The sequence below is a fragment of the Bradyrhizobium australafricanum genome (genome assembly GCF_020329495.1).
Classification (GTDB): Bacteria; Pseudomonadota; Alphaproteobacteria; order Rhizobiales; family Xanthobacteraceae; genus Bradyrhizobium; species Bradyrhizobium australafricanum.
This window is the reverse complement of the sequence record NZ_JAGKJL010000003.1, coordinates 56,775-169,005: the sequence shown is the minus strand read 5'-3', so window position 1 is coordinate 169,005 and position 112,231 is coordinate 56,775. Positions and strand designations below refer to the sequence as shown.

105 protein-coding genes, 3 tRNA genes, 3 pseudogenes and 1 riboswitch (1 of these 112 running past the window's edge) are annotated in these 112,231 nt (G+C 64.8%); of the genes and pseudogenes, 62 read left to right on the top strand and 49 right to left on the bottom strand.

The genetic code is table 11. The annotated features are described in order from the left end of the window. Positions 1-318: 318 nt before the first annotated feature. Positions 319-1,497 (top strand): DNA topoisomerase IB, encoded by a 1,179-nt coding sequence (locus J6525_RS04285; protein WP_092087762.1) that lies wholly within the window; start codon positions 319-321, stop codon positions 1,495-1,497. Between the two features lie 178 nt (positions 1,498-1,675). Here the strand turns inward: J6525_RS04285 and J6525_RS04280 are convergent, their stop codons facing one another. The 4 genes from J6525_RS04280 to tsaD form a co-directional block, all read right to left on the bottom strand. Then, positions 1,676-2,089, bottom strand: coding sequence for an EVE domain-containing protein (locus J6525_RS04280; RefSeq protein WP_225642306.1), 414 nt, complete (start codon positions 2,087-2,089; stop codon positions 1,676-1,678). 167 nt (positions 2,090-2,256) lie between these two features. Further along, entirely contained in the window at positions 2,257-3,369 is a 1,113-nt protein-coding gene (locus tag J6525_RS04275; RefSeq protein WP_225642305.1) for an alpha/beta hydrolase, read from the bottom strand. A 117-nt stretch (positions 3,370-3,486) separates the two neighbouring features. Next, positions 3,487-4,464 (bottom strand): NAD(P)H-dependent glycerol-3-phosphate dehydrogenase, encoded by a 978-nt coding sequence (locus J6525_RS04270; RefSeq protein WP_225642303.1) that lies wholly within the window; start codon positions 4,462-4,464, stop codon positions 3,487-3,489. A 188-nt stretch (positions 4,465-4,652) separates the two neighbouring features. Further along, complete coding sequence (tsaD, locus tag J6525_RS04265) at positions 4,653-5,726, bottom strand: tRNA (adenosine(37)-N6)-threonylcarbamoyltransferase complex transferase subunit TsaD (RefSeq protein ID WP_225642585.1); 1,074 nt, start codon at positions 5,724-5,726, stop codon at positions 4,653-4,655. 174 nt (positions 5,727-5,900) lie between these two features. On the opposite strand from tsaD, the gene J6525_RS04260 reads away from it, so the two are divergent. The 5 genes from J6525_RS04260 (at position 5,901) to J6525_RS04240 (ending at position 12,300) form a co-directional block, all read left to right on the top strand. Continuing rightward, positions 5,901-6,641 (top strand): uroporphyrinogen-III synthase, encoded by a 741-nt coding sequence (locus tag J6525_RS04260; protein ID WP_028337397.1) that lies wholly within the window; start codon positions 5,901-5,903, stop codon positions 6,639-6,641. Between the two features lie 112 nt (positions 6,642-6,753). Further along, positions 6,754-8,025 carry a COG4223 family protein gene (locus tag J6525_RS04255; RefSeq protein ID WP_225642301.1) on the top strand — a complete coding sequence of 424 codons (1,272 nt, stop codon included), beginning with the start codon at positions 6,754-6,756 and terminating at the stop codon, positions 8,023-8,025. 20 nt (positions 8,026-8,045) lie between these two features. After that, positions 8,046-9,824 carry a heme biosynthesis protein HemY gene (locus J6525_RS04250; protein WP_225642299.1) on the top strand — a complete coding sequence of 593 codons (1,779 nt, stop codon included), beginning with the start codon at positions 8,046-8,048 and terminating at the stop codon, positions 9,822-9,824. 108 nt (positions 9,825-9,932) lie between these two features. Further along, a tRNA-Thr gene (locus J6525_RS04245) sits at positions 9,933-10,008 on the top strand. Between the two features lie 303 nt (positions 10,009-10,311). Next, complete coding sequence (locus tag J6525_RS04240; RefSeq protein ID WP_225642297.1) at positions 10,312-12,300, top strand: DUF4062 domain-containing protein; 1,989 nt, start codon at positions 10,312-10,314, stop codon at positions 12,298-12,300. A 124-nt stretch (positions 12,301-12,424) separates the two neighbouring features. Here J6525_RS04240 and J6525_RS04235 read toward each other — a convergent pair whose 3' ends face one another. Together J6525_RS04235 and J6525_RS04230 are read right to left on the bottom strand one after the other, a co-directional pair. Further along, positions 12,425-13,450: a hypothetical protein gene (locus tag J6525_RS04235; protein WP_225642295.1), complete on the bottom strand. Its 1,026-nt coding sequence runs from the start codon at positions 13,448-13,450 to the stop codon at positions 12,425-12,427. 623 nt (positions 13,451-14,073) lie between these two features. Further along, complete coding sequence (locus J6525_RS04230; protein ID WP_225642293.1) at positions 14,074-15,132, bottom strand: polysaccharide deacetylase family protein; 1,059 nt, start codon at positions 15,130-15,132, stop codon at positions 14,074-14,076. Positions 15,133-15,444: 312 nt separating this feature from the next. On the opposite strand from J6525_RS04230, the gene J6525_RS04225 reads away from it, so the two are divergent. Further along, positions 15,445-15,660, top strand: coding sequence for a cysteine rich repeat-containing protein (locus J6525_RS04225; protein WP_168858072.1), 216 nt, complete (start codon positions 15,445-15,447; stop codon positions 15,658-15,660). Between the two features lie 137 nt (positions 15,661-15,797). Here J6525_RS04225 and J6525_RS04220 read toward each other — a convergent pair whose 3' ends face one another. Beyond that, positions 15,798-17,477, bottom strand: coding sequence for an MFS transporter (locus J6525_RS04220; RefSeq protein ID WP_092087790.1), 1,680 nt, complete (start codon positions 17,475-17,477; stop codon positions 15,798-15,800). Positions 17,478-17,649: 172 nt separating this feature from the next. Here J6525_RS04220 and J6525_RS04215 point away from each other — a divergent pair, with 172 nt between their 5' ends. From J6525_RS04215 to J6525_RS04185, 7 genes are all read left to right on the top strand, one after another. Beyond that, on the top strand, positions 17,650-19,041 hold the full coding sequence (locus J6525_RS04215; RefSeq protein ID WP_225642291.1) for a hydrolase: 1,392 nt from the start codon (positions 17,650-17,652) through the stop codon (positions 19,039-19,041). 84 nt (positions 19,042-19,125) lie between these two features. Further along, on the top strand, positions 19,126-20,511 hold the full coding sequence (locus J6525_RS04210) for a cytochrome P450 (protein WP_225642289.1): 1,386 nt from the start codon (positions 19,126-19,128) through the stop codon (positions 20,509-20,511). A 41-nt stretch (positions 20,512-20,552) separates the two neighbouring features. Next, positions 20,553-21,962, top strand: a complete 1,410-nt coding sequence (locus tag J6525_RS04205) for an adenylate/guanylate cyclase domain-containing protein (protein ID WP_225642287.1) — start codon at positions 20,553-20,555, stop codon at positions 21,960-21,962. A gap of 175 nt (positions 21,963-22,137) precedes the next feature. Continuing rightward, positions 22,138-22,641: a tellurite resistance TerB family protein gene (locus J6525_RS04200; protein ID WP_016847256.1), complete on the top strand. Its 504-nt coding sequence runs from the start codon at positions 22,138-22,140 to the stop codon at positions 22,639-22,641. A gap of 226 nt (positions 22,642-22,867) precedes the next feature. Then, positions 22,868-23,647, top strand: a complete 780-nt coding sequence (locus J6525_RS04195; RefSeq protein WP_225642285.1) for an SDR family NAD(P)-dependent oxidoreductase — start codon at positions 22,868-22,870, stop codon at positions 23,645-23,647. Between the two features lie 143 nt (positions 23,648-23,790). Next, on the top strand, positions 23,791-24,600 hold the full coding sequence (locus tag J6525_RS04190; RefSeq protein ID WP_225642283.1) for a glutamine amidotransferase: 810 nt from the start codon (positions 23,791-23,793) through the stop codon (positions 24,598-24,600). Positions 24,601-24,716: 116 nt separating this feature from the next. After that, positions 24,717-25,526, top strand: a complete 810-nt coding sequence (locus J6525_RS04185; RefSeq protein WP_225642281.1) for an enoyl-CoA hydratase — start codon at positions 24,717-24,719, stop codon at positions 25,524-25,526. 111 nt (positions 25,527-25,637) lie between these two features. Here J6525_RS04185 and J6525_RS04180 read toward each other — a convergent pair. Next, a tRNA-Ala gene (locus J6525_RS04180) sits at positions 25,638-25,713 on the bottom strand. 297 nt (positions 25,714-26,010) lie between these two features. On the opposite strand from J6525_RS04180, the gene J6525_RS04175 reads away from it, so the two are divergent. The 3 genes from J6525_RS04175 to folD are packed head-to-tail and all read left to right on the top strand — an operon-like array spanning position 26,011 to position 27,544. After that, on the top strand, positions 26,011-26,301 hold the full coding sequence (locus tag J6525_RS04175; protein ID WP_016847252.1) for a YggT family protein: 291 nt from the start codon (positions 26,011-26,013) through the stop codon (positions 26,299-26,301). 21 nt (positions 26,302-26,322) lie between these two features. Next, positions 26,323-26,658, top strand: coding sequence for a DUF167 domain-containing protein (locus tag J6525_RS04170; protein ID WP_225642279.1), 336 nt, complete (start codon positions 26,323-26,325; stop codon positions 26,656-26,658). 1 nt (position 26,659) lies between these two features. After that, entirely contained in the window at positions 26,660-27,544 is an 885-nt protein-coding gene (gene folD, locus J6525_RS04165; protein ID WP_225642277.1) for a bifunctional methylenetetrahydrofolate dehydrogenase/methenyltetrahydrofolate cyclohydrolase FolD, read from the top strand. A gap of 155 nt (positions 27,545-27,699) precedes the next feature. Here folD and ppa read toward each other — a convergent pair whose 3' ends face one another. Together ppa and J6525_RS04155 are read right to left on the bottom strand one after the other, a co-directional pair. Next, entirely contained in the window at positions 27,700-28,230 is a 531-nt protein-coding gene (gene ppa / locus J6525_RS04160; protein WP_028337382.1) for an inorganic diphosphatase, read from the bottom strand. A 165-nt stretch (positions 28,231-28,395) separates the two neighbouring features. Continuing rightward, positions 28,396-28,905, bottom strand: coding sequence for a GNAT family N-acetyltransferase (locus J6525_RS04155; RefSeq protein ID WP_016847248.1), 510 nt, complete (start codon positions 28,903-28,905; stop codon positions 28,396-28,398). A gap of 374 nt (positions 28,906-29,279) precedes the next feature. Here J6525_RS04155 and J6525_RS04150 point away from each other — a divergent pair, with 374 nt between their 5' ends. The 4 genes from J6525_RS04150 to J6525_RS04135 all read left to right on the top strand — a co-directional run bounded on the left by J6525_RS04150 (position 29,280) and on the right by J6525_RS04135 (position 32,303). After that, on the top strand, positions 29,280-29,747 hold the full coding sequence (locus J6525_RS04150) for a DUF2269 family protein (RefSeq protein ID WP_225642275.1): 468 nt from the start codon (positions 29,280-29,282) through the stop codon (positions 29,745-29,747). Between the two features lie 125 nt (positions 29,748-29,872). Beyond that, a complete protein-coding gene (locus J6525_RS04145; protein WP_225642273.1) occupies positions 29,873-31,201 on the top strand; it encodes an SDR family oxidoreductase in 1,329 nt (442 codons plus the stop codon). A gap of 58 nt (positions 31,202-31,259) precedes the next feature. Beyond that, positions 31,260-31,667, top strand: a complete 408-nt coding sequence (locus J6525_RS04140; RefSeq protein ID WP_092087810.1) for a thiol-disulfide oxidoreductase DCC family protein — start codon at positions 31,260-31,262, stop codon at positions 31,665-31,667. 54 nt (positions 31,668-31,721) lie between these two features. Then, positions 31,722-32,303 (top strand): hypothetical protein, encoded by a 582-nt coding sequence (locus J6525_RS04135; RefSeq protein ID WP_225642271.1) that lies wholly within the window; start codon positions 31,722-31,724, stop codon positions 32,301-32,303. Positions 32,304-32,315: 12 nt separating this feature from the next. Here the strand turns inward: J6525_RS04135 and J6525_RS04130 are convergent, their stop codons facing one another. The 7 genes from J6525_RS04130 to J6525_RS04100 all read right to left on the bottom strand — a co-directional run bounded on the left by J6525_RS04130 (position 32,316) and on the right by J6525_RS04100 (position 38,793). Further along, on the bottom strand, positions 32,316-33,557 hold the full coding sequence (locus tag J6525_RS04130) for a flavin monoamine oxidase family protein (protein WP_225642269.1): 1,242 nt from the start codon (positions 33,555-33,557) through the stop codon (positions 32,316-32,318). Positions 33,558-33,737: 180 nt separating this feature from the next. Then, complete coding sequence (gene typA, locus J6525_RS04125; RefSeq protein ID WP_016847242.1) at positions 33,738-35,564, bottom strand: translational GTPase TypA; 1,827 nt, start codon at positions 35,562-35,564, stop codon at positions 33,738-33,740. 276 nt (positions 35,565-35,840) lie between these two features. Beyond that, entirely contained in the window at positions 35,841-36,002 is a 162-nt protein-coding gene (locus J6525_RS04120; RefSeq protein WP_225642267.1) for a hypothetical protein, read from the bottom strand. A 97-nt stretch (positions 36,003-36,099) separates the two neighbouring features. Further along, entirely contained in the window at positions 36,100-36,351 is a 252-nt protein-coding gene (locus tag J6525_RS04115; protein WP_225642266.1) for a hypothetical protein, read from the bottom strand. A gap of 18 nt (positions 36,352-36,369) precedes the next feature. Further along, positions 36,370-36,651 (bottom strand): hypothetical protein, encoded by a 282-nt coding sequence (locus J6525_RS04110; protein ID WP_225642264.1) that lies wholly within the window; start codon positions 36,649-36,651, stop codon positions 36,370-36,372. Beyond that, positions 36,648-38,093, bottom strand: coding sequence for a radical SAM protein (locus J6525_RS04105; RefSeq protein WP_225642262.1), 1,446 nt, complete (start codon positions 38,091-38,093; stop codon positions 36,648-36,650). Before J6525_RS04105 ends, J6525_RS04110 begins: the two co-directional genes overlap by 4 nt. Beyond that, a complete protein-coding gene (locus J6525_RS04100) occupies positions 38,074-38,793 on the bottom strand; it encodes a prolipoprotein diacylglyceryl transferase (RefSeq protein ID WP_225642260.1) in 720 nt (239 codons plus the stop codon). Before J6525_RS04100 ends, J6525_RS04105 begins: the two co-directional genes overlap by 20 nt. 303 nt (positions 38,794-39,096) lie before the next feature. Here J6525_RS04100 and J6525_RS04095 point away from each other — a divergent pair, with 303 nt between their 5' ends. From J6525_RS04095 to J6525_RS04080, 4 genes are all read left to right on the top strand, one after another. Then, positions 39,097-40,476 carry a hypothetical protein gene (locus J6525_RS04095; RefSeq protein ID WP_225642258.1) on the top strand — a complete coding sequence of 460 codons (1,380 nt, stop codon included), beginning with the start codon at positions 39,097-39,099 and terminating at the stop codon, positions 40,474-40,476. A gap of 266 nt (positions 40,477-40,742) precedes the next feature. Continuing rightward, positions 40,743-41,201: a hypothetical protein gene (locus J6525_RS04090; RefSeq protein ID WP_225163137.1), complete on the top strand. Its 459-nt coding sequence runs from the start codon at positions 40,743-40,745 to the stop codon at positions 41,199-41,201. A 146-nt stretch (positions 41,202-41,347) separates the two neighbouring features. Then, a complete protein-coding gene (locus tag J6525_RS04085; RefSeq protein WP_225642256.1) occupies positions 41,348-43,087 on the top strand; it encodes a type I secretion system permease/ATPase in 1,740 nt (579 codons plus the stop codon). Continuing rightward, positions 43,084-44,556 (top strand): HlyD family type I secretion periplasmic adaptor subunit, encoded by a 1,473-nt coding sequence (locus J6525_RS04080; protein ID WP_225642254.1) that lies wholly within the window; start codon positions 43,084-43,086, stop codon positions 44,554-44,556. Before J6525_RS04085 ends, J6525_RS04080 begins: the two co-directional genes overlap by 4 nt. A 15-nt stretch (positions 44,557-44,571) precedes the next feature. Here the strand turns inward: J6525_RS04080 and J6525_RS04075 are convergent, their stop codons facing one another. The 3 genes from J6525_RS04075 to J6525_RS04065 form a co-directional block, all read right to left on the bottom strand. Then, positions 44,572-45,342, bottom strand: a complete 771-nt coding sequence (locus J6525_RS04075; protein WP_225163134.1) for a response regulator transcription factor — start codon at positions 45,340-45,342, stop codon at positions 44,572-44,574. A 206-nt stretch (positions 45,343-45,548) separates the two neighbouring features. After that, positions 45,549-46,133, bottom strand: a complete 585-nt coding sequence (locus tag J6525_RS04070) for a hypothetical protein (protein WP_225642252.1) — start codon at positions 46,131-46,133, stop codon at positions 45,549-45,551. A gap of 199 nt (positions 46,134-46,332) precedes the next feature. Continuing rightward, positions 46,333-47,097 carry a Crp/Fnr family transcriptional regulator gene (locus tag J6525_RS04065; RefSeq protein ID WP_225642250.1) on the bottom strand — a complete coding sequence of 255 codons (765 nt, stop codon included), beginning with the start codon at positions 47,095-47,097 and terminating at the stop codon, positions 46,333-46,335. 201 nt (positions 47,098-47,298) lie between these two features. Between J6525_RS04065 and J6525_RS04060 the strand changes: the two genes are divergently transcribed. Together J6525_RS04060 and J6525_RS04055 are read left to right on the top strand one after the other, a co-directional pair. Beyond that, entirely contained in the window at positions 47,299-47,673 is a 375-nt protein-coding gene (locus tag J6525_RS04060) for a response regulator (RefSeq protein ID WP_225642248.1), read from the top strand. Between the two features lie 92 nt (positions 47,674-47,765). Next, on the top strand, positions 47,766-48,887 hold the full coding sequence (locus J6525_RS04055) for a hypothetical protein (RefSeq protein WP_225642246.1): 1,122 nt from the start codon (positions 47,766-47,768) through the stop codon (positions 48,885-48,887). 22 nt (positions 48,888-48,909) lie between these two features. On the opposite strand, the gene J6525_RS04050 is transcribed toward J6525_RS04055, so the two are convergent. The 3 genes from J6525_RS04050 to J6525_RS04040 all read right to left on the bottom strand — a co-directional run bounded on the left by J6525_RS04050 (position 48,910) and on the right by J6525_RS04040 (position 53,364). Then, entirely contained in the window at positions 48,910-49,671 is a 762-nt protein-coding gene (locus J6525_RS04050) for an N-acetylmuramoyl-L-alanine amidase family protein (protein WP_376708433.1), read from the bottom strand. A gap of 546 nt (positions 49,672-50,217) precedes the next feature. Then, positions 50,218-51,780 carry an alkaline phosphatase D family protein gene (locus J6525_RS04045; RefSeq protein ID WP_225642244.1) on the bottom strand — a complete coding sequence of 521 codons (1,563 nt, stop codon included), beginning with the start codon at positions 51,778-51,780 and terminating at the stop codon, positions 50,218-50,220. A 180-nt stretch (positions 51,781-51,960) separates the two neighbouring features. After that, positions 51,961-53,364, bottom strand: a complete 1,404-nt coding sequence (locus J6525_RS04040) for a TAXI family TRAP transporter solute-binding subunit (RefSeq protein ID WP_225163128.1) — start codon at positions 53,362-53,364, stop codon at positions 51,961-51,963. A 211-nt stretch (positions 53,365-53,575) separates the two neighbouring features. On the opposite strand from J6525_RS04040, the gene J6525_RS04035 reads away from it, so the two are divergent. Continuing rightward, on the top strand, positions 53,576-53,881 hold the full coding sequence (locus J6525_RS04035; RefSeq protein ID WP_092087879.1) for a 4a-hydroxytetrahydrobiopterin dehydratase: 306 nt from the start codon (positions 53,576-53,578) through the stop codon (positions 53,879-53,881). Positions 53,882-53,972: 91 nt separating this feature from the next. Continuing rightward, positions 53,973-54,350: a YkvA family protein gene (locus tag J6525_RS04030; protein WP_225642242.1), complete on the top strand. Its 378-nt coding sequence runs from the start codon at positions 53,973-53,975 to the stop codon at positions 54,348-54,350. 353 nt (positions 54,351-54,703) lie between these two features. Here the strand turns inward: J6525_RS04030 and J6525_RS04025 are convergent, their stop codons facing one another. Next, positions 54,704-55,684: an NADPH:quinone oxidoreductase family protein gene (locus J6525_RS04025; RefSeq protein WP_225642240.1), complete on the bottom strand. Its 981-nt coding sequence runs from the start codon at positions 55,682-55,684 to the stop codon at positions 54,704-54,706. 105 nt (positions 55,685-55,789) lie between these two features. Here J6525_RS04025 and J6525_RS04020 point away from each other — a divergent pair, with 105 nt between their 5' ends. From J6525_RS04020 to argG, 7 genes are all read left to right on the top strand, one after another. Then, positions 55,790-56,626: an SDR family oxidoreductase gene (locus J6525_RS04020; protein WP_092087846.1), complete on the top strand. Its 837-nt coding sequence runs from the start codon at positions 55,790-55,792 to the stop codon at positions 56,624-56,626. 153 nt (positions 56,627-56,779) lie between these two features. Continuing rightward, positions 56,780-57,373, top strand: a complete 594-nt coding sequence (locus J6525_RS04015) for an invasion associated locus B family protein (RefSeq protein ID WP_050383624.1) — start codon at positions 56,780-56,782, stop codon at positions 57,371-57,373. Positions 57,374-57,498: 125 nt separating this feature from the next. Continuing rightward, the gene (rlmN, locus tag J6525_RS04010; RefSeq protein ID WP_225642238.1) at positions 57,499-58,713 is read left to right on the top strand and encodes a dual-specificity RNA methyltransferase RlmN; all 1,215 of its coding nucleotides are present in this window, start codon (positions 57,499-57,501) and stop codon (positions 58,711-58,713) included. A gap of 150 nt (positions 58,714-58,863) precedes the next feature. Then, entirely contained in the window at positions 58,864-59,349 is a 486-nt protein-coding gene (locus J6525_RS04005; RefSeq protein WP_225642236.1) for a hypothetical protein, read from the top strand. Between the two features lie 19 nt (positions 59,350-59,368). Further along, complete coding sequence (locus J6525_RS04000) at positions 59,369-59,671, top strand: hypothetical protein (protein WP_156436599.1); 303 nt, start codon at positions 59,369-59,371, stop codon at positions 59,669-59,671. Between the two features lie 37 nt (positions 59,672-59,708). Beyond that, positions 59,709-60,503 carry a phosphatase PAP2 family protein gene (locus tag J6525_RS03995; RefSeq protein WP_225642234.1) on the top strand — a complete coding sequence of 265 codons (795 nt, stop codon included), beginning with the start codon at positions 59,709-59,711 and terminating at the stop codon, positions 60,501-60,503. A 79-nt stretch (positions 60,504-60,582) separates the two neighbouring features. Further along, on the top strand, positions 60,583-61,923 hold the full coding sequence (argG, locus tag J6525_RS03990; protein ID WP_225642232.1) for an argininosuccinate synthase: 1,341 nt from the start codon (positions 60,583-60,585) through the stop codon (positions 61,921-61,923). A gap of 168 nt (positions 61,924-62,091) precedes the next feature. On the opposite strand, the gene J6525_RS03985 is transcribed toward argG, so the two are convergent. Next, a complete protein-coding gene (locus J6525_RS03985; RefSeq protein ID WP_225642230.1) occupies positions 62,092-62,679 on the bottom strand; it encodes a TetR/AcrR family transcriptional regulator in 588 nt (195 codons plus the stop codon). A 96-nt stretch (positions 62,680-62,775) separates the two neighbouring features. On the opposite strand from J6525_RS03985, the gene J6525_RS03980 reads away from it, so the two are divergent. Both J6525_RS03980 and J6525_RS03975 read left to right on the top strand, forming a co-directional pair. Then, positions 62,776-63,141: a nuclear transport factor 2 family protein gene (locus tag J6525_RS03980; protein WP_225642228.1), complete on the top strand. Its 366-nt coding sequence runs from the start codon at positions 62,776-62,778 to the stop codon at positions 63,139-63,141. Between the two features lie 111 nt (positions 63,142-63,252). Then, positions 63,253-65,010 (top strand): annotated as a pseudogene (locus J6525_RS03975) (alkaline phosphatase). Between the two features lie 183 nt (positions 65,011-65,193). Here J6525_RS03975 and J6525_RS03970 read toward each other — a convergent pair. The 7 genes and pseudogenes from J6525_RS03970 to J6525_RS03940 form a co-directional block, all read right to left on the bottom strand. Beyond that, entirely contained in the window at positions 65,194-67,497 is a 2,304-nt protein-coding gene (locus tag J6525_RS03970) for an OmpA family protein (protein ID WP_225642226.1), read from the bottom strand. Positions 67,498-67,727: 230 nt separating this feature from the next. Further along, the gene (locus tag J6525_RS03965; RefSeq protein ID WP_225163158.1) at positions 67,728-67,961 is read right to left on the bottom strand and encodes a hypothetical protein; all 234 of its coding nucleotides are present in this window, start codon (positions 67,959-67,961) and stop codon (positions 67,728-67,730) included. A gap of 109 nt (positions 67,962-68,070) precedes the next feature. Next, positions 68,071-68,457 (bottom strand): VOC family protein, encoded by a 387-nt coding sequence (locus J6525_RS03960; RefSeq protein WP_057021286.1) that lies wholly within the window; start codon positions 68,455-68,457, stop codon positions 68,071-68,073. 438 nt (positions 68,458-68,895) lie between these two features. Beyond that, the gene (locus J6525_RS03955; RefSeq protein ID WP_225642224.1) at positions 68,896-69,753 is read right to left on the bottom strand and encodes an FkbM family methyltransferase; all 858 of its coding nucleotides are present in this window, start codon (positions 69,751-69,753) and stop codon (positions 68,896-68,898) included. A gap of 30 nt (positions 69,754-69,783) precedes the next feature. Then, the gene (locus J6525_RS03950; RefSeq protein WP_225642222.1) at positions 69,784-71,835 is read right to left on the bottom strand and encodes an ABC transporter ATP-binding protein/permease; all 2,052 of its coding nucleotides are present in this window, start codon (positions 71,833-71,835) and stop codon (positions 69,784-69,786) included. Positions 71,836-72,006: 171 nt separating this feature from the next. After that, a pseudogene (locus tag J6525_RS03945) lies at positions 72,007-73,039 on the bottom strand (integrase core domain-containing protein). A 210-nt stretch (positions 73,040-73,249) separates the two neighbouring features. Beyond that, positions 73,250-74,443, bottom strand: coding sequence for an O-succinylhomoserine sulfhydrylase (locus J6525_RS03940; protein WP_225642220.1), 1,194 nt, complete (start codon positions 74,441-74,443; stop codon positions 73,250-73,252). 76 nt (positions 74,444-74,519) lie between these two features. Then, positions 74,520-74,599: riboswitch (SAM riboswitch) on the bottom strand. Between the two features lie 134 nt (positions 74,600-74,733). Here J6525_RS03940 and J6525_RS03935 point away from each other — a divergent pair. From J6525_RS03935 to J6525_RS03925, 3 genes and pseudogenes are all read left to right on the top strand, one after another. Then, the gene (locus tag J6525_RS03935) at positions 74,734-75,840 is read left to right on the top strand and encodes a 2'-deoxycytidine 5'-triphosphate deaminase (protein WP_028339061.1); all 1,107 of its coding nucleotides are present in this window, start codon (positions 74,734-74,736) and stop codon (positions 75,838-75,840) included. Between the two features lie 163 nt (positions 75,841-76,003). Next, positions 76,004-77,048 (top strand): annotated as a pseudogene (locus tag J6525_RS03930) (hypothetical protein). Positions 77,049-77,177: 129 nt separating this feature from the next. Next, positions 77,178-78,620, top strand: coding sequence for an MATE family efflux transporter (locus J6525_RS03925; RefSeq protein ID WP_225642218.1), 1,443 nt, complete (start codon positions 77,178-77,180; stop codon positions 78,618-78,620). A 287-nt stretch (positions 78,621-78,907) separates the two neighbouring features. Here J6525_RS03925 and J6525_RS03920 read toward each other — a convergent pair whose 3' ends face one another. From J6525_RS03920 to J6525_RS03905, 4 genes are all read right to left on the bottom strand, one after another. Continuing rightward, positions 78,908-79,318: an SRPBCC family protein gene (locus J6525_RS03920; RefSeq protein ID WP_225642216.1), complete on the bottom strand. Its 411-nt coding sequence runs from the start codon at positions 79,316-79,318 to the stop codon at positions 78,908-78,910. A 129-nt stretch (positions 79,319-79,447) separates the two neighbouring features. Further along, on the bottom strand, positions 79,448-79,807 hold the full coding sequence (locus J6525_RS03915) for a VOC family protein (RefSeq protein ID WP_168857618.1): 360 nt from the start codon (positions 79,805-79,807) through the stop codon (positions 79,448-79,450). 56 nt (positions 79,808-79,863) lie between these two features. Further along, a complete protein-coding gene (locus tag J6525_RS03910; protein WP_225642214.1) occupies positions 79,864-80,703 on the bottom strand; it encodes a helix-turn-helix domain-containing protein in 840 nt (279 codons plus the stop codon). A 9-nt stretch (positions 80,704-80,712) separates the two neighbouring features. Beyond that, a complete protein-coding gene (locus tag J6525_RS03905) occupies positions 80,713-81,291 on the bottom strand; it encodes a methylated-DNA--[protein]-cysteine S-methyltransferase (protein ID WP_225642205.1) in 579 nt (192 codons plus the stop codon). Positions 81,292-81,369: 78 nt separating this feature from the next. Here J6525_RS03905 and J6525_RS03900 point away from each other — a divergent pair, with 78 nt between their 5' ends. The 4 genes from J6525_RS03900 (at position 81,370) to J6525_RS03885 (ending at position 83,717) form a co-directional block, all read left to right on the top strand. Continuing rightward, positions 81,370-82,998: a glycosyltransferase family protein gene (locus tag J6525_RS03900; RefSeq protein ID WP_225642203.1), complete on the top strand. Its 1,629-nt coding sequence runs from the start codon at positions 81,370-81,372 to the stop codon at positions 82,996-82,998. A 108-nt stretch (positions 82,999-83,106) separates the two neighbouring features. After that, positions 83,107-83,180: transfer RNA gene (locus J6525_RS03895), tRNA-Gly, on the top strand. Positions 83,181-83,250: 70 nt separating this feature from the next. Further along, positions 83,251-83,502 (top strand): DUF3551 domain-containing protein, encoded by a 252-nt coding sequence (locus J6525_RS03890; RefSeq protein ID WP_225642202.1) that lies wholly within the window; start codon positions 83,251-83,253, stop codon positions 83,500-83,502. 41 nt (positions 83,503-83,543) lie between these two features. After that, positions 83,544-83,717: a hypothetical protein gene (locus J6525_RS03885; RefSeq protein ID WP_225642200.1), complete on the top strand. Its 174-nt coding sequence runs from the start codon at positions 83,544-83,546 to the stop codon at positions 83,715-83,717. Positions 83,718-84,073: 356 nt separating this feature from the next. Here J6525_RS03885 and J6525_RS03880 read toward each other — a convergent pair whose 3' ends face one another. Then, positions 84,074-85,093, bottom strand: coding sequence for an LLM class flavin-dependent oxidoreductase (locus J6525_RS03880; protein ID WP_225642198.1), 1,020 nt, complete (start codon positions 85,091-85,093; stop codon positions 84,074-84,076). A 232-nt stretch (positions 85,094-85,325) separates the two neighbouring features. On the opposite strand from J6525_RS03880, the gene J6525_RS03875 reads away from it, so the two are divergent. From J6525_RS03875 to J6525_RS03865, 3 genes are all read left to right on the top strand, one after another. Next, positions 85,326-86,492, top strand: a complete 1,167-nt coding sequence (locus J6525_RS03875) for an NADH:flavin oxidoreductase/NADH oxidase (protein WP_225642196.1) — start codon at positions 85,326-85,328, stop codon at positions 86,490-86,492. Positions 86,493-86,528: 36 nt separating this feature from the next. Then, positions 86,529-87,458: a dihydrodipicolinate synthase family protein gene (locus J6525_RS03870; RefSeq protein WP_225642194.1), complete on the top strand. Its 930-nt coding sequence runs from the start codon at positions 86,529-86,531 to the stop codon at positions 87,456-87,458. 278 nt (positions 87,459-87,736) lie between these two features. Then, positions 87,737-88,066, top strand: coding sequence for a hypothetical protein (locus tag J6525_RS03865; protein WP_225642192.1), 330 nt, complete (start codon positions 87,737-87,739; stop codon positions 88,064-88,066). Between the two features lie 16 nt (positions 88,067-88,082). On the opposite strand, the gene J6525_RS03860 is transcribed toward J6525_RS03865, so the two are convergent. From J6525_RS03860 to J6525_RS03830, 7 genes are all read right to left on the bottom strand, one after another. Further along, a complete protein-coding gene (locus J6525_RS03860) occupies positions 88,083-89,252 on the bottom strand; it encodes a cytochrome P450 (RefSeq protein WP_225642190.1) in 1,170 nt (389 codons plus the stop codon). Between the two features lie 109 nt (positions 89,253-89,361). After that, positions 89,362-90,159 carry a helix-turn-helix transcriptional regulator gene (locus tag J6525_RS03855; protein ID WP_225642181.1) on the bottom strand — a complete coding sequence of 266 codons (798 nt, stop codon included), beginning with the start codon at positions 90,157-90,159 and terminating at the stop codon, positions 89,362-89,364. Positions 90,160-90,322: 163 nt separating this feature from the next. Next, positions 90,323-90,685, bottom strand: a complete 363-nt coding sequence (locus tag J6525_RS03850) for a nuclear transport factor 2 family protein (protein ID WP_076832433.1) — start codon at positions 90,683-90,685, stop codon at positions 90,323-90,325. 91 nt (positions 90,686-90,776) lie between these two features. Next, the gene (locus tag J6525_RS03845) at positions 90,777-91,097 is read right to left on the bottom strand and encodes a cupredoxin domain-containing protein (protein WP_225160936.1); all 321 of its coding nucleotides are present in this window, start codon (positions 91,095-91,097) and stop codon (positions 90,777-90,779) included. Between the two features lie 11 nt (positions 91,098-91,108). Beyond that, positions 91,109-91,630, bottom strand: a complete 522-nt coding sequence (locus J6525_RS03840; RefSeq protein ID WP_057016034.1) for a DUF4142 domain-containing protein — start codon at positions 91,628-91,630, stop codon at positions 91,109-91,111. Between the two features lie 95 nt (positions 91,631-91,725). After that, positions 91,726-92,415, bottom strand: coding sequence for an RNA polymerase sigma factor (locus J6525_RS03835; protein WP_225642179.1), 690 nt, complete (start codon positions 92,413-92,415; stop codon positions 91,726-91,728). Between the two features lie 95 nt (positions 92,416-92,510). Beyond that, the gene (locus J6525_RS03830) at positions 92,511-93,419 is read right to left on the bottom strand and encodes a LysR family transcriptional regulator (protein WP_168857630.1); all 909 of its coding nucleotides are present in this window, start codon (positions 93,417-93,419) and stop codon (positions 92,511-92,513) included. Positions 93,420-93,526: 107 nt separating this feature from the next. On the opposite strand from J6525_RS03830, the gene J6525_RS03825 reads away from it, so the two are divergent. Beyond that, positions 93,527-94,591 carry an aromatic ring-hydroxylating dioxygenase subunit alpha gene (locus J6525_RS03825; RefSeq protein WP_225642178.1) on the top strand — a complete coding sequence of 355 codons (1,065 nt, stop codon included), beginning with the start codon at positions 93,527-93,529 and terminating at the stop codon, positions 94,589-94,591. Positions 94,592-95,032: 441 nt separating this feature from the next. Next, positions 95,033-96,028, top strand: coding sequence for an alpha/beta fold hydrolase (locus J6525_RS03820; RefSeq protein ID WP_225642583.1), 996 nt, complete (start codon positions 95,033-95,035; stop codon positions 96,026-96,028). Positions 96,029-96,104: 76 nt separating this feature from the next. Here J6525_RS03820 and J6525_RS03815 read toward each other — a convergent pair whose 3' ends face one another. Continuing rightward, positions 96,105-96,455, bottom strand: a complete 351-nt coding sequence (locus J6525_RS03815; RefSeq protein ID WP_092085429.1) for a RidA family protein — start codon at positions 96,453-96,455, stop codon at positions 96,105-96,107. A gap of 447 nt (positions 96,456-96,902) precedes the next feature. Between J6525_RS03815 and J6525_RS03810 the strand changes: the two genes are divergently transcribed. The 3 genes from J6525_RS03810 to J6525_RS03800 all read left to right on the top strand — a co-directional run bounded on the left by J6525_RS03810 (position 96,903) and on the right by J6525_RS03800 (position 100,153). Continuing rightward, positions 96,903-97,781 carry a DUF427 domain-containing protein gene (locus J6525_RS03810; RefSeq protein WP_225642177.1) on the top strand — a complete coding sequence of 293 codons (879 nt, stop codon included), beginning with the start codon at positions 96,903-96,905 and terminating at the stop codon, positions 97,779-97,781. Between the two features lie 35 nt (positions 97,782-97,816). Beyond that, the gene (locus J6525_RS03805; protein WP_225642175.1) at positions 97,817-99,580 is read left to right on the top strand and encodes an MOSC and FAD-binding oxidoreductase domain-containing protein; all 1,764 of its coding nucleotides are present in this window, start codon (positions 97,817-97,819) and stop codon (positions 99,578-99,580) included. A gap of 117 nt (positions 99,581-99,697) precedes the next feature. After that, entirely contained in the window at positions 99,698-100,153 is a 456-nt protein-coding gene (locus J6525_RS03800; RefSeq protein ID WP_225642166.1) for a VOC family protein, read from the top strand. A gap of 135 nt (positions 100,154-100,288) precedes the next feature. On the opposite strand, the gene J6525_RS03795 is transcribed toward J6525_RS03800, so the two are convergent. Further along, positions 100,289-101,770, bottom strand: coding sequence for a CDGSH iron-sulfur domain-containing protein (locus J6525_RS03795; RefSeq protein ID WP_225642164.1), 1,482 nt, complete (start codon positions 101,768-101,770; stop codon positions 100,289-100,291). 105 nt (positions 101,771-101,875) lie between these two features. On the opposite strand from J6525_RS03795, the gene J6525_RS03790 reads away from it, so the two are divergent. Further along, positions 101,876-102,223, top strand: a complete 348-nt coding sequence (locus tag J6525_RS03790) for a winged helix-turn-helix transcriptional regulator (RefSeq protein ID WP_225642162.1) — start codon at positions 101,876-101,878, stop codon at positions 102,221-102,223. A 241-nt stretch (positions 102,224-102,464) separates the two neighbouring features. After that, entirely contained in the window at positions 102,465-102,824 is a 360-nt protein-coding gene (locus J6525_RS03785; RefSeq protein ID WP_057016166.1) for a hypothetical protein, read from the top strand. A gap of 91 nt (positions 102,825-102,915) precedes the next feature. Here the strand turns inward: J6525_RS03785 and J6525_RS03780 are convergent, their stop codons facing one another. Continuing rightward, positions 102,916-104,574, bottom strand: coding sequence for an FAD-binding dehydrogenase (locus J6525_RS03780; protein WP_225642160.1), 1,659 nt, complete (start codon positions 104,572-104,574; stop codon positions 102,916-102,918). 278 nt (positions 104,575-104,852) lie between these two features. Here J6525_RS03780 and J6525_RS03775 point away from each other — a divergent pair, with 278 nt between their 5' ends. The 5 genes from J6525_RS03775 to J6525_RS03755 all read left to right on the top strand — a co-directional run bounded on the left by J6525_RS03775 (position 104,853) and on the right by J6525_RS03755 (position 109,156). Next, the gene (locus tag J6525_RS03775) at positions 104,853-105,320 is read left to right on the top strand and encodes a hypothetical protein (RefSeq protein WP_057016040.1); all 468 of its coding nucleotides are present in this window, start codon (positions 104,853-104,855) and stop codon (positions 105,318-105,320) included. A 209-nt stretch (positions 105,321-105,529) separates the two neighbouring features. After that, a complete protein-coding gene (locus J6525_RS03770) occupies positions 105,530-105,664 on the top strand; it encodes a hypothetical protein (RefSeq protein WP_276486903.1) in 135 nt (44 codons plus the stop codon). Positions 105,665-105,682: 18 nt separating this feature from the next. Continuing rightward, on the top strand, positions 105,683-106,273 hold the full coding sequence (locus J6525_RS03765) for an SCO family protein (RefSeq protein WP_225642158.1): 591 nt from the start codon (positions 105,683-105,685) through the stop codon (positions 106,271-106,273). Positions 106,274-106,364: 91 nt separating this feature from the next. Further along, positions 106,365-107,396 (top strand): ABC transporter substrate-binding protein, encoded by a 1,032-nt coding sequence (locus J6525_RS03760; protein ID WP_225642156.1) that lies wholly within the window; start codon positions 106,365-106,367, stop codon positions 107,394-107,396. 119 nt (positions 107,397-107,515) lie between these two features. Next, positions 107,516-109,156 (top strand): lysine--tRNA ligase, encoded by a 1,641-nt coding sequence (locus J6525_RS03755; protein WP_225642154.1) that lies wholly within the window; start codon positions 107,516-107,518, stop codon positions 109,154-109,156. 12 nt (positions 109,157-109,168) lie between these two features. On the opposite strand, the gene J6525_RS03750 is transcribed toward J6525_RS03755, so the two are convergent. Next, positions 109,169-110,101 (bottom strand): 2-dehydropantoate 2-reductase, encoded by a 933-nt coding sequence (locus J6525_RS03750; RefSeq protein WP_225642152.1) that lies wholly within the window; start codon positions 110,099-110,101, stop codon positions 109,169-109,171. 260 nt (positions 110,102-110,361) lie between these two features. On the opposite strand from J6525_RS03750, the gene J6525_RS03745 reads away from it, so the two are divergent. Next, the gene (locus J6525_RS03745) at positions 110,362-111,147 is read left to right on the top strand and encodes a class II aldolase/adducin family protein (RefSeq protein ID WP_225642150.1); all 786 of its coding nucleotides are present in this window, start codon (positions 110,362-110,364) and stop codon (positions 111,145-111,147) included. 182 nt (positions 111,148-111,329) lie between these two features. On the opposite strand, the gene J6525_RS03740 is transcribed toward J6525_RS03745, so the two are convergent. Beyond that, a complete protein-coding gene (locus J6525_RS03740) occupies positions 111,330-111,983 on the bottom strand; it encodes a S24 family peptidase (protein WP_076832408.1) in 654 nt (217 codons plus the stop codon). 200 nt (positions 111,984-112,183) lie between these two features. Here J6525_RS03740 and J6525_RS03735 point away from each other — a divergent pair, with 200 nt between their 5' ends. Continuing rightward, on the top strand, positions 112,184-112,231 hold the 5' end (the start) of the coding sequence (locus tag J6525_RS03735) for a DUF952 domain-containing protein (RefSeq protein ID WP_199805200.1). 297 nt of this gene lie beyond the right edge of the window; only the first 48 of its 345 coding nucleotides appear in the window; the start codon lies at positions 112,184-112,186; the stop codon falls past the right edge of the window.

The following is a 112,231-nucleotide window of genomic DNA, read 5'->3' as shown; positions in this document are numbered from 1 at the left end:
CGGCGAGAGCGGAGCGCGAAAGGGCACGGTCGCTGACCTGATCTGGGGGGACCGCGGTGGACCTCCGGGCGTTCAAACGCCGGTTTCCGGCACCGCGCTCGCGTCATTTTGTCCGATCCCGGGCAGCCCAAAATCAACGTTAGCGGGCGAATGGCACCCATGAAAGGTAATTTAATACAGTCAATAACTGATTCGCGACTCGCAATGTCGGCCCCGACGCCCTAAATCGCGTTTCCGAGGCCAGACGGCCCACCGGAACGAAGCCCGAAGCAACGGCATTACCGGGAGAACAGCGGAACAAGGCGTCTTGCGAGAGTAATGATGGATCAGCAGAATATCGCGGCTGTGCGGCCCGTTTCCGCCGATCCCGCTGTCGCCTTGGCAAAGGCACTGGGCCAGTGGCCGTCCAAGCCGCCGCGGGCCAGGCTGCAGCCGCCGGCAAAACTCAAGCTCGACGCGCCCGCTGCCATCAGAACGACGGTTGAAGAACTGGCGCGCGATCTGGGCCTGCGGCTCGGCGACCAGAACGAATTGACCATCCGCCGCATCAAGCGCGGCAAGACCTATTCATTCGTTCGTGCCAATGGCTCGCGGATCCGCGATGCGCGCACGATCCGCCGGCTGCACGCGATGGCGGTCCCGCCGGCCTATCGCCAGGTGCGCTATTCCAGCGATCCGAGTTCGCATCTGCAGGCGGTCGGCCGCGATGCCGCGGGCCGGCTGCAATATCGCTATCACGCCGACTGGGAGAAGGTTCGCGAGCAGCGCAAGGCGCATCGCCTCGCCAAGCTGGTGGCCGCGCTGCCGAAGATCCGGCGCAAGGTCTCGGCGTTTCTGTCCGGAGACGAGCCGACGCGCGAGTTCGCGCTGTCGGCGGTGATCGAGCTGATCGCACGCACCGCGATCCGGCCCGGCAACGAATCCTATGCGCGCCTCAACGGCACCCGTGGCGCCACCACGCTCTTGAAGTCCAACGTCACGCTTGAGGACGATTCCCTGGTGCTGACCTTCAAGGCCAAGGGCGGCAAGGCCGTGCGCAAGGAATGCGATGCGGCCAAGCTGGTGCGTGCGATCGGCATCCTGCGCGGCGTCCCGGGCAAGCGCATGTTTCAGTATTACGACCGCTCCGGCGTGGTGCGGGCCGCCTCGACCACGGCGGTGAACGCGTTCCTGCGCGAGATCGCCGGCATCAAGATCTCGCTGAAGGATTTCCGCACCCTGATGGCGTCGGCCGTCGTCGTGGAATCGCTGTCGCGGATCACGCCGGCCACCAGCCAGCGCGGCCGCAAGCGCCAGGTGCTGGATGCGATCCGTGCCGCCGCCGACCAGCTGTCCAACACGCCGGCGATCTGCCGCAAGAGCTATGTCCACGACACCATCGTCACCGCCTTCGAGGACGGCATCCTCGAACGCTTCGCCGCGACGATGGGAGGCTACCGCACCCAGTCCAAGCGCGAGCAATTGCTGGCGCAGGTGGTGATGGCGGCCGGGGCGTAGGCTCGCTCCAAACTCCGCCGTCGTCCCGGCCTAGTGCGCAATTGCGCACGGGGGCCGGGACCCATTACCCCAAATGTTGATTGCTGAGACGGGCTGTGGCCACAGCGCGCCCTAACAATGCACGCCTGTGGTTATGGGTCCCGGCCTTCGCCGGGACGACGTAGAGTTGGCCGAGACATCACAGCCCGCCCATCTTGCAGACGTATTTCCACTCCTCCGCGGTGACCGGCTGCACCGAAAGCCGCGAATATTTCACCAGCGCCATCTCGGTGAGCTTCTTGTCCGCCTTGATCGCGGCCATCGTCACCGGCGTCTTCAGCGGCTTGTCGGCCTTGATGTCGACGCAGACGAACTTGCCGGTCTTGTCGGTCGGGTCGGGATAGGCTTCCTTGATGATCTCGGCGATGCCGACGATCTCCTTGCCCTCGTTGGAATGATAGAAGAACGCCTTGTCGCCCTTCTTCATGTTGACGAGATTCTGCCGTGCCGTGAAGTTGCGCACGCCGGTCCAGGCTTCGCCCTTCGCGCCCTTGGCGACCTGATGGTCCCACGACCAGACCGACGGTTCGGATTTCACCAGCCAGTAATTCATCGCAACTCACCCCGTTCGATTGCGCTGCAATCTACAGCGACGCGGATGCCCGCGACAAGCGCGGGCACCCGATCCAGAGCGTTTTCAAGCGAAGCCTGTCCCGCACTTGATGCGGGATGGATGCCGGTTCGCGTGAAGAAAACGCGTCAAATCAAGAAGCGCAGCACTCACTGTTTCAAATATCGATCGAAGAACCTGGCGATGTCGGTGAACGCCTCCTTCGTCTCGGGCGCGTCGACGTTGAACTGGTACTGGGCGTGCGACTGTCCCTCATAGACATTGAGATCGGCGATCACGCCGGCGCGGCGCAATTTGCGATGCGTGCGAACCGTGTTGCTGAGGAACAGATCGCGCGTGCCCGATGTCAGGATGGTCGGCGGGAAGCCCTTGAAGTCACCATAGATCGGCGAAATGTAGGGATTCTTCAGGCTGGTGCCGTTTGCATAAAGCTTCGCCGCGCGGCCGAGCCAGCCGTCCCAGGTCACCAGCACATTGTCGACCCACTCATTGCTCGCGTAGCTGTCGCCGATCTTGTCGATATCGGACCATGGCGTGCCGGGCGCGATGGCGGCGGGCAGCGGCAGCTTCTCGTCCTTCGCCCGCAACACCATCGCAAGCGTTATCGCCCCGCCCGTCGAGGTGCCGAAGATCGCCAGCCGGCGGTGTTCGTGCGATTTCAGAACTTCCTTCCAGACCGCCATCGCGTCGTCCATCGCGGCCGGATAGGGGAAGTCCGGCGGCATCCGGTAGTCGACCGAGAGGACCTTGAAGCCGCCAAAGCCCGCCATCATGATGGCTTCCGGCAACGCGGCTTCGCCGGGGCCGAACACGTAACCACCGCCATGGACGTGGATCAGCAGGCGTCGCCTGTTCTCGAGCGCGATCTTGTTCGGGGTCACGATGTAGCAGTGCACGCCGGCAAGCTTGGTTTCCTCGACCTTGACGCCGAGCTTCGCCTTCAGCGCCGGAATACCCGCGATCAGAAGCTTGGCGCGGCGATCGATCAACTCCTTCCATTCCGCCGGGGTTTTGGGGTCGGCATTGAAATGCGACGGATAGGGCGCGCCGATCATCGCCTGCATCTCGGTAGACACGTCGGCGGTTGGGTTGCCGATCGATTTGAGTGGCGCGACCCGCTTGCCGTTGTCAGCATTGGCGGCGGCCTCGCTCTTGGCAAGGTCGTCGTAGGTCGTGGCCGTTTGGGCGTGGGCGATAGTGGATGAGGCGGTGAGGGCGACGGCGAGGCTGATCGAAAGGATGGCGCGATGCGGTTGACGCATGGGTTTTCCCTTGGGATCCGTTTTTCGATTTGTTGGACCGGGATCCGACGGTTCGCCGCCACGCTATTACGATGTGCGCGGATGGTGAAGCTCCGCCACGCGCGACCGTGACGTGCGTTACTCCGCCTTGAACGGCCGCGTCAGCAGGCCTTCGATCGCGGCGTCAATGGTCAGCCGGTCGCCCAGGATCGCGGCGACCGCGTTTGACACCGGCATGTCGACCTTATGCGCGGCGGCGAGCTCGCACAGCACCGGCGCGGTGAACGCGCCTTCGGCGAGCTTGCCGATCGGCGCGGCTTCGCCGCGGCCGAGCGCGAGGCCGAGTGCGAAATTGCGCGATTGCGCGGTCGAGCAGCTGAGCAGGAGATCGCCCAATCCCGACAGGCCGGAAAGGGTTTCGGCGCGGGCGCCGCAGGCGCGGCCCAATCTTGCGAGCTCGCTGAAGCCGCGCGTGGTCAGTGCGGCGAGCGCGGAGGCGCCGAGATTCTTGCCGACCACGATGCCGGCGGCGATCGCCAGCACGTTCTTGGCCGCGCCGCCGATCTCGACGCCGCGCACGTCGGTGGTGTGATAGGGCCGGAAGGTCGCCGAGCCGAGCGCCTGGACCAGCGCGCGTGCAAGCGCTTCGTCCCTGGTGGCCAGCGTGACGGCGGTCGGCAATCCGCGTGCCACGTCGTCGGCAAAGCTCGGCCCCGACAGGATCGCAGGGACGGCGCGCGGCGCGGCTTCCGCGATCACCTCGGTCATGAATTTATGCGTGCCGTGCTCGATGCCCTTGGCGCAGGCGATGACAGGCGTGTCGGGTTTGAGATACGGCGCAAGATGCCCGACCGCCGCGCGTAAATGCTGCGCCGGGGTCACGGCCAGGATGATGTCGGCGCGGGCCGCGGCGGCGATATCCGACGTCACGGCGATGCCGGGATGAAGCTGGACACCAGCCAGCCTTGGATTGACCCGCGTCGCCTGGATCTGCGCGGCATGCTCGGCATTGCGCGCATACAGCGTCACCTTGCGCCCGGCGCGCGCCGCGACATCGGCCAATGCCGTGCCCCAGGCGCCGGCACCGATCACGCTCACTGACATATGCGCCGGCATCAGGCGGGCCTGTCTTCGCTCCCTCTCCCCGCTCTTGCGGGGAGAGGGTTGGGGTGAGGGGCTTTATCCGCGAGCGAGCCGAGTGTCGAGACCTGTACCCCCTCACCCGGATTGCTGCGCAATCCGACCTCTCCCCGCAAGCGGGGCGAGGTGCGACGGTGCCTGATGCGCGCTCCGTCGTACATTGTTCAATATCCGGCGCGGCTGTTGGCGTAGCCGGCCGGCGCCTTGGCGTTGGCGTCGAGCAGCCAGCGCGCGCGCGGCGGCGCCTCCATCGTGTCGGTGAGGCCAAGCGCCATCCGCTCGGCGCCGGCCCAGGCGATCATCGCGCCATTGTCGGTGCAGAGCGCCGGCGGCGGGATGATCAGCGTGGTCTGCGCCTTCGCCGCGACCTCCTGCAGCGCGCTGCGGATCGCATGGTTGGCGGCAACGCCCCCCGCCGCGACCAGCGCGCGCGGCGTGCCGAACCGCTCCTGAAACAGCTTTAGGCCGACGCTCAGGCGGTCCGCGGTCGATTCCAGCACCGCGGCCTGGAAACTCGCGCAGAGATCGCTGACGTCCTGCGGCTCGAGCGGCTCCAGCCGGCTCGCTTCATTGCGCACCGCCGTCTTCAGTCCCGACAGCGAGAAATTCGCGTCCGCGCGGCCGAGCATCGGACGTGGAAAGGCAAACCGCGTCGGGTCGCCGCCGGCGGCCGCGCGCTCGACCTCCGGTCCGCCGGGATAGGGCAGCGACAGCATCTTCGCCACCTTGTCGAACGCCTCGCCCATCGCGTCGTCGACCGTGGTGCCAAGCCGCACATATTCACCGACGCCGACCACGGCGACGATCTGGGTGTGTCCGCCCGAGGCCAGGAACAGGCAATAGGGAAATGCCAGCGCGCAGGTCAGCCGCGGCGTCAGCGCGTGCGCCTCGAGATGGTTCACCGCGATCAGGGGCGTATCGTGCACCATCGCGATCGCCTTCGCGGTGGTGAGACCGACGATGACGCCGCCGATCAGGCCGGGGCCCGCGGCTGCCGCGACCGCCGACAATTGTCGGTAGCCGACGCCGGCCTCCTTCATCGCGGTGGCGACGATGCCGTCGAGCAGGTCGACATGGGCGCGCGCCGCGATCTCCGGCACCACGCCGCCGAAGCGGGCGTGCTCGTCGGTCTGCGAGCGCACCACGTTGGAGAGGATTTTCGCCTGCCCGTCAGCCTGGCGCTCGACCACGGCGGCCGCGGTCTCATCGCAGGTGGTCTCGATCCCCAGCACCAGCATCGGCGGTTCGTGTCCCAATTTCGGTCCTTGTGCTACGAGCATGATCCGGACAGGCCGGAACCGGTTTCCGGCAAGATGATGCTCATCAAAATGTCCGCTCCGGGGTAGCATTGCGAGGTCTTAAAGTGCAATCGGTCGCCAACGTCCAATTTATACGGCTGGAAGCCTGAAACCCTGACAATCCTTGTCACACGACCGCATCCGGACAATGACGCGACGCTCGCGACGCTGCGCCAACGCGGCTTTGACGCCCTGTCGGCACCGGTGCTGCGCTTCGAGCCGGTGCCGTTCCGCGGCGACGACGATGCGGATTATGATGCCGTCATCCTGACCAGCGCCAACGCGCTGCGCGCGGTCGATCTCGCGACCAGCCGCTTGCTGCGGCTGCCGCTGTTCGCGGTCGGGGCGCACACCGCGGATGCGGCGCGCGCCGCGGGCTTCGACAAGGTGATCGTGGCGAAGGGCGATGCAGTCTCGCTGCGCAATCTCGTGCTGGCACGGGTCAAGGCCGGCGAACTCGACGCATCGGCGACGCTGCTCTATCTCGCCGGCGCCGACCTGTCGCGCGATCTTGCGGGCGAGCTCGGCGAGCGCGGGCTCAGCGTCGTCACCCACACCACCTACCGGATGGCGCCGGTGGCCGGCTTCCCGAGGGAAGTCAGCGACGCCTTCATGGCGAACCGGATCACCGCGGTGCTGCATTATTCCCGCCGCAGCGCGCAGGCCTTTCTGGACACCGTGCGCGCCGACGGGATCGAGATTTCGGCGCTCGCCTTGCCGCAATGCTGCATCTCGGCGGCCGTCGCCGCGGTGCTCCATGACGCCGGCGCGACCAAGGTGGTGGTGGCGGCGCGGCCGGACGAAAATGCCCTGCTGGAGGCGCTCAGCCGCACCCTGCGGCCGAGACCGGAATAATTCTTTCGTCTGACCATGATGTTAGGCAATGCTCGGTTATTCGGATCATGCTCTAAGAACCTGGGCCGATTCTGGTAGAGTATGCGGCCAGTAGTTTTGAGGACCCCCCGCGATGGCTGAAGAAAGGCCAGACGACCCAGGATCTTCGCCGGATTCCCGGCCCAAGCGCGCGCCGCCGACCATCGATCTTCAGGCGACCGAAATCTCCAGCGAACCGTCGAAGGCGGGGGGGACCGAGGAAGCCGCCAAGGAAGTCGCCAAGGAGGCCGACCAGGATGCCGGCAAGGCGTCCGCGGACGCGGCGACGCCTGAGGCCGAGCCCCAAGGCGACGCCGCACCGCAAGCGGAGCCGCAGCCCGAGACCGCCTCCGCGGCGCCGGACGCCGAACCGGCGCGGCCGGTTTCGCCCTGGGTGGTGGCGCCGGTGTCGGGTGCCGTCGCCGCGGCGCTGGTGATCGGGGTTGGCTGGCTGCTCGGCTGGCCCGTCGTGCAGCCGGTCTCGGCGCCGCAACCCAGTGCCGCCATCGACGAGCTCGGCACGCGCCTGAGCGCGCTGGAATCGAAGGCCGGCAGGCCGGTCGCGGCGGCCGCCGATCCCGCGGCGACGGCGCGGCTGGAGGCGCTCGACAAATCGATCGCCGCGCTGCGCACCGAGCTCGCCGCGACGCGGGCGCAATCCGACAGGCTTGCGGCGGCGGTCAATGACGCGAAAGCCGCGCCGCGCGATGGCGCGGCTGCGGCTGATCTCTCCGGCATCACGGCGCGCATCGACAAGGTCGAGGGCGCGGTGAAGGCGCAGGGTGCGGCGATCGCGAGGCAGGACGGCAAGATCGCCGACACCAAGGCCGAGGCGAAGGCCGACGATGTGCCGCTGCGCCGCGTCGTCGCGGCATCGCTGCTCGACGTCGCGGTGCGTCACGGCGATCCCTATGCCTCCGCGCTCGAGGCCGCGAAGGCGCTGTCTGACGATGCCGAGGTGCTGAAGCCGCTCGAGACGTTTGCGAGATCAGGCGTGCCGAGCCCGAACGCGCTGTGCCGCGAGCTGATCGAGATCGTGCCGAAACTCGCGCCGCCTCCGCCGGAAGCTGCTGCGGCGAATGCCGGGCTGGTCGATCGTCTGAAGGCCGGTGCCTCCACGCTGATCCAGATCGAGCGGACCGACGGCACGGGGACCGATCGCGGCAGCATCGTCGCGCGCGTGACATCGGCCGCCCTGCATAATGACCTCGCATTGACCGAGCGTGAACTGAAGTCGCTGCCGCCGGCGGATCGCACGGCGGCGCAAGCCTGGCTCGCCAAGGTGGACGCGCGCCGCGCCGCGCTCGACGCGTCGCGTAAATTTGCCGACAACGCCATGGCGGCGCTCGCCACGGTCAACCAGTAAGTCTTTGCAATAGGTCTTTGATGATCCGGATCATTCTGTTCCTGCTGCTGATCGCGCTCGCTGCAGCGGGTGCGGCCTGGTTGGCCGATCAGCCCGGCGATCTCGTGCTGAATTGGGGCGGCTTGCGCTTCACGTCCAAGCAGCCGATGTACCTGCTCGGCCTCGTCGTCGTCGTCGCGATGGTCGCCGGCGTGATCCTGCGCGGGCTCTGGAAGATCCCCTCGCACATCCGCCGTGGCCGGCGCGAGCGGCGTCACGCCCGCGGCCGCCACGCCATCACGCAAGGCTTGCTTGCGATCGGGCATGGCGATTCCTCCGCGGCGCGCGCGCATGCCGAAGTGGCGCGGCGCCATGCCGGAGGCGATCCGCTGGCGCTGCTGCTGCACGCGCAATCGGCGCAGCTCGACGGCGATCGCGACGGCGCGCAACGCGCCTTCCGTGCCATGGCCGAGCGCGAGGACACGCGGCTGCTTGGATTGCGCGGTCTGTTCATCGAGGCGCAGCGCGCCGACGATCCGGTGGCGGCCGTGATGATCGCCGAGGAAGCGCTGAAGATGTCGCCGTCGTCGTCATGGGCCTCGCACGCGGTGCTCGGCTTCTGCTGCGCCAAGGGCGATTGGGCCGGCGCGCTGTCGATCATCGACAACAACCAGAGCGCCGGATTGATCGACAAGGCGACCTATCGGCGGCAGCGCGGCGTGCTGCTGACGGCGCGCGCGCTGGAGTTCGAGACCGTCGATCGCGACCTGTCGCGCTCGAGCGCGATGGAGGCGGTCAAGCTGGCGCCGACGCTGATCCCGGCCGCCGTGCTCGCCGCGAAGTTCGAGAGCGAGGCGCATCAGGTGCGTCGCGCGATGCGCATCGTCGAGACCGCGTGGCTGGCGCAGCCGCATCCCGATCTCGCCGATGCCTATTCGCATGTGCGGCTCGGCGATTCCGCGCGTCAGCGCCTGGTCCGCGTCGAGACGCTGGCGGCGAAAAAACCTGGACATATCGAGGGCGCGCTGGCGATCGCGCGCGCCGCGATCGACGCCGCCGAGTTCGCCAAGGCGCGTGCGGCGCTGCAGCCGTTTGTCACGGCGCCGACGCAACGCGTCGCGCTGTTGATGGCCGAGATCGAGCGCACCGAGCATGGCGACAGCGGCCGGGCGCGCGCCTGGACCCTGCGCGCGGTGCGCGCGCTGCACGATCCGGTGTGGACCGCCGACGGCTATGTCTCGGACCGCTGGCGCCCGGTCTCGCCGGTCACCGGCCGGCTCGACGCCTTCCAGTGGCAGACCCCGGTGGCGGCGCTGCCGTCCGACAAGGGCCATGCGATCGAGCCTTCGCCCTTCGAGGAGGCGATGCTGGCGCCGCGCCGGGTCGAGCCGCCAAAGGAAGCCGCCAGCGAGCTTGAAGTCAGGCCGGTTGAGCCGGTCGAGGTGAAGCCAGTCGAGGTCAAGCCGGTCGAGGTCAAGCCCTTGGAGCCGGCCGCGCCGACGGTGCAGGATAACGCCCCGCTGCCGGCGGCCATCGAGGCCGAGCCCGCCCCGGCCCCGTCCGTATCAGCCGCGCCGGAACCGGCTCCCGCGCCGGCCGCCGAATCGGCGCCCCCGGCGCCTGCCCCCCTGTTCCGGTCGAGGGCCGACCTGCCCAAGGCCGCGCCGGCGCCGATTCCGGCCGTAATCCCGATCATCCGGGCCCCTGACGATCCCGGGGTCGACGAGGACGGCCCGGTGGACGAATTTGCGGAACAAATCGGCCCGCCCAAGGCCCAGGTGGGCGGTTGGCGCGGATTTCTGTCACGTTTGGGAAGCTAATTCGCGGTTAGATAACCGCAGTGTGGTTCGATAACCGCGTTTTCCTTGCCAATCGGGGTCATGCCCGATATCAGGTGGCCGCGTGATCCGGCCGTTGCCGAACGGTTCGCCGCAATAGCTCAGTTGGTAGAGCACGTCATTCGTAATGACGGGGTCGGGGGTTCGAGTCCCTCTTGCGGCACCAGCTTTTCCGTATATCAATCAATAATTTAGCTGTCCTTGCCCTTTTGTGCGCCGGGTGTTGGCGCTCAGTGAGGGCGATAAGACTGGTGGGCATCCAAGGATTGGGATGTGCCATTCAGCTGCATGTCCTGTGCAACCGCCTTCAGCGCTCGGCTGCCCAGGGTTGTGAATGAAGGTGGATACGCCCGCTATCTACGCGAAGTACAGCGCCGAATGTGGCATTAGCTGCTAGTTCATTCCTGACATACCCCGAGTCTGACAGCGCAACCTCGGTCATCCAAATTACAATTTGAAGCGAGTCGACATGTCGTTTACCGCGAACGTACTTCGGATTTTGATCGCATCGCCATCCGATCTACCCGAAGAGCGCGAGGCCGCCGTCACAACAGTTTACAAGTGGAACGCCCAACACGCTGAAGCCGAGTCGGCCGTTCTATTGCCTGTTGCGTGGGAGACCCATGCAACGCCGCGCACAGGTGTTCGACCGCAACAAGCGATCAATGAACAACTCGTGGATACGTCCGATATCTTGATTGGCATGTTTTGGACCAAGTTAGGGACGTCCACTGGAGTTGCCTCGTCTGGAACAGTTGAAGAAATCGAGAGGTTCGTTTCCGCGGGCAAACCAGCATTACTGTACTTCTCGAAGCGCCCCATTGACCCTGGGAAAGTTGATCCCAAGCAGAACCGAAAGCTGAAAGCTTTTAGAGACGCGACTTATTCGACCGCTTTAGGCGGCACGTTCGATTCAATCGAGTCGCTACAAGAGACGATAACACGCGATCTTCTCTCTCAAGTCCGATCGCTCAATCTAAAGAATGCACGAGGCACCGGAATATCAACGGTGGCCGCAAATAGCGCCTCCCCTGGAGAGCCAGTCGTCGAAGATGAACAACCTAACTCGATACCGAATGAAACTTGGAATCGCGAGGCTTACGAAAGCGCAGCCTTCCTTGCGATCTATAAAAAACGCGAACCTCAGTTTAACGTCATAGACGTAGCTTATCGAAAGCTTGGCGAATTTGGCGAAAGCGATAATGCTGCCACTTGGCATGCTTTCATCGAGTGGGCGCGGATTAAGTTTGGAAAAAGTGGTCAGCTACAGAAACTAAAAAAACTGGCTGAAGACTATCCTGCAAGCGATCGAATTCTTTCGCTTCTCGGAAGTGCGTACGAGCAGTTTGGCCAGCATAATTACGCAGCGGATACATACCTGTGCGCGATGGAAAGCGCGAAATCACAAGAGACGAAGGCTTCGCACGCCGCAAAAGCAATTGACCAACTCCAGAGCGCAAAAAATCAAACAAAGCTCGCTGAAACTCTCACGAAACTCAGAGCGCTGGTCGTTGAAACGCCTGGACTCGAACCAATCTTGACGAAGGCCGTTCAAAGCATTGTTGAGGCTGAGAAGGATAACCCATTCACCATCGCCTTACTTGAACGTAACATTGAGTTGATGCCGGACGACTACGAAGCTCGCTTTCAACTAGCTTTCAAACAAAGCGAAGCGGGCAACGACGCTATAGCACTTCATCACTACTACAAGATACCTCCGAACGAACGCGGCTCTGAGACTTGGAACAATCTCGGCGCAGTCTCAGATCAGCTCGCGATGCCGGCAAAGGCGGTGACAGCTTACAATCGCGCGGTTGAAATGAATGAGACCCTTGCCATGAGCAACTTGGGCTTCAAGTTCAAGAATGCGGGTTTTTTGGACTTGGCGCGGGAGCAGTGCAACAAGGCACTGAAGTATTCCAAACCTCATGCGAATGTAGGGCTGCTTGTATCGGCTTTAGCGGCTGTCGAGGACAACGAGAATTTGCTTCGTGACGCTGCATTGGACGGCGTCGCAAGGCCGATTTCAATTTTGCAAAGAGCCGGACGCGCCGCGACGCGAGAGACACCAAAAACGCTTGCTGAGAAGTGGCAGGGACCGGATTGCGAATTCAAACTCACGCTAAGGGATGATAGAATTACCTTGAAAGGCGTGTATGAGCGCGAAGCGGGGGGCCTGCTCGCGAATCTATTTGTTCCCCCAGCGGCAGGATTGGTTGGAGGACCTGCCCGCGTCACGCACAAAAACAAGTACACCATCATATATTCCGGCAAAATTAGAGGGCTTGCCGTGATCGGTGAAGTCAAGCGCGAACAAGAAGGCGCATCGACGTTGGCCAATGCGGCCGCAGAGTCTAACATAATTATGATCATTAGTGACGACGGAGGGGAAATATCGGTCTTCGAAAAAGCCACGTCAAAAGATCCGACCATGCACGCGCTTAGACGATGCGAGTGAAGCAGTTCGGTGTCATCAGTGATAGCGACATTCGTGACGGGGACGGGTTTCGGCCTGTTGCTGCACGATCGGTCGAAATTTCCAGCGTTGATTTATCCCGTGGGGTAGTCGAGACTAACCATGGCTAAATCCGCGTGCCGCACAATCCGCTCATGATCGCAATTGCGACCAGTCCGCCGGCTACGAGGCCGGCTGCCCAGATCCGGTTGGCGAGCGTGGCGGCGACGCCATGCGCGATCAGGATGCCGCGCAATCCCGATGTCAGGTGGGCGAGGACGAAGAAGACGCCGAGCGCGTAGTGCGGCACCAGGCGAATGCTCCAGGCGTCGTGGAGCAGGCCGGTCGGTGCGCCGGACGCCCAGGCCCAATTGGTGTCGATGTGGTGCACGGCGCGCGCCGAGACCAACGCGGAATTCAGATGGGTGACGATGAACGCCGCGAGGTAGACGCCGGAGCCGATCTGAAATACGCGGTAGGCATCCGCCGGCGCCGAGCTCCAGCGCCAGGCGAGCCGCATTCCGACGGCGACCTGGAACAGCATCAAGGCGACGAGGATGGGTTCGATGAGCGACGATCGATAGACCGTGCGACCCGCCTTCATCACGGCACCATGAACTTCGGGTCCGAGCCAACCCAGCAGATGATTGGTGAGGTGAAACGCGATGTAGAGCAGAATGATCGCGGCGGCGACGCCATGCGTGACGCGCCATCTGGTGATGGATGCAGCGATCGCGGCTGATTCTGGCGCACGTTCCGCCTGCTCGCTGCCGAACAGGACATAGAGGCAAGCGGCCAACCAGCCCGCGACCCACACGAGCTCGTCGCTGACGGGGATGTGCAGCAAGCCGAGACCGACGCCGGTCAGTACGAACAAGGGCGGCGCAGCGATGCTGAGATAGGCGAGGCGGCGGGCGCGCAGCTCGAACGACGAAGGCTCGGCCTTGGTCATCCAGTACGCGCAGGCAAGACCCAGCAAGGGCGCGGCGGTCGCGGCCAACAGGCAAAGCGCCGCCAGGACCAGTCGCCCAAACGACATCGGACCAGCAGCGGGAGAGACCGCGAGATGAAATGCATCGAGCAGGAACGGATAGGCCATCGCTCCAGCCGCCGGGATCATCGAACGCAGCTTTTCGGCGGCCGTATTCGCCAAGCCATCGTCGCCCGACCGTACGCGACCTTGTTCGAATGCACTCACAGAGCTCTCCAGGGTTCGGGCATCGTGCAAGAGAGGGCCAGACCGACGAATCTATTCCCGAGTCATCGTCGAAGGCGCGGCACACAGGCTGGTGCTGTGGATGCTGGTGTGTACGAGCGCGGCATTGCGCCGAGACCCTATCTCAAGGCTCAAAAACTACAGCGATACGGGGCCACCGATAGGACCAAGTTCCAACAATCCGACTGGACCACGCCAACCCGTCGGCAACTGCTGTGCTGACAGCGTGATGCATCTCACAAAATGGGCTCGACATGGCTGGTCTCCCCCACCAACGGGCGAGGCATGCGTGATTTCGGAATATTGGAAATGTATCCCTGATTTGCCCGACGGGTCAAGTTGCCTTGTCGAGCGCCGGCATCCGCCGGCTCCTTTGCATGGGGTTGTTTTCGATATTTTGGTGGCAGCCGCAGCCACCGGCCGCGATGGTGCCACTCTTGAAGGCGCATAGGCGTTCAACGTCGTCCGGCCGCGTCGGACCAGCACAAGGTGGCCCAGAAAGCGAAAGCGCCCCTGGACCGGGTCCAGGGGCGCTTTGCGTTGAGAGTGCGTTCGCTGGGTTACTCGGCGACCGTCTGCACGACGTTGCCGATCGGCCGGCCCGTTGCGATCGGCTTCTCGGTCTTCGCCATCATCGCGTCGTATTCCGGCAGCGTCTCGAGCTGGGTCTTGGCCTTCATCCAGACCACCTTGTAGCCGCCGGCCTTGAGCTTGCGGAGCAGCGTCGGCAGCGCCTGCGCGGTGTGCTTCTGCAGGTCGTGCATCAGGATGATGCCCTTGTGCTCCTTGTCGAGCTTGGTCATCACGTTGTTGATCACCTCGTCCGCGCTCTTGGACTTGAAGTCGTTGGAGTCGACGTCGACCGAGAACATCGCGATGTTGCGGGTGCCGAGATAGGCGGTTGTCGCCGGGGTGTGCGCCAGCGCCGGGAAGCGGAAGAACGGTGCCGGGTTGGCGCCCAGCGCCAGCTTGACCGCGCTAAAACCCTTCTCGATCTCGTCCTTGGCCTGCTGCTCGGTCAGCTTCTTGCTGGCGAGATGCGCATGCGACCAGGTATGGGCGCCGATGGTGTGGCCGGCGGCGGCGACCTGGCGCAGGATGTCCGGGTGATAGGTAGTGTGCAGGCCGATCGGGAAGAACACCGCCTTGGTGCATTCATCGGCCAGCGCCTTGAGCACGGCCGGCGTGGTCGGCCACGGACCGTCGTCGAAGGTCAGCACGACCTCCTTGTCGGTCAGGAAGTCATACTGCTTGTACTGCAGGAAGCCGAAGCCCGGGCCGCCATTGGTGTCGACCACGACGGTGCGGCTGATGCCGAGCGCATCGGGATTGGCGCATTTGGGCGCGGCCGCGACGGGGACCGGCATCGGCGCCGGGGCAGGAGTGGCGGCCGGTGCCGCGGCCTGGGTGGCATCGGCGCGCTTCGACAGCGCGGCGGTCGTCTCGACATCGTCCCTGGCGGCCTGTTTTGCCGCCGCAGGCAGCGGATCGGCCTTGGCCGCAGCCGTGGTTTGCGGAGGAGCCGCGTCGGCACGCGGCGAGGAGGTCCAGAACCACACGCCGGCGATCACGATCGCCGTTACAACACTGGCCAGCATCAGGCCCAACGCACTACGCATCGCTACACACTCTCTCGGAACTTAAGGATACGCCACAGCCGTAACGAGCGATTAATGCCAACAAGGTCTTAACGCGATCCCAACAAGGCGCCGGAAGGACAAGAAAAAGCGGGCGTTACCATGCGTGATGACCGTCACAGTCGGTTTCAAGCTTCTTCGCGGCACGGAAACGCTATAGAACCGGCGTCGCATTCCCTGGAGCCGTTTCCGCTGCGATGAAATCGGAACGGGGCCCCGGATTTCCTATTTGACGCGTTTTCTTCACGCGACCCGGCACCCCTTCGCGCGAAAACGCTTGAGAGGCTTTGAGAGATGACCCGATTTCTGTTTGCCGTCGTGCCGCTGGTTTTGTTGACGTCGGCCGCCTCGGCGCAGCAGCAGGGGCGCGATGCCTGCTCACGCGATGCCTCGCGATTCTGCCGCGCTCATCTCGGCGAGGGCGATCAGGTCGTGCTGGCGTGCCTGAAGGAGCATCGCAGCCGCCTCAGCAAGGCCTGCCAGCAGACGCTCGCCGATCACGGGCAGTAGACCCATCAGCTGTCATTCCGGGGCATTGCGGAGCGATGAACCTCAGATGCGCAACTGCGCATCGGGGATTCTCGAGCTAATAATCTCCAGATTCCGGGTTCGCGCTATTCGCGCGCCCCGGAATGACAATGGAGAGACTACGTACTACTCCCCGCTGCGGTCGCGACCACCGGGATCACCTCCTTGGCGGCGCGGTCGGGGGTCTCGTCCTTCCAGCGCACCGATCCGAACGGACGCTCCAGCATCCGGCGCACGCGGATCGGCTCGGCGCCGATGTGGAAGTCGGCCGCCTTCTGATGCAGTTCGCGCTCGATCTGGGTGGCGCGGTTGCGCTGGCGCAGGAAATCGAGCCAGGTCGGGCAATGATAGCGCTCGGTCCACAATTCGGGATCGGCGATGTCGCGCGCGATCGACCAGCCATAGGCGCCGTTGCGCTGGCGGCTGAGCTGCACGTCCTGCATCACATTGTGGAAGGCGCGGGCATTGTCTTGCGCCACCCGGTATTCGATCTCGACCACCAGCGGCCCGCTGCGCCCGCTCAGTTGCAGCCGCACCTCGGGATCGGCCAGCGCATCCGTCGCGTCCTCGTTGCGCGCGCCGATCGGCGGCATCCTGAGCCAGATGCCGAGCAGCGGCGACAGCAGCATCAGACCAGCGGAGATCAACAGCGCCATCTCGACGCCGCCGACGTCCGTGATGCGGCCCCAGCACCAGCTGCCGATCGCGATACCGCCGGCGATCGCGGCCTGGAAGGCCGCCAGCGAGCGGCCCGCGACCCAGCGCGGCGCGGAGAGCTGCACACCGATATTGAACAGCGCGATCGCCAGCATCCACACCGCTCCGGCAACCACCAGCGCGGCGGCAGTGATCACCGGCTGCTTGCTCACGGCAACCGCGGCGATCGCCGCGCCCATCGTCAAAGCGCAGACCCGTATGGCGGCTTCGCCGCTGAGTCGGCTGCGGATCTCGCTGATGTTGAGTGCGCCGATCACCGCGCCCATGCCGAAGGCGCCGAGCATGATGCCATAGGTCTGTGCGCCGCCATGCAGGAGGTCGCGCGCCACCAGCGGCATCAGCGCCGAGACCGAGCCGCCGATGATGCCGGTCACCATGGTGCGGGTCAGCACGATCTTGATCGACGGCGAATTGGTGATGTAGCGCACGCCGGAGACGATGGCGCGGTTCAGCCGCTCGCGCGGCAGCCGCGACGGCTCGCTGACGCGATTCCACAGGAACAGCACGACGAGCAGCGGCAGATACAGCACGGCATTGGCGGCGAAGGCGGCCACGGCCCCCGCGGACGCCACCACGATGCCGCCGATCGCCGGACCGAAGCTGCGCGCGATGTTGTAGCTGATGCCGTTCAGGGCGACCGCGGCGGGCAGCGTCTCCGGCGGCACCTGTTCGCTGACCGAGGACTGCCAGGCCGGGCCGAACAGCGCCATGCCGCTGCCGACCACGAAGCACAGCGCGAGCAGGATGTTCGGCGTTACCAGATTGAGCCAGGCCAGCACGGTCAGGATGGTGGCGCCGGTCAGCGCGATCGCCAGCGACACCAGCGCGACGATGCGGCGGTCGTGCATGTCGGCGATGGCCCCGGCCGGCATCGAGATCAGCATTACCGGCAGCATCAAGGCGGTCTGCACCAGCGCGACCTTGTCGGCTTCCGCGGTCATCTGCGTCATCGCCCAGGCGGCGCCGACGCCCTGGATCAGGATGCCTAGATTGGAGAGCAGGCTCGCGAGCCAGATTCGCCTGAAGATTGAATGCCGCAACGGTGCAGTGATACTGTCGGAGCGATCACGCGGTTCGGTCATATCCAGTTCCGGTTGGCCTGCTATGGTTTGTTGGACGATTCCGGCTGCACCAACTGATGCCCGCGAAACGCGTGTCCTGTCCAGCGATTACGGCATTCTTGGCGGAGATTAGGGCACAGCTAAAGCACTGAAAGAGCTGAGGAAGGCCAAGGAAAGTCGGGGGAAGGGGCCAATGGCGCTGTCGCGGCGGAGAATATTGCAAGGGGCCGGCGTCCTGCCCCTGCTGGCCGGCCGCCTCGGCGCCCCGGCCTTGGCTCAATCGGCATTGGCTCAGTCGGCCTCGGCGCAGCCCGCGCCCGCCGGTGATACCCCGCCGATCCTGTTCGTGCACGGCAATGGCGATCACGCCCCGCTCTGGATGACGACGTGCTGGCGGATGGAATCGAACGGCGTGCCGCGCGAGCGCATGGCGGCGATCAATTTCACCGATCCGCTGGCGCGCAGTGATGACAAGATCGAGCAGGCGAGCCGCTCCTCGACCGAGGACCAGCGCCGCCAGCTCGCCGAGGCGATCAGGGAGCTGAAGCGGAAGACCGGCGCGCCGCGGGTCGCGCTGGTCGGCAGTTCGCGCGGCGGCAACGCGATCCGCAATTACATCAAGAATGGTGGCGGCGGCGACGTCAGCCACGCGGTGCTGTGCGGCACGCCCAATCACGGTGTGTATGCGTGGGACGACGGGCTCGGCAACGAATTCAACGGGCGTGGTCCGTTCCTGCGCGGACTGAACGATGGCGACAGCGAAGTGACTGTTGGCACCCTGTTCCTGACGCTGCGCAGCGACGGCCTCGACAAATATGCGCAAGCCGACGGCCGCTTCGTCGGCAAGCCGGGCACGCCGACCAACGTCACGACGGAAGGCCCGGCGCTGAAAGGCGCGACCAATCTGGTGCTTGGCGCGGTCGATCATCGCGAGACCGCCTTTCATCCGCGCGCCTTTCGCGAGATCTACAAATTCATCGCAAGGCACGAGCCGTCGCGGATCGAGATCGTGCCGGAGACGGCGGTGAGGCTGAGCGGCCTCGTCACGGGCACGCCCGGCGGCGTGCCGACCAACCGGCCGGTGCCGGGGGCCACGGTCGACATCTATCATGTCGCGGCGGAGACCGGCGAGCGCATCGGCGGCCCGCTGCACAGCTCGCAGACCGGCGCCGACGGTCGCTGGGGTCCGGCGCAGGTCGACCCGTCGTGGCCGCTCGAATTCGTGCTGACGTCACCTGGTACGGCGACGACGCACATCTATCGCTCGCCGTTTCCGCGCTCGTCCGAGATCGTGCATCTGCGCGCGGCGCGGCCGCCGGGGCCGGCCGATGCCGGCGCAGGCGCGGTCGTGCTGATGTCGCGGCCGCGCGGCTATTTCGGCCTGCCGCGCGATATCGTGCTGTTCGACGGCAAGGAGCCGGCCGATGTAAAGCCGGGCGTGCCGACCGATTCGGTGACGACGTTGCGGCTCGCCGCGGACGACGTCGGCCGTCCGGTCGCCGCGATCTTCAACGGGGAGCGCATTATGATGCGGGCCTGGCCGGCATCGGAGAATCGCATTGCGGTCGCCGAGCTGACTTATTAGGTCTGGTGCAGGGTCCGCGCGCCTTCATGGCGCCGGGATCGCATGGCCGGATCGGCCGTCGCGTGAGGCAGGGAAGCGAGGACCATGAGCATAGCCGAGGTCTACGATATCACGGTCACGCGGCGGCCCCTGGTCCCGCCAGCCCCGCCGCGCGCGCCGGACGACATGGGCGCGTTCCAGCGCATGCGGGTGATGCGCAACTCGCCGATCGAGACCTGGGGCCAGCGCGCCTATGAGGACGACATTGTCCAGGGCCGTTTTCTCCGCCACTCGAGCTTCATCCTCAACACGCCGGATGCGATCCGCCATGTGCTGGTCGACAATTACGAGAATTACACCCGCACGCCGGCCGGCCTTCGCGTGCTGCGTCCGATGCTCGGCGAGGGTCTATTGATCGCCGAAGGGCGTGCATGGAAACACCAGCGCCGCACGCTGGCGCCGGCGTTCACGCCGCGCGCGGTGACGACGCTGGTGCCTTACATGATTGCGGCGGTCGACGAGACCATCGCCAAGCTGAACTCCGCCAGCGGCGGCCCGGTCGATCTGCGCGAGGCGATGCAGCGTATGACGCTGGAGATCGCCGGCCGCACCATGTTCTCGTTCGGCATGGATCGCCACGGCGCCGCGCTGCGCGACTTCGTGATGGAGTATGGCGATACGCTGGCGCGGCCGCACATGCTCGATCTGGTGCTGCCGTTGAATTGGCCGACGCCGCAGGATTTCCGCCGCGCCCGCTTCCGCAAGCGCTGGACCGCGTTCGTCGGCATGCTGATGGCCGAGCGACGTGCGGCCGGCAAGGATGACAACGCGCCGGCCCGCGACCTGTTCGACCTGATGGGCGCCGCGCGCGATCCTGAAACCGGCGAGGCCTTCACCGATGCCCAACTCGGCGACCAGGTCGCCACCATGATCCTGGCCGGTCACGAGACGACTGCGACCGCGCTGTTCTGGGCGCTCTATCTGCTGGCGCTCGATCCCCTGACCCAGGAACAGCTGGCGGCAGAAGTCAGGAGCGCGGCGACGTCTGGCGCGCTGGACATCGAGCGGCTGAAATTCACCCGCGCGGTGATCGACGAAACCATGCGGCTTTATCCGCCGGCGTTCCTGATCGCGCGTGCGGCAGGCGGTCCCGATACCATCGCGGGCCGTCCGGTCAGGAAGGGTGACGTAATCCTGATCGCACCGTGGCTGTTGCACCGGCATGAGAAGCTGTGGCGCGATCCGAACGCGTTCGTGCCGTCGCGTTTCATGACGGGAACGCCGCCCGATCGGTTCGCCTATCTGCCGTTCGGGGTCGGCGCGCGGGTCTGCATCGGGGCGCATTTTGCGTTGGTCGAGGCGACGCTCGCGCTTGCGAAGATCATCGGCGCGTTCCGCGTCGCGCTGGCGGACAAGGATCCGGTGCTGCCGATCGGCGTGGTGACGACACAGCCGAACCGCTCGCCGGTGTTTACGATCAAGCCGCGCTGATCTTGCGCAGCGGTGTCCCAATGCTCATCTAGGGGCTCACCATGAGCGATACGCAGGCCCATTTCGCAGTCCTCAGGCAGACGACCGATCCGGCCGTCGTCGATGCCATGCAGCAGCTGATCGCGGACGGTCATGATAGGGATCTCAATCGCATCAATCTGCTGGATTTCTCGAACCGCACCGGGCTCGACCAGGAGAAGGTGATTTCCGGCTTCCTGCATGCGTCGCGGCTTGGCCTGTTCGACATGAGCTGGAATGTGCTGTGCCCGGGCTGCGGCGGCGTGCTCGACGCGCATTCGACGCTGAAGTCGTTGCGCCATGACGACTACAACTGCGCGCTGTGCGCGGCCGGTTACGAGGCGTCCGTCGACGATCTGGTCGAGGTCGCCTTCACCGTCAGCCCGCGCGTGCGCCGCATCGGTGCGCATGATCCGAATACGCTGCCGATCTGGGAATATGTCCGCCAGATGTTCTGGAGCTCGGGCATCGAGCTCAACGAAGACTCGCTGGAGCGCCTGCTCAAGGAGGTGACGCTGGAATCGCTGGAGTTGCCGGCCGGCGAAAAGGCGCTGCTGTCGCTGCAATTGCCGAAGCAGTTCCTTATCGTGTTCGAGCCGGTGACGCACTCGGCGCATTTCTTCGACGTGCAGGGCGAGCCGACCACTGAGCGCCAGCAATTCTCGATCGTGTTCAACAAGCTGCAGGCGCCGACCGGCACCACGGTGCTGCGACCGGGGCCGCTCCGGCTGTCGCTGGACAACCAAACCGACACCCGCGTGCTGCCCGCTGTTTGGGTAGCGGCCGATGCGCTGCATGAGCTGCTCGGCAAGCGCAAGCCGATCCTCACCGCGAAGCGGATGCTGTCGAACCAGACCTTCCGCGATGTGTTCAAGGCCGACAACCTCACGGTCGACCAGCGGCTGAAGATCACCGCGCTCACCTTCCTGTTCACCGACCTCAAGGGCTCGACTGCGCTCTATGAACGGGTCGGAGATCTCGCCGCGTTCGATCTGGTGCGCGCGCATTTCCACGCGCTGCTCGAGATCATCGCTTCCGAGCACGGCGCCGTCGTGAAGACGATCGGCGATGCCGTGATGGCGACCTTCATCCGGCCAGAGCATGCATTGTCGGCGGGCCTGCGCATGCGGGCGGCGATGAAGCAGCTCAACACCGCGCGCGGCAAGGAAGATCTGATCGTCAAGATCGGCATCCATGAGGGGCCGTGTCTCGCGGTGACGCTGAACGAGCGGCAGGATTATTTCGGCCAGACCGTGAATATCGCAGCCAGGGTGCAGAGCCTGTCGACCTCGCAGGAAATCCATTTGACCCAGCCGGTGATGGAATCGGCCGAGGTCGCGGGCATCCTCGATCGCGCCGCGATCAAGCCGATCCAGAAGGAAGCGGCGCTGCGTGGCATTGCCGACAAGCTCGTGGTGTACGAGATACCGTAGTCATATTGCTGAAACGTAATGCTTGCCGAAACGTAATGTCGCAGCGGGAACCTGCGCGGATTGCACCGGTTCTGTTTCCACGCCATATAGATTTCAACGGAGCGGGATCCGGAAAAACTTGATAGCCGGATAGATCGCGCTCAAATCAGGCAGACTTCATTCCACAGAGAGAACGATGCTCGACGGACTTCGCCAATTCATTGCCGATATCGTTTCCCCCGACGCCCAGGCCGACCGCACCTTCGATGACGGCGACTATCGCCTGGCGGCAACCGCGCTGCTGGTGCATGTCGTCTCGCTGGACGGCGAGCCGACGCCGGCCGAGACGCGCAAGCTGCACGGCCTGATCGAGAGCCGTTTCCAGCTCGACCGCGGCGCGGCCGACAAGCTGATCGCCTCTGCCATGCGCGTCGAGGGCGAGGCCGTGGATCTCTATCACTTTACCAGTGTGATCATGCGCTCGGTGAACGAGGAGGGACGCCTGCGCATCGTCGAGATGATGTGGGAGCTGGTCTATGCCGACGGTCAGGTCAGCGAGTTCGAGGACAATGTGGTCTGGCGCGCCGCCGATCTGCTCGGCATTTCCTCGCGCGACCGCATCGATCTCAAGCATCGGGTTGCCGAGAAGCAGGCGGCGCTGCCAAAGGGCCCATGGGGCACGGCGGACGCCGCAATCTGACGCGATTGCCCGCGCCGGCGGACGCATCGTCACCGGTATCAGGGATGACGAAATTTTAATGTCCGCCGCGATTGTGGGCGATCCGACTGAAAATCTGGCGTTTCATCACAAAACCAGTGCCTCGCCGCTGTCCACAAGCTTACACACGGCTTGCGTCCCACCGCATGCCTATGCTCTCGTCGGCTTGTTGGGGACCTCACTAGAATTTGCAGTAAGAGTTTGAAACGTGACCGAGCGTGTGACGCTGATAACCGGGGCATCGGCGGGCATAGGCACCGAACTGGCGCGCGTGTTTGCATCGAATGGTCACCGTGTGGCGCTGGTGGCGCGGCGCGCCGACCGCCTGAAGGCGCTCGCCGACGAGCTCGGGGCCAAGGGCCGCGCAGCGCCGATTGTGATCCCCTGTGATCTCCAGCACGCCGATGCGGGTGACCGGATCGCGCAGGCCCTGACCGACGCCGGGGTCGAGGTCGAATTTCTCGTCAACAATGCCGGCTTCGGCCTGTTCGGCCGCGCCATCGAGCGCGACCGCGCCGAGCAGCTCAACATCATCAATGTCAATATCCGCGCGCTGACCGATCTGACGCTGCGCTTTGCCGACCAGTTGATCCGCAACCGCGGCGGCATCCTCAATCTCGGCTCGATCGCCGGATTTCTGCCGGGCCCCGGCATGGCCGTGTACTACGCCAGCAAGGCCTATGTGCTGTCGTTTACCGAGGCGTTGCGCTGTGAGCTGGCGCCGCAGGGCGTGCGTGTCACCGTGTGTTGCCCGGGCCCGGTACCATCGGAGTTTCAGGATCGCGCCGGGTTTGCCCCCGGATTCGATTCCGCCATCCTCAACGTTACGCCGGAAGAGGTGGCCCGCCAGGCCTATCGCGGACTGATGGCCAACAAGCGGGCGGTGCTGCCCGGCGCCTTCATCAAGCTGGTGCCGTTCCTGCTCCGGCTGTTTCCGCGCTCCTTCATCCTGACGGCGGTCGGCGGATTTCAGCTCCGCAAGCGCTAGCTTTCCCTGAAAAGCCACTCGTCGCCGTTAAGGCTGTTTTCTGGCCCGCGATTTGCTTCGCCTGGGTGTGCACAAACTCACACGATGTTAACGACCACTTAGCTATGATCGCGCCTTACGTGCCGAAACTTTAAGCAGAGGCAATGTCGTTCCGGACTGACCAGAGCCGTGTCGTGGTGCCCTTTGCCAGCCGAAGGCCGGCCGCGGTCACGGCTGAGATCTCGGACCAGACCCCGCTGCGGCCGGTGCTGATCGTGCTGCATCAGGAGACATCGACTCCCGGCCGGATCGGCAACGCCCTGCGCACGCTGGGTTACCGCCTCGACATCCGCCGCCCGCGCTTCGGCGACGCGCTGCCCGAAACGCTCGATGCGCATGCCGGCGCGGTGATCTTCGGCGGTCCGATGAGCGCCAATGATGGCGACGACTACGTGCGGCGCGAGATCGACTGGATCGCCGTTCCGCTGCGCGAGCAGCGTCCGTTTCTGGGCATCTGCCTCGGCGCGCAGATGCTGGCGCGGCAGCTCGGCGCCGAGGTCGCGCCGCATCCGCAAGGCCGTGTCGAGGTCGGCTATTATCCGGTCAGGCCGACCGAGGCGGGCCGCGCGCTCTGCCCGGACTGGCCGGCGCGGGTCTATCACTGGCACGGCGAGGGATTTCAATTGCCCGCCGGCGCCGACCTGCTCGCGGCGGGCGATGATTTCCCGGTGCAGGCGTTCCAGTTCGGCAACGCTTTCGGCCTGCAATTCCATCCCGACGTGACCTACGCGATGATGCATCGCTGGACCACGCGCGGTTGCGCACGGATGGATTCGCCGGGCGCACAACCGGGTCATCTGCACTTCGCCGAGCGTGCTGTGCACGATGCCGCCGAGCGCGCGTGGCTGAAGCATTTCATCGACGGCTGGATCGCGCGCGTGCCGCAGCGGCAGCTGCTGCAGGCCGCGGAATAGCCGCCACGCGGAATTTCGCGCCGGCTTTTCATTCTGGTGAATGTGCTACTGTCGGCCGCCGCGCGCGGGCCGCATCGCCGCGCGTATCAATAACAACAAGGCACAGGGAGATCGCCGTGAGCTACGAGCACACCCTCTATGAGGTCAGCGACAGGATCGCGACCATCACGCTCAACCGCCCCGATCGCATGAATGCGTGGACCGCGATCATGGAGCGCGACGTGCGCCACGCGATGGAGGCGGCGGCCAACGACGACAACGTTCGCGTCATCGTGCTGACCGGTGCGGGCCGCGGCTTCTGCGCCGGCGCCGACATGGACGCGCTGAAGGGGATTGATCCCAACGAGGTCAGGCGCGGCGAGAACATCCCGTTCGACATGAACCGCCGCGCCGACTGGCAGACGCGCTACGCCTACTACCCCGCGATCAGGAAGCCGATCATCGCGATGCTCAACGGCGCCACCGCCGGCATCGGCCTGGTCCACGCGCTCTATTGCGATTTGCGCTTCGCCGCCGACACCGCGGTGTTCACCACCGCCTTCGCGCGGCGCGGCCTGATCGCCGAACACGGCATCAGCTGGATGCTGCCGCGTATCGTCGGCCACGCCAATGCGCTCGATCTGTTGATGTCGGCGCGGCGGGTGTCGGCCGAGGAGGCGCTGCGCATCGGCCTCGTCAACCGGCTCTCTTCGCCGGAGAAGCTGCGCGAGGAGACCTATGCCTATGCCCGCGACCTCGCCGATTTCGTCTCGCCGAGCGCGATCGCTGTGATCAAGCGCCAGATCTACGACGTGCCGTTCCAGACGCTCGCCGAAGCCACCATCGATGCCAACCGCGAGATGCAGATCGCGCTGAAGGGCAATGATTTCAGGGAAGGCGTCGCGAGCTTTGTGGAGAAGCGGCCGCCAAGGTTTACGGGGACGTGAGGGGGGATTGGGGTTAAAGTCCGTCTTCGCCCTGCGGGCTTCGCCGGACACCACGCTTCGCCCTCCAGGCTCCTGCGCGGCTGCGCCACGCGTAGCCCGAAGGGCGAAGCGTGGTGGAGCCAGGCGGGATCGAACCGCCGACCTCGTCATTGCGAACGACGCGCTCTCCCAGCTGAGCTATGGCCCCATCGCGGCCGGGTGTTGCTGAGTATCCCGGCCGTCAGTCGGGCGCCATTTACAGTCCCGCCCAAGGTCAAGTCAAGAACGGTGAAAGCGCGGTTTTCGGCCCGTCCCGCCGGGAACTTCCCTTGTTTGCGGGGGGATGAACCGATATCTAGGGCGTGATCCCGACCCGGCGGACCGCGCGAGCGCCCAGCGCATAGCGGTTTTCCGAAACGATCCCGCTCAAACAAGAAGCGCGATGGCGGCTCAGTCCGGTCTCGTTGCGCCTCAATCGGTTGTCTTACCCGCGAGCCCCCCTCATATGCGCGCTGTTCTCGACATCGTCATCATCATCCTCGACCTCTATGTCTGGCTGCTGATCGCCTCCGCCATCCTGTCCTGGCTGGTCGCCTTCAATGTGGTCAACACGCGCAACCAGTTCGTTTCCGCGGTGGCCGAGTTCCTCTACCGGATCACCGAGCCGGTGCTGCGACCGATCCGCAACGTGATGCCGAATCTGGGCGGGCTCGATATCTCGCCGATCATCGTGATCCTGATCATCATGTTCATCCAGCGGGTGATCGCCTATTACATCTATCCCAACGTGATCTGACCCTTTCTCGACGGGGCCTTGATGGATCCGTGGCGCTATTCCGCCGAGGGCATCAGCATCGCGCTGCGCGTGACGCCGCGCGGCGGCCGCGACGACATCGACGGGATCGAGACGCTGGCCAACGGCCGTTCGGTGGTGAAGGTGCGGGTGCGCGCCGTCGCCGAGGGCGGCGAGGCCAACCGTGCGGTGACTGAGCTGCTGGCCAAGGCGCTCGGCGTGCCGAAGGCCAGGGTTAAGCTGCTGTCCGGGGCCACCTCGCGGCTCAAGCAGGTCGCGGTGGACGGCGATCCGAAAGGGCTCGGCGATACATTGAGGAAGCTGACGGCGGCCAAGCCGAACCAGCAGACAAGGGACTGACATGACTGCCCGCATCATCGACGGAAAAGCCATCGCCGCCGAGCTTCGCGCCCGCGTCGCCGACGAGGTCGCCCGTGTCAAGCGCGACCATGCGCTCACGCCGGGGCTCGCCGTCGTGCTGGTCGGCCATGATCCCGCGAGCGAGGTCTATGTCCGCAGCAAGCACACCCAGACCCAGGCCGCCGGCATGGCCTCGTTCGAGCACAAGCTGCCGGAGGATGTGTCGCAGGCCGATCTGCTGGCGCTGATCGCGCGGCTCAACCGCGATCCGATGGTGCATGGCATCCTGGTGCAGCTGCCGCTGCCGAAGTCGCTGCACACCGAGACCATCATCAACGCGATCGATCCGGCCAAGGACGTCGATGGCCTGCACCCCAACAATGCCGGCCGGCTCGCCGGAGGCCTGGCCGCGCTGTCGCCCTGCACGCCGCTCGGCTGCATCATCCTGACCAAGAGCGTGCACGCCTCGCTGGAGGGCATGAACGCGATCGTGATCGGCCGCTCCAATCTGGTCGGTCGTCCGCTGGTGCAATTGCTGCTGAACGAGAACGCGACGGTGACGATCGCGCATTCGCGCTCGCGCGATCTGCCAAGGCTCTGCGCCCAGGCCGATCTGGTCTATGCCGCGGTCGGCCGGCCCGAGATGGTGCGGGGCGACTGGCTGAAGCCGGGCGCGACGGTGATCGATGTCGGCATCAACCGCATTCCGGTGCCCGGCGGCAAGCCGAAGCTGGTCGGCGATGTCGCGTTCCAGGAAGCCCTCAATGTCGCCGGCGCAATCACGCCGGTGCCCGGCGGCGTCGGGCAGATGACGGTGGCGTGCCTCCTGGTCAACACGCTGCGCGCCGCCTGCGCGATTGCCGGCCTGCCGGCGCCGGCGGTGTGAAATGCTCCCTCGCCCCGCTCTTGCGGGGAGAGGGTTGGGGTGAGGAGCCCCCTCTCCGAGGTGGGATTGTCGAGAGACCTGTACCCCCTCACCCGGATCGCATTCCGCTCCGCTACATGCGATCCGACCTCTCCCCGCAAGCGGGGCGAGGTTAGTCACTTCTTCTTCGCGCGCTCGATGCCTTCGAGGATCAGCCTGCGGGCTTCGTCGGCGTCGCCCCAGCGCAGCACCTTCACCCACTTGCCCTTCTCGAGGTCCTTGTAGTGCTCGAAGAAGTGCTGGATCTGCTGCAGCGTGATGTCGGGCAGGTCGCTGTAGTTCTGCACCTTGTCGTAGCGCTGGGTCAGCTTCGATGACGGCACCGCGATGATCTTCTCGTCGCCGCCGGCCTCGTCCTCCATCAGGAGCACGCCGACCACGCGGACGCTCATCACCGCGCCCGGCACGATCGCGCGGGTGTTGACGATCAGCACGTCGCAGGGATCGCCGTCGCCGGACAGCGTGTGCGGGATGAAGCCGTAATTGCCGGGATAGCGCATCGGCGTGTAGAGGAAGCGGTCCACCACGAGCGTGCCGGCTTCCTTGTCCATTTCGTACTTGATTGGCTCGCCGCCGACGGCAACCTCGATGATGACGTTGACGTCGTGGGGCGGATTTTTTCCGATCGATATGGCGTCGATACGCATGGATTGCTCCGCGTGGCCTCTGGAAGTTGAGAATGATGTGATTTTTTGGTTGGCGCCGCCGGGCCGCGAAACGGCTCCCGGCCCGGCCTTGAGACCGGGCTGGCCGACGCGCGCAGCGCTGGAGGCTGGTTTAGCCTTGCTGCAGCTGCGAGAGAAGCAGGATTTTCAGTTGGCCCAGGCGAAAGCGACCTTGTCGAGCGATTTGGGTCCGAACCGCTCCGAGGAGCGCGCCACCATCCGGCCGCCCAGCGCACGGTAAAACTCGGTCGCCGGCTCGTTGTCGGAGAGTGCCCAGATCACCATGCTCTTGAGGCCGCTCTGCATCAGGTCGCGGCGAGCGGAGGCGAACAGGCGCCGGCCGAAGCCAAGCCCCTGGAATTCCGGCCGCAGATAGAGCTCGTAGATCTCGCCTTCGAAATGCAGGCTGCGGGCGCGGTTGCGGCCGTAATTGGCGTAGCCTGCGATCCGGTCGCCGAATACGAGCACGCTGACGCGGCTGCCCTTGCGGATGGCGCTGTCCCACCACTGCGGGCCGCGGCGATTGATCAGCTTTTCGAGTTCGGCGCCGGGGATGATTCCCTGATACGCCGAGCGCCAGGCTTCGTCATGGGTAGACGCCACCGCCGCCGCGTCTGCAGCTTTGGCCGGCCGGACCTCGATTAGCGTTGTGCTCATGCCTGCAATCAAAGCAAGTCGGCGGGCCGCCTTCAAGGTCCATCGTTAATTATCGGTTAATCTGTGGATTTTTTGCATCAGTGTCGTGAGAACATGTTCCGAAAGAGGACACTTGCCGGAGTTCAAGCGGCCAACCGCCGATCCGGAGCTGTGCAAAGCGTGGATCGCGAGCGCAGTATGACACTGCCATAGTTGGAAAAAGCTCATTCGGGGGCTGATTCGCGGCCAGGATTCTGCGGGCGAATCCAGACGCGATGTGGGTACTCCGACCGCGCCACGCCTGCGCCGCCGCAGTGGATTTTCGCGCCCGACCGGCCTATGGCAGCGGCGGTATTTGTGCGCGCCGAAGTTGGCCTGATTACGAGCGGACTGCGATGACGCTCTACTTCCTGATCAAATATCTTCACGTGCTCGGCGCCATCGTGATCCTGGGCACCGGGACCGGCATCGCCTTCTTCATGCTGATGGCACATCGCACGCAGGATGCGGCGTTCATCGCGCGCACGGCGGCAATCGTGGTGATCGCGGACATGATCTTCACGCTGAGCGCCGTGCTGCTGCAGCCGGTGAGCGGCGGGCTGCTGATGCTGCTGTCGGCAACCAGCATCACCGAGCGCTGGCTCGCGGTTTCGCTTGCGCTCTACGCGCTCGCCGGCGTGTTCTGGGTTCCCGTGGTCTTCATGCAGATGGAGATGCGCGACCTCGCGCAGGCTGCCGTCGAAAAAGGTCTTCCGCTGCCGCCGCGCTATTTTGCGCTGTTTCGCCGCTGGTTCCTGTTCGGTATTCCCGGCTTCGGCTCCGTGATGATCATCCTCTGGCTGATGATCGCGAAACCATTTTAGCGCAGTGTCGTCGTTCCGGGGCGATGCGAAGCATCGAACCGCAGATGCGCAATTGCGCATCGGGGAATCTCGAGATTCCGGGTTCGCTTCGCGCCCCGGAATGACGCCAAATAGTCTGGGGCCTCATGAGTGACGACGCATCACACAACATCCTCGTGCTCGGCGCGTCGGGCCTGATCGGACGCGCCATCACCGACGATCTGAGGGCGCGCGGCTTTCACGTGATCGGGGTCGCGCGGCACTTCACGCCGGCGCAAAAGATGAGCGCGGCCGACCTCGAGTTGCCTGTCATGTCGATGGATGCCGCGGCGCTGACGCAGCTGCTTCGCACGCACCAGGTGGACATCGTCGTGAACTGCCTCGGCGTGCTGCAGGATGGTCCGGGCAGCGACACAAGCGCGGTGCATCGCGACCTCGTCGCGCGGCTGTTGCAGGCGATCGGTGACAGCCACCGCGCCATCCGTCTCGTCCACATCTCGATTCCCGGTACGGCCGAGGCGGACCGCACCGCCTTCAGCACCACCAAGCGCGAGGCCGAACGGCTGATCGTGGCATCCGGCATCCCCCATGCGATCCTGCGTCCGGGCTTCGTCATCGCGCCGTCGGCCTATGGCGGCAGCGCCATGCTGCGCGCGCTGGCGGCGCTGCCGGTCGATCTGCCGGCCGAGGAGGCTGCGACGCCGTTCCAGCCGGTCGCAGTCGAGGATATCGCCGCCACCATCGCCTGGCTTGCGGCGCGCGATGTCGCCGATGAAGCGGTGCGATCGGTGACATGGGACCTGATGCAGGAGCAGCCGATTTCGCTCGGCGGCGTCATCGCCCAGTTCCGCCGGTCGTTCGGCACGGCAAAGCATCTCCGCATCGCGACGCCGCCGGTCCTGATCGATCTCGGCGCCCGCCTCGGCGATCTCGCGAGCCGGCTCGGCTGGATGTCGCCGCTGCGCTCCACCGCGATCGCCGAACTGCGCCGCGGCGTCACCGGCGATCCCGCAGGCTGGATGCAAGCGACCGGCATCGTGCCGAAGACAATCGCGCAAGCGGTCGGCGGGGGCCCCGCGACCATTCAGGACAAATGGTTCGCGCGGTTGTTCCTGATCAAGGCGCTGATCTTCGTAAGCCTCGTGCTGTTCTGGGTCGCGTCCGGCTTCATCGCGCTGGTGATCTCCTATGACGCCGCGGCAGGCATTTTGCGTGCGCACCATTTCCCGCCGGCTTTGGTCGGGCCGGTGACGGTGTTGACCAGCCTGATGGACATGAGCATCGGGGTGCTGATCGCGATCCGCCGCACCGCGGCGTTCGGTCTGATCGCAGGCATCGTCGCCTCGCTCGGCTACATGGTGGGATCGGCGATCCTGACGCCGGATCTCTGGATCGAGCCGCTCGGCGCGCTGGTGAAGACGGGACCTGCGATCGTGCTGATGCTGGTCGCGCTGTTGATGCTGGATAACCGGTAGCGTTTTCGAGCGAAGTGGGAACCGGTTCGCGTGAAGAAAACGCGTTGAGGGAATCGAGATGAGCACTTGGCCCGACGACGACGTGATTCTCTATGACGGCGTCTGCATCTTCTGCTCGCGCTGGGTCCGCTTCGTCATCGCCCGCGACACGGCACGCCGCTTTCGCTTCACGCCGATCCAGTCCGGCTACGGCACGCGGCTGGCGAAGAGCTTCGGCATCGATCCTGACGACCCCGACACCAACGCCGTCGTCCATGGCGGCGTCGCCTACATGAAATCCGACGCGGCGCTGACGGTGCTGAGCCATCTGCCCGGCTGGCGCTGGACCCGCACGCTGTTCGCGGTCCCCAAGCCGCTGCGCGACGCCGTCTACAGCCTCATCGCCCGCAACCGCTATCGCATCTTCGGGAAGTACGAGACGTGCTTCGTACCGGATGCGGATATGCGGGCGAGGGTGCTGGAGTAGCAAATCACAGCTTATAGCTGTATTATGTCGTTTTCATTTTGGATGAGAGCGACTATGCCTGCTTCATTGTTGATGGTTGCGGTGGACTGGTACGGCCCCTTCGGGACGCTTGCGGCTGCAAAGCTACGTGGAGAAGAGTCCGACGTTGGCGAATTTCTCTACCTTGCCTATGAACCTGGCGACCACGGGAAAAAATCGTACGTAGGCCTTTCTTCCAATATTACTGGACGGCTCAGTCTCAATCACCACGTTTTGGGAACATGGCCGGACAATACCTTTGAGTTATGGATTGGAATCATCGCGTCTCAGTCTGAGCCGGGACGAAGGCCAGCTGATAGTCCTGTGTACCATTCAAGTGCGTTGAATTTTGCAGAGCACATGCTTGCGTATTTCGTCCAGACTTCCGAAAACGTTCGCAAAAGGCGCGAGCCTCCCAGCCGGAGCGGGGCCGTTTTCAATAGGTGGTATTATCCATTTCCTCCTTGGAAGCGACGTACCCAAAGGGCTCATCCCAACTGGCCAGATATGATCGAATTCGAGCGTGAAGATCGGTTCGCACGGAGCATCTGGTTTGGACCTAAAATAGACCGATACCAGAACGAAGAAATTGATGAACTAAGAAGAAAGGATGCTTGAGACGCGCTCAAGCTAATTGCGGACTGCCACCACTTCCTTCGCCGCCCGCTCTCCGCTGTCCCGCGCGCCGTGCGCGGTCGAGAAAAACTCCGGCGAAGTCGCTTCGCCGGCGAAGAACAGCCGGCCGTCGACCGGCGCGGCCAGCACGGCGCGCTTGTCCGCGTGGCCGGGCAGTGCGTGCGAGTAGGAGCCGCGGGCGAACGGGTCGTGGGCCCAGCGGGATTCGCTGAGCGGCTTCAGCTTGCGGCGGAAATCATTGCCGAGGAAGGAGACGATCTCGTCGATGCTGTGCGCGGCGATCGCGCCGTCGCCGCCATCTTCAAGCTGTTGCGCAAAACGGCCGCCGAAGAAACCTTCGATGCAGGGCTGGCCGAACGGGCGGATGTGATAGGTGCCCATCTCGGTGCGCATGGTGGCGCCGCGCAGATTGCCTTCCTTCGGCAGGGCCTCGGGCTCGGCGAGCGCCAGCGTCACCTTGTCGGCAAGGCCGAGCGGCAGGCCGCGCGCGGCGTCGAGCTTGTCCGGCAGCGCAGGTAAAAAGCTGATCGCCTGATCGGCGATCAGATTGGTCGGCACGGTGACGATCACCTTGTCCGCCTCAAGCACGCCGCGCGAGGTCTCGATGCGGATGCGCTTGCCGGAGTGATCGATCAGCCTGACCTCGCAGTTCAGCGCGACCGGCACCTGCGCGCCATAGGCCGCGACCAGCGCGCCATAGCCGCGCCGCACCCGCCAATTGATGTCGGTGTCCTCATAGGCGTCGACGTCGAGGATCGAGACCTGGTCGAGCTCGCAACCGTTCACATAAGTGGAGATCGCATCGATCATCGGGTTCCAGCGGTTGCCGGGCTCGAGGTACAGGCTGGCCGGGCAGTCCTTGCCGTGCTGTGCGGCCTGCTCGATGCGGTCGTAGAATTGGTCGAGTGCGTGCGTGAAGTCGTCGCGAGCGGCCTGCGGGAACGCCTCGCCGTAGGCGCGCTCGCGCCACGGCGGCAAGTCCTTGTTGAGCTCGAAGTTGAGTTGCCGGGCGATGCCGACAAAGCTGTTCCGGTCGGCCGAGTGCAGCCAGCCGCAGCCGACGTCGAACACCACGTCAGGCGCGGCCTGAATCGTGTGCGCGCGGCCGCCGAGGCGGTCGCGGGCTTCCAGCACGATCGTGGAGAGGCCGGAGTCCTTCAGCGCATTCGCGGCACCGAGGCCTGCGGCGCCGGCGCCGATGATGGCAACATCGATCGTGGAGGGAAGGGAAGTCATGTCCCGGCTCTAGCACGTCCGCCGCCGGGCCTGAAGCCGCCACATGCATGACTGTCATCACCCGCGCAGGCGAAGGCGGGTGATCCAGTATTCCAGAGACAGCGATGATTGAGCCGATGAGCCGCGGCGTACTGGATGCCCCGGTCGAGCCGGGGCATGACAGTTTCTATGTGGGACCGCTTAAGCGACCGCTTCCTTGGCCTTTTCAGCGCGCTTGCGGTCGTTCGGGTCGAGGTGCTTCTTGCGCAGCCGGATCGACTTCGGCGTCACCTCGACGAGCTCGTCGTCCTCGATATAGGCGAGCGCCTTTTCCAGCGTCATCCGGATCGGCGGCGTCAGGCGCACCGCCTCGTCCTTCGAGGTGGTGCGGATGTTGGTGAGCTGCTTGCCCTTCAGCACGTTGATCTCGAGGTCGTTGTCGCGGGTGTGCTCGCCGACGATCATGCCCTTGTAGACCTTCCAGCCCGGCTCGATCATCATCGGGCCGCGGTCTTCCAGCTTGAACATCGCATAGGCCACCGCTTCGCCCTGGTCGTTGGAGATCAGCACGCCGTTGCGGCGGCCCTGGATCTCGCCCTTGTAGGCGGCATAGCCGTGGAAGATGCGGTTCATGATCGCGGTGCCGCGGGTGTCGGTGAGCAGTTCGCCCTGGTAGCCGATCAGGCCGCGGGTCGGCGCGTAGAACACCAGCCGCAGGCGGTTGCCGCCGGACGGGCGCATCTCGATCATCTCGGCCTTGCGCTCGCTCATCTTCTGCACGACGACGCCGGAATGCTCCTCGTCGACGTCGATCACGACTTCCTCGATCGGCTCCTGCCAGGCGCCGGTCGCCTCGTCCTTCTGCAGCACGACGCGCGGGCGCGACACCGAGAGCTCAAAGCCCTCGCGGCGCATGGTCTCGATCAGGATCGCAAGCTGCAATTCGCCGCGTCCGGAGACTTCCATGGAATCCTTGTCGGCGGCCTCGACGACGCGCAGCGCGACATTGCCCTCGGCCTCGCGCATCAGGCGGTCGCGGATCATGCGCGAGGTCACCTTGTCGCCTTCGGTGCCGGCGAGCGGCGAGTTGTTGACGATGAACGACATCGACACCGTCGGCGGATCGATCGGCTGCGCCGGCAACGGCGTCTCGACGGTGGGATCGCAGAAGGTGTCGGCAACGGTGCCCTTGGTGAGGCCCGCGATCGCGACGATGTCGCCGGCCTCGGCCTCCTCGAGCGGGGTGCGCTCAAGGCCGCGGAAGGCGAGGATCTTGGTCAGGCGGCCGCTCTCGATCAGCTTGCCGTCGGCGGACAGCACCTTGACCTGCTGGTTCGGCTTGATCGAGCCCGAAGAGATGCGGCCGGTGATGATGCGGCCGAGATAGGGGTTGGCCTCGAGGATGGTGCCGATCATGCGGAACGGACCTTCCTCGACCTTCGGCGGCTCGACGTGGCGCACGATCAGGTCGAACAGCGGCTGCATGCCGAGATCCTTCGGACCCTCCGGGCTCTCCGCCATCCAGCCCTGCTTGGCCGACCCGTACAAGATCGGGAAGTCGAGCTGCTCCTCGCTAGCGTCGAGCGCGGCGAACAGGTCGAACACCTCGTTGATGACTTCGGTCGGGCGTGCGTCGGGACGGTCGACCTTGTTGATCACGACGATCGGCTTCAGCCCGATCTTGAGCGCCTTCGACACCACGAACTTGGTCTGCGGCAGCGGACCCTCGGCGGCGTCGACCAGCACCAGCGCGCCGTCCACCATGTTGAGGATGCGCTCGACCTCACCGCCGAAGTCGGCATGGCCGGGGGTGTCGACGATGTTGACGCGGATGTCCTTCCACTGCACCGAGGCGGCCTTGGCCAGGATGGTGATGCCGCGCTCGCGCTCCAGGTCGTTGGAGTCCATGGCGCGCTCGGTGACCTTCTGGTTCTCGCGGAAGGTGCCGGATTGCTGCAGCAGGCGGTCGACGAGGGTGGTCTTGCCGTGGTCGACGTGGGCGATGATGGCGACGTTGCGAAGGTTCATGGCTCTTCTTCTGGTCGTGCAATGGTCAGATGCGCGATCTCGCCGGACCAGTTTGGCCGGCCGCTCGCTCGCGTGGCCCATTCGGGCCCGGATCACGCTCATACCCAAGAAATTTGACGGGGACGCATCACCCCAAAAAGGAAGCCCGGTCAGAGGACCGGGCACCTTGCGCGTTGCGGCGCAATATAGTCAGAAAACGCCAAAAAACAATGATTTATTGGCTGTTTGGAGGGCTGATTTTGGTTCCAAAGGCGGGTTTTGAGGGGCTTTCAGGTCTTACTTCCGGGTAATCGCGAACACGATCAGGCCAAGCCCGCCCAGCGCCACCAACATCACGAACATGGTGATGGGGTCGCCGCCGGCCCCGGCGCCCATCTTGGCGTTGAGAATGGCGCACAGGACCCCCGGGATCAGCAGGATCACCCCCACCACCAGCATGAGGGCGGTCAGGCAGCCGTTGCGCTGCCCGGGTTCCGGAGGCCTCGGAGGCCTGTATGGCGGGGGTGTGTCGGAATTGCTCACGGGATTTGCCGATCTAGCGCTCTCGCGGACGCGTCGCCAACCAGACCAGCCAGCCACCAACGAGGGCGATCGCGAGAATGACGAGCACGATAGGGAGGTCGGCCGCTCTGAACGATATGCCGGATTTGAGGCCAGCCATCACGACGCATAAGGCCGGAAGCAACAACACGATGCCGACCAGCAGCATCAGCATCGACAGGCAGCCTTCCGCGGCAGAAGGCGGCATCGATGATCGTTCCGGGGGCGGCTCGTCGGTGTCGGACATGCGTCGTCGAATGGCCCGTCAGCGCCTTCCCGTGATCGCGGCGCGGATCAGCATCACGCCGGCGAAGCAGACCGCGAGCCCGAGCAGGATCAGGAAGAGAATGGAGGGATCGGTTTTCGACTCGCTCAGGACGCCGAACCCGAACAGCAGGGCGCAGAGCCCCGGCAGCAGCAGGACCAGCCCGAACAGCACCATGAACGCGGTGGCGCAGCCGCTGCGTGGCGACGGCGGCGGCGGGACGTATTTGTAGGGTGGCTCCGATGGTGCAGGCGGGATGGGCGGTGGATTGGTCTCGCTCATCGCGGCACCTCCTCGCCTTGCCGGGCTTCACGGTAGGTCTGGCCGGCCAGCGCGGCGCGGATGCCGTCGATCTTTCCGTCACGGTAGAACAGATTATAGGTGTCGAACGGGATGATCGCGCCGCTCTCGGTGACGAAGTGGATGCAGCTTCGCTTGACGTTGCCGACGCAGAAATTGAAGCGGTCGAGAAACTGCACGATGGTGACGCGGAACACGTTCTCGTAGGTCAGCCCCTCCGGCACCTCGAAGCTCGGGAGACAGCACAGCAATTCGCAGACCCGCTCCGAGGTGTTCAGCGGCCCCGACGACAGCGAGAACAGGTCGATAAACTTCTCCCGCAACACCGGATATTTCTCGGGGCTGATGGTGTTGGGCATCACGGCGATGAGCTGCTCCTGCGGGATCAGCGACGTCAGCGGCAACACCTTGTCGCCGTTGCGCAGGCCATAGCCGATCGAGATGCTCTCGGGATTGCAGGGCAACGGGATCATGTCGTCAGCGCCGAACACCCCGGTCTCGATCACGCGCCGTCGGATCTCCGACAGCATGATGCGGTCGGTGTCCTTGTTGAAATGCTCGTTGCGGCCGGCGTCCTGCACCGGCTGCAGCGTGACGCCGCGGACGCACTTCCAGGTCAGCGCGTGACGGACGATGTCGCCGATCTCGCCGTCGTTGATGCCGCGCTTGATGGTCGCGACCAGCGTGGTCGAGACGCCCTCGCGCTCGAGACTCTCCAGTGCCTGTTGGCGGATTTTTCGCAAATCCGCGCCGCGCAGATTGACCAGCGCCTCGCGCTGCAGCGAATCGAACTGCAGATAGACCTCAAGCCCGCGCTTGTTCTCGGCGAGCTTCGCCACGAAGTCGGGCTCGCGCGCGATCCTGAGGCCGTTGGTGTTGATCATGACATGGCGGATCGGGCGCGCGCGCACCGCATCCAGAATGGCGAAGAAATCCGGATGCAGCGTCGGCTCGCCGCCGGAGATCTGCACCAGGTCGGGCTCGCCCTCGCTCGCCACCAGCGCGTCCAGCATTTTCTCGATCTTTGCCAGCGGCGTGAAGCTCGAGCGTGCCGGCGAGGAATCCGCAAAGCACACCGGGCAGGTTAAATTGCAATGCTCGGTGATCTCGATCAGTGCCAGGCAGGAGTGCTGCTCGTGGTCGGGGCACAGCCCGCAATCATAGGGGCAGCCGAATTCGGTGTGGCGCTGGAACGCGAGCGGCCGGTCGCCGGGCTTGATGAAATCCTTGCACAGCCGCCAGTAGGCCGCGTCCGTCGAGACCAGCGTCGACTGCACGCCATGCCGCTTGCAGCGCTTCTCGTACCAGACCTCGTTGCCTGATATCTGGATCTTGGTCGGCACCAGGGCCAGGCAGGTTTCGCAGAGCGACTGGGTCTGGCCCCAGAAGATGTAAGGGCGTGCCTTACGCAGCGGCGCGTTCATGCTTCAAGCTCACATTCGGCGCCGTCGCCAGCATAACGGCGGCGTAAATCATGACAAACAGCGACAGCAGGTGAAACAGCGAGAATGGTCCGATCAGCGCGCCATAGGGCTTGATGAATTCCCACAGGAAGCGCTGCAGCCCGTAGTAGAACAGCACGAGGTAGAATCCGTTGGTGATGACGGCGGCATTTCGGTTCAACACGGCCCAGACATAGAATGCCGCGAACGCCGCCATCGCCAGGCTCTCGTAGAGCTGCACCGGATGACGCGGCACGCCGTCGCCGAAATCATGGCCCCAGGGCAGCGTGGTCGGCGTGCCATAGGTGAAATCCTCGAGCCCCGCGAAATAGCAGCCGAGACGGCCGACCGCGACGCCGATCGCAAGCGGCAGCGCGAACCGCGCGCCGGTGCGCAGCGAAATCCCGTGTCGCCATTTGTAGAGCTCGATCGCGACGATGCCGCCGGCCAGCGCGCCCTCGACCGAGCGGGCGACGCCGGACATGCCGGAGAACCACAGGTTCAGCGTGCCGAAGATGTAGGCGCCGATGCCGGCGCCGAACACCAGCGCGGCGATGTAGGGCAGCTCGAAGGATTGCCGGGGGAATTGCAGCCCGCGCCGGCGCGACAGCCACCACATGGCGAGCGCGGCCGCGCCCCATGCTGCAACGTCGAAGACGGCGTGAAGTTCAGCCCCACTCATGAGGCGAGTGTAGCGTGATTTTCGCGGTCCGCGATAGCGGCTTCCCGATTGCAATGGCGGGGCGAGGTTATCAACCGTCCTCATGGGAGCGGCGGGCCGATGGACCACGCCGGCGACGCCGGCCCGCGCAAAACGACAAAGGCTGTAACCGCGCCAGAACGGATATAGCCGATGTTACGGCGTCCATCCGAAGCGCTATATCCGAACTGACGGCTGGGCTTTCGACCCTCCCAGGATGACATTCTGTCCGGAGTGCAAAACCCGTCCCGATTGCGCGGAGCGATTGCGATGAGGAAGGCTACGATGGATTTTTCGCGGATGTCGGATGGGATCCGGCTGCATCACGCCTCTCATCGCCACGATGGGCATGATGGTGACGACGAGCCGGACCCGGCACCGAGCAGCCCGTTTGCAGGGCTCGATGCGCATCCCGTGACCGCGAATTCCCCGCCTTATGACTCTGGCCCGGGCCAATCCGACCATCCCACCGCGTCGGGGGTCGGCACGGGCGGCCACGTCGGCAACCACACTGCGGCGAGCCTGGATGCTTCGGCAACGAAGCCTGCTGCCGGCGCATCCCATTCGGCGACGGGCATCGCTTCGATCGAGAGCGGGGCGAACACCGCCGGGAACGGCGGAGATGGTTACTTCTACGGAGGTATCATTCACGCATCCCTGTTGATCTATGAACCGATCAACATTTCGGTGAGTTTGGGATACGGCTCGGCCGCCGTGGCCAACCAGTCCAACGATTTGAATGTCGATCAATCCGCCTTTCAGATGGCCGGCGTCGGCGGACATGGTGGGAATGACAACCTTGCATCGGGAGGCAGCATCAGTGCTTCCCTGGGCCCCGGCGTGATCGGGAGCGGCGACAACGGCGCCGGAAACGGCGGCAGCGGCCATTTCTCGGGTGCGTCGGTGGACGCTCCCGTGGTGATCTATCATCCGATCAATATTGCGGTGGCGAGCTCAGGCGGCACGGCCCATGCAAGTCAATCGAACACAGTCGACATCGATCAATCGGCCACGCAGATCGCGGGTGTCGGCGGAAGTGGCGGAAATGGCAATGTGGCCTTCGGCGGCAGCATCATCACGCTCGACCCCAGTTGGGGATCAAGCAACGGAGGAAGCGTCTGGGACGTTCAAACGGGCGGGAGTCAGGCCGGCAATGGCGGCGACGGCGCGTTCTACGGGAGTCTCGTGCATTCCTCGATCTTGGTGTACGACCCGATCAACATCGCAGTCGCGGGCTATGGCTCCAACGTTCATTCAGTCCAGACGAATGACGCCGACGTGGATCAATCCGTAGTTCAGATCGTCGCCATGGGCGGGCACGGCGGCAATGGCAACGCCGCGACGGGCGGCCATGCAAGCCTTCTTTCCCACGGCTTGTGGGGCGGTTCCGACACGATTGCGACCGGCTCGAACGGCGCAGGCAACGGCGGCAACGGCTATTTTGCCGGCAGCCTGATCGATGTCAGCGTCGCGATCTATGCACCCATCAATATCGCAATCGCGGGGCCCCATTCGACGGCCGTGGCCGATCAGGTCAACAACGTGCACATCGACCAGAGTGCGGTCCAGATTGCCGGACTTGGTGGGGACGGCGGCTACGGCAATCTCGCGCTGGGTGGCGATCTTTCCGCCCATCTTCTGTCCGATCTTCACCTGCTGGCATAGCGAAGCATCGCGCCGCTCGCGCAGGCCGGTCGCAAGGTAGCGGACTCCCTGCGCATGCAAATCTCGCGCAGAGTCGTCCTCCCCGATGTTTCGAGCTCCGATGTTGCGCGACGAATGTCATACTTTCGTACGTAGGTCGACCAACCCGGATGGTGTCCGATTTGACATCTATCGGCAGCGCGCATCGCCGGATCAGACTCGCCCGTGTGCGTCCGCCTGATCGGGATGGATGATGCACGACAGCCAACACAAGGACGGAGGCTCAAATGTTGCCCAAGGCGATCAGCATCTCGGATTCGATCGAATTCAAATCGATCAACACCGGTGGTCAAAGTGTCGGAAATGGCGGCGACGGTACCTTCAAGGGAGCTATCATCAGCAAGCCGACCCTCAACTTCGATCCAACCAACAAGGCAGAAGGTGCCGATGTGCATGTGAACACCGGCGACCACGTCACTCAGACGGCAGATTGGGACGCCGGCGGCGCGAACGCGACGGCCTCGGTGTTTGCGAAGGCCCATGGCGGAAGCGCCGAATCGAACGGAAGCCAGAAATCCTACAGCGGCCACGATACCTCCAAGGTATATGCCAATACGGATGCCACCCAGATCAACAAGCTCTCGGTGGACCAGCACCAGGATGTCCTGGCTGGCATCGGCGGCAATGGCGGAGACGGCAACGCCGCGCTGGGTGGAGAAGTGAGCTTCCACCTCGATACATTCTGACCATCGGCTCGTCCGACCGTGGCGGGACCGGCGGCCATTGCTGCCGGTCCTGCAGTTCAAGCCGATGCCCTGCCGATGCGCTTCTTGGCAGATCGCGTTGGCTGTCGGGCAAGTGCGCCGGACTTCGATTTCAGGCGGTGACGATCATGCTGATGCCGCCCATACGGTTGCCTGTCCTGCCGCAGATCTCGACGCCACTGCACGCGGCCCTTTGGTCCTGTGCGGGACCGCTTGGTCTCGTATTCGGGTATAGCTGCAGCTACAACCTGCTTTTGTTTGCGCCCTCCATCTACCTTCTTCAGATCTACGACAGGGTGTTGTCGAGCCGGAGCGGCGACACACTGCTCCTGCTCACGCTCATTGTCGCGATCACGGTCGTGGTCGGCGGCGTGTTCGATGCCTTGCGGCGCGCTGTCCTGGGTCGCCTTGGCGCCTGGCTCGACGATCGGCTCCGTCCTTGCGTGCTTTCGGCCAGCCTCGAATCCGCGTTTCGCAGCGATTGGACGCGGGCGTCGGACGCCTGTCGGGATCTCACCGTGCTGCGCCAGTTCATCGATTCCGGCGCATGTCCGATGCTGTTCGACGCACTCTGGGCGCCCCTGTTTCTCCTGGTCCTCTTTCTCATCCATCCCCTGCTTGGCGTAGTAGGCGCCTGCTGTGTGGCTTTCCTCTTCGCTCTCACGGTTGCCGGAGATCTGGTTACCGAGGACGTTCTGCTCAGATCCGGCGCCGCGTTGTCCAGAAGCTATGGCCGCCTCCAGGCCGCCGCAGGCAACATCCACATGATCCGCGCCATGGGAATGCTCGATAGCGCTGCGCGCACGATCTATCATGACGCGCGGGAGGCACGCAGAGAGCACGATGTGGCAATCCGGCGAAGCGAGATCGTGATGCTGGTCACCAAGCCGGTCCGCGCGCTGTCGCAGGTGTTGATAATGGGGGCTGCCGCGTGGCTTGTCCTCGATCACGGAAAGAGTCCGGCGATCATTTTTGCTTCGACACTGATGTTCAGCCGCGCGCTCGCGCCGGTCGAAAGTGCGATCGCAGGCTGGAAGTCACTCAGGACGGCCGTGAGTGCCTGTCAGCGGCTCGGTGCGGTTCTCGCCGCGTCCGCCGCCGCCGCCGGACGGCAGGATCCGGAGGTTTCGCAGCGGCAGGCGTCGAGCGGTCTCGTTGTCGACAACGTCGGCGTGAGGCTATCGGGGACCAACCACGTTCTGCTGAATGGTGTATCGTTCACGCTCGCGAGCGGAGAATGCCTTGGCATTATCGGTGCGTCCGGGTCAGGCAAGTCGCTGCTTGGCCAGGTGATTGCCGGGCTGTCGACGCCAACTCATGGCTGTGTCCTGCTCGACAATACCGACGTCTCGCTGCTTCGCGAGGGCCTAAGCGGTCACCGTCTCGGTTATCTCCCCCAGGACATCGACCTGCTCGGCGATACGATAGGCGATATCATCGCACGGCTTGATGATGCCGATCGGCGGAAGGTCGTGGAAGCGGCCAAGCTGGTCGGAATTCATGAGGCGATCATGCGCCTGCCGAACGGGTACGACACGGTGATTCACCGTGAAAAATCCTTCTCGCGCGGATATCGGCAGCGCCTCGGTCTTGCCCGGGCCTTTTTCGGCGGTCCACGCCTGATCGTTCTCGATGAACCGAATGCCAGTCTCGATTACGGGGGCGAGCGAATGCTGCTGGACGCTATCGAGCGCATGAAGCTCGCCGGTGTCATCCTGGTCGTCGTCACTCATCGTATGGGTCTCCTCGCAGCCACAGACAAGATTGCCATTATGGAAGAGGGGGCGGTCGTCGCTTTCGGCGACAGCGAGGAAATCTTTGAGCGGCACCTGAACCGACCCCAGGTTACATCGCGGATCGCGCCATGATCCGCAATCCTCTCGTCATCTGGAAGCTTTCCACGATATCAAGGCTACCCACGATCTGGGACCGGCTCGTGCGAACGCCGGCAAGCCCCCCGCGCGCCGGACGACTCGGAGTCGTGGTTACCGCGATCGACGATTTCGAGCCGCTCGAATATCCATGGTGTGCGACCCCGACACCCATCTCTCCGCGTAGACGGCTTCGCGGTATCACCCTGGCGGGCAACCTGCTGGTGCTCTGCTTCATGCTGGGGCTTGGCACATGGGCGTGCCTCGCGCCTCTCGAGAGCGCCGCGATCGCTTCCGGCGTCGTGGAATCGGAATCGAGCCGCAAGACGATTCAGCATTTGGAAGGCGGGATCGTCAGGAAGATCCTGGTTGCGGACGGCGATATCGTGCGAAGCGGACAGACGCTGATCGCGCTGGACGACACCCGGCCCGGTTCGGAGGTGCAAAGCCTTCAAGGCCAGTTGTGGGATGCAATTGCTCGTGCCGCACGGCTTCAGGCCGAGCAGCAGAACTTTGAGAGCATCGCAACCCCGAGCGCGCTGGAGCAGGACAGCAAGCGAAATGGGGTGGCCGCCGCCGCGGTGTCGGCGCAGCAGTTCATTTTTCAGGCGCGCCGGCAGGTTCATGAGTCGCAGCTTGCGGTCATTCGCGAACGGAGGCTCCAAGTCGAGAGGGAGATCGAAGGTCTCAAGGCTCAGCAGAACGCCACCGGGCAGCGGATCGACATCGTCCGGGAAGAACTGGATATGGTCACGACGCTCGTGAACAAGGGACTCGAACGGCGGCCGCGGCTTCTGAACCTGCAACGTGAACTGGCCGACGTTGAGGGTCGCCGCGGCGAGATCACCGCGCAGATTTCTCGCGCCGGGCAGGTCATCAGCGAGCAGCAGGCCACATTGTTCAAGCTCGAGAGCGATAGGCAGAACGAGATCGCACAGTCGCTTCGAGAAGCACAGAACCAGATATTCCAGCTCCGCGAGCGGTTGCTTGCGGCCAGGGATCAGCTGTCGCGAACGGAGGTGAAGGCGCCTGAGGACGGCGTGATAACCGACTTGCGGATTCATACAGCGGGCGGCGTCATCGGGGCGGGTGCTCCGCTCATGGAGCTGGTGCCGCGGCAAGACCGCCTCATCGTGACCGCCCGCCTGAGGCCCGAGGATATTGATGTGGTTCATCCCGGCCTCAATGCCGAGGTGCATCTCGTGCCGTACAATCAGCGTCGCGTACCGCGCCTGAAGGGAATCGTCGTGCACGTATCGGCAGACCGGCTACTCGACAAGCGTACCGACCAGCCATACTACGCGACCAAGATCCGGATCGACGACGCGCAGATCGCCGCAAACGACTTCCAGATCGTCCCCGGTATGCCGGTTCAAGTGTTCATCACCACGGGGCGCGGTACCGTCGCACTTTACGCGCTCAGGCCCCTGCTCGACAGCTTCCGCGGTGCATTCAGAGAGGATTGATCCCGCTCAGGGTGACTAGGTCTCCGGCATTGGGGCTGTGCCCGGGTCGTGATCGCGATTCTGCGCGAGCGACCGGCCGCGCCAGCGCAGGACCGCTTCCGTGCGATTGTGAGCGGCACATTTCCTCATGATATGCTGAATGTGCATTTTGACGGTGCTTTCCGAGAGCTTCAATTTGGCTGCGATCAGCTTGTTGGGCAGGCCGAGCTCCAATTCCGCCAGGACGTGCTGCTCTCGAGGCGTGAGATCGCTCCTGTCGATGACCGCCCTGGCTGCCTCGTTCATCAGATATGCGGACGCAAGCCCGCGCGCGTCCGGCGGATCGAAACCCGGCATCCTGTTCATTTCGGCGACCGGCAACGGCCTGTAGACGCCGCCGACAAGAACAAGGCGCAGGCCGGCTATGACGACCTCGATTGGTAGCGAGGTGGGAAGAAAGCCGCGAACACCCCGCTGCATCGCGGCTTGTGCGGTCGGCTCGTCGTCATGGTTTGACAGGATTGCGACGGCGGCATTGGGACAGTGCTCGGCCACGAAGGCGAGATCGTCCTCGACCGAGGGATCGCCGATGGGCTTGTCCGCGATGCTCAGCAGCACCAGACGAACGTCGCGGGCCGACATGCAGTCCAGGCCCTGGACCGTTGCCATGTCGAGGATCTCGAAGTCGGCCAATTCCCGTCTGAGGACGTTGAGAATACATGTGCGCGGCAACAGGTGCGGCTCGATGATCACCAGAACCGGTACGTGAAGCGCTCCATTGAGCCGTTTTGAGGTTATGTCGTCCATGATTTCCTCGGAATGAAAAGAATTTCTGCGACAGTCCCATCGATCCGTATTGCGCATTTACCGTTGCGGCATTCATCCTGAATGCATCATCACGCGCAGCCCCGACATCAGGATCGCATCCATTGCGGGATAGCCTGGCGCCTGGGTGGGAAATTCTTTCCGCTCAAATCATTTGGACGCGCGCCGCGGCGCGGTCGACGCATCCCCTATTTGCAGATATTTCGATACGCCGTTGACGCCGCCGACCCCGATTTGCCGTCGACGACATACGCTTCATCCTCCTTCACAAGATACAGAAACGGCCTTCCTCCAATCTCTCCGCCCGACGCACTCCTTCCTTTCACGCGCCCGCAAATCGTATCCACGGCGCGACCGAGCGTGTTCTTTCGCATGGCGCGCTTCATGTCGCTGAATTCGGCCGATCCCGGATCCTCTATCTGCGCTGCAATCGTGACCTTCGCTTTGGTGAGGACAGGATCTGCCATGTCCGCGGCGCGTTCGGGTGTCGGGACGTTGATCCTCGTCCGCGGAGACGCCGCCTTGGCGAGGTCGGGCGGTCTGTGTTTCTTCGATGATGCTCTCCCGCCGGATTTTGCCGGGGTTGCAGAATTCGATTTGACGATCGCAGGCACCGGGGCTAACGCCGCCGGCATGGGCTCTGTGGGTCGGGCGACTGCAACCTTGTCGAAACAAGGTCTTGACCCACACCCAAGGAAATACCCTCGGGAAGGCGCGAACCAGCCAAAGCCGACCAGGATTCCTGCCAGCGCTCCGACAACAAGCAGTCCCATCCGATTCCCCTCCTCGGGAGCTCGGCTCGCACTCATAACTAGGACTAATTCCGCGCTGGTGATCCTATCTGTTGCGCAAAAGCGTTAAGCGCTCATTAAGCGCGCGGGCTCGGGGCGATAGGACGAACCCTACGGCGATGTCGGGTTTAGCGTCGGCTTCCGGAAGCATGGCGGATGCGACGAATTATGAGTACACACCCTAGCTCGCCGGGTTGTCCTCGCTTGGATACACGCCGCGCAGCACTTCCTCGAAATGATCCTTGACGGCGTCGTTGCACAGGCAGGAGCGCTGCCGCAGCTTGTCCGGGTCGCGGATCACGATCGCGCCGCGGCGCGTCTCCAGCACGCCTTCCGCCTTGAAGTTCTGGATCACGCGGCTGGTGTAGCTGCGGCCGACGCCGAGCAAAGTCGAGAGCTGTTCATGGGTAAGTGGCACCATGCCGTTGCCGTTGGTGCGCTCCATCGCCGAGATGATCCATTTCGCCGCGCGCTGCTCGATCGAGTGGATCGCATTGCAGGCGGTCGACTGGAAAATCTGCGCCAGCATGCAGTCGGCATAACGCGCGAAGATGTTGCGCACGGAGATCGACGTCAGCTTGGCGGCGTCGAGCTTGCTGACCGGCAGCCGCGCGAACGGGCCGCCGAACTTGACGGTGATGCGGGTATAGGCCGGCAGGAAGCCCTGGCTGACGATGCCGCCGACCGCGCCCTCGCGACCGACCAGGATGGTCTCGACATCGCGGCCGTCCTCATTGGGCACCATGTAGGACGCAAGGCTCGGCCCGCATGGAAAATGCACGGTCTGGACGTCGTCGCCGGGATTGTAGAGCAGATCGCCAGCCGCGGCCTCGACCAAGGCAAGGTGCGGCGCGATCAGTTCGTAATCGGCGGCGTTCAGCCGGCGCAAAAGATTGTTGAACGGCCGGTCACTCGTCCCGGCCAACTCGGTCCGTTTCGTGATCATTGGAAATCCTGAGAACCCAACTCGGACCATAATCGGAAAGTTCCCGGATTTATGTTCACTAGTGAACAGACGCGGCAGCCCGCGATGTGATGGGTTTCACCTCGGGAACAGCCGGCGTGCTTTCAGGCGCCGGTCGCGGGCCAATCCGGCCGGACTGATCCGGTCTTTCATCCATGCTTTAAAAACGGAAACTGGCACGCCATGGATTTCACCCCCAATGCCGGCATGCCCGGTGACGTCCTCGTGGTTGAGGACGATCCGATCATCTCGCTCTATTTCGAGGACACCATCCTCGGCTTCGGCGCTCGGACGGTGCGCACCGCCACGAACGTCGCCCGGGCGCTCGAGCTGATCGCCGAACGCGCGCCGGATTTCGCGCTGCTCGACGTCGGCCTCGTCAGGGGCGAGAAGACGTTCGCCATCGCCGAGCGGCTGGATGCGCTGAAGGTGCCGTTCGCATTCGTCACGGGTTATGGTGCGGATATCCGGCTGCCGGCATCGCTCGCCGGCAAGCCGCGGCTGACCAAGCCGTGCTCGAGCGAGGCGCTGGAGGCGGCGCTGCGAAACGGACGTTGACGCATTGCCGGCTTCGGCCTCGCCGTCGGCGCGTTCGTCGTCTACCATCCAGCCTGTCGGATTCGGTGACGCAAACGCTTCGGGAAAGCGTCATGGTGATCAGGATATTTGCTGCGCCCGCAGCCGCGCTCGCTCTCGGGCTGCTGCCAGCGCCGCCGTTCGGCTCGGCCGTCGTCGGTCGCTTCGTGTCGCCAGCTCTCGCTACGCCGGCCGCACGCTCGAGCGAGCAATCGGCCGCGCTTGAGACCTACGACAAAGCCCTGAAGGGCTTCGAGTCGATCCTGCGCCAGCGCCGCGCGCAGATCGATTCGAAGCAGCCGCTGCCCGACTTGCCGGGCCAGGCGATCTATCTGGCCCGTGTCGAGATGATGAGCGCCTACAAGGACCTCACCGATGCGCTTCCGTCCAGGATTGGAAGACCCAACAGATTCGGAATCCCCCCGGCCTACTTCAACGCCGACAATGAGCCGCTGCTCGATGAGTACAGGAAGCTCTTCGACGTCATGGAGGCGCCGCCCGCCGGTGCGCAAACATCCGATACGCCATTCAAGGACGTGGTCGATCTGGCAACGGTGATCGCGCGGGCCAAGGGTCTTGACGCCGCCGACGCCGCCGTCGCGGGCCGTATCAGCCTCGGCCTCTTCTTTGCCGAGACGAACGGCAAGCAGAATGCGGGCAATGCACGGTCGAACACCTATAAAGGAAGCCTGCAGACCGGCCCGTCCGAGGATCGCGACGGCCGAAGGAAATGGGCCGCCATCAAGGGGTCGATCGCGACGCTCGATCCTGCGCTGAGCCGTCGCGACGACCGGGAAGAGGCGCGGGTCGGCAACCTCGACCACAGGTTCAATCACTGGACCGCCGTGCGGGACGGCCTCATGAACGCACACGCCGAACTTTTCCCGCAGGTCGCGGCGATCCAGAAAGCGCTGCCGGACCCGATCGATCAGATGAAGGTCTTTGAGCTGATCCAGATCATTCCCACGCCGACCAGGGCAGCGCTCAAATCGGGCAACCTCGTAGGCTACAGAATTTCCGATCCCAGGATCATGCGATATCTGCGCAACAACAGCGTCTTCGCGTTCGGCCGGGCCGACCGGGCAAGAACATCCCCGACTTTCCGCGAGATCTTCGATGCGATGTGGCTGTTCAACGCCAAGTTCGAGCAGGCGCTTGCCAAGTTCAAGGAGATCAAGTCGGGCAAGCCGGGCTGAGGAGGAGCCGATCGCTCGGCCGTCAGGGTGGACCGAGCAGCGCCCATCGCGGTTCGCAGAATTCCTTCACGGCGGAAGCGACGCTGCTGCTGATGAGATTTTGGCGCTCGGGCGAGTCCATCTCGCGTTCCTCGTCCCGGTTGATGATCGAGCCTGCCTCCAGCAGGATCGCGGGCATCGCGGTCTTTCTCAGCACGATGAGTTCATCGTTGCTGTAGACGCCGGTATCCTTGTTCAGCAACGGGTGCTGGTAACGACCCATGATGGCCTGGCTGTATTGCTCGGCATAATGCAGGCCCTGGGCCTTCATTTCCCCGGCGACCAGTTCGGCGAAGCGGAGGCTGGTCTTGAAGTCCGGATTGTCCCGGGAGACGAACACGGAGTAGCCGCTGAAGCGGTCGCTGAAGTGGCTTTTCTTGCCCTCGAACTCCCAGTCCTCGAGCATCTTGTTGGGCACGGAGTCATGGTGGATCGACATCAGCAGATCCGCGTGCAGATTGTTGGCGGCGGCGACCCGCTTGAAGAGGCTCGGTCTCGCTTTGCCTTCGGTCAGCAGCAGCCTGGTTTCGGCAAAGCCTTCGGCTTTCAACCTCTCCTCGATCAGCTTCGCAAGGCGCAGGTTGAAGGTGAACTCGGCGACATTCCGCGCGCTGATCGCGCCTTCCGATTGCGCGGTATGTCCGACATCCAGCACGATCCGGAACGTCGCGGGATCGCATTTGGCAGCGGCTGGCTTGAGAGCTGAAAGCGGCAGGGTGACTGGCCCAAGGGCGGCCAGCCGCATGGCGCGGTGCCTGGGCGGAGCGCGGTGCCTTGCCAATTTGGCAGCCCTTGTCGCCTTCGCGCGCTTCGGCGACTTGGCATGCTTGGGTGAGCTCTTAAAGAGATCGGGCAGCCAGCCGGCATCGCTGACTTCGATCGGCAGCAGCGCGAACACTGCGATCGCGACGACCAACAAGCGGCCAGGCCGAAACCTCGCAACGCTACCACCGAGCACGCGAAAGAATTCGCAGCGCCTCATGCTCCGCCCCTCCGGGCCCCCAGCATAACGGCTCTGACATCGGTACCGGAAGATGCCGGGGAGGTCCATCCCCGGCAATCGCGTTGCCTCGCCTTGGAGGCAGGGCCGTCAAGACGAAGAGTCCGGTTCCGTCGTGGCTGTGACCGAACTAGTGTCCCGAATCCGAAGTTCGCATCATTTGCCGCACCTTCGGAGCGAACTTCGGATTCGATAAGGACACTAGCAAACTTATAATTCTAGTGTGCTTTATGAATGCGAAGTTCGTGAAAGTGGCTGCCGCGAAATCGCACGAACTTCGCATTCAGCACACTAGACCGGCTTCGGGTCGAGCGTGATCGCCCACAGCTCGGCGTCGACGCGGTCGCGCAGGCTTACCGTCATCTGCCCGCTCTTGCCGTCGATCTTGACGTGGCCGAAGAACTGCATGCCGGCCGACGGCGGCAGGTTCTGGTTGCCTTCGCCCGGCGCCCTGATGAACCTCACCTCGGGGCCAAAGGTGTTGTCGAGCTCGTTCGGACCGAACGTGCCGGCATGCAGCGGACCGGAGACGAATTCCCAGAACGGATCGAACTCCTGGAACTGGGCCTTGTTCGGGTTGTAGTAGTGCGCGGCGGCGTAATGCACGTCGGCGGTCAGCCACACCGTGTTGACGATTCCCGCGGTCTTGATGAAACGCAGGATATCGGCGATCTCGAGCTCGCGGCCGCGCGCCGGGCCATCGCCCTGCGCAAAGGCTTCCGAGCCCTTCTTGTTGGCCGCATCATCATAGACGATCAGCGAGAGCGGCATGTCGGAGGCGATCACCTTCCAGGTGGCGCGCGAGTTGAGCAGCGCGCGCTTCAGCCAGGCCATCTGGTCGGGGCCGATGAAATAGGCGTCGGGGCCATACTGCTCCTGCAGGTTCGGGCCGTTGGGGCCGCGATAGCTGCGCTCGTCGAGCATGAAGACGTCGAGATGCGGACCGTAGCTCAGCGTGCGATAGACGCGCCCCGGCTCGACGATGCTCTCGCGCATCGGATACATCTCGTGGAAGGCCTTTGCCGCGCGCGCCGCGAGCACATTGATGTCGCGCTCCTTGTAGGCCGCCGGCAGCTGTTTCGACAGCGACCAGTTGTTGGTCACCTCGTGATCGTCCCACTGCACGAAGATCGGCACCTCGGCATTGAAGGCGCGGACGTTGTTGTCGAGGAAGTTATACTTGTGGGCGGCGCGGTATTCGTCGAGCGTCTCGGCGACCTTGGCCTTCTCGGGTATAGTGACGTTCTTCCAGATCTTGCCGTCGGGAAGCTTCACCTCGGAGGGGATCACGCCGTCGGCGTAGATCGTGTCGCCGGAGTGCAGAAGGAAATCCGGAGCGTGCTTCTTCATCGCGGCGAAGGTGATCATGCCGCCGTCGTCGGGATTGATGCCCCAGCCTTGGCCGGCGACATCGCCGCCCCACACGAAGGAGACGTCGCGGCGATCGCTCGGCGCGGTACGGAAGCGTCCGACCACCGGCTCGCCGACGATGTCGATATGGGCGAGGTCGCGGAAGCGGACGCGGTAGAAGATGTCCTGGCCGGAGGGCAGGTTCTCCAGCAGCATCTTGGCGGTGAAGTCGCTCTCGGGCAGCGCCGTGATCGGCGGCAGCGTATGGGCGTCCTTGAACGATTCAGTGGTCGCGACCTCGACCATCATCTGCGACGGCCGGTCCGCACGCGCCCACACCACGCCGCCGTCGACGCCGACATCGCCCGACTGCACGCCATGGGTGATCGCGGGACGGTCGGCGGCGCGCGACAGATAGGGCATCGCAATCACGCCGGCGCCGGCCGCAGCCGCCGTGGAGAGAAAGCGTCGGCGGGTGAGATTTCGCGAGAACCGGATCGTCATGGGGAGCCTCCTCAGGTCACAGCGACAATGCGCCGCAGGCGCGCCAAGACCTAGAAAAATTCCATGACGGAGACATTACAGCGGCGGGAGTGCGGGACGTAAGGGAAGCACATCTGTCAGGCTCCCTCTCCCGAGTGCGGGGGAGGCAAGGGGAGTTTGCGGATAAAGATTGGCGGCGCCCTATGCCGTGCCCGCCGCCCTGAACTGCGTCGCAGCCCGTTGCAAATTCTGCGGCATGCTGAACAGCAGCGCTTTGCGGTCGGCGACGGCGTTATGAAGCTGCTCGAGCGCGATGTTGAACGCGGTCAGCGTGCCTTCCTCGATGGCGCCGTGCTCGAAGCAGTCCAGCGTGTGGCGCAGGATGTCGTCGGCCTCCGCCTGCATCTGGTCGAGTTCCTCGATCGAATCGCTTTGCCGTGCGGTCTTCAGCATCTCCAGCAGGCGTTCGCGCTGCGAGGTGTTGGTGTTGCGCTCGTCCTGCTTGAGATAGCCGGCGAACCACGCACCGGCCGAGCCCATCGCCGAGAACGCCATCAGGCTCCACCAGATGTAGTCGCTGTAGCGGTCGAGGAAGGTTTTTTCCTCGCCGTCGACAAACGCGGCGGCGCCCGGATGCACCGGAATGGTGGCATCCTTGTCGGTGTCCGGCGTCTCGATCTTGGCGGCGAGCGGGAAATCGGTCTTGAGTGACTGCCGGATCGCGAACAATTGCCGCGTGAATGCCGCGACCGTCGAGTCCGACAGGCCCTTCCGCGCAACGATGTGGTGCGAGAAGCTGATCGTCTTCACCTCATCGTCGGGCCGGTCGGCGGAGCCGAGCGAGCCCGCAGGGATTTCCGCGGCCTCGTAGGCCGGATGGTTCTGCGCGATCGCCTCGGAGGCGTCGATCGCAAGGAAGCTGGGCTCGCCGCCGTCGCGGACCGACGCCGTGATCGCATCGATCGTGATCTTGCTGTTGGCCGGGCCGACGGCGAGATAGGCGTCGGCCTTGAGATTCTTGATCGCTTCCGCCGCCTCATTGGCCGGGAATTGAACGATCTCGACCTTCATCGGGTCGACGCCGTATTGCGTCAGGATCAGCTTCAGCAGATTGACATTGGCCGGGGTGCGGCCGACGACGCCGATCTTGCGGCCGGCGAGCTGCGCGATCTTGGTGATCCGCGCGGATTTCCGAACCTTGCCCTTGGCGGGCGGAACCCACATCACCACGACATTCTTGCGCAGGGTGGCGACCGCCTGGGCATTCTTCGGCACCTCGAGATCGCCGCGGATGATGGCGAGATCGGCCTTGCCGTCGGCCAGCGTCTGGGCGCTGGCGGTAGCGCCCTCGGTCTGCACCGGCCTCAGTTTGACCTGGGTGTTCTGCTGGTTGTTGAAGGCCTGCGCCAGCGCCTGCACGACCTTGACGTCATCGCTGTTGGCGGGACCGACCGCGATCCGCAGCGTCACCGGACGCACGGCGAAATAATAGCCGGCCAGCAACGTGCCGATGATGGCCAGCGCGCCCGCGATCAAAACGAACATCAGCCGCCGCTTTGCCGAACGCAGCGGCTTGGGCGACATGCTGGCGGAGCCGTCTGTCATCGATCTCGCAAACAATCGTCGGGGCTCAATCTCGCAAAACTACCAACGCGCATACATCCTCTATGTGTAGCAAATTACTGAATGGACAGATGTTACAACTCCGTCATGGTTACCAGCGGCGATAGGACGCGATTTCGGCCTTAATTTGGGCGTGGATCCCATCCCGGAGGCCGTTGTTAGGCTAAAGTCGGCGTTAAACGGGAGGGTTACCATGGTCGAACGGCTGTCAGCGGAGGCGAGGAAGGCCGCCCTTTGGGAACTGGCCGGCTGGTCGGAGGCGTCCGGCCGCGAGGCGATCGCCAAGACTTTCGTGTTCAAGGACTTCAACGAGGCCTTCGGGTTCATGGCCCGCGCCGCCCTGGTCGCCGAGAAGAGCGACCATCACCCCGAGTGGAAAAACGTCTACAAGACCGTCGAGGTGGTGCTGTCGACCCACGATGTCGGCGGGGTGACCAAGCGCGACATCGACCTCGCCAAGGCCATGAACGCGATCGCAAGGCAGCTTGGGGTCAGTTGACCCCGGCGAGTGGAACCTTGCGCGGGTCCGCCGATATCCCCAGATTCGCATCGTCCGCCGCCGAATTGGCGCGGCGTCGAGGAACCTTGCGATGACATCGAGCGAACACGGCGCGGGATTTGGGCCTGCCGATCGGCTGGCGCAGGATCCTGAGAGCGTGCGCCGCCGTTTCTGGATCAAGTTCAAGAAGGTGGTGGCGAGCCTGCCCTTCGCGGAGGACCTGCTGGCCGCCTATTACTGCGCCTTCGACCGGCAGACGCCGCGCCATGTGCAGGCGGCGCTGCTCGGGGCGATCGCCTATTTCATCCTGCCGTTCGATTTCGTGCCCGACGTGCTGCCGATCCTCGGCTTCACCGATGACGCCGCAGTGCTCGCAACTGCGCTCCGCATGGTGGCAAGCCACATCACGCCGGAGCATCGCGATGCCGCCCGCGCCGCGCTGAAGCGCGGGGTGCCTGCGGAGGAGTGAGATCTGCCTTCTCCTTCCCCCTGAAAGGGGGAAGGTCGGGAAGGGGGTCAGCCACAGGCGACGCTGCAAGCCGGCAGATTTGATCCCCACCCGCTTTGCTCTCGCGAGCAAAGCGACCTCCCCTTTTCAAGGGAAGGTTATGATGCATCCCGGATTTCGTTGCGCTCCATCCGGGCTACGAAACTTTCGATCCGTCATCCTGAGGAGCGCGAAGCGCGTCTCGAAGGATGTACGGCCACCAGCGGGGCCGTCGACCCTTCGAGACGTGCGCAAGAGCGCGCTCCTCAGGGTGACGGACACGGTAAGGAGCGCCATCGTCCGTTCGGCTCCATCCGCGCTACGCAATCTCTTCCTCAGCTTCCCGGATGCAGGATCACCTTGCCCATCGCCTTGCGGCCGGCGAGCACCTTCAGGGCTTCTGATGTCTGCGACAGCGGGAAGGTGCGGTCGACATGCGAGGAGATCTTGCCTTCCGCGGTCCACTGCACGAGCTTCTCGAGGTTCTTGCGGTTCTTGTCCGGATTCTGCCGCGCCCAGGCGCCCCAGAACACGCCGCGGATATCGCAGCCCTTCAGCAGCGCGAGGTTGAGCGGGATCTTTGGAATGTCACCGGCGGCAAAGCCGATCACCAGGAAGCGGCCTTCCCATGCGGTCGAGCGCAGCGCGGCCTCGGCGTAGGAGCCGCCGACCGGATCGAACACGATGTCGGCGCCCTTGCCGTCGGTCAGCTTGCGCAGGCCTTCCTTGAGATCTTCCTTCGCATAGTTCAGCGTCAGCTCGGCGCCGTGTTGCTTGGCGAATGCCAGCTTCTCGTCCGACGAGGCGCAGGCGATCACCTTCAAGCCCATCAGTTTGCCGAGCTCGCACGCAGCAAGGCCGGTGCCACCGGCGGCCCCAAGCACCGCGAGCGTCTCGCCCGGCTTCGGGCTTGCGCGATCTTCCAGCGCATGCAGCGCGGTGCCGTAGATGATGATGATGCCGGCGGCGCGGTCGTAATCGAGATTGTCGGGAATCTTCACGATCGAATTCGCCGGCAGCGCGATCTTGTCGCGCGCGCCGTTGTGGCCGCAGGACGCGACGACCCGATCGCCGACCTTCAGGTCAGTGACGCCGGCGCCGACGCTTTCGATCACGCCGGCAACTTCGGCGGCCGGCGAGAACGGGAACGGCGGCTTGATCTGGTACTTGCCTTGGATCATCAGGATGTCGAAGAAGTTCAGCGCCGCCGCCTTGATCGCGATCACGGCTTCGCCCGGCGCGGCCACCGGATCGGGCACGTCAGCCAGCACGAGATCGTCGGGTTGACAGTATTGCGAGCAGAGGATGGCTTTCATGGACACACCTGAGTTTCGGACGCAGAAAGAGCTGCAAGATCTTGGACTACAAGCTTCATGCCGGATTTGCGGCGGAGCGACAATACAGTGCGGAGGGATCAAACTATGTTTGAAAAAGGCCTGCTAGCGAAAAAGCGCATCCTGATCACCGGCGGCGGCTCCGGCCTTGGCGCGGCGATGGGCTACCGTTTCGCCGAACTCGGTGCCGAACTGATCATCTGCGGGCGGCGCGAGGGGCTGCTGGAGGAAACCGCAGCGAAATTCCGCAGCGAGCTCGGCGCCAAGGTTTCCATCGCGCGCTGCGATATCCGCGACGGTGCGGCGGTCGAAGCGATGATGGACCAAGTCTGGCAGGACGCGCCGATCGACGTGCTCGTCAACAATGCTGCCGCAACCTTTATTGCGCAGAGCGAACATTTGTCATTCCGTGCGGCGGACGCGATCCTCGCGCCGACACTGCATGGCACGATGTACTGCACGCTCGCCGCCGGCCGCCGCTGGATCGACGGCAAGCACAAGGGCGTAGTGCTCTCGATCCTGTCGACCTCGACCATCACCGGCCGCGCGTTCACGGTGCCGTCCTCGATGGCCAAGACCGCGGTGCTGGCGATGACCAAGAGCCTGGCGGTGGAGTGGGGCCCGAAGGGCATCCGCACCGTCGCGATCGCGCCTGGCGCGTTCCCGACCGCCGGCGCGACCGGACAGTTGCGCCCCGAAGGGCGCGGCGAGAGCTGGGCGCATCGTAATCCGCTCGGCCGCGCCGGCGAGCATTCGGAGCTCGCCAATCTCGCGACCTTCCTGATCTCGGATCAGGCCGGCTACATCAACGGCGAGATGGTGGTGCAGGATGGCGGCTCGCACTTACGCAGTTCCGGTGCCGAGGACCTGCTGCAATGGACCGATGCTCAGTGGGAGAAGCAGCGCGCTGCGCGCGCCAAGTGATAACGCGTCGCGATACGCGCCCGACGGTGAGCGGCGTTCGCCTTTCGGCCTAACTGCCTTCCCAAAAAAGCGTTTCCCGGTTATCCATCCGAGCCGGCGGAGGGGAATCGCCGGGCCATCTTGCAGTCACAATGATGGGGGAACCAGTTGGCCGTGCGGCAGATTCTGACATCACTGGTTGCTTGTATCCTGTGCGGGTTCATCACCCTCGCGCCGGCGCAGGCTGCGCCCAAGAAAGATACGGCCAAGGAAGCAGCCAAGCCGGCGCCTTCGGCTGCCGCGGCTGCGGCCGGCGGCGCGGAGCCGACGCTGATCGGCCAATTCGGGACCTGGGGCGCGTACACAGCATCGCCCAACGGCAAGAAGGTGTGCTTTGCGCTCGCCAAGCCGTCGTCGTCGAAGACCAATCCGGCGAACCGGCCGCGTGATCCGGCCTATGCCTTCATCTCCACCCGTCCGGCGGAGAAGGTCGTCAACGAAGTCTCGATCATGATCGGCTACACGGTGAAGCCGGGCTCCGAATCGACGCTTCAGGTCGGCGGCGGGACCTATGCGATGTACACGCAGGGCGACGGCCTCTGGATCAAGAATGCGGCCGAGGAGGAGCGGATGGTGGAATCCATGCGCAAATCGGCCGAACTGACGGTAAAAGCGGTCTCGGCCAAGGGCACCGAGACGACAGACACCTTCTCGCTGAAGGGCCTGGCGCAGGCGCTCGACCGGCTCGGGCAGGACTGCCGGCGCTAGAGCATGATCCGGAAAAGTGTGAAGCGGTTTTCCGGAAAGATCATGCTCTAAAAATCGACTTAAGGCCTGAAATCGAGGTATTTGGTGGCTTTCCAGCACCGGCTGGAAGGCCTATTTGAGGTTTCATGACCGACACCGTGACCACCCATGCCGTCTCCGGCGCCAGCGCGCTGGTCGAGAAGGTTCCGCTCGAGACCTATGTGCCGCCGGCCAAGCCGTCGCTGATCGGGCTGTCGCGCGCCGAGATCGCCGAGCGCCTGGGCGAGATCGGGGTGCAGGCCGGCCAGCGCAAGATGCGCACCCAGCAGCTCTGGAACTGGATGTATTTCCGCGGCGCCAAGAGCTTTGCCGAGATGACCAACGTCTCGAAGGACATGCGCGCCGAGCTCGAGAAGCATTTTACCGTCGATCGTCCCGAGGTGGTCGCCGAGCAGATCTCCAACGACGGCACCCGCAAATGGCTGCTGCGGCTGCCGAGCGGCGACAAGGTCGAGCGGCCGCACGAGGTCGAGTGCGTCTACATCCCCGAGACCGATCGCGGCACGCTGTGCGTTTCCTCGCAGGTCGGCTGCACGCTGAATTGCGCGTTCTGCCACACCGGCACGCAGCGGCTGGTGCGCAACCTCACCGCCGGCGAGATCGTCGGCCAGGTGATGGTGGCGCGCGACCGGCTGAATGACTGGGCCGACCGCGAGGACGGCACGCGCCGCGTCACCAACATCGTGATGATGGGGATGGGCGAGCCGCTCTACAATTTCGACGCGGTGCGCGATGCGCTGCTGATCGTCGCCGACAATGAAGGCATCGGCATTTCGCGCCGGCGCATCACGCTGTCGACCTCGGGCGTGGTGCCGAACATCCAGCGCACCGGTGACGAGATCGGCGTGATGCTTGCGATCTCCTTGCATGCGGTGCGCGACGAGCTGCGCAACGAGCTGGTGCCGCTGAACCGCAAATATCCGATCAAGGAATTGCTGCAGGCCTGCCGCGATTATCCCGGCGCCTCCAACGCCCGGCGCATCACCTTCGAATATGTGATGCTCAAGGGGGTCAACGATTCGCTCGATGACGCGAAGCTGCTGGTGAAACTGCTCAAGGGCATTCCGGCCAAGATCAATTTGATTCCGTTCAATCCGTGGCCGGGCACCGCTTACCAATGCTCGGACTGGGAGCAGATCGAGAAATTCTCCGAATACATCTTCAACGCCGGCTATTCCTCGCCGGTGCGCACGCCGCGCGGCCGCGACATCCTCGCCGCCTGCGGCCAGCTCAAGTCGGAGACCGAAAAGCTCTCCGCCCGCGAGCGCCAGGCGCTGCGCGCGATGGCGATGACGGATTGAGTGTGTTTCCATATTTCGTCATGGCCGGGCTTGTCCCGGCCATCCACGTCTTAGCTTTCTCCGCGAGAAGACGTGGATGCCCGGGACAAGCCCGGGCATGACGGAGGAGAGGCTAGTGCCTGGCTTGATGTTCGATGATGGAATGACCCGATGGCCCTGATCGGCCGCCTGTTCGTCGTCGCCTTCGGCTTCCTGATGGCCTGCTTCGTGGCAGGGATCATCGTGGTCGTCGCGGTGCTGTATCCCGAGATCAGCGATTTCGGCGGGCAGATCGACCAGAGCGCGATCAACGTTGTGCTGGGCTTCGGGTTCATCTTCATTTCCGGCTTTGCGCTGCTGCCTGCGCTGATCGTGGTGCTGATCACCGAGGCGTTCTTCATCCGGAGCGTGCTGGCCTACGCGGTCGGCGGCGCCATCGTCGGCGCGGCCTGCTATCTCGGCCTGGTTCCGTTCGATCCCGATATGATGCAATTCCACGGCATCGTGCGCCGGCATATGGAGATCATGACCGGCGCCGGCATCGTCGCGGGCCTGGTCTACTGGCTGATCGCCGGCCGCACCGCCGGCGCCTGGCGCGAGCCGTCGCGTCCGTTGCCGCCGCCCCCGCCATTGCCGTCGCAATCGCAGCGGCCGTGACCTCGTCCAGAGTGCCAACATGGATTCGAACCAGAGAGCCGCATCCGCAATCTTGGGAAGCGTGATAAGCGCGCAGTCGGGCAAATTGTCACTTCCCGAGCTTGAACGAGATATCCTCGCTCAATTGCCGGCGATCGACTCAACCTTGCCCAGAGCGACCCGGGAACTTCTGGATGGACTAGTATTGAGCGTTTTTCAGGCGCAGACGAAAAATGGTGCTGCAGCGCTCAATACTCCGCGGCAGTTTAACTACGACGAAAATGAAGGTGTCGATCACCTGTTTGATCAAGCGGCAAATGCCCTTCGGGCTTACTTGAAATGATTGCGCCACCTCATCCGCCTCGGCTAAACCGCGCGCCATGAACCGGACCGGACTTTTCATCGCGCTGGCGCTGGCGCTCATCGTCGGCATCCTGTTCGGGATCTATCCCGAACTCGACCTGAAGCTGGCGGCGCTGTTCTACGATGTGGCGCAGAAAACCTTCCCGCTGAAGCTCGACGCGGTGGCGTCGTTTGCGCGCGATGCGGCGATGTGGATCGCCTGGGCGTTGGTGCTGCCGGCGATCGTGACCATCGTCTGGAAGTTCATCCGGCCGGACCGGCCGATGCTGATGTCCGGCCGCGCCGCGGTGTTCCTGCTCACCACCATGCTGCTCTCGGCCGGCGTGCTCACCAACCTTACCTTCAAGAATTATTGGGGCCGGCCGCGGCCGGTGTTCGTGACACAGTTCGGCGGCGACCTGCAATTCGTGCCGTGGTGGGACCCGCGCGGCGGCTGCCCGCGCAACTGCTCGTTCTTCTCCGGCGAGGGCGCCACCGCGTTCTGGACCTATGCACCGGCGGCGCTGACACCGCCCGCGTGGCGGCCGCTGGCCTTTGCCGGAGCGACCGTGTTCGGCATCGTCACCAGCGGGCTTCGCATGGCCTTCGGTGGCCATTTCTTCACCGATGTGGCGATCGCGGGCCTGGTGTCGTTCTTCACGGTCTGGCTGTTCTACGCGCTGATCTACCGCTGGGCAGCGACCCGGCTGACCGACGCCCAGGTCGATGCCGCGCTGGCGCGCCTTGCGATGCCCGGCTACCGGTGGATGCAGCGCTGGCGCCGGGGCGGCAAGGCGGCGTCCAGCCAGCCCGAGGCCTCCTCAGAGGCCTGATTAAAGGCGTGCTCAGCCTTCGGAAATTTGATATCGCCACCCCGGAAACATCATTGATTTCGACCGATTGGACCGTCCCATGAGTACGATTCTGAAAAGCCTGCCCACTGGCGAAAAAGTCGGCATCGCGTTCTCGGGCGGGCTCGACACGTCAGCGGCGCTGCTCTGGATGAAGCTGAAGGGCGCCAAGGTCTTCGCCTATACCGCCAATCTTGGCCAGCCCGACGAGGCCGACTACGACGCGATCCCGCGCAAGGCGATGGATTTCGGCGCCGAGAAGGCCCGCCTGGTCGATTGCCGCACCCAGCTGGTCCATGAGGGCATCGCCGCGATCCAGTCCGGCGCGTTCCACATCTCGACCGGCGGCATCACCTATTTCAACACCACGCCGCTCGGCCGCGCGGTGACCGGCACGATGCTGGTCGCGGCGATGCAGGAGGACGGTGTCAACATCTGGGGCGACGGCTCGACCTTCAAGGGCAACGACATCGAGCGCTTCTATCGCTACGGCCTGCTGACTAACCCGAGCCTGCGCATCTACAAGCCCTGGCTCGACCAGCAGTTCATCGACGAGCTCGGCGGCCGCGCCGAGATGTCGGCCTTCATGACCGCGCAAGGCTTCGCCTACAAGATGAGCGCCGAGAAGGCCTATTCGACCGACAGCAATCTGCTCGGCGCGACGCATGAGGCCAAGGATCTCGAGAGCCTTGCGAGCGGCATCACTATCGTCAATCCGATCATGGGCGTGCCGTTCTGGCGCGCCGACTGCGACGTCAAGCCCGAGAAGGTCGTGGTGCGGTTCGAGGAGGGGCAGCCGGTCGCGCTGAACGGCAAGACGTTTGCCGATCCGGTCGCGCTGTTCCTCGAGGCCAATGCGATCGGCGGCCGCCACGGCCTCGGCATGAGCGACCAGATCGAGAATCGCATCATCGAAGCGAAGAGTCGCGGCATCTATGAGGCGCCGGGCATGGCGCTCTTGCACATCGCCTATGAGCGCCTCGTCACCGGCATCCACAATGAGGATACGATCGAGCAGTACCGCATCAGCGGCATGCGGCTCGGCCGCTTGCTCTATCAGGGCCGCTGGTTCGATTCGCAGGCCTTGATGCTGCGCGAGACCGCGCAGCGCTGGGTGGCACGTGCCGTCACCGGCGAGGTGACGCTCGAGCTGCGCCGCGGCAACGACTACTCGATATCAAACACCGAGAGCCCGAACCTCACCTATGCGCCGGAGCGGCTCAGCATGGAGAAGGTCGAGGACGCCGCCTTCACGCCGGCCGACCGCATCGGCCAGCTGACGATGCGCAACCTCGACATTGCTGACACCCGCGCCAAGCTCGGCCTGTACAACAAGACCGGCCTCATCTCGAGCGACGAAGGCTCGCAGATCTTCCAGCTCGAGAACGACAACAAGGACTGAGGCGGCACTCTCTCGCCTCGTCGTCCCGGGCAAGCGTAGCGCGACCCGGGACCCATAACCACCGGCCGTGGTTATGAAGCACGTTGGTGCTCCAGCGCGTTTCCACGACTCCTCCCTGTGGTTATGGGTCCCGGCCTTCGCCGGGACGACGTGGGGAGAGAGGCCTGCCTACTTCACCCTGAGCGCATCGAGCAGCGAGCGGAACGCCCGCGCGTAATCGGTGCCGGTCTTGCCGATGTCCGGCCCCGCGGAGACCGCAACCGCGGCTTCCGTCACCGCGCCGAGCAACAGCCGCGCCAGCGGCTCGATCGGTTGCCTGGCGATCACGCCGACGTCCATCGCGGCGGCCAGCGCGCGCGGAAACTTGCCGCCGAAATGTTTCGCGTCGATCTCGCGCCAGCGTTCCCAGCCGAGCACGGCGGGGCCGTCGCGCAAGATGATCTGGCCGGTCGGGCCTTTCGAGCACGCCGCGAAATAGCCCTGCGTGCCCGCCGCCATCGCCGCCAGCGGATCGTTCTCGGCGCGCGAGATGCGGTCGAGATCGGCAACAAGGTCGATCGACACCTGCTCGAACACCGCCTCGAACACCGCCTCCTTGGTCGCGAAGTGATGATAGACCGCGCCCTTGGCGACACGCGCGCCGGCGGCGATGTCGTCCATCGTCGCAGCGGCGAAGCCGCGCTCGCCAAAAATGCGCCGCGCCGCCTTGACGATGGCGGCTCTGGTTTTCTCGCGCCGTTCGGCCTGGGTTGCCATGGCGCATCTCTAGCCCAGTTCCAGACGCAAGCCAATTGACTTACCGACTACCAGTCGATAAATACCGACTATAAGTCGGTAAATGGAGAATGCCCGATGCCCTCGCTTAGGACGTTGCAAGCCTTCACCGACACGGTCGAGTCCAACGACCATGTCGGCGCGATCAGGAATTTCTATTCAGTCGATGCCCGCACCCAGGAGAATGACGGTGAGTGGCGCGTCGGCCGCGGGGCGCTGGCGGCGCGCGAGGCGGCGGTGCTGGCCGCGGTCGCCGGCGTCAAGACCACGCGGCTCGGGCCGCTCCTGCTTGACGGCGATCATTCGGCGATCTGCTGGCGCTTCGAATTCACCGGCAAGGACGGCAAGGTCCGCAGCATGGAGGAGGTCGCCTGGCAGACCTGGCGCGGCGAGGAGCTGGTCGAGGAGCGCTTCTTCTACGATCCGCAACAGATGGCGCGCTGAAATCGCGCCGGCCCTTGCGGCAATACGCCCCGGCGCGCCTCATTACGCCGTCATCCGCCGCTACTAGCCTCCGCCCCGATGCGCATGATGCGCAAGGGCAGAGCATCGATCATGATCAAGCGAGTTGCCGGTATGTTCGTCACGCTGGTGTTGTCGGCAGCACCGGCGTTCGCCCAGACGATCTATCCGATCGATCGCGCCGATATCCTCGTCGGCGCCAAATTCGACTTCAAGGTCGAGCTTCCGGAATTGGTCGATCAAGCAAAGCTCAAGGTCACGCTGAACGGCGCGGACTATGCCGCGGTGTTCGGCCAGGGCGGCACATTCACCGCGCACGAGGCCGGCCGGGAGCAGTCGGCGCTGTTGCTGCGCGATGTCTCGCTCGTCAAACCCGGGCAGGTCGCCGTCGAAGTCAGTGACGGCACGCAGAGCCGGACCGTGACCTGGACCGTCTACGACACCGGGGCACGCAAGGCCAGGAACGTGATCCTGTTCATCGGCGACGGGATGTCGCCGTCGCATCGCGTCGCCGCGCGAATCCTCTCCAAGGGAATCGCGGAGGGCAAGAGCCGCGGCAAGCTCGCGATCGACGACATGCCGCATATGGCGCTGGTCGCGACCGCCGGCTCGGACTCGATCATCACCGATTCGGCGAATGCCGCGAGCGCCTACGCCACCGGCCACAAGGCCGCGGTCAATGCGCTCGGCGTCTACGCCGATCGCACGCCCGATCCGCTTGACGATCCGAGGGTCGAGACCATCGCGAGTCTTGCCAAGCGCCGGGCGGGCCTCGCCGTCGGCATCGTCACCAACACCGAGGTCGAGGATGCGACGCCGGCTGCGATGGTTGCGCATACCCGCCGCCGCGCGGCCCATGACGCGATCGTTGCGCAATATTTCGACGCGAAGCCTGACGTGCTGATGGGCGGCGGCTCCGCGAACTTCCTGCCGCAATCCACGTCCGGGTCGAAACGCAAGGACGATATCGACTATCTCGTGCGCTTCCGCGACGCCGGCTATCCGATCGCGACCACCGCAAGCGAACTCGCCACGCTCGCGGCCAAACCGGACACCCGCCAACTGCTCGGCCTGTTCGCCGCCGGCAACATGGACGGTGCGCTCGACCGCAAATTCCTCAAGGGCGGCGGCGTCAGGAGATTCCCCGAACAGCCGGACCTGACCGAGCAGGTCTAGGCCGCGCTCACGGTGCTGTCGAAACACGAGGCCGGTTTCTTCCTGATGGTCGAGTCCGGCCTGATCGACAAATACGCCCATCTGCTCGACATGGAGCGCGCGGTCTACGACACCATCATGCTCGACAATGCGGTGCGGCTGGCGAAGGACTGGGCGAAAGCGCGCAACGACGACACGCTGATCCTGGTCGCGGCCGATCACAACCATCCGAACAGCCTGGTCGGCACCATCAATGACGACATGGCGGCGACACCCAACGTGCCGCTGCGCGAGCGCGTCGGCGTCTACGAGAAAGCCGGCTTCCCGAATTATCCGGCGCCGGACGCCGACGGTTATCCGTCACGCGTCGACGTCAGCCGGCGGCTTGCGATCTTCTCGGCCAGCCTGCCGGATCACTACGAGACGTTCCGCCCGAAGCTCGACGATCCGAACGAGCCGACCGTGAAGGGCGACCAGCCCGACACGTTCAAGGCCAATGACAAGTACAAGGATGTCCCCGGCGTCGTGCTGCGGTTCGGCAATCTGCCGGCGATGATCGGCGCCAGCGTGCATTCCGGCGAGGATGTCATCCTCACCGCGATCGGACCGGGCAGCGAGCGCGTCCATGGCTCGATGGACAACACCGAGGTGTTCCGCGTGATGGTCGAGGCGCTGGGACTGGGCGCGGGGAAGTAGCTCCGCCGTCATTGCGAGGAGCGTAGCGACGAAGCAATCCACTCTTACGCTTGTGATGAGATGGATTGCTTCGCTTCGCTCGCAATGACGAGAAGGGTGCGGGGCCACTGCTCCGAAAATCTCACCAAAACAAAAATGGCCGGGATCGCTCCCGGCCATTTCGTATCGTCATGTCGCGCCGGCTCAGCGCGGCGGCGCGGCCGAGGCGGTGCCGCCGTTGAGCAGCGGGGTGATGCGGCGGACGGTGACGCGCCGGTTGATGCGGCTCGGTCCGTCGGTCTGCTCCTTCGGATATTGAGAGCCATAGCCCTGCGAGGTCAGGTTCTCAGCCGGCACACCGAACTGCTGCGTCAAGAGCTCGGCGGCGGATTGCGCACGGCGGTCCGACAGTGACAGATTGTCGGTGTCGTTGCCGGTCGCATCCGTGTGGCCCTCGATCAGGAACACCTCGCGCGGGTTGCGCTGGATGGCTCGGTTGAGGCCGTCGGCGATCACCTGCAGCCTCGCCGCCTGGTCCGGTGGGATGGTCCACGATCCGGAGTCGAAGTTGATCGTGTTGACGTCGATGCTCGGCATCTGCATGCGGACATTGGGGCTGTAGCGGATCTCGTCCAGCGAGTAGCGCCGTTCGATCCGCTGCACCGGCGGTGCCTCCATGGTCTCGTAGATCACGTCGGGCGACGCGTCCTGCGCGTCGACGATGTAGCGATCGTAGGGAATGTTGACCACGGGCGGCGGGGCGTCGACATAGAAACCACCGACTGCGCGCGGATCGCGATAGCTGTTGTCGATGATGACGACCTCGCGGCCGCCAGTATCCCTGCGGATTCGGCGCAACATCTGGCCGTCGGAGCCGACCACGGTGATGATCTCGCTGCCGTCGGGACGAACCACGACCGTCCGCGTCTCGCCGCCGATCGTCTCGGTGCGGATGTCGCGCGCGCCATAGCGGAAGCGATAGACGTCGTCGCCGCGGACATAGGCCTGCCCACCCGGATCGCGGATGATGACCCGGTCCGGCTCGGTGTAGATGGTGCGGCCGCCTTCGACCACCTCCTGCCGCTGGCTGTGCAGGTCGGCGATGCTCCCGCCGATGATGGCGCCGGCCACCACGCCGGCGCCGACGGCGGCGCCGATCGCGAGCGGCTTGATGTTGTCATGTCGCGGAGGCGGCGGCAGCGGCGCTGCGACCGCTGGCGCGGCGCGGAAGGCGGGCGCAACCGTCGGCGGCGCATATTGCGCGCGGCCGGGCGGCGGCGTTGCGGCGGCCGAGCCGGGGACGACCGACGGTGCCGGCGCGCCCATCGCGGCGCCCTGGGCCGGCGATACGCCGGGCGCGACGCCCGGACGTGCTGCCGGCTGACCCGGAGCCGGGGCCGCGCCGGGCGCGCCCATTGCCGCGCCCGGGGTTGCCGGTGTTCCGGGCGGTGTCGCCGGACGTCCCTGCTGACCTGGCGCCGGTGGCGTCGGCGTCGCGCCGGGTGCCGGAGGCGTTGTTGCGGCAGGCGGGGTGCCTGGACGCGCGGGCTGTGCGCCGGCTGCCGGAGGTGTCGGCGTCGGTGTCGCACCGGGAGCTGTCGCGGCGGGCGGCGTGCCCGGTCGTGCCCCTGCTGCCGGAGGCGTTGTCGTTGCCGAAGGCGCGGGCGTTGACGTCGCCGCGGGCGGCGTGCCCGGCGGTTGCTTGGCGCCGCCAGGACGTTCACCGCGTTCGCCACCCGGACGATCGCCGGGGCGGCGTTCGGCCGGCGCCGTTGTCGGAGCTCCCGGCGTTGCGGGCGTCGGAGTCGGCGTTGCCGCCGTGGGCGGGGTGCCGGGACGTGCTGCGGGCGCGGCATTCGGCGTGGCGCCGGGCGCCGGCGTCGGCGGCGTGCCGGGTCGCTGCGGTGCTGCGGCCGGCGGCGGTGGCGTCGGATGTGCGGGGGCGGCCGCCGGCGGTGGCGGGGTCGGCTTCGCAGGCGCTGCTGCGGGCGGCTCCGGCCGTGCCGGTGACGGCGATGGCTTCGCGGGTGCGGCCGCGGGCGGCGGCGGTGTGGGATGTGCGGGAGCAGCCGACGGCGGAGGCGTCGTCGGGCGCGCGGCAGGCGGCTCGGGCCGTGCGGGAGCCGGCGGCGGTGCCGGATGCGGTGCGGCTGCCGGAGGCGGCGTCGGCTTTGCCGGTGCAGCTGCGGGCGGCTCGGGCCGGGCAGGGGCTGCAGGCGGGGTCGGCTTCGCGGGCGCTGCGGCCGGCGGCGGAGCAGGATGTGCGGGTGCCGCGGCGGGAGGTGGCGCCTGCGGATGCGGCGCTGCGGCCGGCGGTGCCGGACGTGCAGGAGCACCCGGCGCGCCCGGCGCCGGCCGCGCCTTCGGCTTTCCGTCAGGTCCGGTTTCTTCCTTCTGCTGCGCCTGTGCGACGACTAGAGGCGAAGTTTGGGCGTGCGACGCTGAGGTGGCGAATTGCATCACCGTCAGCGCAGTCGTGGCAAGCAGCACGAGACGAAGCTTTGTCATTGTCTAGGAGTCCCCGGCGGAAAGTCTGGGCAGGAAAGCAAAGTGAGAACCGAACAATTCGGCAGGACGATGAACCGCCAGCCGTTAGGCCGGATTGTGGCGAGCCACGAATCATCGGCGAAGTTTATTTCGACATTATAACGGGTTGCGTGTGTGATTGTTCACCGCGCGTTCAGAAGAAACGCGCCGACACATTTGCGATCGACGTGGAACTTGGGCGCAAGAGCGACTCATCGGCCGGCGAGTCGATCTGTCGCAGGTGGCGGGCCGGACGGTCCAGGCGGTCCGCGCACCGGTGATTCGTCAGGTGTCTTGCCAGGCAACTCGTCCGGTCGCGGCGGCTCGCCGGGTTCGCGCACCGGCTCCGGAATCTCGGGGCGCGGACTGCCGGGCGGAATTCCCGGCGGCGGTTCGCTCGGTGTGCCCGGCGTCGTCGGCGGAATCTCGGGAGGCTCGATCGGCATCATATCGAGGCTCCGCGGCGGTTGCCGATGCCAGATCGCGTCGCGCGCATTGATCGCTCCATCGAAGTTCGAAGCGACAACGGATCGCGCGCCGCGGCGTTCCGATGCTTCACCCGGGCGTGTGGCAGACCGCCTCGATATTGTGGCCGTCGGGGTCGAGCACGAATGCGCCGTAATAGTTCGGGTGGTAATGCGCACGGATGCCGGGCGCGCCGTTGTCGCGGCCGCCGGCTGCCATCGCGGCCTTGTAGAAGGCGTCGACGGTGGCGCGGTCCCTGGCCGTGATGGCGATATGCACCGGCTTGTTCATGGCGCCTTCCCCGCCGATCCAGAAGTCCGGCTTGCCGTCGGCGCCGAAGCCCGCGGCGGGCGCGTGCCCTGTCACCTCCGCGGGCACTTCCATGATCAGGCCGTAGCCGAGCGGCGCCAGCGCCGTCTGGTAGAAAGCCTTCGCGCGTTGATAGTCGGAGACGGAAAAGCCGATATGGTCGATCATCGCGAGCCTCCCTTGTTGTGTGACGCTACATCCGCAGACTAGTTGCACCTCTCCCGCCTGCGGGGGAGGTCGGATTGCATCGAAGATGCAATCCGGGTGGGGGCTCTTTCCACAATATGACTCGTGGACACACCCCCACCCCGGCCCTCCCCCGCAAGCGGGAGAGGGAGCAGATCTCAGCCGCGTAGCCCGGATGAAGCGAAGCGCAATCCGGGGCTGCTCTGGCCGCGGATGGTCTGGTCCCGGATTTCGCTGCGCTTCATCCGGGCTACGATCTTACATCCGCAGACTCGTTGCCTCACCTCCCCTTGCAAAGGGGAGGTCGCTTTGCTCGCGAGAGCAAAGCGGGTGGGGATCTGCTCTCTTCGCAGGCACCGTTCCTGCGGCTGACCCCATCCCGACCTTCCCCCGTTCAGGGGGAAGGAGAAGACAAGTCTGTCAACTCCGTACCAGCAGCGTGTTGCTGCGCGTCCGGCCCTGCTCGACGTAACCGCGCGCATGCATGTCCGCAATGCAGTCGTCGGTCCATTCGTCCTTCGACAGATGCTCGATCACCACCGCGCGCGGCCACAGTGACTGGGGCGCGTCGCGGAAGAAGCCGATCAGCACGCGGTCCTCGAAACCCTCGACGTCGATCTTGAGCGCATCGACCTTGCTCGCGCCGGCCTCGTCGAGGATGCGTTGCAGCCGCAGCGACGGCACTTTGAACGCCTTGCCCGTCGGCGTGCCGGTGACGATGTGGCTGGCGCCGAGATTGTCGCCGTCGGTCTCGATCATCAGTTCGCCATCGGTCGGGCCGGCGGCCGCCGCAACCAGGCGCACCTGCGGAAAGCCGGAGGCCTGGGTGTTGAACTTGAGCCGCGCATGCGTCACCGGATGCGGCTCGATCGCGATCACCCTGCCACCGGGTCCGACATCGCGCGCCAGCGCCAGCGCATAGGTGCCGACATTGGCGCCGAGATCGACGAAGGTGCCATCCGCGCCGACATGCGCCCGCAGGAAGGCGAGTTCTTCAAGGTTGTAATCGGGATTGAACAGCGCGCCGCGCTCGGTCGCGCTCGCCTGATGATAGAAGCGGAACGATGCGCCCTGATAGGTCACGTCCAGCGGCCCAGCGCCGAACAGATTGACCAGTTTCGACAGCCAGGGTCGGAACGCGCCGCGCTTCAATCCTGAGCCATGCGCCAGGCGGATGATGGCGGCCTGCGCCGCATTGGGCGCGAAGGCGCCGAACGGCGCCGGCGATATGTCGTTGCTCGGGATCACGCATGGCCTCGTCAAAAGCGCGGCATGCATAGCCGGTTTTGCCGGCAGCGCCAACGCCCGTTACGCCGCCTTGCCCGCTGCCTGCCGTTGCCGCAGGAAGCGGCCGAGCAGCCTTCGCTTACCCTTGCGCGGGATCAGATCGACGTCGCTGACCAGTTTGGCGCCGCCCTTGCGGCGCTCCAGCACGATCTTGCGGCTATGGAACGCTTCGAGCTCGACGCGGTGGGCGACGCTGACGATGGTCGCCTTCGGCAGTTCCGTCGTCACCGTCTCCATCATCTTGTCCTGGCTCTTCTCGTCGAGCGCGGACGTCGCCTCGTCGAGCACGACGATGTCGGGGGCGTGCAGCAGCAGGCGGGCAAAGGCGAGCCGCTGCTTCTCGCCGCCGGACAGGGTCTGGTCCCACGGCGCGTCCTCCTCGATCTTGTCCTTGAGATGGTCGAGGCCGACCTTGTGCAGGGCACGGCTGATCTCATCGACGCTCCAGTCCTCCGCCGCACCCGGATAGGCCACTGCGCGCCGCAGCGTGCCCGAGGGCACGTAGGGCTTTTGCGGCAGCATGAACAGGCGGCGGTCCGCGTGCAGGCCGACACTGCCGCCGCCCCACGGCCACAGGCCGGCGATGGCGCGCACCAGCGTGCTCTTGCCGGTGCCGGATTCGCCGGCGACCAATAGCCGCTCGCCCGGTTCGATCACCACTTCGGTCTCGCCGACCACGGCGGTGCCGTCGTCCAGCGTGACGGAGAGATCGTTGAGGCTCAGCATGGCCTCGCCTTCGGTCTCGCCGCGCTCGATGCGGCCGAAGCCGTCGCCGGTCTCGGCGCGTTCGAGCCCGTCAAGCGACATCATCAGCGAGGCGATGCGCCGTGCGCAGGCGTTCCAGTCGGCGAGCCGCGGATAGTTGTCGACCAGCCAGCCGAATGCGGTCTGCACGATGGTGAAGGCCGAGGCCGCCTGCATCACCTGGCCGAGCGACATGCTGCCGTCGAGGAACTTTGGCGCACACAGCAGCAAGGGTACCACCGGCGCAATGAGATTCGATCCCTGCGACACCAGCGTCGTGCGCATGTGCTGCCCAGCGAGCCGCGCCCATTGCCGCAACACGTTCGAGAACGTCTTGTCGATGCCGTCGCGCTCCTCGGTTTCGCCGCCGAGCAGCGCGATGCTTTCGCCATTCTCGCGCACGCGGGTCAGGATGTAGCGGAATTCCGCTTCCGCCTGGTTCTTGTCCTCGGAGATCTGCGCGAAGCTGCGGCCAATCGCCGTGATCGAGCCCGACGCAACCGCCGCATAGATGATCGCGGCAATGACCAGGAAGCCCGGGATGCTGATCGACGAGCCGCCGAGCGTCACCGTCAGCGCGCCGCCGATGGTCCAGAGCACGGCGATGAAGGTGACGGCCGAGAGCAGCGCCGACGTCACTCCGGCGACGAAGTCGACCGGAGAATCGGTCGCGATCCGCAGATCCTCCGCGATCCGGTACTCCGGATTCTTGTGATCGCCGTCGACGAGGTTGAGCTGGTAGTAGCGGCCGTTCGTCAGCCAGCGCGAGACGACGGCGTTGGTCAGCCAGGCGCGCCAGCGCCGCTGGATGCCCATGCGGCCGAACACCTGCGCGACCCCCAGCAGCACGCTGCCGATCGCGAGCGGAAAGAAGATGGCCGTCAGGTGGAAGACACTGGCCGCGTCGCGCTTTTCGATCGCATCGAAGATCGCGCGATTCCAGACATTGATGCCGTACTGCACGGCGACATTGGCGACGATCAGCAGCAGCAGGCCGATCGTGAACAGCCACGCCAGCCGGTCGCCGCTCCGGCCCCAATAGCCGCGTGCGCTGATCCAGAACCGCGTCAGCAAATAGTCCTTGCGCGCCTGTTCGGCCTCTTCGGCCGATAGCTCGGGATCGGGCTCGACGATTTCCGGCGGCGGCGGTTCGACATCGTCGCCGTTCTCGGCGATCACCTCGACGAATTCCGACTTCTCATCCCCTTCGCTTGGCGCGGGATCCTTGCGCTCTTGATCGGCCGCCTTTGCGCTCGCTTTCCGGGACGATGAAGTCCTGGCCGACGACGGCCCGTCCGACGATTTGGATCTTGCCTCAGCTTTGCCCATGGCACGATAACGCCAGGCAAATTACCCGGTTCCGCCCGGCTTCCGGCGGTCAGTCGCGCGGATTGCAATGACAAGTCCCTGCTACAACATCCGCCGCGGCGTATGGGTCCCGGCCTTCGCCGGGACGACGAGTGGAAGGAGCGGTGTGCTATATTCTTCGGTGTCATCTGTTTAGTCCGGGGACATGGCTGACACCTGTTCGGACACATCACTGACAGGTTGGCGGTTGGTCAAGTCGATTGATGCGACCTGCCAGCTGGCGAAGAAGACGCCGTAATGGCCGTCGCGATCCAGCGGCCTGATGGCAAGCCGTTCGCGCGCGAAGGCCTGTGGAACCTTCCAGAAGCGTCCCTTGAAGGAGATGTAGGGCCTCGTCGATGAGACCCTGCGCACGGTCTCGCCGCTGTCGTACTCGATTTTCGGGACGCGGGCCGGCATAGCGCGGGCACTGGGTCGGAAGCGATCGGCGGGAACGTGCATATCAAGGCCTTGGTGAGGGCGCTGCAGATTGTAGATCGGCCGCCAGGCATCCAAGGCACGCTGGACTTCCGGTAGGGTGCGGAAGCGGCGCATCGCAAAGACCTCGGCCTTCAGGGTGCGATGGAAGCGTTCGTTCTTGCCGCGGGCCTGCGGGTGGCAAGGCCTGGCATGCACCACCCTGACGCCAAGCTTGAGCAGCCAGACCTTCAATCCGGTCCAGCGAATGCCGGACGTATCGCCCCATGGTGAGCCGTTGTCGGTGTAGAAGGCCTCCGGCAAACCATAGCAGCGGAACGTCGTCGTCAAGTGATCCTGCACGGTGAAACGCTGCTCGTCGGCGCAGGCCTTCAGGCACAGGACATAGCGCGAGTGATCGTCGACGATCGTTAGCGGATGACACCGCGTTCCGTCGGCGAGCGGCAGGTGGCCCTTGAAGTCCATCTGCCACAGTAGATTGGGAGCTTCCTTCTCGAAGCGGTGCCCTGGATTTGGCGGCGCGTTCTCGCTCGGCTTGACCCTCACTGCGCTTGGGCATCGCATGCGGACGCCGGGATCGGTCAGCCAGTTCCCGATCACCAGCCTGCCAGCGCCGCAGCCATTTGTAGCCAACGTCAGGGCTGATGTTGAACCGTTGACACAGCTCGCGCCGGTTGGCGCCTTCCTGCAATGCCAGCCGCACGAACTCGTGGCGCTGATCCATTACTGACACCTCACTCCACGGCATGGACGGCCTCCCGAATCGGACCAATCCAGCCAATGTTGATGTGTCAGCTATGTCTCCGAACACCCGTCAGTGATCTGTCCGGGCTAAACACTCGTGCCGGGCATCCACGTCTTTGGCGGTTGCTGCGAGCAAGACGTGGATGGCCGGGACTTGACCCGGCCATGACGATGCCGAAGGAACAGCGCACGCCGCCCGCGAGAGGCGTTCGCCCTAGACCCGCTCCAGCGCCCGCTCGAAATCCTCGATCAGATCGTCGGGATGCTCGAGCCCGGCCGAGAAGCGAATGAAACCTTCGCTGATGCCGAGCTCGGCGCGGGCCTCCGGTGCCAGGCGCTGATGCGTCGTGGTCGCGGGATGCGTGACCAGGCTCTTGGCATCGCCGAGATTGTTGGAGATGCGCGAGATCTTCAGCGCGTTGAGGCAGCGGAAGGCGCCGGCCTTGCCGTCCTTCACCTCGAAGCCGACCAGCGTCGAGCCGGCGCCCATCTGCTTCTTCACCGTCTCGGCCTGCGGATGATCGGGGCGGCCCGGATAGACCAGCCGCGTGATCTTCGGATGCCTGGCCAACGCCTCGGCGATCTTCGCCGCGTTCTCGGTCTGCGCGCGAACGCGGACGCCGAGCGTCTCCAGCCCCTTCAGCAGCACCCAGGCGTTGAACGGCGATAGCGACGGCCCGGTCTGGCGCATGAAATTGTGGATGTGCTCGGCGATGAAGGCCTCCGACGACAGGATGACGCCGCCGAGGCAGCGGCCCTGGCCGTCGATATGCTTGGTTGCGGAATAGACCACGACGTCGGCGCCGAGCGACAGCGGGCTCTGCCAGATCGGCGTCGCAAACACGTTGTCGACGATCAGCCGGGCGCCGCCGCTATGCGCGATCTCTGCGATCGCGCCGATGTCGAGCACGTCGAGCGTCGGATTGGTCGGGCTCTCCAGGAAGAAGGTCTTGGTGTTCGGCCGCAGTGCGCGCTGCCACTGGTCGAGATCGAGGCCGTCGACCAGGGTCGTCTCGATGCCGTAGCGCGGCAGCAGGTCCTGCACCACGTAGAGGCAGGAGCCGAACAGGGCCTTCGAGGCCACCACATGATCGCCGGCCTTCAGCGGCGCGAGGATCGCGGTGGTCACCGCGGCCATGCCGGTCGCGGTCGAGCGCGCGGCTTCCGCGCCCTCGAGCTCGATCATGCGGCGCTCGAACATCGCGATGGTCGGGTTGGAGTAGCGCGAATAGATGAAGCCGGGGTCCTGGCCCTTGAAGCGCGCCTCGCATTGCTCGGCGGTGTCGTAGACGTAGCCCTGGGTGAGAAACAGCCCTTCCGACGTCTCCCCGAATTGCGAGCGCAGCGTGCCGCCATGGACGAGGCGGGTTTCGGGACGAAAGCGGGCCGTGGTTTCAGATTCAGACATGTGACCTCCGAGGTGGCCATTTCCCCTGGAGAATGGCCACAAAAAAACCGGCCTGGAGCAACCTCCACAAGCCGGGATCACACTGTCCCCGGCCTGTTTAGCGACTTATTTAACGTGGCTGCAAGCCGGCCGGCTCAAATCACCACGGGATAAGTGCAGCTGATATTCCCTCGCGCCCTTTCCGTCAAGACGGTCATCGGATAACCCGTAAAAGCCCATATTTTGGGGCTTGATGGCCGCCTGGAGTATGATTTTTGGGCCATCTCGAGGGATCGCCGAGGGACTGCATCGTGTCGTTCACGCTGGAAGATGAATCCAACGGAATCCTGCCCGACCGCATGATCGCGGAGATGGCGGAGGCCGGCCTCATTCTGCCCGCCTACGACTTCGTCGAGAGCCAGATCCAGCCGGCCAGCCTCGATCTCCGCCTCGGCGACATCGCCTACCGGGTCCGTGCCAGCTTCCTGCCGGGACCCGATGCCACCGTCGCCGAGCGGATCGACGAGCTGAAGCTGCACGAGATCGATCTGTCCGACGGCGCGGTGCTGGAGACCAACTGCGTCTACATCGTGCCGCTGCTGGAGAGCCTGGCGCTGCCGCCGGAGATCGTGGCCGCGGCCAACCCGAAGAGCTCGACCGGACGGCTCGACGTCTTCACCCGCGTGATCGCAGACGGCACCCGCCGCTTCGACATGATCGGCGCCGGCTATCACGGCCCGCTCTACGCCGAGATCAGCCCGAAGACGTTTCCCGTGCTGCTGCGCGAGGGTTCGCGGCTCAGCCAGGTCCGCTTCCGGATCGGCGAGGCGACGTTGACCGCCGACGAGCTCGATGCGCTGCATGCCGCCGAGCGGCTGGTCGATATCGACGATGCCGATCTCTCCGATGGCGTTGCGCTTTCCGTCGATCTCTCCGGCGAGAGCTCGGGCGGCTTCGTCGGCTATCGCGCCAAGCGCCATACCGGCGTGGTCGATGTCGATCGCCGCGGCGGCTATGCCGTCGACGACTTCTGGGAGCCGATCAAGGCCCGGCCCGACGGCAGTCTCATTCTCGATCCCGGCGAGTTCTACATCCTGGCGTCGAAAGAGGCGGTGCAGGTGCCGCCGGACTACGCCGCGGAGATGGTGCCGTTCGATCCGCTGGTCGGCGAATTCCGCGTCCACTATGCCGGCTTCTTCGATCCCGGTTTCGGCTATGCCGGCGCCGGCGGCAAGGGCGCGCGCGCCGTGCTGGAGGTGCGCTCGCGCGAGGTGCCGTTCATCCTCGAGCATGGCCAGATCGTCGGTCGCCTCGTCTATGAACGCATGCTCGAGCGTCCCGATGCGCTCTACGGCCAGCGCATCGGCTCGAACTATCAGGCGCAGGGCCTGAAGCTCTCCAAGCATTTTCGCGTGTAATTCCGTTTCGCGTGCGCTTAATTCCGTAGCCCGGATGAAGCGCTAGCGAAATCCGGGACGCTGCATACGCGCATTGAGCTGCCCCGGATTGCGCTTCGCTCCATCCGGGCTACGATTGCGCGCGCGAGGCTTTATCTCGCCAACAAGAACAGCGGGAGCAGACATGACCGGAGAGCAGGACGCGCGCGAAACGCAATGGCGGAAGTGGCGCAGCGTCGCCGATCTCTATCATGCCTTCTTCACCGGGCTGATCCTCACCGTCGTCACGCGGCGCGGCACGGCTGATGCAGCGGAATTTGTCTTCCGTGTGTTTCGCCGCCAGCAGCAGGAACGCTTTCTCCCCGGCTTGAAGAAGCTCGGCCTCGACGGCCTGCCGCCGGCGGTCGCGGCCGCGCAATATCATTACCTCTCCAACTGGATCGGCGGCGTGCATGTCGAATACATGTATGAGACGGATCGCAAGGCCTGGATCCGCTATCCGCCGCCGCGCTGGATCTGGAAGGGCACGGCGATCTGCGGCGTGCCCGGCGAGGTCTCGCGCGCGATGCTGCGCGGCTGGCACGCCAACAACGGCGTCGCGCTCGGGGATTTGCGGCTCGGCTTCGTCTGCACCAAGCAGAGCGTCGACGGCCAGGACGGGCTCGAGGGCTATTACTGCGAGTACGATCATCCGCTCGAGCTCGACCAGCGCCTGGTGTTCGCGCGCCATATCGAGGCGCCGCTATTCGATTCCAGAACCGCGCCGGCGCTGCCGGTCGACAGCTGGCCGAAGCCGCGGCTGGAAAAGGCCTATCGCAACTACGCGATGGAATATGTGAAGACGGCCGCGCCGGTCATCGTGCAGGTGTTCGGCCCCGAGGATGCGAGCTACCTGCTGCATCTCACCGGCAGACTGATTGGCATGCAGTATTTTGATGAGGTCGCGCAGGCGCTCGGCGGCAGCCGTGGCCGTGCCACGGAATTTGCCGCATTCCTGCGCACGCTCTTCGAGTCGCAGGATGATGTCGCTGACATCAGCGAGTCCGAGGGCCAGTTCGAAATTCGCCAGCAGGGCTGGAAGCTGATGGCCGATGTCGCCGACTATCATCTGCGCCAGCGTGCTGACCGGCCTGTTCGAAGGGTTGGCCGCCGGCTGCGGGCGGCATATTCCGGTGCATCTGAAGCCGAACAGCACCGCCAGCGCGCCGTTCGTGTGGTCGATCGGCTAGCGCCAAGGTTCATCCGGGTTCACCTGCAATCGCGCAGGCCCCCCTTGCGTCCCGCGCACGTGGATTCCGCCATTGCCATGGTAGGGAAACACCATGGCGCGGCTCCCCAGATCGCGCGTGGGAGTAGAAATGTCCGATCTCGGCCTCGCCGAAATTCCTGTCGACGAACAAGAGCGGCCGCTGCCGCCGCCGGTGACCAAGCCGGCGCGCAATGCGCTGCTCGACGGGCCGATCCTGCGCACGCTTCTGTGGCTCGCCTGGCCGAATGTGATCGCGCTCTCCGCCGGCACCTGCGTCGTGATCGCGGAGACTTCGTATATCGGCCGGCTCGGCGTCGAGTCGCTTGCGGCGATGGCGCTGGTGTTTCCCTGCGTGATCCTGACCATGACGATGTCCGGCGGCGCGATGGGCGGCGGCGTCGCGTCCGCGATCGCGCGTGCGCTCGGCGCCGGCGAGATCGAGCGCGCCTCGACGCTCGCGATGCATGCGCTGCTGATCGGCCTGACCTTTGGTTTGACGTTCATGCTGGGCATGCTGATCTTCGGTCCGCGCCTGCTCGAACTGCTCGGCGGCCGCGGCAATGTGCTGGCGCAGGCGATCGCCTATTCGCAGGTGTTCTTCGGCGGCGCGATCCTGCCCTGGCTGATGAACACCATGGCCGGCATCCTGCGCGGCACCGGCAACATGAAGCTGCCGTCGACCATGATCCTGTCCTCGGCGGTGTGGCAGATCATTCTGGGCGGCACCCTCGGGCTCGGTCTCGGTCCGGTGCCGCAATTCGGCATGCGTGGCGTCGCGGCGGGTTCGCTGATCGCCTATTCGATCAGCATCAGCGTGATGGGCTGGTATCTGTTCTCGGGCCGCGCGCGCGTGAAGCCGAAACTCAAGGGGCTGCGCGTGCAATGGGCGATGTTCATCGACATCCTCAAGGTCGGCGCGGTCTCCTGCTTCTCGCCGTTGCAGTCGGTTCTGACGATCTCGATCTTCACCCACATGCTGGCGCAGTTCGGCACCGCGGTGCTCGCCGGCTACGGCATCGGCGCGCGGCTCGAATTCATGCTGACCTCGGTCGCCTTCGCGGTCGGCATCGCCTCGGTGCCGATGATCGGCATGGCGGTCGGCGCCGAGCGCGTCGCGCGGGCCCGGTGCATCGCCTGGACCGCGGGCACGGTGTCGTTCCTTGCGGTCGGCGTGGTCGGCAGCTTCATCGCCGTTTTCCCCGACCTCTGGGTCAATCTGTTCACTAACGATCCGCACGTGCGGGCGACCAGCCATCAATATCTCTCGACCGCCGCGCCGATGTACGCGTTCATCGGCCTTGCGATGTCGATGTATTTCTCCTCGCAGGGTGCCGCGAAGGTGCTGGGTCCGGTGCTAGCGCAGACCGCGCGGCTGATCTTCATCGGCGCCGGCGGCTGGTGGCTGTCGACGCACGCGGCGAGCGCGCAGAACTTCTTCGCACTCGCCGCCGCCTCGATGGGCGTGCTCGGCGTGCTGTCCTGCCTCAGCGTGATCTTGACGCGCTGGGGCAAGTCGGCACCGGTCGCAGAAGTGCAGCCGGCGCTGTCTTGAGCCGCTGAAAGTGCCGTCTCGGCTCTCACACCGTCGTCCTGAGAGAATGTGCATGTATTCAGCGTCGTCCTGGCGAAAGCCAGGACCCATTACCCCAACCGTTGGTTGTTGTGCGACGTTGGGGCCACTGTCGCATGCTCAATCAAATTCGGTGGTTATGGGTCCTGGCTTTCGCCAGGACGACGGCGTGGAGAGGCCGCTCGCTACAATTCTCACACCGTCATCTCCGCGCAAAGGCGACCTTTGCGCGGGGGCGACGGTGATAAAGTTTCCGGCCGCCAGCCCTGCTACGCTGCGTTCTTCGCCGACTTGGCCATCGCCGCCTGCATCGCCGCCGCGCCGAGGTCCATTTGCGCGTCCATGTAGGGCGCGACCTCGTGCGGCAGCACGTCGGCGATCCACACCACGCGGCAGCGCGCGTCGCCTTCGGCGAACACCTGTACCGACGCGGAATGCTGCTTCAACCGCTCGCTGCTGATCGCATAGACCAGTCGCTTTCGCTGGTCGTCGCAATCGACCAGCGTTTCGCGCGCCACGGTGCCGTTGGCGAAAGTGACGGTGCGGACGTCGCCGTCCAATTGCGTGTCGGTCACGAAGCCCGGCACCAGCCGCGTATGCAGCGCGCCGAAATCGCGCAACGCGTCCCAGACATGATCTGCCGGCGCGTCGATCGGGATATCCTTGTGAATGGAAGCCATCGTTCAATCCTCGTTGGTTTCAGATGTGTCGTCATTGCGAGGAGCGAAGCGACGAAGCAATCCACACCGCAGCAGGCGGAAAGATGGATTGCTTCGCTCCGCTCGCAATGACGGCGGAGCTGTGGTGTGCTAGGTCGACACCGCCTCGACATTGTTGCCGTCGGGGTCGAGCAGGAACGCCGCGTAATAGGTCGGGCTGTAATCCTTGCGATGGCCCGCCGCGCCGTTGTCCCTGCCGCCGGCTTTCAGGCCTTCGGTATGGAATGTCTTGATCGCGTCGTGGCTCGGGGCACGGAACGCAACGTGCGCGCCGCCCTGGGTCTTGCCCTTGTGCAGATGCAGCCAGAGCGCGGGCTCGCCCTTCGGGCCGAAGCCGGCGCCGCTGTCGTCGCGCGAGCAGAGTACGAAGCCGAGTGGCGCCAGCACCGCGGTGTAGAAGCGCACGCTGGCGTCGAGGTCGGCAACGCGCAATCCGATATGGTCGTACATGAGGAAATCTCCAGTCGCTAAGCGCATCGAAAGACGCGCGGACGGGAGTAGCCTAGCTATTGCAGCGCGAGACGTTCTTGGAAAATCTTGCGGTCGCCGCGCGAGGCCCGGCGGAACTTCAGCGGCGAGGCACCCGCAGCGCGGTGGAAGCTGCGCACGAAATTGGAGAGGTCGCCGAAGCCGACGTCATAGGCGATGTCGGTGACCGGGCTGTCGTCATCCGCGAGCCGCCGCGCCGCATGGCGCAGCCGCGAGCGCACGAGATATTGATGCGGGGTGACGCCGAGCACGGCGGAAAACAGCCGCAGAAAATGGAAGGTGCTCAAGCCGGCCTGTTCGGCGGCATCGTCGAGGTCGATCGTGCGGTGTGAATTGGCGTCGATCCACAGCGCGGCCTCGACGGCGCGGCGGCGATCGCGCAAGCCTGCGGTGAGCGGCTTTGCCTTGCGGTCGGATACCAGCTCGACAAGGCGGCTGGTGAGGAGGTGACCGATCTCGTCGAGACCGACGTCGCTGTTGCCATCTGCCGCCGTTTGCGCGAGCTCGCCGATCACCATCAGTTCCGGCAGCGGCGGCACGGACCCGACCTGCCAGACCGCCGCGCGGTCGCCGATGGTCTCGACCAGCACCGGGTCCAGGAAGAACGACAGGCATTCGTCGCCGACCACGTGGTCGTGCGTGCAGGTGTATTCATCGCCGGGATGGCCGACCAGGATCGAGCCTGCCACCAGCTCATGGAAGCGGCCGCGGCAATGGCAGCCGAAGCTGCCGCTGCGCACATAGGACACGGAATGGCAGGCGAACTGCTCGGCGAACGGCTTGTCGCCGGGTTCCGCCGTGCAGCGAAACTCGTTCACCGTGATGCGATCGCGCTGCAGCAGCGTGGTTCGGACCATACCCGGGATTTAAGCTTGCGGCCGGAGCCGTGCAACGGGCAGCAGCACATCAAAAAGGGTCTTGCTGGTGGTCGGCTGGGCGCCCTCGATCGAGAGCAGCCGCCGCTTCGAGATGCTGCCGCCGTTCGGCGAGATCCGGTCGGCATAATTGCCTGCCTCGAGCACGCGGTGGCAGGGCACCATGACCATGAAGGGATTGCGGCCGAGCGCCTGTGCCACCGAATAGACCGCGCCGGACGCGCGCAAGGCGCTCGCCACCTCGTCATAGGTCCGGGTTTCGCCGCGGGGAATGGTGCGGACAAACTGGTAGACGCGCGCGTTGAACGCCGGGATGCCGCTCATGTCGAGCGCAACGCCGGCAAGGTCCCCAATGCCGCCGCGCAAGCTCGCGGCGATGCCCTCGATCGCGACAGCGACCTCCTCGGGAGGCCGCATCTCGCGCGCGTCAGGATAAAGCTTGAATAGCCGCTTGCGGGTCTCGATCTCGCGCAGCTCCGGAAGCTGCACGCCGGCCACGCCGAGCTCGCCCCACGCGATACCGCATCGGCCGATCGCCGTGTCGAAAATGGTATACCCACGCCCCGCCATGACGCCACCAGCCCCCATGCGCGCGATCCTAGCATTGTCGCCGGCGCGCGCATCCGGAATCTTGACGTTCGGTTAAGCATGCCGTGGCTCGGTTGCGCGCGGGCCGGCGAGCCTCCGGTCACGCATCTTAAAGGCTTTGCTCGCTATCTGGTCGTCAGCATGCTGCTCCACGGTACGATCGGCGGAACGATGACCAGCACCGGCGCGGATGGGGCGCGCGGCAGCACAGCCGTGGCCGGGACATCGGCCGGGCGTCTTCATCCGCTGTTCGCATTGCTGCTGCTGGCGTTGGTCCTGCGCCTTGCGGCCGCGCTCTGGCCCAACGTGATGTATCCGGACGAGATCTTTCAGTATCTCGAGCCGGCGTGGCGGATGCTCGGTCATGACGGCATTTTGACGTGGGAGTGGCGCGAAGGCATTCGCGGCTGGTTCCTGCCGACATTGCTGGCCGGGCCGGTCGCGGTGGGCGGCTTGATTGCGCCGGGCGGCGAGGGCGCTTTCCTGGTGCCGCGCCTGGTCGCCGCAACAGCGGCGCTGTCGATCGTGGTCAGCGCCTGGTACTTCGGTGCACGGATCTCGCGAACCCATGCCATCGTCGCGGCGTTCGCGGCTGCGGTCTGGTTCGAGTTGATCCTGCTCGCGCCGCACACATTGGGCGAGCCATTGGCGACGGCGCTGATCGTGCCGGCGGCGCTGCTGGCGACCGGCCGTCCGTCGCCGCGGCATCTGGCGATCGGCGGCGCGTTGCTCGCTTTCGCCTTTGTCTGCCGCTTTCAGTACGCGCCGGCCATCGCCGTGCTTGCGCTCGGCGCCTGCTGGATGCGTTGGCGAAACCTGATTCCGCTGATCGCGGGCGGTCTCGCCGCGCTGATGCTCACCGCCGCGATCGACCTTGCGCATGGCGCCGTGCCGTTCGCCTGGCTGATCGGCAACATCAAGGAAAACCTGCTGCACGATCGCGCGACCGAGTTCGGCGTGACGCCGCCTTCGGCCTATCTCGTCAACTTCCTGATCGTGTGGTCGGCGGCGATCGTATTGCCGCTCGTCGCGATCTGGCGCGGCGCGCGCCATGCGCCGCTGTTGCTGGCCGTGGCGCTGGTCAACCTCGTCTTCCACAGCCTGATCGCGCACAAGGAATACCGCTTCGTCTTCCTGTCGGTGGCGCTGTTCATCATCGTCGCGGCGCTGGGATCGGCCGATTGGGTGCAATGGCTGCGCGCAAAACCCGGGTGGCGCCGCTGGGCGTTGCCGATCGTCACCGGCGGCTGGGCCTTGCTCTCGGTGACGCTCGCCGGCGCCAGCGAAGGGATGCGCGACTACTGGACGCGCGGTGTCGGCGCGGCGCGGCTCGCCGCCGAACTGCGCAGCGATCCGCAGCTGTGCGGTCTCGCACTTTACAATGTCCGTTTCCAGCTGTTGCCAGGGCGGGAACGATTGGTCGGCCCAGTGCCGCTTTATGCGCTCGAGCCCGCCGATCCGCTCGCCGAGCTGATCCTGCCGCCGCTGTTGCAGGCGACCAGGCCGGCCTTCAACCGCATCCTCGCGCGGCCCGCGGCCGCCGGTGATCTGCCGGCGGATTATTCAAGGCAAAGCTGTGCCCGCGTCGGCATCGTCGATGCCTGCATCTATGCACGAAGCGGCACCTGCGACGCATCCGCGGCCGCGGCTTTTGTCATCAATGACGTGCTCGTGAGGATGGGCCACTAGCGGGGGCGGTGCGGCGATCGGCTCCAATGCGCGCTTGATCCGCTGCCGCCGCCCGGGCTATGGTCCGGCCGGTCGCACCGGGTAGGGCGACCTCAAGCAATTGAGATCGCGGGCGTAGTTCAATGGTAGAACGGCAGCTTCCCAAGCTGCATACGAGGGTTCGATTCCCTTCGCCCGCTCCAGCCTTCAGGCAAATGTCGCGGGACAGTTTGTCGGCATGGCAATGTATTTGGCGACAGCAGGAGACGTGACGTGAGGTTGCTTGGAGCGCTGCTGCTTGCGCTGGGCGCGCTTTGGATGACGAGGCCGGCATCCGCGCAAATGTATGATCCGCGCTATCCCGTCTGCATGCATGTTTACGGTGAGTTGGTCGGCGAGCGCATGGACTGCATCTTCACGTCGATAGATCAGTGCCAGGCCAGCGCTGTGGGCATGCCGGCGACCTGTCTGGTGAACCCCTATTATGCGCCAAGGTCGGCGCGTCCTTACCGGCCTGAACGATGACCTTTCCACCCGTTATCGCGAGCGTCATTTGAGATCAAGGCATGGCATGGTGGTACTACGCGCTCTTCGCGATCGTTCTGCTCGGATGTTGTGCATTGGTGGTTCGCGCCCGCCGCGGCAGCAATGAAAGAGAAGACGAGGAGCTGAACCGGCGGATCGACGAGCGCGTCGATCGGCTCGATCTCACCCGGCGCAATCGCGACAGGGATTCCTGACCCAGGGGATCCGCAGACGGCCTTCCGTTATTATCCCGGGATATTACGGCGATCTGTTCACGCAACGTGCGCGCCTAACGACCCGTACTCGACCTGTTCTTCTCACAACGCGCAGTTATGTTTCCGTAGTTCTCCGCGTTTGAGAACGAAGTTCCGCCGGAACGATGTCGCGGGTTCCGGCATTGGTCGAATAGAGCCGACCGACCTCCGGCGAGAACGGTCGGTTCAAGCCCGCGCCTGGCCGTTCCCTCTCAACAGCCCCCCTAGAAGACGGCCGGCGCGGGTCCTTATCCCGGTCCTGCTCGATGTGACGAGGCTGCGCGCCGGTCGAGTATCGCTGACGTTGCGCGATCGATTTAGCGCCAGCCCAAAGCGGGCGCGATCTGGGTCAGGATCGTCTCGATCACATGCGCGTTGTAGTCGACGCCGAGCTGGTTGGGGACGGTCAGAAGCAAGGTATCGGCCTCCGCGATCGCCTCATCCGTCTTGAGCTGCTCGATCAGCCTGTCCGGCTCGGCGGCGTAGCCGCGGCCGAAGATCGCGCGCGTCCTCTCGTCGATGAAGCCGATCTGGTCTTCCTCCTGCCCGTTGCCGAAATAGGCGCGGTCGCGATCGTCGACCAGCGCGAAGATGCTGCGGCTCACCGAGACCCGCGGCTCGCGCGTGTGCCCGGCCTCCTTCCAGGCGGCGCGATAGGCCCGGATCTGGGCGGCCTGCTGGATGTGGAAAGCCTCTCCGGTCTCGTCGTTCTTCAGCGTCGAGCTTTGCAGGTTCATCCCGAGCTTCGCCGCCCACACCGCGGTGGCGTTCGAGCCGGCGCCCCACCAGATGCGCTCGCGCAGGCCTTCCGAGAGTGGTTCGAGCCGCAGCGGGCCGGGAGGATTGGGAAACATCGGCCGTGGATTGGGCTGCGCAAATCCCTGGCCGCGCAGCATGTCGAGGAAGATCTCGGCATGACGCCGGCCCATGTCGGCATCGGTTTCGCCATCGCCCGGCTGATAGCCGAAATAGCGCCAGCCATCGATCACCTGCTCGGGCGAGCCGCGGCTGATGCCGAGTTGCAGGCGTCCCCTCGCGATCAGGTCGGCCGCGCCGGCGTCCTCGATCATGTAGAGCGGATTTTCGTAGCGCATGTCGATCACGGCGGTGCCGATTTCGATCCGGCTGGTCTTGGTGCCGACGGCCGCCAGCAGCGGGAACGGCGAGGCCAGCTGGCGCGCGAAGTGATGGACGCGAAAATACGCGCCGTCCGCGCCGAGCTCTTCGGCCGCGACCGCAAGGTCGATCGATTGCAGCAGCACATCCGCGGCCGAGCGGGCCTGCGACTGCGGCGAGGGCGTCCAGTGCCCGAACGAAAGGAATCCGATTTTCTTCATGCCGGCAATGTAGGGATGTCCGCGACGAATTGCGATGGGATGACCGAAAGTGTTTACCCGCCGGGAAATTGTTCTGCGGCAAATGTTGCGGGTTTTGCAGATCGCGCCGTTGCGCAAGTGCTGCATGCGTGCAGGTCTTGCCGCCTGCGCCGCGGCATGGCTTGCGATCCCGAGGCGCGCCGCCTAGCTTTCCGCCACGATTTCTCCCGCCAACACCGTCCCGCAGGTCCCGATGTCGCAGCCGCTTCTGTTTCAGCCGATCACGCTTCGCGGCGTGACCTCCCGAAACCGCATCCTGATCTCGCCGATGTGCCAGTATTCGGCGACCGACGGCCTCGCCAATGACTGGCATCTCGTGCATCTCGGCAAGTTCGCCCAGGGCGGCGCCGGGCTCGTGATGGTCGAGGCCGCAGCGGTGACCGCGGAGGGCCGCATCACCCATGGCGACGTCGGCATCTGGAACGACGAGCAGATCGCGCCGCTCGAACGGATCGCCGCCTTCCTCAAGGACAATGGCGCAGTGCCCTCGATCCAGCTCGCGCATGCTGGCCGCAAGGCCAGCATGCAGCGTCCCTGGTACGGCAATGCCGCTCTCGATGCGGCCGACCGCGCCCGCGGTGATCTGCCGTGGCGGACGGTGGCGCCGAGCGCGATCCCGATGGAAGACGGCTGGTTGATGCCGCACGCGCTCGAGGTGGCCGAGCTCGCCGCGCTGCGCGAGCAATGGCGGCGCGCCACCTTGCGCGCGGTGGAGGCCGGCTTCGAATTCGTCGAGGTACATTGCGCGCATGGCTATCTGCTGCACGAATTCCTTTCGCCATTGTCGAACCGCCGCAGCGATGCCTATGGCGGCGACCGCGCCGGGCGGATGCGCTATCCGCTCGAGATCATCGAGACCGTGCGCGCGGCCTGGCCCGCGGAGCGGCCGCTGTCGGTGCGGATCTCCTCGGTTGACGGTATCGACGGCGGCCTGACGCTCGAGGACCAGGTCGCGTTCGCCCGCGAAGCCAGGGCGCGCGGTGCCGATTTGATCGATTGCTCGTCGGGCGGCCTGCTCGGCTCGGCGACCGCGGCGCGGATTCCGCGCGGCTACGGCTTTCAGGTGCCCTATGCCGATGAGATCCGCCGCGCCGCCGACATTGCGACCATCGCGGTCGGCCTCATCCTGCACCCGCAGCAGGCCGAAGACGTCCTCGCCAAAGGCCAGGCCGATCTGGTCGCGATCGGCCGCGAGGCGCTGTTCGATCCGAACTGGCCGCTGCACGCCGAGCTCGCGCTCGGCGGTGGAGGCGGCGAGGTGTTCGCGTCCTGGCCGAAGCAGTATGGTTGGTGGCTGGAGCGGCGCGAGCCGGGCCTGCGCCGGCTCGATGGCTCGCCGCTGCCGTTCCGCCAGAGCTGACAAGAAAATCCGACAACAACCTGGGAGGTCGTTATCATGACAGCAGTCGCAAAGCGCCCCTATCGCGGCGTCTTCCCCGTGGCGCCGACCATCTTCGACGCCGACGGCAAGCTCGACCTCGACGGCCAACGGCGCTGCGTCGACTTCATGATCGACGCCGGCTCCCACGGCATCTGCATCCTCGCCAATTTCTCCGAGCAGTTCGTGCTGACCGACGCCGAGCGCGAGACCGTGATGCATACGGTGCTCGAGCATGTCGCCGGCCGCATTCCCGTCATCGTCACCACCACGCATTTCTCCTCGGCGGTCTGCGCCGCGCGCAGCCGCGAGGCGGAAGCCGCCGGAGCTGCGATGGTGATGATCATGCCGCCCTATCACGGCGCGACCTTCCGCGTCGGCGAGCCGGGCATCTATGAGTTTTATCGGGTCGTGTCGGATGCCATCAACATCCCGATCATGATCCAGGACGCGCCGGTCGCGGGCACGCCGCTCTCGGTCGATTTCCTGGCGCGGATGGCGAAGGAGCTCGCCAATATCAGGTACTTCAAGATCGAGGTGCCGATGGCGGCGAACAAGCTGCGCGGCCTGATCGAGAAGGGCGGCGCCGAGATCGAGGGGCCGTGGGACGGCGAGGAGGCGATCACGCTGATGGCCGATCTCGATGCCGGCGCAACCGGCGCGATGACCGGCGGCGGCTATCCCGACGGCATCCGCCAGATCATGGATCCGTTCTTCGCCGGCCGCCGCGACGAGGCGGTCGGAGCCTATGCGCGCTGGCTGCCGCTGATCAATTACGAGAACCGCCAATGCGGGCTGCAGGCCTGCAAGGTGCTGATGCGCGAGGGCGGCGTCATCAAGTCCGATGCGGTGCGCCATCCGCTGCAACCGCTGCATCCGGCGACGCGCGCGGGGCTGATCGAGATCGCGCGGGCGCTCGATCCGGTCGTGCTGCGCTGGGGACGATGAGAGGGCGCCTGGTCAGGCGCGTCCGGGCCTTTAGGACGCTCTCTCGATCGCCGGCGCGCATGGACGTTGATCTGGCGAGCGGAGCCGGTGTGGCGGGCTTGGCTGAAGGGCTCGGGCGAAACCTTGTCGAAGCATGGTGCCGCCGCTGCCGCTCTTGAAATCCTCGTGCCTGATCATCACCTTGGGTGGAGTACGCGATCATCGACCCTGCTTGAGTTCGCTGCAGTGAGCTTGGTTCGCCGATGGTCGTGCATGGCTGCCCGGACAAGGAGGGGGCCATGTTGCGATGTATCCGCTTGGCGGCACTCACCTTGGCTGCCGCGTTGATGTCGACGGTGGCTGGCGCAGCGCAGACTTGCGCCTCCCGGTCCGATTTCGTGACCTTCCTCAAAGACCATTTCGGCGAGGTTGAGGTGCACCTCGGATTGTCCGATCGCGGCCACCTCGTGGAGGTCTTCGTTTCGCCGGCGGGTACCTGGACGATCCTCTTGTCGCGGCCTGACGGTTTGTCCTGCCTCGTCGATGCGGGCGAGGGCTGGACCACGACGGTCCCCCCATCACGCGACGCGCGATTGCTGCGCCTCGTCGTGCCGGGTCCCGTGCACTGAACCTGCGCAAAGCACGCTACGCGTCCCACGTCACCGGTAGATCCAGGAGGCCGCGGAACGCCCAGCCGCCGATCCGCGCCGGCTGGTGCGCGATCAGGCGCAGATTCTTCAGCCGCTTGAAGATCGCGGGCAGCGCGACGTCGGCGACCATGGCGCGCGAGGCCCAGGCGCCGGCGCAGAAATGCGGACCGGCACCGAACGCGATGCTCTTGCTGGCGTCGCGGCGCACGTCGAACGCGTCGGGCTTGTCGAAGTGTTTCTCGTCGCGGTTCGCCGAGCCGAACATCAGGAACACGCGCTCATTGGTCTCGAAGGCGACGTCCCTGATCGTCCGGGGCTTTGCGATCCGCCGCGGCGACATCCCGATCGGCGAGATCCAGCGCGCATATTCCTCGAACACCTGCAGCCACGGGATCGTGCCGCTCGTCGCCAGCGCAAGCTGGTCGGGATGGGTCAGCAGCGCCCATACCGTGCCGGCGATCGCATCGCGCGGCTCGTTCTGGCCGCCCGAGATCGCAAGCTTGATATTGGCGCGCACGCTCTCCATCGGCATGTCGGTCTGCAGCATCACGCCGAGCAGGCTGAGGTCGGGCGTCTTGCGCAGCCTGGGGACCATGTCGTCGATCGCGGCATCGATGCCCGAGGTCGCCGCATGGCAGCGCGCCTCGATCGCGGGGGCGCCGACATAATTGGCGATGCCGTCGATCATGCCCTGCGACCACGCGTTCATGTCCTGGAAGCGCATGTTGGTGAGGCCGGTGATCGACTTCAGGCATTCGGCCGAGAACGGCAGCGCGAACGCCTGCACGAAATCGACCACGCCGTCCGGCTTCAGTTCGTCGAGGATGCGGGTCGCGTGTCCTGCGAACTGCGCGGTCCAGTGCGATCTAACGGTTTTCGGCGAGATCGCCGGAAAGATCGCCTTGCGCTCGTTCATGTGCGCATCGCCGTCCTTGCGCATCATGTTGTGGCCCATCAGCTTGTTCATCAGCCCCTCGGGCTGGTGCGACGAGAACACGTCGATCTGCTTCTCGGAGATGAAGATGTCGTCGCGGCTGCACAGCAGCGTGCTGCCGAGTTGCGGCACGAAGGCGATCGGCGCCTCCTTGCGCATGCGCGCCAGCGCCGGGTAGGGATCCTGCCAGAAGGCGGGGACGTCGATGTCGAAATGGGGCGCGGTGCTCACGACGTGATCTCGGTTTGGCCTCGGGTTTTCGAGCCGAGCATAGGCCGGGCGGCGCGGCCCGTCTGTCCCCACCGCTGGGGACAGCTGGAGGCCGCCGCGTGGAGCGCGCTCAGTTCAGCTGGCGCGCCGACGCCATCAGGCGCAGCGCGATCGCGAACAGCTCGTTCTGCGAGGAGATGCCGAGCTTGTCATAAGCGCGTTTGCGATAGGTGAGGGCGGAGTGCAGCCCGATGCCGAGCTCGGCGGCGATCGCTTCCGAGCTGAGACCGGAGAGGATGCGCAGGCAGACCTCCTGCTCGCGCCCGGTCAGCCTGGCGAGCGGTTCGGCGGTTGCAAACACGGTCTTCAACCGCTCGATCGGATCAACATCCGCTGCCGGGTCGCGCTGGAAATGCCGCGCCACGGCCGCCGTCAACGCCGGCGCGACCGCGGCCAGGCGCGCGATCTGCTCGCGGCTGAAGCGGCCTTGCGCGGTGATCTGGTAGAAGTTGACATAGAAGCAGGTGTCGCCGGTCCAGATCGCGGAGGCGAACTTGTCGACAATGTCGGAGTCGTCGAAGAAGATCTTGCGGTAGCCGTCGCTGTACATGCGGCGGGCAAAGTTCGGCAGCATGATCGGCGCGGCCTGCGTCCGTCCCTCGAACACCGCATCGCGGTTCGGGTCGGCCTGATGGAAATGCTCGGAATAGGCGATCCCGAGGTCGCGCCCGGTCGGGATGTTGCCGACATCGAGCAGGCACGCGGCGGTCCGCGGGCCGGTGAACGAGAACACCATGCAATGACCGACACCGGCGACGCGGCGTAGCGCGCCGATCAGGGCCTCTGGAAAGCTGTCGCGGCCGATCGCCAGCAGCGCCGGCGTGATGTCGCTGACGACAGAAGTCTTGAAGGCGTAATCTGCCTTCATGGCGTCCTCCCTGTGTTTCGGGAAGACTAGAGCCTTTTCCGTTCCGATGGAATCGGAACGGGGCTTTCTATTCTTTCTTTTGAGGCGTTTTCTTGACGCGAACCGGGATCCACTTCGCTCGAAAACGCTCTGGCAGCGACATCGCCGGCGCGGAAGCGGCGCCTCAGGCGCCCGGCACCTGGTCGAGGAAGCCGGTGATGCTCCTGATCCGACCGTCCTTCAGCATGGCGAAGTCGGTGCCCTTGATCGGGCTGTCGACGCCGTCAGGGCCAAGGCCCCACGAGAACCGGACATGGTCGCCGAAACCGTTCGGCTCCCCGATCAGCTTGAAGCGGAAGTCCGGAAACTTCTGCTGCACGCCCGCGATCAGCGCGTCGACGCCCTCATGGCCGTCGCCGTTCATCAGCGGATCGATATAGCGCGCATCGGCGGTCCAGTTCTCGCTCAGCATCTCGCGACGCCGGCTCGGCGTCCGCTCGTTCCAGAGATCGATATAGCGGCGGGCGATGGTGGCATGGTCGGTCATGGTGCTCTCCTTCGATAGTGCCGGATGCGGCGGTCCGGACTATCGAAGGTTCGCGTGCGCCGATCGATTACCTCTGAGGTCATCGCGCGGGCTATGGTGCGATGGTCAGCACCGCCTTCATGTTGGGATGGTAGCGGCAGTAATAGTCGACCGTGCCGGCCTTGGTCAGGACCGACTTGATTGTCTTCTTCGGCGCTATCGTCACGTCGAAGTCGCCGTTCTTCGCGGTGGCGGTGTGGGCCAGCACGTCCTTGTTGACCCATTCGATGGTGTCGCCGACCTTGGCCGACACCTCGGCCGGCGAGATCACCATATTTTCCATCACGATCTGGATGGTGGCCGCATGCGCCGGGACGGCCATCGCGCCGAGCGCGAGCAAAGCCAGCGTTGCGAGACAGCGTCCTGGCAACATCGCGCGCCTCCTTACTTCAGGCCGGCCGCGACATGTTCGGCATGCTGCTGGTGGCCCTGGAAGATCTTCAGGCCGGTTTGCAGCAGGCCCTTCAGCTCGGGATTGCTGGCCGAGGGGATCAGCTGCGTCTCCAGCGCGGTGTTGACGGCCTTGTGGTAGGCGACCTCGTTGTCGATATAGGCCTTGTCATAGGCGGCGCCCTTCAGCTTGCCGAGTTCGGCGAGCTTGTCGGCCGCCTGCTTCGACAGCGCCTTGCTGGTGTCGTTGTCCTCCGGCGTCACCTTCAATTTCTTGACGAGGTCGAGCGCCTGCTTGTTCACCGCCTCGTGGTCGCGCGCCATGTCCTTGGCGAACGCCTTGACCTCCTTGTTGGAAGCCTTCTCTTCCGCCTGCTTGGCGGCATTGATGTCGATGACACCGGCCGTATAGGCGATGTGTGCGATCTGTGGATCGGTCGGCTTTGCGCCCTGCGCCAGCGCAGCGCAGTTGAGAAGGCTGAGCGCGGCGACCGCGATACCCAATCGAACGAACATGGTTTGACACTCCTGTTGAGCCGGGCGTAGCGCGCGGCGCGTCGTTGCTTGCACAGGAGTTGGATGGTGCGGACGAGCAGAGGTTCCCGAAAAATTCAGGCCGTGGCGCGCAGCCGTTTCAGAACCGCCTCGGTCAATCGCTCGCAGCGCTTGCCCGCGAAGGGAAAGGCCTCCATGACGACGGGGCCGATCTTCCGCTCGACATTGTCGCGCAGCATGGTCCGGGCGCGGTGCAGGCGGGTCTTCACGGTTTCCGGCTTGAGGCCGAGGATCTCAGCGGTCTCCTCGACATTCATGCCCTCGATCACGCGGGTGATGAAGACGAGGCGGAACGCCTCGGGCAGCTCGTCGATCGCGTGCTCGACGACGCGCTGGATCTCACGCTGGGCCATGGATTTTTCCGGATCGTCCGTTGACGACAGGGGGAACTGGATGATCTGGGCTTCAGGAGCGCCTTTCGGCAGATCGGACCATTCGACGCTGCTGTGCCTGCGGCGCAGGCGGCCGAGCGCCTCGTTCATTGCGATCCGCGACAGCCAGGTCGACAGGCTGGAGTCGCCGCGGAACTGGTCCAGATGGGTAAAGGCGCGCACATAGGCGTCCTGAACCACATCCTCGGCCTCGTTGTCATTGCGCAGGATGCCGCGCGCCAGCCGGAACAGCCGGCGATTATTCGCCTGCATGATGGCGCGGATCGCGGCCTCGTCGCGGGCAAGCGCGCGTTGCACGAGCTCGGCATCGCCCGAGCTGGTCGGCGGCAGGGACGTTACATGGGCCTGGCGCATGGCGGGGTCGCCCTCACTGTTGGCGGAATAATACCATTGGATGCCGACCGACCGTGCAGGTTCCCGGGAAAATGGTAATCGGCCAAAAAAGACCGCTACGGCCTGATATAGGCCTCCGGATCCCCGCGCGCATGCGCCTCCATCGCATCGAGGAAGCAGCGCACCTTCGCCGGGACAAATTGCCGCGCCGGCAACAGCGCGTGCACGTTGAGCGGCTCGCAAACATGATCGGGCAGCAGCCGCCGCAACTGGCCGGCCGCGACGGCGGCGCGGGTGTAGCTGGCGGTGACCCGCAGCACGCCATGGCCCGCGAGCGCCGCCTGCAGCCGGACATGGGCATTCGAGCTGGTCAGGCGTGCGCGATCGACCGCGAGATGCTCGACCGCGCCGCCGGGAGCGGTGATCGCCCATGGCGGATCGCTGGGGCCGGTCAGCAGCGGCAGCTTTCGCAGATCATCCAGCGTGCGCGGCTCGCCGAATTTCTCCAGCAGCGCGGGGGCTGCGAACAGGCCGCGCTCGAGCGTGAAGACGCGGCGGATCACGATGCCGGCCGACGGCAGCGGCGTCTCCAGCATCGCAAACACGATGTCGTAGTTCTCGGCGATCGGGTTGACGATGTCATGCTCGACATCGATCCGGATCGCGAGTTCGGGATAGCGGCCCATCACCGCGCAGGCGACCGGTCCCGCATGATGCGCGCCGAATTCATAAGGCGCCTTGATCCGCAGCGTGCCGGCGACCGCGCTCGACATCGCCAGCGCCTCGCTGTGGGTGTCGTGCAGCGCGGCGAACAGCGGGCGAACCTTGCGATAGATGGTCTCGCCGGAATCGGTCAGCCGCAGGTGCCGGGTGGTGCGCTCGATCAGCCGCAGCCCGAGATTGGCTTCGAGACGCTGCACCGCAGCACTGAGGCTCGATTTGGGATGGCCGAGCACGCGCGCAGCCGCGGTGAAGCCGCCATGCTCGACAACCTCGCAAAACAGCTCCCAGTCGCGCCACTCCATGGCCGATTGTCCATCCACCGGTACAGTGTGTCCAGCCAAATCGGATTATCCCGGTGACCGCAATCACCTAACCTCGTCGCAACCAAATCTTGCATCGGGAGGGTGAGATGGCTGACGACGGAATTTTCCTGCGCAACACCTGGTACGTGGCGGCGTGGAATCACGAACTGATCGACGGCAAGATGGTCGCGCGCACCATCCTGGAACGGCCGATCGTGCTCTATCGCGGGTCGAGCGGCAAAGTCGTCGCGCTGGACGACCGCTGCTGCCATCGCGCCGCGCCGCTCTCGATGGGGCGCGTCGAGGGCGACGACATCAGGTGCATGTATCACGGCATGAAGTTCGCGGCCGACGGCAAGTGCATCCAGATCCCGGGCCAGGACGCGATCCCTGCCAAGCTCGGCGTGCGCAGCTATCCCGTGGTCGAGCGCTACAACATGATCTTCATCTGGACCGGCGATCCGGAGAAGGCCGATCCGAAACTGATCCTCGAATATCCGCCGCTCGAGGATCCCAAGTGGCGCGGCCTGCCGGGTTACATGCACTACAAGGCCAACTGGCTCCTGATCGTCGACAATCTCAGCGACTTCGCGCATCTTGCCTTCGTGCACACCAACACGCTCGGCGGCTCCGAGGAATACGCCTACAAGACCAAGCCGGTCGCGATCGAGAAGCTGGACGACGGCTTCCGTGTCGAGCGCTGGCACATGGCCGCCGAGCCGCCGCCCTACCACAAGAAGGTGATCTCGAACAAAACCGACAAGATCGACCGCCGCAATATCGGCCGCATGATCGTGCCCGGCATCTTCACGCTCGACACCACGTTTGCGCCGGCGGGGCAGGGCGTCGAGAAGGGCGTCCAGGTTCCGGGCACGCGGTCGTATCGCAACGCGCAGTTCATGACGCCGGAGACGCGCTCGACCACGCACTTCTTCTGGAATTACCTGCACGATTTCGACATCGACAACCCGAACATCGCACTGTCGCTGCGGCACAGCCTCGAGGAAGGGTTCAACGAGGACAAGGATATCATCGAGGCGCAGCAGCGCGTGTTCGACGCCGATCCGGACTATCAGCTGCTCGCGATCGGCGCTGATGCCCCGCTGACCTATTTCCGCTGGCTGTTCGCGCGCAAGCTCGAGGCGGAGAAGGGCACGGCGCGCGCCGCCTAGAGCATGATCCGGAAAAGTGTGGAGCGGTTTTCCGAAAAGATCATGCTCAAACAAGGAGCTAAAGCGCGATGATGATTCAACCCAATCTCATCGCGCCTTAGTCCGTTGAAACGACGGCTTTTGCTGCTTGGCAGCAAGCCGCGCCGGGGTCGCGAGATCGTGACATCCCGGCGTGGCTGCCGCTCCAGCCGGTTTGGCGTAAACTGATCCGGGCCTGAATTTGTCGGCGTGAAGGTGACCCGCGTTGGCCAGACCATCCCGGTAGCGATCAATCGGTGAATGAGCTTGCCCGAAAAGACGGATCGATCGGATCGAAGTGCGAGCAGCGGCTGGGCGCAGGACGCCTGGCTATGGCCGTTTGAAGCCGCGCGATTGGCGCTGGACATCTACTCGCAGTGGTACCCCAGTCGTGCGCCCGAGCCCACGGATTCGCCGGGCGAAGTGGCGGCGCTGCCCTGGACGACAGCCCATTCGCTCGCGCTTCAGCTGCCGTCGATGTGCCTGCTGGATTTCTCGAGAGCGGCCGAAGGCCGGCCGCTGCTGGTCTGCGCGCCCTATGCGCTGCATCGCGCGCAGATTGCGGATCTCGCCCCCGGCCATAGCCTGATGGAGGCGTTGCAGAAGGCTGGCGTTGCGCGTCTCTATCTCACGGATTGGCGCTCGGCGGCACCGGAGATGCGATATTTCTCGATCGACACCTTTCTGTCCGATCTCAACGTGGCCGTCGACACGATCGGGCCGCCGGTCGACCTTGCAGGTCTCTGTCAGGGCGGCTGGCTGTCGTTGCTCTATGCGGCGCGCTTTCCCGGCAAGGTACGGCGGCTTGTCCTTGCCGGCAGCCCGGTCGACGTCTCGGTGCCGTCGGAGCTTTCCCGGATGGTCGCCTCGCTTCCACCGCAAGGCTTCGAGGCGCTGGTCCGCCAGGGGGATGGGATCATCAGCGGCAAGCACATGCTGCAGGCCTGGAGCATCCCGTTCACCATGCGTGACGCGGAAGCCGCGCTGCAGAGGCGGCTCGACCGCAATTCGGAGGATGCGCGGGCGTTGCTCGATCGCTTCACGCGCTGGAACGATGAGACGCTCGATCTGCCGGGCACCTACTACCTCGAAGTGACCGACTGGATCTTTCGCCAGAACCGGATCGCGGCTGGAGACTTCCTCGCGCTTGGCTGCAAGATCGATCTCGCTGCCGTGAAGCAGCCCGTCTTCGTGCTCGCCGCAGAGAACGACATCGTTGTTCCGCCCGACCAGGCATTTGCGACAGCGCGGCTCTTGGCCACGCCGCCCGCGTGGCTGCAATGCCATACCGAGCCGTGTGGTCATCTCGGACTGTTCATGGGCTGCAAGGCTCTCGCCGGCTCATGGCACCGGATTGCCCGCTGGCTTCAGTCCGATCTCGGTGAGGCTGCCGGCGAGCGAGCGCGGATCAGCGCGTGAGTGCAAGATGAAAATGCCCCGAATTGCGCTTTGCGATCCGGGGCATCCGGTATCCGTTGGATGACGTGCGTCGCGTCTATTTCGCCGCGACGACCATGATTTCGACATTGTACTGCGGCGCCGCCAGCTTGGCCTCGACGGTGGCGCGGGCCGGGGTGTTGCCCTGGGAGACCCAGCCGTCCCACACCGCGTTCATTTCCGGGAACGTTTTCATGTCGGTGATGTAGATCGTCGCACTGAGCAGCTTCGACTTGTCGGTGCCGGCCTTGGCGAGGTGGCCGTCGATGATCGACAGGATGTCCCTGGTCTGGTCGGTGACGCTGCCGCCCGCGGCCTTGCCGGCGACGACGCCGGCCAGATAGACGGTGTTGCCGTGCACGACGGCCTGGCTCATGCGCGGGCCGGTTTCGAAACGCTGAATGCTCATTTGGGTCTCCACTGAATGGCGGGCATGTCTATAGCGTTTTCAAGCGAAGTGGCTACCGGTTCGCGTGAAGAAAACGCGTCAAAACAAGAGATTGAGAGGTTTGGTTCTGATTTGATCAGAACCAGACCTCTAGCGCGTCACGGCGACCGCCGCCACTGCGCATTTTGCAGCGCGCACCTCATGGAAATCGCGGTCCAAAGCGTGATGAGATTAGGTTCAGCTGGAACGGCGCCGAAGGTTTACCTCTCCCCGCCGGGGAGAGGTAAACCGAAATCGCGGCAAGCAGATTTAACCAAAACACATCCTGCTTCAGGGCGTGGACTCCATTTGCGCGCAACCAAATTCGGATTGATGCGAATTTGACGAACGCCTGTCGAGGAACCTTGCTGCCGGATCTGCGTTCGGAGATTGCTGGCGGGCTCGAACATCGAACCCATGGGGGAGACCATGGGACTGTCCTGGCAACAAGGTCCGCTCTCAACGGGAGCAATCGGCCGGTTCCTCGTGCCCGACCCGCTGCCCAAGAGACTGTTGTACGTCGAGCGGTTGCGCCGGCGTATGCGCGTTCGCTTCGGGGGGATCTGGATCGCCGATAGCGAGAATGCCCTCCTGCTCTTCGAACCGGGCCGCTATCCGGTCGCCTACTTCCCGGAGACCGACATTTCCCCACGCGTCCTTGAACGCAGCGAGCATACCACCCAACACGCCGATCTCGGGCTCACGTCCTGGTACAGCGTCCGGGCCGACGAGCAGCACGTCGCACCGCGAGGGGCATGGCAGCACACCAGCCTTCCTCCCCATGCGAGCGAACTGCAGGCACGCGTTGCGTTCGCCTGGCGGGCTATGGACGCTTTCTACGAAGAAGACGAGCGAATCGTGGGCCATGCGGCTGACCCCTACCACCGCATCGATATTCGCCAAGCCTCCCGTAACCTCTTGGTCCGCCATGGTGACCGGATCATCGCCGATACCAAGCGGCCGCTCGTCCTTTACGAGTCCGGCTTCGCGCCGCGCTGGTACGTTCCACGCGCCGACATCGATGAGTCCGCCCTCACTCCCGTGAAACTCCAGACCTTCTGCCCATACAAAGGGCTCTGCAGCTACTACTCCATCGATGAGGCGCGTCTGGCGGCATGGTGGTACCCTGACGCCTATCCCGAGGTCCGCCGCATCTCCAATCTGGTGTCATTCGAACCGGATATCGTCTCGGTCCATCTCGATGGCACCCAGCTCCATCTCGAGCCGGGCCAGACGGTGGTTGCGCACGGCCCAGATCGCAACATCGACCTCTCCGAGGTGGTCCATGAGACAGGTGGCGGCGGCTAGGAAACACCTTCAGTCCTATCAAAGTGGAGTGGGACATGGCGCGACTGCTGTCGGTGAACGTCGGACTTCCGCGTGATATCGAATGGAAGGGCCGCACGGTACACACCGGGATCTGGAAAAATTCCGTGCGTGGCCGCTGTCGGGTCGGCCGGTTGAATCTGGATGGAGACGGTCAAGGCGACCTGAGCGGGCACGGGGGTGAGCAGCGAGCCGTCTTCGTCTACCAGATCGAATCGTATCGCTACTGGCAGGAGCAGCTGAAGAGAACCGACCTCGTCCATGGACAGTTCGGCGAGAACTTCACGATTGAGGGATTACCCGACGATGCCGTTTGCATCGGTGATCGTTATCAAATCGGCAGTGCACTGTTCGAGGTCACTCAGCCTCGCGTGACCTGCTATCGGGTCAGCATTCGGATGAATGAACCGCGGATGCCGGCATTGCTGACAGCCAGCGGCCGTCCGGGGTTTTACTTCCGCGTCCTGCAGGAAGGCGAAGTAGGCGCCGGCGACGAAATCGTGAAGGTGGGAGAGGCGAAGGAACGAATAACTGTCGCAGAGATCAACGCGCTTCTCTATTCGCCCAATCATCCACGCGATCGATTGGAGCGCGCCTTGCGGATCGAGGCGCTTTCGCCCGGATGGCGCGCATCGTTTGAGGCGTTACTGCAGAATCAGACGACTGGCGCGGGAAGCGGCAACGCAGGGCTCGCGCCGGCAGCGGCTGCGCATCCGGTTGCACCAGGATTTCAGCCGCTCGCGGTGGCCGCGATCGATCAGGAGTCCGCGGACGTCCTCTCCCTGTCGATGCGAGATCCGGACGGTCAGCCGCTGAAGATGGCTCTGCCCGGTCAATACGTCGTCTTGCGTCTTCGACGGATTGGTGGCGGCCCGCCACTCTTTCGCAGCTACTCGCTCTCGGGTCCCCTCTCGACGGAGCGCTACCGGATCAGCGTGAAGGTCGAGCCGGACGGGGCGGCTGGAACCTACCTGAGGGAGCACGTCCGCATGGGCGATGTTCTCGACGTCAGCTCTCCGCGGGGAAGCTTCATTTTGCAGTCGGGAGAGCGGCCCGTGGTGTTGCTCAGCGCGGGAATCGGGGCGACGCCTGTGCTGGCGATGCTGTATGCGCTGGCGGCGGCCCGCTCGACGCGTCAGGTCTTGTGGCTGCACACGGCTCGCGACCGGCAGCACCATCCATTTGCCGCCGAAGTCCGCCGACTCATGCCCGCACTCACCCGTGGCCGCAGCTATGTCTGTTACAGCCGGCCAGGCTCGCGCGACAAAATGGGCGAGGATTTCGATGCTACCGGTCACCTGTCGCGATCGGTCTTCGACAAGGTCGGCATCCCGCGAGAGGCGGATGTCTACCTCTGCGGGCCGACTCGCTTCATGGCGGACATGAAAGAGGCGCTCGCAGCCTTGGACGTGGCGCCGGAGCGGATGCATGTCGAAATCTTCAACGGCAGCGAGTCGATGACTCCTGGTGTCGTCGGCGCAGCCTCGCGAACTCCACATCTGCCCAGGGACGATGCCAACACCGGTCCGCTGGTATCGTTCGCGCGAAGTGGCATTGCCGCACACTGGAAGGCGTCAGCCTACCAGAGCATTTTGGAACTGGCCGAGGCTTGCGACGTCCCGGTCCGTTGGTCGTGCCGGACCGGTGTTTGTCACAACTGTGAGAGCGGTTTGGTTTCGGGCGAGGTTGCCTATGGACCCCAGCCACTCGAGAAGCCCGCCGACGGCAACCTTCTCGTTTGCTGCTCACAACCGGTTCGTGACGTCGTGATCGACTTATAATCCTGGCCGGATTTCGATTTCCGACCCGAGGGACCGCCACGGTTACTTGGAAGAGGAACCCGCCGAGAGTGGAAGATCAGGGCGGCGAACATCAGACCAAAGAGGAGTCGCGGCGCGATGAACACAACCAGCAAAGCGGCCGAGAAGCTCTCAATTGAGGTGATTACGTTGCCGGTGAGCGATGTCGAGCGAGCACTGCGGTTCTATGTCGACCAGGTCGGCTTCACGCTTGACGTCGACTATTCGCCGAATGACGCGTTCCGCGTCGTGCAGCTCACTCCGCCGGGCTCGAGCTGCTCGATACAGATCCGTCGCGGACTCGCCGACGCGCCCGTCGGATCAGTTCGCAATGTCTATCTTGTCGTGACCGACCTTGAAGCTATGCGGAGCCGCCTGCTCGAACGTGGGGTCAAAGTCAGTGAGGCCCGGCACAAAACACCCATCGATGCCTGGGACGGAGGTTTCGCAACCGGGCTCGACCCCACGCGCAGGGATTACGCCAGCTTCGCCGATTTCTTGGACCCGGACGGCAACAGCTGGGCGCTGCAGGAACGAGGTTACCGCAATCTGTGACGTGTTGTGGACGCTTTGCGACGCTGGCCGTGCGCGGCGTCGTAGAAGCACTGGGTTGACCGCTTCTGGCCCATCGCGTCATTTTTCGATGCGGAGTTTGATCGCTACTGGGGCATAACGGACTCTCGCGAGCCGTCAGCCTGGCCGAATTATGGGTCCACGGCCGTAGGTTACCGTCTTCTGCCCATTCGCCCAGCGGGCGAACAGCGCCACTCGCTCGGTTGGCCAGGCGCCGTCGCAGGGCATGGTCCCGGCCTCGAGCCGTGCCAGGATTTGTTGACCGTGCCTGGCCACATCCGCCTCCTTCCAGAGATCGAAGGCGAACAGCATCGAGTTGCGATCCATCGGCCTGAACAGCGGCCGGATGTGCTGCTCGAACTGCACGGTCTCGTCTGGACCGGGCGGTGCCTCGATGTCATCGCTCGCGGCCTGCGCATCGCTCGCGGTTGCGGACGGCCGCGCGGCCGGCGTTGCGTTGCAGACCCACCACCATCGCGGCACCGGCATGTTCGGCGGCGGTGCTGCGCCGGCGCCCGAATTCTCTACCGCGATCCGCGAGCCCCATTCGATATAGGCGACGAAGGCGGCGCGGAATTCCGGATCGGTCGGCAAGCCGGCATCGTCGGCGCTCTGCACCATGTAGGTCGCCCACAATGCGCGCTGCTCCGGCCGGATCTCCTTGCCGATGTGCTGCGACACCATCCGCCGATAGCCGCCATAGCGCTCGGTGTAGAAGCGCGGGCCGCCGAACACCTCGCTGAGCCACGCCGCCACCCGTTCGGGGTGGTCCGGCGACATCTCGGCGAACAGTGGGCCAAGCAGCGGATCTTCCGGCACGTAACGGCTGTAGAAGATGCGCGTCATGTCGAGCAGCGCCGGATAGCCGCCGGCCCATTCGAATAGCGTCGGCTCGCGCATCGGATCGGGAACGGGATCGCGAAACGCGACGTTCCAATGCATGCCGCTGCAAAACGGCTTGTTCAGCGACCCGCCGCAGCGGCACAGGCTGACATGCTCTTGCGACGCGCCCGCGTTCTGCGTGATCGGCGCGCCATCCTCATCGACCAGTTCGACATCGCCGGTGACGCGATAGGGCCCGTCCTTCGACACTTCGATCTGCGGCGGCCGGTTGATATCGGACAGGCTGGCGTCACGCTCCGGGCCAATGCCGATGCCGAGTGCCCCCGACGGGCACCTGCGCACCGCGTTGATGAGATCGTCCAAGCGTGCGCCGCTCGGCGCAATGAACGGCTCTTCGTCGAGACGAAACACGGAGGTGAGCCGGTCGGTGCAGAAGCCGGAATGGGCGCAGGTGCCGCGATTGTCGAACACGAACGCCTGCTGCCCGGCATAGACGTCGAGCTTGTCCGCTACGCGCCGCGTATCCCTGGCGTCGGTGAAACCGCGCGCGAGGTGGCTGTCGTCGCAGAACGGCTTGGTCTGCGATTGTCCGCAGCGGCAGAGCCGCACTGGCGCCGCGGCTGCGATCGGTACACCGAGATGATCGACGATCGGAATGTCGGGGTCGGGTTCGTAGGGCCCGTTGCGTCTGACGACGATGCGCTTGTGCGGCTGTTGCTTGTCGCTTGGATCCTGGGCGGAATTGTCGTCTGTCATGCCTTGCAATGATCCCTGAACTCGCCCAAGCCGTGCAATGCGTGCTTAGATGGATCGATGGCGGCTCTCAACGAACCAGATGGAAAGTGCCGCGGGAGAGTTGCAATGATCCGCAAGACCAAGCGCAAATATGGTTGCCCGGTCGAGTTCTCGATCGATCAGCTCAGCGGCAAATGGAAGACGGTGATCCTGAGCCGGCTCAAGGTCCGGCCGATGCGCTATGGCGAATTGCGCCACGATATCCCGCAGCTCAGCGACAAGGTGTTGACCGAGCGCCTGCGCGATCTCTGCAATTCAGGCTTCGTCAGGCAGGAGCGCGGCGGCGGCTCCTCGCGCTATTGCCTGACCAAGCGCGGCGAGATGCTGGAGCCGATGCTGCAGGCACTCTACGATTGGGGCGAGGCCAACGCCGACACGTTCGGCGTCCGCTTCCTCGGCGCGGAGGCGGACTAGAGCAAGATGCGCAATTTCGGAATATTAGAAGAATATGTCTGAATTGCCCGACGTGTCAAGTTGCTTGGTCGAACGCCGGCCACCGCCGGCTACTTTGCATGGGGTTGTTTTCGATATTTTGGCAGCGCTCCCGGCGACGGTCGCATAATCACTAGTCCAGAGAGCGGATTTCCGGCGGAACCTTAAGCAAGGAAAGCCCGTTGTCGCGGGATGTTGGGGGTAATCAACGCAAGGAATAGTCATGCGCATCCGCATCTCTACGGCGTCCGTCATCGTTGCGGCGCTCTCGCTCGGAACACCTGCCTGGGCGCAGGTACAGGGAACGCAACCGAAGGCGATGCCGCAGGCTCAATCTGACCAGCCCAATGCCATCCGGAGCATACAGGTCGTGGACATCAAGGAACTCAAGCCCGACGCCCGGTCGAAGGTCGAGGCTGTCGTCGCAAAGGCAAGCGAAGACGACCTGCGGAACCTTCGCGGTTCCATCGACGCGTCTGAAGAAGCGGTATCCGCGCTGAAGGCGAAGGGCCTCAGCTCGGCACAAGTTGTCGCGGTCAATCTCACCAACGGCATCCTGACGCTTTTCACCAAGACCGCCTGATCGCAACACGGCTCGGGGAACTTCCGCTCAACAAGAACAGCCCGCCGGTTCACGCCGGCGGGCCAACGACTGCGTCTCGGAGTAGCACGCCTCAGTTCACCGCCTTCGCCGCCGCACGTCCCGCGTTGCGGCCCGAGAACAGGCAGCCGCCGAGGAACGTGCCTTCCAGCGAGCGATAGCCGTGCACGCCGCCGCCGCCGAAGCCGGCGGCTTCGCCGGCCGCGTAGAGGCCGCGGATGATCTGGTGATCGTTGCCGAATACGCGCGAATCGAGATCGGTCTCGAAGCCGCCGAGCGTCTTGCGGGTGAGGATGTTGAGCTTCACCGCGATCAGCGGGCCGTGCTCGGGATCGAGGATGCGGTGCGGCTTGGCGGTGCGGATCAATTTGTCGCCGATATAGCGCCGCGCATTGTGCAGGTTCATCACCTGCGCATCCTTGACGTAGGGGTTGGTGATCTCGCGGTCGCGCGCCTCGACCTGCGCCTTGATGGCGTCGAGCTGCAACAGGTCGTTGCCTGCGAGCTTGTTCATGGCATCGACGAGTTCGGCGAGATTGTCGCGCACGATGAAGTCGGCGCCGTGCTGCTTGAACGCCTCCACCGGCGCCGGCGCGCCCTTGTTGGTGGCGCGCTTGATCGTCATGCGCCAGCTCTTGCCGGTGAGGTCGGGGTTCTGCTCGGAGCCGGACAGCGCGAACTCCTTCTTGATGATGCTCTGGGTCAGGATGAACCACGAATAATCGTAGCCGGTGCCCATGATGTAATGCAGTTGCCCGAGCGTGTCGGAGCCCGGGAACAGCGGCGCCGGCAGCCGCTTGCCCGTCGCGTCGAACCACAGCGACGACGGTCCCGGCAGGATCCGGATGCCGTGACGCGGCCAGATCGGGTTCCAGTTCCGGATGCCCTCGACATAGTGCCACATGCGGTCGCGGTTGATCAGCCGCCCGCCCGCCGCCTCGGTGATCCCGATCATGCGGCCGTCGACATGTTCGGGCACGCCGGAGATCATGAACTTGGGCGGCTCGCCGAGCCGCTTCGGCCAGTTCTGCCGCACCAGATCATGGTTGCCGCCGATGCCGCCGGACGCGACGATCACCGCTGGTGCACGGAAGGAAAAATCGCCGACGACGTTGCGCGAGGAACTCTTGCCGCGCTCGACTGAGCTCGGTTCCAGGATCGCGCCGCTGACGCCGTCGACCACACCGTTGGTGACACTGAGCGCATCGACGCGGTGGCGGAACTTGAATATCAGCCGTCCGCTTTTCGCGGCCTCGCGCGCGCGGCGCTCGAACGGCTCGACGATGCCGGGGCCGGTGCCCCAGGTGACGTGGAAGCGCGGCACCGAATTGCCATGGCCCATCGCGTCGTAACCGCCGCGCTCGGCCCAGCCGACCACCGGGAAGATGCGATGGCCCATCGCGCGCAGCCAATCGCGTTTCTCGCCCGCCGCGAATGCGACATAGGCCTCGGCCCATTTGCGCGGCCAGTAATCCTCCTCGCGATCGAAACCGGCGGTGCCCATCCAGTCCTGCAGCGCGAGCTCGACCGAATCCTTGATGCCGAGCCGGCGCTGCTCCGGCGAATCGACCAGGAACAGGCCGCCAAACGACCAGAAGGCCTGGCCGCCGATGCTTTGTTCCCCTTCCTGGTCGAGCACGATGACGCGCTTGCCTGCGTCGGCGATCTCGGTTGCGGCCACGAGACCGGCAAGCCCCGCGCCAATCACGATCACATCTGCATCGTCAGCCATGTTCAGGTCCCCCGTCCCGCCGAGATTCAAGACCGCCTCATTGCGTGCGGTCAACGCCAAATGGACCTTGCCTGTGGCGGCGAAGCACCAAGCATGTGCGCCGCGCTGTTCCAGTTTGGGACCTTTCCCCAGTCCCACTGCAGCGTGCGCGCAACACCCAATTTGAATTTGTTTTGACCGGCTTCGCTCGTCTGGACAAAAATCCGCGCGCGCAACACGCTCACGATTGTCTTGCATCACAGACCAAACAGATTCGGTTTCGACTGGGGCTGGCCAAAATGAAGTTGATGACGGGGTTGCTCGCTGCGGTTCTCCTGCTGGCGGGAATGGGGGTGTCTCAAGCCGTAGTCAGGATCGCCGACGATCGCGGCGGCAAGATCGGCGTCTATGTCGACAGGTATCAGGACCTGCGGACTTCGGGCGAGACGGTAATCATCGACGGGCTGTGTGCCTCGGCCTGCACGATCGTGCTCGGCAAGGTTCCTCACGACCGGATTTGCGTGACCTCGCACGCCAGCCTCGGCTTCCACGCAGCCTGGGACTACGGCGATAACGGCCGCCCGGTCCCCAATCCCGAAGCCACCCATATGCTGTACCTGATGTATCCGCCGGCGGTACGCAGATGGATTTCGGGGCGTGGTGGCCTGACCCGGCGCATGATCTTCCTGCGCGGCAAGCAACTGCAGGCGCTGTACAAGCCGTGCTACCTCAACGCCCAGGCCTCGGCGCCGAAGCCCGCGCACTAAGCTCAGGTTGCTTCTCTGTTTGACCTTTGTCGGCCATTGGCCTGGTCATACGCCGGGGGATGGACGAGCAGGCATCGGAATAGCTCGCCATCATTTGACGGCCTGCGGCCGCCATTGCGCTTGCTGCCTGCCGGAACCGGGCTTATCTCAACCTCATGGTTCAGCCGATCTCCACCCGATCCGAGCTTGTAACGGCTCCGCAGACCCGGGTGGCGTCTGCGATCCTGTGGGGCGCGGCCGGCATCGGCGGATTGGCCCTGCTTGCCGCCGCCGCGCTCTGGTTCCACTACGGGACCGCGGTGTTTTTCGAAATGATCACGGCCGGCATCTCCGCCTGCTTCTGACAAGGACGCTCTCGCATCATGCCCCGGACCACGCGCCCATTGGTGATCTTCGCTGCCTTCGCGGGCAGTCTGGCGGTCGGCCTGTTCCTCATGCTGTGGGCGATCGGCGGCTTGCGCACCGTTGCCGCGCCGGCCGCGATCGGCGGATCGTTCCAGCTCACCGACCAGTCGGGCCAGACCATTACCGACAAGAACCTTCAGGGCAAGCCGACCCTGATTTTCTTCGGATTCACCCATTGCCCGGACATCTGCCCGACCTCGCTGTTCGAGATCTCGGAGGTCCTGAAGGCGATGGGCAAGGACGCCGATCGCGTGAATGCCTATTTCGTCTCGGTCGATCCGGAACGCGACACCGCCACCGCGATGAAGGATTACCTGTCGAGCTTCGATCCGCACCTCAAGGGCTTGACCGGCGATCCCGCCGCGATCGCCAAGGTGCTGTCGAGCTATCGTGTCTACGCCAAGAAAGTGCCGCTGAAGGATGGCGACTACACGATGGACCACACCGCGCTGATCTATCTGATGGACCGCGACGGCCATTTCGTCGCGCCGTTCAATCTGAAACGGACGCCGGAAGAGGCGGCGGCCGATCTCAAACGGTATCTCTGATCGCCATTTCCGGTTCAGAATTAACCCAATCGGCGCTCGCTTCAGGCGCCGATTCGGCTATAAGCCGTTCAATTTCCTGAAATTGCCGGTTATGCCAGATCTGTCCGCCCAGCCCTTTGCCGTCCGTTCGCGCCAGCTTCGCCTGGCCGCGGGCATGCTGGCGGCTGCCTTGCTGCTGACCTTGGCGCACCCTGCAATTGCACAGACACCCCCCGCACAGGCGCCGGCAGCCAAGACGGCTCCTGCTCCGGCTCCGCCCACCAAGGCGGCCCCTGCGCAAACGGCGCCCGCAACACCACCGGCCGCCGCCGCCCCGCCGGCCCCGACCCTGCCGCCCAAGGCCGCCGCCGAGGCCGCGCCGCAGGCGGTGCCGGGTTTCTGGGACCCGCGGCGCCGGCCGGATCGCCCGGACCTGTCGCGCCTCACCGTGATCCGCTTCCTGACCGAGACCGACTATCCGCCGTTCAATTTCACCGGTCCCGACGGCAATCCGGCGGGCTTCAACGTCGACCTGGCGCGCGCGCTCTGCGACGAGATCAAGGTCACCTGCACCATCCAGATGCGCCGCTTCGAGACCCTGATCGATGCCCTGGCGACCAACCGGGGCGACGCCATCATCGCGTCGATGGCCGTGACGCCGCAGCTGCGCGCCAAGGTCGATTTCACCGATCCCTATTACCGCGCGCCGGCCCGCTTCGTGTCGCGCCGTGACAACGCGATGCCGGAAATCCGCCCGGAATATCTCGAGGGCAAGAAGGTCGGCGTCATCGCCGGGACCTCGCACGAGGCCTACCTCAAGGCGATGTTCACCGACGCCGAGATCCATTCCTATCCGGATAACGACACGCTGCGCGCGGCGCTGCGCCGCGGCGAGGTCGACTTCATCTTCGGCGATGCGATCTCGCTCGCGTTCTGGATCAACGGCACCGATTCCGCCGAATGCTGCGCCTTTGCCGGCGGCCCCTTTGTCGAGAGCCGTTATTTCGGCGAGGGCGTCGGCATCGCGGTGCGCAAGGGCAACGACCTGCTCCGGCAGTCGCTGAACTGGGCGCTGTTCCGGATCTGGGAAAAAGGCCGCTTCACCGATCTGTGGCTGCGCTATTTCTCGGTCAGCCCGTTCTGAGTTCGTCATTCCGGGTTCGATGCTGCGCATCGCCCCGGAATGACGACAAACTTCCCGTCGTTTTGCATTTTGCCGCGAAAGCGTTAGTTTTCGCCGCCTTTTTGGAGAGAACCTGAGGAATGTCCGTGATTGATCCTTCTGCCAGCCCGAGCGACCTGCGGGCGCTCGCCGAACAATCCAACGCCTGGCCGTTCGAGCAGGCGAAAGCGATTGTGGCGCGGCTGAAGAAAAATCCGAAGGACGAGGTGCTGTTCGAGACCGGTTACGGTCCGTCGGGCCTGCCGCATATCGGCACGTTCGGCGAGGTCGCGCGCACCACGATGGTGCGCCACGCCTTCCGCGTGCTCACCGAAGACAAGATCAAGACGCGCCTGCTCGCCTTCTCCGACGACATGGACGGCCTGCGCAAGGTGCCGGACAACGTGCCGAACAAGGAGCTGCTGGAGCAGCATCTCGGCAAGCCGCTGACCAAGGTGCCCGATCCGTTCGGCACCCATCCGAGCTTCGGCCAGCACAACAATGCGCGGCTGCGCGCCTTTCTCGACCAGTTCGGCTTCGACTACGAGTTCGCGAGCTCGACCGAGTACTACACCTCCGGCCGCTTCGACGCCGCGCTGCTGCGCATGCTGGAGCGGATCGAGAAGGTGATGGCGATCATGCTGCCGTCGCTGCGCGAGGAGCGTGCGGCGAGCTACTCGCCGTTCCTGCCGATCTGCCCGCGCACCGGCCTCGTGCTCTACGTGCCGGTGACGGCGCACGACGCCAAAGCCGGCACGATCTCCTACGAGGATCCCGATACCAAGGAGAGCGTCACGGTTCCCGTCACCGGCGGCCGCTGCAAGCTGCAATGGAAGCCGGACTGGGCGATGCGCTGGTACGCCCTCGGTGTCGACTATGAAATGGCCGGCAAGGACCTGATCGACTCGGTGAAGCTGTCGGGCAAGATCTGCTCGGCGCTCGGCGGCACGCCGCCGGAAGGTTTCAACTACGAACTGTTCCTCGACGAGAAGGGCCAGAAGATCTCGAAGTCGAAGGGCAACGGCCTGACGATCGACGAGTGGCTGCGTTATGCCTCGCCGGAATCGCTGTCGCTGTTCATGTATCGCGAGCCCAAGGCGGCGAAGCGGCTCTATTTCGACGTCATCCCGCGCAATGTCGACGACTACCAGCAATTCCTCGACGGCTTCACGCGGCAGGAAGCGCGGCAGCAGCTGCAGAATCCGGTCTGGCACATCCATTCCGGCATGCCGCCGCGGGCCGACATGCCGGTCACCTTCCAGCTGCTGCTGACGCTGGTGTCGTCGTCGAACGCGGAGAATGCCGAGACGCTGTGGGGTTTCATCGGCCGTTATCGTCCGGGCGTGACGCCGCAGACCCATCCGAAGTTAGATGCGATGGTCGGCTACGCCATCAACTACTATCGCGACTTCGTGGCGCCGACCAAGCAGTTCCGCGAGCCGACCGACGGAGAGCGCGCCGCGCTGCAGGATCTGCGCGATGCGCTCGCCAACATGCCGGCGGACGCGACCGCGGAAGACATCCAGAACGTGGTCTATGAGATCGGCCGCCGCGAGCCGTTCCTCGACATGGTCAAGAAGGGCAAGGACGGCCGTCCCGGCGTCTCGCTCGACTGGTTCAACATGCTCTACCAGGTGCTGCTCGGCCAGGAGAAGGGCCCGCGGTTCGGCTCCTTCGTCGCGGTCTACGGCGTGCAGAACGCGGTCAACATGATCGACGGCGCGCTGGCGCGGTCGTCGTAGGGATCGCGCCGCTCATCGCCGCTCGGCCTGCGCCGCGTCGCGCAGGCCGTCGCTGGTGGCGCGCAACAGCGTCAGCAGCAGGCCGTTGAGCGGCGTCGGCACGCCGTGCCGTTCGCCGGCCGCGACGATCGCGCCGGTGAGAGCGTCGGCTTCGAACGGGCGTCCCGCGACACGATCGAAATACATCGAGGTGCCGGCGTCCGGCGGATAGGTCAACAACGTCGCCAGCATCAGCTCGGCCTCGTCGGGCGCGAGCTGTGCGCCGTCGGCGCGGCCGACATTCGCGGCCTCCTCGAGGATGGCGCGGCACAACGCCTTGACGTCCGCGCGGCGGAACACCGCCTGCCGCTGCAAGGTGAGCGCGGTGATCGGGTTGGCGACCGCATTGAGCAGAAGCTTGCGCCACGCCAGCGTGGTAAAATCGGCGGAGCGCCGCACGCGCATCGCCGTGCCATCCAGCAGAGCTTCGAACGTCCGTCCGTCGGCGTCATCGGCAACCGCAAATTCGTGCTCGCCGGCGCGGCGGAAACGGACGCGATCCGGTGCCAGCCGCTCGCCGTTGTAATAGACGATGGTCGGCACGACCGTGGCGGCGCCGACCAATGGCGCCAGCCGCTCGGCGTGGCCGATGCCGTTCTGCAGCACCGCGACGCGCGTCCGCGGCCCGCACAGCCTTTGCAGCCAGGGCGCGCTCGATTCCGTGTCCTGCGCCTTGGTCGACAACAACACCCAGTCGACCGGCGTAGCCGCCGCCGGATCGGTGAGGGCGCGCAGCGGCACTTCCACCGTGCCTTCCGCCCGCTCGACCGTGAGCCGATCGAGCGGCCGCCGGACACAGGCGATCACGTCATGCTTGTCGACCGCGCGCAGCAAGCCGGTGATGATGCCGCCGATGCTGCCGAGGCCGACGATGGCGATGGTTTTGCGGTCGGATGGTCCTGTCATGGCGTAACTCTGGGCTTTGCGGAGTGTGTTGCGTTGGGTTGGAAAGTGCAGGCCGCTCATGTGGCTTTCCGCCGCAGCCAACGAAGCCGCCGATCCGCCGTCTTCGCAGCGCATCATCACATAATGACGCCAAGCCCGCAAAATTCGGATAGCAGGCCATCGGCAATTTCACCGGAGCCTGGCGCCGGATTGCGCTACACTCGCATCCATAAAATCAGCACGGCCTCCGCGGAGAGGCCGGCACAGACGGGAGCATGCGCATGCAGTTCAGGGTTTCGCCGACATCGCTGCAGGACAGTTCGAGCGCCGAGGAATGGCAGGCGCGGGTCGATCTCGCGGCGGCGCATCGGCTCGCCTACATCCACGGCTTTTCGGAAGGTATCTTCAACCATCTCACCTTGGTGGTGCCCGGCCGCACCGACCGCTACTACCAGATCCCGTTCGGCATGCACTGGTCGGAGGTGACAGCATCCTCCTTCATGGAGGTCGGCATCGACGATGCCGAGGTGAAGCGCGGCGAGGGTGAGGTCGAGCGCTCCTGCTATTGCATCCATGCGCCGATCCACAAGGCGCTGCCGCAGGCCAAGGCGGTGTTCCACACCCACATGCCCTATGCGAGCGCGCTGACGCGGCTCGAGGATCCGCGCATCAAGGAGATCGGCCAGACCGAGGTCGGGCTGTCGGAAGCGATCGCCTATGACGATCTCTACACCGGCCCCGCGCTCGATCCCGAGGAAGGCGCGCGGCTCGCCAGGGTGATCGGCAACAAGACCATCCTGTTCATGGCCAATCACGGCATCTCGACCGTCGGCGAGACGGTCGCCGATGCCTATGACCGGCTCTATTACATCGAGCGCGCCGCGCAGGTGCAGATCTACGCGATGTGGACGCAGCAGCCGCTCAAGCAATTGCCGCAGCATGTGGTGGAGAAGACCAAACGCGATTTCCGCGACGACCATCTCTACAACGGCCCGTCCCCGGCGCAGCGGCATTTCGATGCGCTGAAGCGGATGCTGGATCGCAAGGAGCCGGACTACGCGACGTAAGGCTGGCAGGGAGCGCGCCGCAACCTCCGCCGTCGTCCCGGCGAAAGCCGGGACCCATAACCACAGGGTCATGTTGTCGAAGCCAGCTGTGGCCCCAGCTCGCTCAAGCACAATGAGTGGTGGTTATGGGTCCCGGGTCGCGCTTCGCTTGCCCGGGACGACGCCGGCGTTTACCTGCCCAATCACTGGCTCGCCCACACCACGCGTGCGATCCACGCGACTTCCTCGACGTCGAGCATGCGGTCGGGGTGCTCCGGATTGAGCGATGCGAGTTCCAGCATCTTGGCGGTGCGGCGTCTCAATTCCTTCACCATCACCTCGCCGCCGGTCGTGCGCACCACCACGCGGTCGCCGCGGCGGATCGCGGTCGCGGGTGACACCACGATGATGTCACCTTCGCGATAGGCCGGCTTCATCGAGTCGCCCTCGATCTCCAGCGCATAGGCGTGTTCGTCTGATGTCGCCGGTAGCGCCACTTCGTCCCAGCCCTTGCCGGCGGGAAAGCCGCTGTCGTCGAAATAGCCGCCGGCTCCGGCCTGCGCGAAGCCGATCAGCGGCACCGACTGTCCGCCGCGCGCGCCATCGCCGAGCAACTGCACGAAGGTCTCCATGCTGGCATTGCTAGCGGCCAGCGCCTTGGAGAGCGATTCGGTCGAGGGCCAGCGCTCGCGCCCGTCGCCGGTCACGCGCTTGGATTTGTTGAAGGTGGTGGGGTCGAGTCCGGACTGCTTGGCAAGGCCCGACGGCGACAGGCCGGCGCGTTCGGCGAGCCGGTCGAGCGCGGCCCAGACCTGCGCGTGGGTCAGCGGTCGGGTGGCTTTGGGCTGTTTGGCCATCGAGGATATCCCGGATGGTAGGAATTATTGCCTGAAACTTGGCGTTTTCGCAAATCTGTCGGCCGATGTGTCCCGGCACCGCTTGAGTTGCGCCGCCGCCGCCGATACGGTCCCTCGCTCGCCAGATGGCGTCTGGGGCATTTCCCCTCAAATCCGGATAAAACCCCAAGAGACTCAAGGACAAAAGGGAAGGCCGGCCCGTGCCGATGATCTACAAAATCACCCCCGCTTCGGCCTGGCGCGAGGCT

What these genes read in the sequence shown, in the direction of transcription:
- J6525_RS04285 (WP_092087762.1), top strand. Translation starts at nt 319, where the DNA reads ATGATGGATCAGCAGAATATCGCGGCTGTGCGGCCCGTTTCCGCCGAT.
- J6525_RS04280 (WP_225642306.1), bottom strand. Translation starts at nt 2,089, where the DNA reads ATGAATTACTGGCTGGTGAAATCCGAACCGTCGGTCTGGTCGTGGGAC.
- J6525_RS04275 (WP_225642305.1), bottom strand. Translation starts at nt 3,369, where the DNA reads ATGCGTCAACCGCATCGCGCCATCCTTTCGATCAGCCTCGCCGTCGCC.
- J6525_RS04270 (WP_225642303.1), bottom strand. Translation starts at nt 4,464, where the DNA reads ATGCCGGCGCATATGTCAGTGAGCGTGATCGGTGCCGGCGCCTGGGGC.
- tsaD (WP_225642585.1), bottom strand. Translation starts at nt 5,726, where the DNA reads ATGCTGGTGCTGGGGATCGAGACCACCTGCGATGAGACCGCGGCCGCC.
- J6525_RS04255 (WP_225642301.1), top strand. Translation starts at nt 6,754, where the DNA reads ATGGCTGAAGAAAGGCCAGACGACCCAGGATCTTCGCCGGATTCCCGG.
- J6525_RS04250 (WP_225642299.1), top strand. Translation starts at nt 8,046, where the DNA reads ATGATCCGGATCATTCTGTTCCTGCTGCTGATCGCGCTCGCTGCAGCG.
- J6525_RS04240 (WP_225642297.1), top strand. Translation starts at nt 10,312, where the DNA reads ATGTCGTTTACCGCGAACGTACTTCGGATTTTGATCGCATCGCCATCC.
- J6525_RS04230 (WP_225642293.1), bottom strand. Translation starts at nt 15,132, where the DNA reads ATGCGTAGTGCGTTGGGCCTGATGCTGGCCAGTGTTGTAACGGCGATC.
- J6525_RS04225 (WP_168858072.1), top strand. Translation starts at nt 15,445, where the DNA reads ATGACCCGATTTCTGTTTGCCGTCGTGCCGCTGGTTTTGTTGACGTCG.
- J6525_RS04220 (WP_092087790.1), bottom strand. Translation starts at nt 17,477, where the DNA reads ATGACCGAACCGCGTGATCGCTCCGACAGTATCACTGCACCGTTGCGG.
- J6525_RS04215 (WP_225642291.1), top strand. Translation starts at nt 17,650, where the DNA reads ATGGCGCTGTCGCGGCGGAGAATATTGCAAGGGGCCGGCGTCCTGCCC.
- J6525_RS04210 (WP_225642289.1), top strand. Translation starts at nt 19,126, where the DNA reads ATGAGCATAGCCGAGGTCTACGATATCACGGTCACGCGGCGGCCCCTG.
- J6525_RS04205 (WP_225642287.1), top strand. Translation starts at nt 20,553, where the DNA reads ATGAGCGATACGCAGGCCCATTTCGCAGTCCTCAGGCAGACGACCGAT.
- J6525_RS04200 (WP_016847256.1), top strand. Translation starts at nt 22,138, where the DNA reads ATGCTCGACGGACTTCGCCAATTCATTGCCGATATCGTTTCCCCCGAC.
- J6525_RS04190 (WP_225642283.1), top strand. Translation starts at nt 23,791, where the DNA reads ATGTCGTTCCGGACTGACCAGAGCCGTGTCGTGGTGCCCTTTGCCAGC.
- J6525_RS04175 (WP_016847252.1), top strand. Translation starts at nt 26,011, where the DNA reads ATGCGCGCTGTTCTCGACATCGTCATCATCATCCTCGACCTCTATGTC.
- J6525_RS04170 (WP_225642279.1), top strand. Translation starts at nt 26,323, where the DNA reads ATGGATCCGTGGCGCTATTCCGCCGAGGGCATCAGCATCGCGCTGCGC.
- folD (WP_225642277.1), top strand. Translation starts at nt 26,660, where the DNA reads ATGACTGCCCGCATCATCGACGGAAAAGCCATCGCCGCCGAGCTTCGC.
- ppa (WP_028337382.1), bottom strand. Translation starts at nt 28,230, where the DNA reads ATGCGTATCGACGCCATATCGATCGGAAAAAATCCGCCCCACGACGTC.
- J6525_RS04155 (WP_016847248.1), bottom strand. Translation starts at nt 28,905, where the DNA reads ATGAGCACAACGCTAATCGAGGTCCGGCCGGCCAAAGCTGCAGACGCG.
- J6525_RS04150 (WP_225642275.1), top strand. Translation starts at nt 29,280, where the DNA reads ATGACGCTCTACTTCCTGATCAAATATCTTCACGTGCTCGGCGCCATC.
- J6525_RS04145 (WP_225642273.1), top strand. Translation starts at nt 29,873, where the DNA reads ATGAGTGACGACGCATCACACAACATCCTCGTGCTCGGCGCGTCGGGC.
- J6525_RS04140 (WP_092087810.1), top strand. Translation starts at nt 31,260, where the DNA reads ATGAGCACTTGGCCCGACGACGACGTGATTCTCTATGACGGCGTCTGC.
- J6525_RS04135 (WP_225642271.1), top strand. Translation starts at nt 31,722, where the DNA reads ATGCCTGCTTCATTGTTGATGGTTGCGGTGGACTGGTACGGCCCCTTC.
- J6525_RS04130 (WP_225642269.1), bottom strand. Translation starts at nt 33,557, where the DNA reads ATGACTTCCCTTCCCTCCACGATCGATGTTGCCATCATCGGCGCCGGC.
- typA (WP_016847242.1), bottom strand. Translation starts at nt 35,564, where the DNA reads ATGAACCTTCGCAACGTCGCCATCATCGCCCACGTCGACCACGGCAAG.
- J6525_RS04120 (WP_225642267.1), bottom strand. Translation starts at nt 36,002, where the DNA reads ATGCTGGTGGTGGGGGTGATCCTGCTGATCCCGGGGGTCCTGTGCGCC.
- J6525_RS04115 (WP_225642266.1), bottom strand. Translation starts at nt 36,351, where the DNA reads ATGTCCGACACCGACGAGCCGCCCCCGGAACGATCATCGATGCCGCCT.
- J6525_RS04110 (WP_225642264.1), bottom strand. Translation starts at nt 36,651, where the DNA reads ATGAGCGAGACCAATCCACCGCCCATCCCGCCTGCACCATCGGAGCCA.
- J6525_RS04105 (WP_225642262.1), bottom strand. Translation starts at nt 38,093, where the DNA reads ATGAACGCGCCGCTGCGTAAGGCACGCCCTTACATCTTCTGGGGCCAG.
- J6525_RS04100 (WP_225642260.1), bottom strand. Translation starts at nt 38,793, where the DNA reads ATGAGTGGGGCTGAACTTCACGCCGTCTTCGACGTTGCAGCATGGGGC.
- J6525_RS04095 (WP_225642258.1), top strand. Translation starts at nt 39,097, where the DNA reads ATGGATTTTTCGCGGATGTCGGATGGGATCCGGCTGCATCACGCCTCT.
- J6525_RS04090 (WP_225163137.1), top strand. Translation starts at nt 40,743, where the DNA reads ATGTTGCCCAAGGCGATCAGCATCTCGGATTCGATCGAATTCAAATCG.
- J6525_RS04085 (WP_225642256.1), top strand. Translation starts at nt 41,348, where the DNA reads ATGCTGATGCCGCCCATACGGTTGCCTGTCCTGCCGCAGATCTCGACG.
- J6525_RS04080 (WP_225642254.1), top strand. Translation starts at nt 43,084, where the DNA reads ATGATCCGCAATCCTCTCGTCATCTGGAAGCTTTCCACGATATCAAGG.
- J6525_RS04075 (WP_225163134.1), bottom strand. Translation starts at nt 45,342, where the DNA reads ATGGACGACATAACCTCAAAACGGCTCAATGGAGCGCTTCACGTACCG.
- J6525_RS04070 (WP_225642252.1), bottom strand. Translation starts at nt 46,133, where the DNA reads ATGGGACTGCTTGTTGTCGGAGCGCTGGCAGGAATCCTGGTCGGCTTT.
- J6525_RS04065 (WP_225642250.1), bottom strand. Translation starts at nt 47,097, where the DNA reads ATGATCACGAAACGGACCGAGTTGGCCGGGACGAGTGACCGGCCGTTC.
- J6525_RS04060 (WP_225642248.1), top strand. Translation starts at nt 47,299, where the DNA reads ATGGATTTCACCCCCAATGCCGGCATGCCCGGTGACGTCCTCGTGGTT.
- J6525_RS04055 (WP_225642246.1), top strand. Translation starts at nt 47,766, where the DNA reads ATGGTGATCAGGATATTTGCTGCGCCCGCAGCCGCGCTCGCTCTCGGG.
- J6525_RS04050 (WP_376708433.1), bottom strand. Translation starts at nt 49,671, where the DNA reads ATGCGGCTGGCCGCCCTTGGGCCAGTCACCCTGCCGCTTTCAGCTCTC.
- J6525_RS04045 (WP_225642244.1), bottom strand. Translation starts at nt 51,780, where the DNA reads ATGACGATCCGGTTCTCGCGAAATCTCACCCGCCGACGCTTTCTCTCC.
- J6525_RS04040 (WP_225163128.1), bottom strand. Translation starts at nt 53,364, where the DNA reads ATGACAGACGGCTCCGCCAGCATGTCGCCCAAGCCGCTGCGTTCGGCA.
- J6525_RS04035 (WP_092087879.1), top strand. Translation starts at nt 53,576, where the DNA reads ATGGTCGAACGGCTGTCAGCGGAGGCGAGGAAGGCCGCCCTTTGGGAA.
- J6525_RS04030 (WP_225642242.1), top strand. Translation starts at nt 53,973, where the DNA reads ATGACATCGAGCGAACACGGCGCGGGATTTGGGCCTGCCGATCGGCTG.
- J6525_RS04025 (WP_225642240.1), bottom strand. Translation starts at nt 55,684, where the DNA reads ATGAAAGCCATCCTCTGCTCGCAATACTGTCAACCCGACGATCTCGTG.
- J6525_RS04020 (WP_092087846.1), top strand. Translation starts at nt 55,790, where the DNA reads ATGTTTGAAAAAGGCCTGCTAGCGAAAAAGCGCATCCTGATCACCGGC.
- rlmN (WP_225642238.1), top strand. Translation starts at nt 57,499, where the DNA reads ATGACCGACACCGTGACCACCCATGCCGTCTCCGGCGCCAGCGCGCTG.
- J6525_RS04005 (WP_225642236.1), top strand. Translation starts at nt 58,864, where the DNA reads ATGGCCCTGATCGGCCGCCTGTTCGTCGTCGCCTTCGGCTTCCTGATG.
- J6525_RS04000 (WP_156436599.1), top strand. Translation starts at nt 59,369, where the DNA reads ATGGATTCGAACCAGAGAGCCGCATCCGCAATCTTGGGAAGCGTGATA.
- J6525_RS03995 (WP_225642234.1), top strand. Translation starts at nt 59,709, where the DNA reads ATGAACCGGACCGGACTTTTCATCGCGCTGGCGCTGGCGCTCATCGTC.
- argG (WP_225642232.1), top strand. Translation starts at nt 60,583, where the DNA reads ATGAGTACGATTCTGAAAAGCCTGCCCACTGGCGAAAAAGTCGGCATC.
- J6525_RS03985 (WP_225642230.1), bottom strand. Translation starts at nt 62,679, where the DNA reads ATGGCAACCCAGGCCGAACGGCGCGAGAAAACCAGAGCCGCCATCGTC.
- J6525_RS03980 (WP_225642228.1), top strand. Translation starts at nt 62,776, where the DNA reads ATGCCCTCGCTTAGGACGTTGCAAGCCTTCACCGACACGGTCGAGTCC.
- J6525_RS03970 (WP_225642226.1), bottom strand. Translation starts at nt 67,497, where the DNA reads ATGACAAAGCTTCGTCTCGTGCTGCTTGCCACGACTGCGCTGACGGTG.
- J6525_RS03965 (WP_225163158.1), bottom strand. Translation starts at nt 67,961, where the DNA reads ATGCCGATCGAGCCTCCCGAGATTCCGCCGACGACGCCGGGCACACCG.
- J6525_RS03960 (WP_057021286.1), bottom strand. Translation starts at nt 68,457, where the DNA reads ATGATCGACCATATCGGCTTTTCCGTCTCCGACTATCAACGCGCGAAG.
- J6525_RS03955 (WP_225642224.1), bottom strand. Translation starts at nt 69,753, where the DNA reads ATGCATGCCGCGCTTTTGACGAGGCCATGCGTGATCCCGAGCAACGAC.
- J6525_RS03950 (WP_225642222.1), bottom strand. Translation starts at nt 71,835, where the DNA reads ATGGGCAAAGCTGAGGCAAGATCCAAATCGTCGGACGGGCCGTCGTCG.
- J6525_RS03940 (WP_225642220.1), bottom strand. Translation starts at nt 74,443, where the DNA reads ATGTCTGAATCTGAAACCACGGCCCGCTTTCGTCCCGAAACCCGCCTC.
- J6525_RS03925 (WP_225642218.1), top strand. Translation starts at nt 77,178, where the DNA reads ATGTCCGATCTCGGCCTCGCCGAAATTCCTGTCGACGAACAAGAGCGG.
- J6525_RS03920 (WP_225642216.1), bottom strand. Translation starts at nt 79,318, where the DNA reads ATGGCTTCCATTCACAAGGATATCCCGATCGACGCGCCGGCAGATCAT.
- J6525_RS03915 (WP_168857618.1), bottom strand. Translation starts at nt 79,807, where the DNA reads ATGTACGACCATATCGGATTGCGCGTTGCCGACCTCGACGCCAGCGTG.
- J6525_RS03910 (WP_225642214.1), bottom strand. Translation starts at nt 80,703, where the DNA reads ATGGTCCGAACCACGCTGCTGCAGCGCGATCGCATCACGGTGAACGAG.
- J6525_RS03905 (WP_225642205.1), bottom strand. Translation starts at nt 81,291, where the DNA reads ATGGCGGGGCGTGGGTATACCATTTTCGACACGGCGATCGGCCGATGC.
- J6525_RS03900 (WP_225642203.1), top strand. Translation starts at nt 81,370, where the DNA reads ATGCCGTGGCTCGGTTGCGCGCGGGCCGGCGAGCCTCCGGTCACGCAT.
- J6525_RS03885 (WP_225642200.1), top strand. Translation starts at nt 83,544, where the DNA reads ATGGCATGGTGGTACTACGCGCTCTTCGCGATCGTTCTGCTCGGATGT.
- J6525_RS03880 (WP_225642198.1), bottom strand. Translation starts at nt 85,093, where the DNA reads ATGAAGAAAATCGGATTCCTTTCGTTCGGGCACTGGACGCCCTCGCCG.
- J6525_RS03875 (WP_225642196.1), top strand. Translation starts at nt 85,326, where the DNA reads ATGTCGCAGCCGCTTCTGTTTCAGCCGATCACGCTTCGCGGCGTGACC.
- J6525_RS03870 (WP_225642194.1), top strand. Translation starts at nt 86,529, where the DNA reads ATGACAGCAGTCGCAAAGCGCCCCTATCGCGGCGTCTTCCCCGTGGCG.
- J6525_RS03865 (WP_225642192.1), top strand. Translation starts at nt 87,737, where the DNA reads ATGTTGCGATGTATCCGCTTGGCGGCACTCACCTTGGCTGCCGCGTTG.
- J6525_RS03855 (WP_225642181.1), bottom strand. Translation starts at nt 90,159, where the DNA reads ATGAAGGCAGATTACGCCTTCAAGACTTCTGTCGTCAGCGACATCACG.
- J6525_RS03850 (WP_076832433.1), bottom strand. Translation starts at nt 90,685, where the DNA reads ATGACCGACCATGCCACCATCGCCCGCCGCTATATCGATCTCTGGAAC.
- J6525_RS03845 (WP_225160936.1), bottom strand. Translation starts at nt 91,097, where the DNA reads ATGTTGCCAGGACGCTGTCTCGCAACGCTGGCTTTGCTCGCGCTCGGC.
- J6525_RS03840 (WP_057016034.1), bottom strand. Translation starts at nt 91,630, where the DNA reads ATGTTCGTTCGATTGGGTATCGCGGTCGCCGCGCTCAGCCTTCTCAAC.
- J6525_RS03835 (WP_225642179.1), bottom strand. Translation starts at nt 92,415, where the DNA reads ATGCGCCAGGCCCATGTAACGTCCCTGCCGCCGACCAGCTCGGGCGAT.
- J6525_RS03830 (WP_168857630.1), bottom strand. Translation starts at nt 93,419, where the DNA reads ATGGAGTGGCGCGACTGGGAGCTGTTTTGCGAGGTTGTCGAGCATGGC.
- J6525_RS03825 (WP_225642178.1), top strand. Translation starts at nt 93,527, where the DNA reads ATGGCTGACGACGGAATTTTCCTGCGCAACACCTGGTACGTGGCGGCG.
- J6525_RS03815 (WP_092085429.1), bottom strand. Translation starts at nt 96,455, where the DNA reads ATGAGCATTCAGCGTTTCGAAACCGGCCCGCGCATGAGCCAGGCCGTC.
- J6525_RS03810 (WP_225642177.1), top strand. Translation starts at nt 96,903, where the DNA reads ATGGGACTGTCCTGGCAACAAGGTCCGCTCTCAACGGGAGCAATCGGC.
- J6525_RS03805 (WP_225642175.1), top strand. Translation starts at nt 97,817, where the DNA reads ATGGCGCGACTGCTGTCGGTGAACGTCGGACTTCCGCGTGATATCGAA.
- J6525_RS03800 (WP_225642166.1), top strand. Translation starts at nt 99,698, where the DNA reads ATGAACACAACCAGCAAAGCGGCCGAGAAGCTCTCAATTGAGGTGATT.
- J6525_RS03795 (WP_225642164.1), bottom strand. Translation starts at nt 101,770, where the DNA reads ATGACAGACGACAATTCCGCCCAGGATCCAAGCGACAAGCAACAGCCG.
- J6525_RS03790 (WP_225642162.1), top strand. Translation starts at nt 101,876, where the DNA reads ATGATCCGCAAGACCAAGCGCAAATATGGTTGCCCGGTCGAGTTCTCG.
- J6525_RS03785 (WP_057016166.1), top strand. Translation starts at nt 102,465, where the DNA reads ATGCGCATCCGCATCTCTACGGCGTCCGTCATCGTTGCGGCGCTCTCG.
- J6525_RS03780 (WP_225642160.1), bottom strand. Translation starts at nt 104,574, where the DNA reads ATGGCTGACGATGCAGATGTGATCGTGATTGGCGCGGGGCTTGCCGGT.
- J6525_RS03775 (WP_057016040.1), top strand. Translation starts at nt 104,853, where the DNA reads ATGAAGTTGATGACGGGGTTGCTCGCTGCGGTTCTCCTGCTGGCGGGA.
- J6525_RS03765 (WP_225642158.1), top strand. Translation starts at nt 105,683, where the DNA reads ATGCCCCGGACCACGCGCCCATTGGTGATCTTCGCTGCCTTCGCGGGC.
- J6525_RS03760 (WP_225642156.1), top strand. Translation starts at nt 106,365, where the DNA reads ATGCCAGATCTGTCCGCCCAGCCCTTTGCCGTCCGTTCGCGCCAGCTT.
- J6525_RS03755 (WP_225642154.1), top strand. Translation starts at nt 107,516, where the DNA reads ATGTCCGTGATTGATCCTTCTGCCAGCCCGAGCGACCTGCGGGCGCTC.
- J6525_RS03750 (WP_225642152.1), bottom strand. Translation starts at nt 110,101, where the DNA reads ATGACAGGACCATCCGACCGCAAAACCATCGCCATCGTCGGCCTCGGC.
- J6525_RS03745 (WP_225642150.1), top strand. Translation starts at nt 110,362, where the DNA reads ATGCAGTTCAGGGTTTCGCCGACATCGCTGCAGGACAGTTCGAGCGCC.
- J6525_RS03740 (WP_076832408.1), bottom strand. Translation starts at nt 111,983, where the DNA reads ATGGCCAAACAGCCCAAAGCCACCCGACCGCTGACCCACGCGCAGGTC.